General features: G+C 67.8%; 106 protein-coding genes (2 of these 106 running past the window's edge). 53 read left to right on the forward strand and 53 right to left on the reverse strand.

The genetic code is table 11. From position 1 onward, the window contains the following. The 10 genes from K6V06_RS09930 to K6V06_RS09975 all read left to right on the forward strand — a co-directional run. Positions 1 to 979, forward strand: partial view of an FAD-binding oxidoreductase gene (locus K6V06_RS09930; protein ID WP_222242789.1) — the 3' portion only. 440 nt of this gene lie to the left of the window's left edge; the window shows 979 of its 1,419 coding nt (coding positions 441–1,419); the start codon falls outside the window, past its left edge; it ends in the stop codon at positions 977 to 979. A gap of 9 nt (positions 980 to 988) precedes the next feature. Further along, positions 989 to 1,879 (forward strand): LysR substrate-binding domain-containing protein, encoded by an 891-nt coding sequence (locus K6V06_RS09935; RefSeq protein ID WP_222242791.1) that lies wholly within the window; start codon positions 989 to 991, stop codon positions 1,877 to 1,879. Positions 1,880 to 2,016: 137 nt separating this feature from the next. Then, positions 2,017 to 3,525, forward strand: coding sequence for an FAD-linked oxidase C-terminal domain-containing protein (locus K6V06_RS09940; RefSeq protein ID WP_222242793.1), 1,509 nt, complete (start codon positions 2,017 to 2,019; stop codon positions 3,523 to 3,525). 20 nt (positions 3,526 to 3,545) lie between these two features. After that, positions 3,546 to 4,571 (forward strand): ion transporter, encoded by a 1,026-nt coding sequence (locus tag K6V06_RS09945; RefSeq protein WP_222242795.1) that lies wholly within the window; start codon positions 3,546 to 3,548, stop codon positions 4,569 to 4,571. 50 nt (positions 4,572 to 4,621) lie between these two features. Next, the gene (gene glcE / locus K6V06_RS09950) at positions 4,622 to 5,716 is read left to right on the forward strand and encodes a glycolate oxidase subunit GlcE (RefSeq protein WP_222242814.1); all 1,095 of its coding nucleotides are present in this window, start codon (positions 4,622 to 4,624) and stop codon (positions 5,714 to 5,716) included. A gap of 59 nt (positions 5,717 to 5,775) precedes the next feature. Further along, entirely contained in the window at positions 5,776 to 7,020 is a 1,245-nt protein-coding gene (gene glcF, locus K6V06_RS09955) for a glycolate oxidase subunit GlcF (protein ID WP_222242816.1), read from the forward strand. Positions 7,021 to 7,116: 96 nt separating this feature from the next. Beyond that, the gene (locus K6V06_RS09960) at positions 7,117 to 7,497 is read left to right on the forward strand and encodes a CidA/LrgA family protein (RefSeq protein ID WP_222242818.1); all 381 of its coding nucleotides are present in this window, start codon (positions 7,117 to 7,119) and stop codon (positions 7,495 to 7,497) included. Continuing rightward, positions 7,494 to 8,216, forward strand: a complete 723-nt coding sequence (locus K6V06_RS09965) for an LrgB family protein (protein ID WP_222242820.1) — start codon at positions 7,494 to 7,496, stop codon at positions 8,214 to 8,216. Before K6V06_RS09960 ends, K6V06_RS09965 begins: the two co-directional genes overlap by 4 nt. Before the next feature lie 131 nt (positions 8,217 to 8,347). Further along, positions 8,348 to 9,904: a BCCT family transporter gene (locus K6V06_RS09970; protein WP_222242822.1), complete on the forward strand. Its 1,557-nt coding sequence runs from the start codon at positions 8,348 to 8,350 to the stop codon at positions 9,902 to 9,904. Between the two features lie 211 nt (positions 9,905 to 10,115). Next, positions 10,116 to 11,585: an alpha/beta hydrolase gene (locus K6V06_RS09975; RefSeq protein ID WP_222242824.1), complete on the forward strand. Its 1,470-nt coding sequence runs from the start codon at positions 10,116 to 10,118 to the stop codon at positions 11,583 to 11,585. A gap of 65 nt (positions 11,586 to 11,650) precedes the next feature. On the opposite strand, the gene K6V06_RS09980 is transcribed toward K6V06_RS09975, so the two are convergent. Further along, positions 11,651 to 12,133, reverse strand: coding sequence for a glutathione peroxidase (locus K6V06_RS09980; RefSeq protein WP_222242825.1), 483 nt, complete (start codon positions 12,131 to 12,133; stop codon positions 11,651 to 11,653). Positions 12,134 to 12,256: 123 nt separating this feature from the next. On the opposite strand from K6V06_RS09980, the gene K6V06_RS09985 reads away from it, so the two are divergent. Both K6V06_RS09985 and proC read left to right on the forward strand, forming a co-directional pair. Further along, entirely contained in the window at positions 12,257 to 12,958 is a 702-nt protein-coding gene (locus K6V06_RS09985) for a YggS family pyridoxal phosphate-dependent enzyme (RefSeq protein ID WP_222242828.1), read from the forward strand. Positions 12,959 to 12,998: 40 nt separating this feature from the next. Continuing rightward, positions 12,999 to 13,838, forward strand: coding sequence for a pyrroline-5-carboxylate reductase (proC, locus tag K6V06_RS09990; protein WP_222242830.1), 840 nt, complete (start codon positions 12,999 to 13,001; stop codon positions 13,836 to 13,838). Positions 13,839 to 13,865: 27 nt separating this feature from the next. Here the strand turns inward: proC and argH are convergent, their stop codons facing one another. Continuing rightward, positions 13,866 to 15,419 (reverse strand): argininosuccinate lyase, encoded by a 1,554-nt coding sequence (gene argH / locus K6V06_RS09995; RefSeq protein WP_222242832.1) that lies wholly within the window; start codon positions 15,417 to 15,419, stop codon positions 13,866 to 13,868. Between the two features lie 179 nt (positions 15,420 to 15,598). On the opposite strand from argH, the gene K6V06_RS10000 reads away from it, so the two are divergent. From K6V06_RS10000 to K6V06_RS10020, 5 genes are all read left to right on the forward strand, one after another. Further along, complete coding sequence (locus K6V06_RS10000) at positions 15,599 to 16,525, forward strand: LysR substrate-binding domain-containing protein (RefSeq protein ID WP_222242834.1); 927 nt, start codon at positions 15,599 to 15,601, stop codon at positions 16,523 to 16,525. A 168-nt stretch (positions 16,526 to 16,693) separates the two neighbouring features. Next, positions 16,694 to 17,833 (forward strand): FAD-binding oxidoreductase, encoded by a 1,140-nt coding sequence (locus tag K6V06_RS10005; protein WP_222242836.1) that lies wholly within the window; start codon positions 16,694 to 16,696, stop codon positions 17,831 to 17,833. After that, entirely contained in the window at positions 17,817 to 18,125 is a 309-nt protein-coding gene (locus K6V06_RS10010) for a (2Fe-2S)-binding protein (protein WP_222242838.1), read from the forward strand. The genes K6V06_RS10005 and K6V06_RS10010 overlap by 17 nt, the downstream gene beginning before the upstream one ends. Then, positions 18,122 to 19,594, forward strand: a complete 1,473-nt coding sequence (locus K6V06_RS10015; RefSeq protein ID WP_222242840.1) for an NAD(P)/FAD-dependent oxidoreductase — start codon at positions 18,122 to 18,124, stop codon at positions 19,592 to 19,594. Before K6V06_RS10010 ends, K6V06_RS10015 begins: the two co-directional genes overlap by 4 nt. A gap of 195 nt (positions 19,595 to 19,789) precedes the next feature. Next, complete coding sequence (locus tag K6V06_RS10020) at positions 19,790 to 20,755, forward strand: tripartite tricarboxylate transporter substrate binding protein (protein WP_255581742.1); 966 nt, start codon at positions 19,790 to 19,792, stop codon at positions 20,753 to 20,755. Between the two features lie 59 nt (positions 20,756 to 20,814). On the opposite strand, the gene ubiA is transcribed toward K6V06_RS10020, so the two are convergent. The 7 genes from ubiA to recG all read right to left on the reverse strand — a co-directional run bounded on the left by ubiA (position 20,815) and on the right by recG (position 28,030). Further along, a complete protein-coding gene (ubiA, locus tag K6V06_RS10025; protein ID WP_222242842.1) occupies positions 20,815 to 21,672 on the reverse strand; it encodes a 4-hydroxybenzoate octaprenyltransferase in 858 nt (285 codons plus the stop codon). A gap of 114 nt (positions 21,673 to 21,786) precedes the next feature. Next, positions 21,787 to 22,272: a Dps family protein gene (locus K6V06_RS10030; protein ID WP_222242844.1), complete on the reverse strand. Its 486-nt coding sequence runs from the start codon at positions 22,270 to 22,272 to the stop codon at positions 21,787 to 21,789. Positions 22,273 to 22,429: 157 nt separating this feature from the next. Continuing rightward, positions 22,430 to 22,633, reverse strand: a complete 204-nt coding sequence (locus K6V06_RS10035; RefSeq protein ID WP_222242846.1) for a hypothetical protein — start codon at positions 22,631 to 22,633, stop codon at positions 22,430 to 22,432. Positions 22,634 to 22,681: 48 nt separating this feature from the next. Further along, the gene (locus K6V06_RS10040; RefSeq protein WP_222242848.1) at positions 22,682 to 24,121 is read right to left on the reverse strand and encodes a catalase; all 1,440 of its coding nucleotides are present in this window, start codon (positions 24,119 to 24,121) and stop codon (positions 22,682 to 22,684) included. 85 nt (positions 24,122 to 24,206) lie between these two features. Further along, positions 24,207 to 24,353 carry a hypothetical protein gene (locus tag K6V06_RS10045; RefSeq protein WP_222242858.1) on the reverse strand — a complete coding sequence of 49 codons (147 nt, stop codon included), beginning with the start codon at positions 24,351 to 24,353 and terminating at the stop codon, positions 24,207 to 24,209. Positions 24,354 to 24,665: 312 nt separating this feature from the next. Further along, on the reverse strand, positions 24,666 to 25,616 hold the full coding sequence (locus tag K6V06_RS10050; protein WP_222242860.1) for a LysR substrate-binding domain-containing protein: 951 nt from the start codon (positions 25,614 to 25,616) through the stop codon (positions 24,666 to 24,668). Positions 25,617 to 25,798: 182 nt separating this feature from the next. Then, on the reverse strand, positions 25,799 to 28,030 hold the full coding sequence (gene recG / locus K6V06_RS10055) for an ATP-dependent DNA helicase RecG (RefSeq protein ID WP_222243076.1): 2,232 nt from the start codon (positions 28,028 to 28,030) through the stop codon (positions 25,799 to 25,801). 268 nt (positions 28,031 to 28,298) lie between these two features. Between recG and queA the strand changes: the two genes are divergently transcribed. The 5 genes from queA (at position 28,299) to secF (ending at position 34,223) form a co-directional block, all read left to right on the forward strand. Continuing rightward, positions 28,299 to 29,363, forward strand: coding sequence for a tRNA preQ1(34) S-adenosylmethionine ribosyltransferase-isomerase QueA (gene queA / locus K6V06_RS10060; protein ID WP_222242862.1), 1,065 nt, complete (start codon positions 28,299 to 28,301; stop codon positions 29,361 to 29,363). Positions 29,364 to 29,371: 8 nt separating this feature from the next. Beyond that, positions 29,372 to 30,502, forward strand: coding sequence for a tRNA guanosine(34) transglycosylase Tgt (gene tgt / locus K6V06_RS10065; RefSeq protein ID WP_222242864.1), 1,131 nt, complete (start codon positions 29,372 to 29,374; stop codon positions 30,500 to 30,502). A gap of 174 nt (positions 30,503 to 30,676) precedes the next feature. Continuing rightward, positions 30,677 to 31,006, forward strand: coding sequence for a preprotein translocase subunit YajC (gene yajC, locus K6V06_RS10070; protein WP_222242866.1), 330 nt, complete (start codon positions 30,677 to 30,679; stop codon positions 31,004 to 31,006). A 245-nt stretch (positions 31,007 to 31,251) separates the two neighbouring features. Beyond that, positions 31,252 to 33,165, forward strand: a complete 1,914-nt coding sequence (secD, locus tag K6V06_RS10075; RefSeq protein ID WP_222242868.1) for a protein translocase subunit SecD — start codon at positions 31,252 to 31,254, stop codon at positions 33,163 to 33,165. A gap of 83 nt (positions 33,166 to 33,248) precedes the next feature. Continuing rightward, positions 33,249 to 34,223 carry a protein translocase subunit SecF gene (gene secF, locus K6V06_RS10080; RefSeq protein WP_222242870.1) on the forward strand — a complete coding sequence of 325 codons (975 nt, stop codon included), beginning with the start codon at positions 33,249 to 33,251 and terminating at the stop codon, positions 34,221 to 34,223. A 153-nt stretch (positions 34,224 to 34,376) separates the two neighbouring features. Here the strand turns inward: secF and K6V06_RS10085 are convergent, their stop codons facing one another. From K6V06_RS10085 to purB, 8 genes are all read right to left on the reverse strand, one after another. Then, positions 34,377 to 35,363, reverse strand: coding sequence for a response regulator (locus K6V06_RS10085; RefSeq protein ID WP_222242872.1), 987 nt, complete (start codon positions 35,361 to 35,363; stop codon positions 34,377 to 34,379). After that, positions 35,360 to 36,493, reverse strand: coding sequence for a hybrid sensor histidine kinase/response regulator (locus K6V06_RS10090; protein WP_222242874.1), 1,134 nt, complete (start codon positions 36,491 to 36,493; stop codon positions 35,360 to 35,362). The genes K6V06_RS10085 and K6V06_RS10090 overlap by 4 nt, the downstream gene beginning before the upstream one ends. Before the next feature lie 16 nt (positions 36,494 to 36,509). Then, complete coding sequence (locus tag K6V06_RS10095) at positions 36,510 to 37,904, reverse strand: sensor histidine kinase (RefSeq protein WP_222242876.1); 1,395 nt, start codon at positions 37,902 to 37,904, stop codon at positions 36,510 to 36,512. Position 37,905: 1 nt separating this feature from the next. Then, positions 37,906 to 39,309, reverse strand: a complete 1,404-nt coding sequence (locus K6V06_RS10100; protein ID WP_222242878.1) for a class I SAM-dependent methyltransferase — start codon at positions 39,307 to 39,309, stop codon at positions 37,906 to 37,908. Between the two features lie 455 nt (positions 39,310 to 39,764). Then, the gene (locus K6V06_RS10105; RefSeq protein WP_222242880.1) at positions 39,765 to 40,367 is read right to left on the reverse strand and encodes a YceI family protein; all 603 of its coding nucleotides are present in this window, start codon (positions 40,365 to 40,367) and stop codon (positions 39,765 to 39,767) included. 93 nt (positions 40,368 to 40,460) lie between these two features. Further along, a complete protein-coding gene (locus K6V06_RS10110; protein ID WP_222242882.1) occupies positions 40,461 to 41,030 on the reverse strand; it encodes a YceI family protein in 570 nt (189 codons plus the stop codon). Positions 41,031 to 41,140: 110 nt separating this feature from the next. Then, positions 41,141 to 41,692, reverse strand: a complete 552-nt coding sequence (locus K6V06_RS10115) for a cytochrome b (RefSeq protein ID WP_222243078.1) — start codon at positions 41,690 to 41,692, stop codon at positions 41,141 to 41,143. Positions 41,693 to 41,891: 199 nt separating this feature from the next. After that, positions 41,892 to 43,274, reverse strand: a complete 1,383-nt coding sequence (gene purB, locus K6V06_RS10120) for an adenylosuccinate lyase (RefSeq protein WP_222242892.1) — start codon at positions 43,272 to 43,274, stop codon at positions 41,892 to 41,894. Between the two features lie 409 nt (positions 43,275 to 43,683). On the opposite strand from purB, the gene K6V06_RS10125 reads away from it, so the two are divergent. Next, on the forward strand, positions 43,684 to 44,298 hold the full coding sequence (locus K6V06_RS10125; protein ID WP_222242894.1) for a glutathione S-transferase N-terminal domain-containing protein: 615 nt from the start codon (positions 43,684 to 43,686) through the stop codon (positions 44,296 to 44,298). 97 nt (positions 44,299 to 44,395) lie between these two features. Here the strand turns inward: K6V06_RS10125 and mnmA are convergent, their stop codons facing one another. Both mnmA and K6V06_RS10135 read right to left on the reverse strand, forming a co-directional pair. After that, the gene (gene mnmA, locus K6V06_RS10130) at positions 44,396 to 45,493 is read right to left on the reverse strand and encodes a tRNA 2-thiouridine(34) synthase MnmA (RefSeq protein WP_222242896.1); all 1,098 of its coding nucleotides are present in this window, start codon (positions 45,491 to 45,493) and stop codon (positions 44,396 to 44,398) included. Beyond that, a complete protein-coding gene (locus K6V06_RS10135) occupies positions 45,490 to 45,996 on the reverse strand; it encodes an NUDIX hydrolase (protein WP_222242898.1) in 507 nt (168 codons plus the stop codon). Before K6V06_RS10135 ends, mnmA begins: the two co-directional genes overlap by 4 nt. 246 nt (positions 45,997 to 46,242) lie before the next feature. On the opposite strand from K6V06_RS10135, the gene K6V06_RS10140 reads away from it, so the two are divergent. From K6V06_RS10140 to K6V06_RS10160, 5 genes are all read left to right on the forward strand, one after another. Next, positions 46,243 to 47,364, forward strand: a complete 1,122-nt coding sequence (locus K6V06_RS10140) for a Re/Si-specific NAD(P)(+) transhydrogenase subunit alpha (RefSeq protein WP_222242900.1) — start codon at positions 46,243 to 46,245, stop codon at positions 47,362 to 47,364. A gap of 83 nt (positions 47,365 to 47,447) precedes the next feature. Then, positions 47,448 to 47,810 (forward strand): aspartate 1-decarboxylase, encoded by a 363-nt coding sequence (panD, locus tag K6V06_RS10145; protein ID WP_222242902.1) that lies wholly within the window; start codon positions 47,448 to 47,450, stop codon positions 47,808 to 47,810. Positions 47,811 to 47,948: 138 nt separating this feature from the next. Further along, a complete protein-coding gene (locus K6V06_RS10150; RefSeq protein WP_222242904.1) occupies positions 47,949 to 48,272 on the forward strand; it encodes an NAD(P) transhydrogenase subunit alpha in 324 nt (107 codons plus the stop codon). After that, complete coding sequence (locus K6V06_RS10155) at positions 48,269 to 49,729, forward strand: NAD(P)(+) transhydrogenase (Re/Si-specific) subunit beta (protein WP_222242906.1); 1,461 nt, start codon at positions 48,269 to 48,271, stop codon at positions 49,727 to 49,729. The genes K6V06_RS10150 and K6V06_RS10155 overlap by 4 nt, the downstream gene beginning before the upstream one ends. A gap of 230 nt (positions 49,730 to 49,959) precedes the next feature. Then, a complete protein-coding gene (locus K6V06_RS10160) occupies positions 49,960 to 50,994 on the forward strand; it encodes a two-component system response regulator (RefSeq protein WP_222242907.1) in 1,035 nt (344 codons plus the stop codon). Here the strand turns inward: K6V06_RS10160 and K6V06_RS10165 are convergent. Continuing rightward, positions 50,940 to 51,533, reverse strand: a complete 594-nt coding sequence (locus K6V06_RS10165) for a TetR/AcrR family transcriptional regulator (protein ID WP_255581744.1) — start codon at positions 51,531 to 51,533, stop codon at positions 50,940 to 50,942. The genes K6V06_RS10160 and K6V06_RS10165 overlap by 55 nt on opposite strands. Positions 51,534 to 51,745: 212 nt before the next feature. Here K6V06_RS10165 and K6V06_RS10170 point away from each other — a divergent pair, with 212 nt between their 5' ends. Continuing rightward, complete coding sequence (locus tag K6V06_RS10170) at positions 51,746 to 52,612, forward strand: aldo/keto reductase family oxidoreductase (RefSeq protein ID WP_304524122.1); 867 nt, start codon at positions 51,746 to 51,748, stop codon at positions 52,610 to 52,612. Between the two features lie 72 nt (positions 52,613 to 52,684). On the opposite strand, the gene K6V06_RS10175 is transcribed toward K6V06_RS10170, so the two are convergent. From K6V06_RS10175 to K6V06_RS10215, 9 genes are all read right to left on the reverse strand, one after another. Next, on the reverse strand, positions 52,685 to 53,917 hold the full coding sequence (locus K6V06_RS10175) for a class I SAM-dependent RNA methyltransferase (RefSeq protein ID WP_222242911.1): 1,233 nt from the start codon (positions 53,915 to 53,917) through the stop codon (positions 52,685 to 52,687). Between the two features lie 93 nt (positions 53,918 to 54,010). Beyond that, positions 54,011 to 54,616, reverse strand: a complete 606-nt coding sequence (locus K6V06_RS10180) for a 2-hydroxychromene-2-carboxylate isomerase (RefSeq protein ID WP_222242913.1) — start codon at positions 54,614 to 54,616, stop codon at positions 54,011 to 54,013. Between the two features lie 35 nt (positions 54,617 to 54,651). Then, positions 54,652 to 55,074 (reverse strand): CopD family protein, encoded by a 423-nt coding sequence (locus tag K6V06_RS10185; RefSeq protein WP_222242915.1) that lies wholly within the window; start codon positions 55,072 to 55,074, stop codon positions 54,652 to 54,654. A gap of 102 nt (positions 55,075 to 55,176) precedes the next feature. Continuing rightward, the gene (locus K6V06_RS10190; protein ID WP_222242917.1) at positions 55,177 to 56,457 is read right to left on the reverse strand and encodes a glutamate-5-semialdehyde dehydrogenase; all 1,281 of its coding nucleotides are present in this window, start codon (positions 56,455 to 56,457) and stop codon (positions 55,177 to 55,179) included. A gap of 70 nt (positions 56,458 to 56,527) precedes the next feature. After that, positions 56,528 to 57,604 (reverse strand): DNA polymerase III subunit delta, encoded by a 1,077-nt coding sequence (gene holA, locus K6V06_RS10195; RefSeq protein WP_222242919.1) that lies wholly within the window; start codon positions 57,602 to 57,604, stop codon positions 56,528 to 56,530. A 19-nt stretch (positions 57,605 to 57,623) separates the two neighbouring features. Next, positions 57,624 to 58,133: an LPS assembly lipoprotein LptE gene (lptE, locus tag K6V06_RS10200; protein ID WP_222242921.1), complete on the reverse strand. Its 510-nt coding sequence runs from the start codon at positions 58,131 to 58,133 to the stop codon at positions 57,624 to 57,626. Positions 58,134 to 58,194: 61 nt separating this feature from the next. Next, positions 58,195 to 60,810, reverse strand: a complete 2,616-nt coding sequence (leuS, locus tag K6V06_RS10205; protein ID WP_222242923.1) for a leucine--tRNA ligase — start codon at positions 60,808 to 60,810, stop codon at positions 58,195 to 58,197. Between the two features lie 244 nt (positions 60,811 to 61,054). Further along, entirely contained in the window at positions 61,055 to 61,852 is a 798-nt protein-coding gene (gene dapB / locus K6V06_RS10210; RefSeq protein ID WP_222242925.1) for a 4-hydroxy-tetrahydrodipicolinate reductase, read from the reverse strand. 134 nt (positions 61,853 to 61,986) lie between these two features. After that, positions 61,987 to 62,610, reverse strand: coding sequence for an outer membrane protein assembly factor BamE (locus tag K6V06_RS10215; protein WP_222242927.1), 624 nt, complete (start codon positions 62,608 to 62,610; stop codon positions 61,987 to 61,989). Positions 62,611 to 62,740: 130 nt separating this feature from the next. On the opposite strand from K6V06_RS10215, the gene fur reads away from it, so the two are divergent. Further along, positions 62,741 to 63,178, forward strand: coding sequence for a ferric iron uptake transcriptional regulator (gene fur / locus K6V06_RS10220; protein ID WP_222242929.1), 438 nt, complete (start codon positions 62,741 to 62,743; stop codon positions 63,176 to 63,178). A 110-nt stretch (positions 63,179 to 63,288) separates the two neighbouring features. Here fur and K6V06_RS10225 read toward each other — a convergent pair whose 3' ends face one another. The 3 genes from K6V06_RS10225 to tkt all read right to left on the reverse strand — a co-directional run bounded on the left by K6V06_RS10225 (position 63,289) and on the right by tkt (position 67,747). Further along, positions 63,289 to 64,287, reverse strand: coding sequence for a LysR family transcriptional regulator (locus K6V06_RS10225; protein WP_222242931.1), 999 nt, complete (start codon positions 64,285 to 64,287; stop codon positions 63,289 to 63,291). Positions 64,288 to 64,620: 333 nt separating this feature from the next. Further along, positions 64,621 to 65,631 (reverse strand): type I glyceraldehyde-3-phosphate dehydrogenase, encoded by a 1,011-nt coding sequence (gene gap / locus K6V06_RS10230; RefSeq protein WP_222242941.1) that lies wholly within the window; start codon positions 65,629 to 65,631, stop codon positions 64,621 to 64,623. Positions 65,632 to 65,716: 85 nt separating this feature from the next. Further along, positions 65,717 to 67,747 carry a transketolase gene (gene tkt / locus K6V06_RS10235; protein ID WP_222242943.1) on the reverse strand — a complete coding sequence of 677 codons (2,031 nt, stop codon included), beginning with the start codon at positions 67,745 to 67,747 and terminating at the stop codon, positions 65,717 to 65,719. 200 nt (positions 67,748 to 67,947) lie between these two features. Between tkt and K6V06_RS10240 the strand changes: the two genes are divergently transcribed. Together K6V06_RS10240 and K6V06_RS10245 are read left to right on the forward strand one after the other, a co-directional pair. Further along, entirely contained in the window at positions 67,948 to 68,394 is a 447-nt protein-coding gene (locus tag K6V06_RS10240; protein ID WP_222242945.1) for a glyoxalase/bleomycin resistance/extradiol dioxygenase family protein, read from the forward strand. Positions 68,395 to 68,412: 18 nt separating this feature from the next. Beyond that, the gene (locus tag K6V06_RS10245) at positions 68,413 to 69,156 is read left to right on the forward strand and encodes a 16S rRNA (uracil(1498)-N(3))-methyltransferase (RefSeq protein ID WP_222242947.1); all 744 of its coding nucleotides are present in this window, start codon (positions 68,413 to 68,415) and stop codon (positions 69,154 to 69,156) included. Positions 69,157 to 69,244: 88 nt separating this feature from the next. Here K6V06_RS10245 and K6V06_RS10250 read toward each other — a convergent pair whose 3' ends face one another. The 3 genes from K6V06_RS10250 to K6V06_RS10260 all read right to left on the reverse strand — a co-directional run bounded on the left by K6V06_RS10250 (position 69,245) and on the right by K6V06_RS10260 (position 72,948). Then, on the reverse strand, positions 69,245 to 69,853 hold the full coding sequence (locus K6V06_RS10250; RefSeq protein ID WP_222242949.1) for a barstar family protein: 609 nt from the start codon (positions 69,851 to 69,853) through the stop codon (positions 69,245 to 69,247). Beyond that, complete coding sequence (locus tag K6V06_RS10255) at positions 69,850 to 70,284, reverse strand: ribonuclease domain-containing protein (protein ID WP_222243082.1); 435 nt, start codon at positions 70,282 to 70,284, stop codon at positions 69,850 to 69,852. The genes K6V06_RS10250 and K6V06_RS10255 overlap by 4 nt, the downstream gene beginning before the upstream one ends. A 339-nt stretch (positions 70,285 to 70,623) precedes the next feature. Beyond that, positions 70,624 to 72,948, reverse strand: coding sequence for an NADP-dependent malic enzyme (locus K6V06_RS10260; protein WP_222242951.1), 2,325 nt, complete (start codon positions 72,946 to 72,948; stop codon positions 70,624 to 70,626). A 248-nt stretch (positions 72,949 to 73,196) separates the two neighbouring features. Between K6V06_RS10260 and thiL the strand changes: the two genes are divergently transcribed. The 3 genes from thiL (at position 73,197) to K6V06_RS10275 (ending at position 75,447) form a co-directional block, all read left to right on the forward strand. Then, on the forward strand, positions 73,197 to 74,222 hold the full coding sequence (gene thiL, locus K6V06_RS10265) for a thiamine-phosphate kinase (protein WP_222242953.1): 1,026 nt from the start codon (positions 73,197 to 73,199) through the stop codon (positions 74,220 to 74,222). 118 nt (positions 74,223 to 74,340) lie between these two features. Then, positions 74,341 to 74,907 carry a phosphatidylglycerophosphatase A gene (locus tag K6V06_RS10270; protein WP_222242955.1) on the forward strand — a complete coding sequence of 189 codons (567 nt, stop codon included), beginning with the start codon at positions 74,341 to 74,343 and terminating at the stop codon, positions 74,905 to 74,907. Between the two features lie 42 nt (positions 74,908 to 74,949). Beyond that, the gene (locus tag K6V06_RS10275) at positions 74,950 to 75,447 is read left to right on the forward strand and encodes a CinA family protein (protein ID WP_222242957.1); all 498 of its coding nucleotides are present in this window, start codon (positions 74,950 to 74,952) and stop codon (positions 75,445 to 75,447) included. Between the two features lie 36 nt (positions 75,448 to 75,483). Here the strand turns inward: K6V06_RS10275 and pyrF are convergent, their stop codons facing one another. Continuing rightward, a complete protein-coding gene (gene pyrF / locus K6V06_RS10280) occupies positions 75,484 to 76,350 on the reverse strand; it encodes an orotidine-5'-phosphate decarboxylase (protein ID WP_222242959.1) in 867 nt (288 codons plus the stop codon). 211 nt (positions 76,351 to 76,561) lie between these two features. On the opposite strand from pyrF, the gene K6V06_RS10285 reads away from it, so the two are divergent. Next, the gene (locus K6V06_RS10285; RefSeq protein ID WP_222242961.1) at positions 76,562 to 77,446 is read left to right on the forward strand and encodes a DMT family transporter; all 885 of its coding nucleotides are present in this window, start codon (positions 76,562 to 76,564) and stop codon (positions 77,444 to 77,446) included. 526 nt (positions 77,447 to 77,972) lie between these two features. Further along, positions 77,973 to 78,935 carry a magnesium/cobalt transporter CorA gene (corA, locus tag K6V06_RS10290; protein ID WP_222242963.1) on the forward strand — a complete coding sequence of 321 codons (963 nt, stop codon included), beginning with the start codon at positions 77,973 to 77,975 and terminating at the stop codon, positions 78,933 to 78,935. A gap of 27 nt (positions 78,936 to 78,962) precedes the next feature. On the opposite strand, the gene mtgA is transcribed toward corA, so the two are convergent. The 7 genes from mtgA to mpl all read right to left on the reverse strand — a co-directional run bounded on the left by mtgA (position 78,963) and on the right by mpl (position 86,567). Then, positions 78,963 to 79,664: a monofunctional biosynthetic peptidoglycan transglycosylase gene (mtgA, locus tag K6V06_RS10295; RefSeq protein ID WP_222243084.1), complete on the reverse strand. Its 702-nt coding sequence runs from the start codon at positions 79,662 to 79,664 to the stop codon at positions 78,963 to 78,965. Between the two features lie 91 nt (positions 79,665 to 79,755). Next, positions 79,756 to 80,661: a shikimate dehydrogenase gene (gene aroE, locus K6V06_RS10300; protein WP_222242965.1), complete on the reverse strand. Its 906-nt coding sequence runs from the start codon at positions 80,659 to 80,661 to the stop codon at positions 79,756 to 79,758. An 8-nt stretch (positions 80,662 to 80,669) separates the two neighbouring features. Then, positions 80,670 to 81,581: a TonB family protein gene (locus tag K6V06_RS10305; RefSeq protein ID WP_370637437.1), complete on the reverse strand. Its 912-nt coding sequence runs from the start codon at positions 81,579 to 81,581 to the stop codon at positions 80,670 to 80,672. A gap of 23 nt (positions 81,582 to 81,604) precedes the next feature. Further along, positions 81,605 to 83,740, reverse strand: a complete 2,136-nt coding sequence (locus K6V06_RS10310) for a ribonuclease catalytic domain-containing protein (RefSeq protein WP_222242967.1) — start codon at positions 83,738 to 83,740, stop codon at positions 81,605 to 81,607. 184 nt (positions 83,741 to 83,924) lie between these two features. Further along, on the reverse strand, positions 83,925 to 84,563 hold the full coding sequence (locus K6V06_RS10315) for a chorismate lyase (protein ID WP_222242969.1): 639 nt from the start codon (positions 84,561 to 84,563) through the stop codon (positions 83,925 to 83,927). Beyond that, positions 84,547 to 85,182, reverse strand: coding sequence for a YqiA/YcfP family alpha/beta fold hydrolase (locus K6V06_RS10320; RefSeq protein WP_222242979.1), 636 nt, complete (start codon positions 85,180 to 85,182; stop codon positions 84,547 to 84,549). Before K6V06_RS10320 ends, K6V06_RS10315 begins: the two co-directional genes overlap by 17 nt. A gap of 11 nt (positions 85,183 to 85,193) precedes the next feature. Further along, positions 85,194 to 86,567 (reverse strand): UDP-N-acetylmuramate:L-alanyl-gamma-D-glutamyl-meso-diaminopimelate ligase, encoded by a 1,374-nt coding sequence (mpl, locus tag K6V06_RS10325; protein ID WP_222242981.1) that lies wholly within the window; start codon positions 86,565 to 86,567, stop codon positions 85,194 to 85,196. A 241-nt stretch (positions 86,568 to 86,808) separates the two neighbouring features. Between mpl and K6V06_RS10330 the strand changes: the two genes are divergently transcribed. From K6V06_RS10330 to K6V06_RS10375, 10 genes are all read left to right on the forward strand, one after another. Continuing rightward, positions 86,809 to 87,504, forward strand: coding sequence for a UDP-N-acetylmuramate--alanine ligase (locus K6V06_RS10330; RefSeq protein WP_222242983.1), 696 nt, complete (start codon positions 86,809 to 86,811; stop codon positions 87,502 to 87,504). An 84-nt stretch (positions 87,505 to 87,588) separates the two neighbouring features. Then, the gene (locus K6V06_RS10335) at positions 87,589 to 88,128 is read left to right on the forward strand and encodes a TlpA disulfide reductase family protein (protein ID WP_222242985.1); all 540 of its coding nucleotides are present in this window, start codon (positions 87,589 to 87,591) and stop codon (positions 88,126 to 88,128) included. A 304-nt stretch (positions 88,129 to 88,432) separates the two neighbouring features. Then, positions 88,433 to 88,876 (forward strand): type II 3-dehydroquinate dehydratase, encoded by a 444-nt coding sequence (gene aroQ / locus K6V06_RS10340; RefSeq protein ID WP_370637438.1) that lies wholly within the window; start codon positions 88,433 to 88,435, stop codon positions 88,874 to 88,876. A 153-nt stretch (positions 88,877 to 89,029) separates the two neighbouring features. Next, positions 89,030 to 89,488, forward strand: a complete 459-nt coding sequence (gene accB, locus K6V06_RS10345) for an acetyl-CoA carboxylase biotin carboxyl carrier protein (RefSeq protein WP_222242989.1) — start codon at positions 89,030 to 89,032, stop codon at positions 89,486 to 89,488. Positions 89,489 to 89,738: 250 nt separating this feature from the next. Continuing rightward, entirely contained in the window at positions 89,739 to 91,106 is a 1,368-nt protein-coding gene (gene accC, locus K6V06_RS10350) for an acetyl-CoA carboxylase biotin carboxylase subunit (RefSeq protein WP_222242991.1), read from the forward strand. A gap of 35 nt (positions 91,107 to 91,141) precedes the next feature. Then, positions 91,142 to 92,050 carry a 50S ribosomal protein L11 methyltransferase gene (gene prmA, locus K6V06_RS10355; protein ID WP_222242993.1) on the forward strand — a complete coding sequence of 303 codons (909 nt, stop codon included), beginning with the start codon at positions 91,142 to 91,144 and terminating at the stop codon, positions 92,048 to 92,050. A gap of 46 nt (positions 92,051 to 92,096) precedes the next feature. Then, the gene (locus K6V06_RS10360) at positions 92,097 to 93,008 is read left to right on the forward strand and encodes a zinc-ribbon and DUF3426 domain-containing protein (RefSeq protein ID WP_222242995.1); all 912 of its coding nucleotides are present in this window, start codon (positions 92,097 to 92,099) and stop codon (positions 93,006 to 93,008) included. 127 nt (positions 93,009 to 93,135) lie between these two features. Then, a complete protein-coding gene (gene tpx, locus K6V06_RS10365; RefSeq protein ID WP_222242997.1) occupies positions 93,136 to 93,636 on the forward strand; it encodes a thiol peroxidase in 501 nt (166 codons plus the stop codon). A 111-nt stretch (positions 93,637 to 93,747) separates the two neighbouring features. Further along, a complete protein-coding gene (locus tag K6V06_RS10370) occupies positions 93,748 to 94,695 on the forward strand; it encodes a carbohydrate kinase family protein (RefSeq protein WP_222242999.1) in 948 nt (315 codons plus the stop codon). A gap of 19 nt (positions 94,696 to 94,714) precedes the next feature. Continuing rightward, positions 94,715 to 95,182 (forward strand): hypothetical protein, encoded by a 468-nt coding sequence (locus tag K6V06_RS10375; protein WP_222243001.1) that lies wholly within the window; start codon positions 94,715 to 94,717, stop codon positions 95,180 to 95,182. 245 nt (positions 95,183 to 95,427) lie between these two features. On the opposite strand, the gene K6V06_RS10380 is transcribed toward K6V06_RS10375, so the two are convergent. The 3 genes from K6V06_RS10380 to K6V06_RS10390 all read right to left on the reverse strand — a co-directional run bounded on the left by K6V06_RS10380 (position 95,428) and on the right by K6V06_RS10390 (position 96,785). Beyond that, positions 95,428 to 96,174: a hypothetical protein gene (locus K6V06_RS10380; protein WP_222243003.1), complete on the reverse strand. Its 747-nt coding sequence runs from the start codon at positions 96,172 to 96,174 to the stop codon at positions 95,428 to 95,430. A gap of 129 nt (positions 96,175 to 96,303) precedes the next feature. Then, positions 96,304 to 96,642 carry a hypothetical protein gene (locus K6V06_RS10385; RefSeq protein WP_222243005.1) on the reverse strand — a complete coding sequence of 113 codons (339 nt, stop codon included), beginning with the start codon at positions 96,640 to 96,642 and terminating at the stop codon, positions 96,304 to 96,306. Continuing rightward, positions 96,639 to 96,785 carry a hypothetical protein gene (locus K6V06_RS10390; RefSeq protein ID WP_222243007.1) on the reverse strand — a complete coding sequence of 49 codons (147 nt, stop codon included), beginning with the start codon at positions 96,783 to 96,785 and terminating at the stop codon, positions 96,639 to 96,641. The genes K6V06_RS10385 and K6V06_RS10390 overlap by 4 nt, the downstream gene beginning before the upstream one ends. A gap of 872 nt (positions 96,786 to 97,657) precedes the next feature. Between K6V06_RS10390 and K6V06_RS10395 the strand changes: the two genes are divergently transcribed. The 3 genes from K6V06_RS10395 to K6V06_RS10405 are packed head-to-tail and all read left to right on the forward strand — an operon-like array spanning position 97,658 to position 101,165. Then, on the forward strand, positions 97,658 to 98,962 hold the full coding sequence (locus K6V06_RS10395) for an MFS transporter (protein WP_222243009.1): 1,305 nt from the start codon (positions 97,658 to 97,660) through the stop codon (positions 98,960 to 98,962). Positions 98,963 to 98,967: 5 nt separating this feature from the next. Continuing rightward, complete coding sequence (locus K6V06_RS10400) at positions 98,968 to 100,203, forward strand: amidohydrolase family protein (protein WP_222243011.1); 1,236 nt, start codon at positions 98,968 to 98,970, stop codon at positions 100,201 to 100,203. Between the two features lie 50 nt (positions 100,204 to 100,253). Beyond that, entirely contained in the window at positions 100,254 to 101,165 is a 912-nt protein-coding gene (locus K6V06_RS10405; RefSeq protein WP_222243013.1) for a LysR substrate-binding domain-containing protein, read from the forward strand. 32 nt (positions 101,166 to 101,197) lie between these two features. Here K6V06_RS10405 and K6V06_RS10410 read toward each other — a convergent pair whose 3' ends face one another. Beyond that, the gene (locus tag K6V06_RS10410) at positions 101,198 to 101,680 is read right to left on the reverse strand and encodes an Lrp/AsnC family transcriptional regulator (protein ID WP_222243015.1); all 483 of its coding nucleotides are present in this window, start codon (positions 101,678 to 101,680) and stop codon (positions 101,198 to 101,200) included. Between the two features lie 186 nt (positions 101,681 to 101,866). Here K6V06_RS10410 and K6V06_RS10415 point away from each other — a divergent pair, with 186 nt between their 5' ends. Next, entirely contained in the window at positions 101,867 to 105,514 is a 3,648-nt protein-coding gene (locus tag K6V06_RS10415) for an indolepyruvate ferredoxin oxidoreductase family protein (RefSeq protein ID WP_222243017.1), read from the forward strand. A gap of 60 nt (positions 105,515 to 105,574) precedes the next feature. On the opposite strand, the gene K6V06_RS10420 is transcribed toward K6V06_RS10415, so the two are convergent. Then, on the reverse strand, positions 105,575 to 106,018 hold the full coding sequence (locus tag K6V06_RS10420; RefSeq protein WP_222243019.1) for a hypothetical protein: 444 nt from the start codon (positions 106,016 to 106,018) through the stop codon (positions 105,575 to 105,577). A 287-nt stretch (positions 106,019 to 106,305) separates the two neighbouring features. Here K6V06_RS10420 and K6V06_RS10425 point away from each other — a divergent pair, with 287 nt between their 5' ends. Next, the gene (locus K6V06_RS10425; RefSeq protein WP_222243021.1) at positions 106,306 to 106,902 is read left to right on the forward strand and encodes a YSC84-related protein; all 597 of its coding nucleotides are present in this window, start codon (positions 106,306 to 106,308) and stop codon (positions 106,900 to 106,902) included. Positions 106,903 to 107,030: 128 nt separating this feature from the next. Beyond that, a complete protein-coding gene (locus tag K6V06_RS10430) occupies positions 107,031 to 107,930 on the forward strand; it encodes a recombination-associated protein RdgC (protein ID WP_222243023.1) in 900 nt (299 codons plus the stop codon). Positions 107,931 to 107,968: 38 nt separating this feature from the next. Here K6V06_RS10430 and K6V06_RS10435 read toward each other — a convergent pair whose 3' ends face one another. The 5 genes from K6V06_RS10435 to K6V06_RS10455 all read right to left on the reverse strand — a co-directional run. Further along, positions 107,969 to 109,150: a pentapeptide repeat-containing protein gene (locus tag K6V06_RS10435; protein ID WP_222243025.1), complete on the reverse strand. Its 1,182-nt coding sequence runs from the start codon at positions 109,148 to 109,150 to the stop codon at positions 107,969 to 107,971. Beyond that, positions 109,147 to 110,253, reverse strand: a complete 1,107-nt coding sequence (locus tag K6V06_RS10440; RefSeq protein WP_222243027.1) for a pentapeptide repeat-containing protein — start codon at positions 110,251 to 110,253, stop codon at positions 109,147 to 109,149. Before K6V06_RS10440 ends, K6V06_RS10435 begins: the two co-directional genes overlap by 4 nt. Positions 110,254 to 110,287: 34 nt before the next feature. Then, positions 110,288 to 111,013 carry a pentapeptide repeat-containing protein gene (locus tag K6V06_RS20690; RefSeq protein ID WP_370637440.1) on the reverse strand — a complete coding sequence of 242 codons (726 nt, stop codon included), beginning with the start codon at positions 111,011 to 111,013 and terminating at the stop codon, positions 110,288 to 110,290. Between the two features lie 326 nt (positions 111,014 to 111,339). Next, complete coding sequence (locus K6V06_RS10450; protein ID WP_222243030.1) at positions 111,340 to 112,530, reverse strand: ribonucleotide-diphosphate reductase subunit beta; 1,191 nt, start codon at positions 112,528 to 112,530, stop codon at positions 111,340 to 111,342. Between the two features lie 91 nt (positions 112,531 to 112,621). Continuing rightward, positions 112,622 to 112,702, reverse strand: partial view of a ribonucleoside-diphosphate reductase subunit alpha gene (locus K6V06_RS10455; RefSeq protein WP_222243031.1) — the 3' end only. The gene runs 2,847 nt beyond the window's last position; only the last 81 of its 2,928 coding nucleotides appear in the window; the start codon falls outside the window, past its right edge — the gene reads right to left on this strand; it ends in the stop codon at positions 112,622 to 112,624.

Consider the following 112,702-nt stretch of genomic DNA (forward strand, 5'->3'; position numbering starts at 1 on the left):
GGATGCCTCCATCGGCGGCATGTGCGCCACGCGCGCCTCCGGCACCAACGCCGTGCGCTACGGCACCATGCGCGAGAACGTCCTGGCGCTGACGGTGGTCACCGCCGACGGCCGCACGATCCGCACCGGCACGCAGGCGCGCAAGTCGTCGGCGGGCTATGACCTGACCCGGCTGTTCATCGGCAGCGAAGGAACGCTCGGCATCATCACCGAGATCACGGTGCGCGTGTACCCGCAGCCCGAGGCCATCTCGGCGGCCGTCTGCGCCTTCCCCGACATGGGCAGCGCGGTGCGGGCGGTGATCGAGACCATCCAGCTGGGCGTGCCGGTGGCGCGCGTCGAGTTCGTCGACGCGCTGGCGATCCGCGCCATCAACCGGCACGACAAGCTGACCCTGCCGGAAAGCCCGCACCTGTTCTTCGAATTCCACGGCAGCGAGGCCGGCGTGCGCGAGCAGGCCGAGACGGTGCAGCAGATCTGCGCCGAGCACGGCGGCAGCGGCTTCGAATGGGCCACCCGTCCGGAGGACCGCAGCCGGCTCTGGAACGCGCGGCACAACGCCTACTTCGCCATGCTGCAACTGAAGCCCGGCTGCCGCGCCGTCACCACCGACGTCTGCGTGCCGATCTCGCGGCTGGCCGACTGCGTCACCGAGACCGAGCGCGACCTGATCGCCTCCGGCCTGCCTTGCCCCATCGTCGGCCATGTCGGCGACGGCAACTTCCATGTCGCCATCCTGACCGACCCGGCGCGTCCGCAGGAACTGGAACAGGCCGAGCAGATCAACGCGGCCATCGTCGCGCGCGCGCTGGCGATGGGCGGCACCTGCACCGGCGAGCATGGCGTGGGGCTGCACAAGATGGATTTCCTCGTCAGCGAGCACGGCGAGGACGCGCTGGACCTGATGCGCGCGATCAAGGGCGCGCTGGACCCCAGGGGCATCCTCAACCCGGGCAAGATCTTCCGCGCGACCCGCTAGGCCGCCGTCATGGCCTCGCTGTTCAACCGGGTGCCGCCGCTGCACCTGCTGATCGCCTTCGAAGCCGCGGCGCGGCTGGGCAGCTTCGCGCGCGCGGCCGAGGAGCTGTCCGTCACGCCCAGCGCCGTGTCGCATCGCATCCGCAATCTGGAAGAGCTGTGGGGCGAGGACCTGTTCGTCCGCACCAACACGGCACTGCGGCTGACCGCCAGCGGCATGCGCTACCTGCGCAACGTGCAGGACGCGCTCAAGTCGCTCAACGAGCTGGCCCGTCCCGAATTCAACAAGCTGCGCACCCGGCTGCGGGTGGCGACGCCGCCGACCTTCGGGCGCCAGCACCTGGTGCCGCGGCTGCCCGAGTTCGCCGCGCTGTACCCGCATATCGACCTCGAGCTGCATCTGGCGATTCCGTTTCTCGACGTCAAGGCCGAGGACACCGACGTCGAGGTGCGCTATGGCAGCGGCCGCTACCCCGACCTGAAGACCACGCGCCTGCTGGTCGAGCCGGTGTTTCCCGCCTGCGGACGCGAGTACTATGAACGCATCGACGGCCGCTCGATTACCCGGCCGGAGCACCTTGCCAACCTGGTATTGCTGCGCAGCCCGCTGGAGCCGTGGAAGCCGTGGTTCGAGACCGCCGGGCTGGACTGGCCCGAGCCGCAGACCGGCCCGCAGTTCAACGATATCGGCTTCATGCTGGAGGCGGTGGCGTCGAACCAGGGGGTCGCGCTGGTGCGGCAACGCATGGCGCGGCACTGGCTGTCCCTGGGCCAGATGGTGCGCCTGCTCGATATCGAGTCGGAGTCCCCGCATGGCTACTACATCGTCGAGCGGGAGCAGGCCCCGCTCAAGCCCGAGGCGCGCTACTTCATCGACTGGCTGCTCGGCCTGGAGTGGTAGCCCGCATGAGCATTTTTTGAGGCAGCGCCGCGCCGAATTCACCGGCCGCGCGGCCCCGGCGCCGACGGGTGTGCGCTATAGTCGGCCGTCCCTGCCCCGGCCAGGCCCTGCGCCGCCGGGACCATGAAGGAGTTGCCATGAACGCCCCGCAAGATGCCGCCCTGGCCACCCGATCCGCGTCGATCGCACCGGCCGTCACGGCGGAACTGCTGTCGGAACTCGCGCGGATCGTGCCCGAGCCGGCGCTGCTGACCCGTCCCGAAGACACCGTGCCGTACGAGTGCGACGGCCTTGCCGCCTACCGGCAGGTGCCGCTGGCGGTGGTGCTGCCCGAGACCGAGGCGCAGGTGCAGGCGGTGCTGCGCGTCTGCCATCGGCTGCAGGTGCCGGTGGTGCCGCGCGGCGCGGGTACCAGCCTGTCGGGCGGCGCGATGCCGATCGCCGAGGGCGTGGTGCTGTCGCTGGCCAAGTTCAAGCGCATCCTGAAACTCGACCCGCTCGCGCGCGTTGCCGTGGTCCAGCCCGGCGTGCGCAACCTGGCCATCTCCGAGGCGGCCGCGCCCTACAACCTCTACTACGCGCCGGACCCGTCGTCCCAGATCGCTTGCACCATCGGTGGCAACGTCGCCGAGAATTCGGGCGGCGTGCATTGCCTGAAGTACGGCCTGACGGTGCACAACGTGCTGAAAGTGCGCGCGGTGACGATGGAAGGCGAGATCGTCGAATTCGGCGGCGACGCGCCCGATGCCCCGGGCCTGGACCTGCTGGCCGTGCTGATCGGCTCCGAGGGCATGCTGGCGGTGACCACCGAGGTCACGGTCCGGCTGGTGCCCAAGCCGCAGCTCGCGCAGGTGATCATGGCCAGTTTCGACGACGTCGAGAAAGGCGGCAATGCCGTCGCCGACGTGATTGCCGCCGGCATCATCCCGGCGGGTCTCGAAATGATGGACAAGCCGGCCACTGCGGCGGTGGAAGAGTTCGTCCACGCCGGCTACGACGTCGATGCCGCCGCCATCCTGCTGTGCGAATCCGATGGCACGCCCGAGGAAGTCGCCGAGGAGATCGAGCGGATGAGCGAGGTGCTGCGCGCCTCGGGCGCGACCCGGATCACCGTGTCGCAAAGCGAGGCCGAGCGGCTGCGCTTCTGGAGCGGCCGCAAGAACGCGTTTCCGGCGGCCGGACGGATCTCGCCAGACTACTACTGCATGGACGGCACCATCCCGCGCAAGCATATCGGCACGCTGCTCAAGCGCATCGAGGCGATGGAGGGCAAGTACGGCCTGCGCTGCATCAACGTATTCCATGCCGGCGACGGCAACATGCACCCGCTGATCCTGTTCGATGGCGCCGACCATGACGAATGGCAGCGCGCCGAGCTGTTCGGCGCGGACATCCTGGAGACCTGCGTCGAGCTGGGCGGCACGGTCACCGGGGAGCACGGCGTCGGCGTCGAGAAGCTCAATTCGATGTGCGTGCAGTTTTCGCCCCAGGAGCGCGAGGCGTTCCTGCGCGTCAAGGCCGCCTTCGACCCGGCGCGGCTGCTCAACCCCGACAAGGCCATCCCGACGCTGGCGCGCTGCGCCGAGTACGGCAAGCTCCATGTGCGGGGTGGCGTGCTGCCGCATCCCGATCTGCCGCGCTTCTGAGCGGGGACCGGATCCGCTTCATGTCCCGACGCTCCTCCGCCCCGCCCGCCGGCACCGCCCGAGCGCGGCCCAAGCCGCAGCCGGAGTCGCACGAGCCGCGCCGCCGGCAGGAGGCGTTCATCCGCCAGTACCTGGGCAAGCCGGACTCGGGCTGGCGCCAGCGCTGGTACACCATCATCTTCGAGGCGGACACCCGCCAGGGACAGCTGTTCGACGTCACGCTGCTGCTGGCCATCGTCGCCAGCGTGCTGGTGGTGATGTTCGACAGCGTGCCGCACATCCACGCGCGCTTCGGCACACCGCTGACCGTGCTGGAGTGGACCTTCACGCTGGCCTTCACCGCCGAGTACCTGATGCGGGTACTGGTGGTGCGCCGGCCGCTGCGCTATGTCTTCAGCTTCTTCGGCATCATCGACTTCGTGTCGATCATGCCGACCTGGCTGGCCTTCTTCGTGCCCGAGCTCGCCTTCCTGATCGACGTGCGGCTGCTGCGGCTGCTGCGCGTGTTCCGCATCCTGAAGCTGACGGTCTATTTCGAGGAAGCGCAGATCCTGTACCGGGCGCTGGCCAACAGCCGCCGCAAGATCTTCGTGTTCCTGGGCACCGTGTTCATCATCACGGTGATCCTCGGCACGGTGATGTACGTGGTCGAGGGCCCGGAGCACGGCTTCCACAGCATTCCGCTGAGCATGTACTGGGCGGTGGTGACGCTGACCACCACCGGCTTCGGCGACATGGTGCCCAAGACCGCGGCCGGGCAATTCATCACCTCGCTGACCATCCTGCTGGGCTACGGCATCATCGCCTTCCCCACCGGGATCGTCGGCGCCGAACTGGCGGCGAGCATCATCCGCCGGCCGCTGACCACGCGCACCTGCGTCTATTGCCTGACCGAGGGCCACGACCCGGACGCCAACTACTGCCGGCATTGCGGCAAGCCGCTGCCGGCCTACCAGATGGACGACAGCGGCGACGAGGGCACCGCCACCGGCGCGGCCAGGTCCGCGGGCCAGGACGACGGCAACCGCTCCGGCCCGCCTGGCTGACGCATCCCTGCCGACACAGAAGAACAGACCGAGACACCTATCCCCCAGCCATGCAAGACAGCCCCGACGCCCTGCGCGATACCTTTCGCGACGTGATCCGGCGCGCCAGCGCCAGCCGCACGCCGCTGCGGCTGGCCGGCGGCCGCAGCAAGGACTTCTACGGGCAGACGCCCACCGGCGAGCTGCTCGACACCCGCGGCTATGCCGGCATCGTCGATTACGATCCCGCCGAGCTGGTGATCACCGCGCGTTGCGGCACGCCGCTGCGCGAGATCGAAGCGGCGCTCGCCGACCGCCGCCAGATGCTGGCTTTCGAGCCGCCGCACTTCGGCGCCGCCACGCTCGGCGGCGCGGTCGCGGCGGGACTGTCGGGTCCGCGCCGGCAGGCGGTCGGCGCGCTGCGCGACTTCGTGCTGGGCGTCAGCATGATGGACGGCCGTGGCGACGTGCTGCATTTCGGCGGACAGGTGATGAAGAACGTGGCGGGCTACGACGTGTCCCGGCTGCTGGCCGGCTCGATGGGCACGCTCGGCCTGATCCTGGACGTCTCGCTGAAGGTGCTGCCGCTGCCGTTCGACGACGCCACGCTGCGCTTCGAACTGGCGCAGGACGAAGCGCTGCGGCGCCTGAACGAATGGGGCGGACAGCCGCTGCCGATCGCCGCCTCGGCCTGGCACGACGGCGTGCTCTGGGTGCGGCTGTCGGGCGCGGCGGCCGCGCTGCGCGCCGCACGGGAGCGCCTGGGCGGCGAAGCGGTCGATCCGGATGCCGCCGCAACGCTGTGGCATCAGCTGCGCGAGCAGACCCACGCGTTCTTCGCGCCCGCGCATGCCGGCGCGCCGCTGTGGCGCCTGGCGGTGCCGACCACCGCCGCGCCACTGCCGCTGCCGGGCGATGGCGCGCTGCTGGTCGAATGGGGCGGCGGGCAGCGCTGGTGGCTGCCGGCGCAGCCGGTGCCGGCGGCGCAGGTGCGCGCGGTCGCGCTGGCCGCGGGCGGCCACGCCACCCTCTTTCGCAACGGCGACAAGGACGAAGGCGTGTTCACGCCGCTGGCCGCGCCGCTGGCGGCGATCCAGGCCCGCCTGAAGGCCGCCTTCGACCCCGCCGGCATCTTCAACCCGGGACGGATGTACCCCTCGCTCTGATCGTCCCACCACCGGATCCTGCCCTGCCGCCAATGGCGGCGGGCCCTGACGAAGCCATCATGCAGACCACCCTCGCTGACTTCCTGCGCGACACGCCCGATGGCGAAGAAGCCAAGGCCATCATCGGCAAATGCGTGCATTGCGGCTTCTGTACCGCGACCTGTCCCACCTACCAGCTGCTCGGCGACGAGCTCGACGGTCCGCGCGGCCGCATCTACCTGATGAAGCAGGCGGTAGAAGGCAACCCGGTCACCGACAGCACCCGGATGCATCTGGACCGCTGCCTGACCTGCCGCAACTGCGAATCGACCTGCCCCTCGGGCGTGCGCTACGGACGCCTGGTCGATATCGGCCGGCAGGTGGTCGAGGACCGGCTCGACTCGCAGGGCATGCGCCGGCCGCTGCGGCAGCGTCTGACGCGCTGGGCACTGCGCGAGGGGCTGACGCGGCCTCGCCTGTTCGGCGCGGCGATGCGCGCGGGCCAGCTGGCTCGCCCGCTGCTGCCGCCCGTGCTGCGCAACAAGGTGCCGGTGTCCCGCCCGGCAAGCGCGTGGCCGCAGCGCGAGCATGCCCGCAAGATGTTGCTGCTGGCCGGATGCGTGCAGCCGTCGATGTCGCCGGACATCAACCCGGCCACCGCGCGCGTGCTGGATCGCCTTGGCGTGCAGCTGGTGGTGGCGCGGGAAGCCGGATGCTGCGGTGCGATCCGTTATCACAACGGTGATCAACCCGGCGGGCTGGACGACATGCGCCGCAACATCGACGCCTGGTGGCCGCATGTCGAGGCGGGCGTAGAAGCAATCGTGATGAACGCCTCCGGTTGCGGGGCGCTGGTGCGCGAGTATGGCCACCTGCTGCGCAACGACCCCGTCTATGCGCAGCGGGCCGCCCGCATCTCGGCGCTCACGCGCGATGTCTCCGAACTGCTGCCCGAGTTCGATGCCCAGTTGCGGACGCTGGCCGAGGCCGCGCCGGAACCGCGCGAACGGGTGGCCTGGCACCCGCCGTGCACCCTGCAGCACGGGCAGCAGATCCGCGGCAAGGTCGAATCGCTCTTGACCGCACTCGGCGTGGAAGTCAAACTCTGCGCTGACAGCCACCTGTGCTGCGGCTCGGCGGGTACCTACTCGGTACTGCAGCCCGAGCTGGCTTATCGCCTGCGCGACAACAAGCTCGCCAACCTGCAAGCCACGCAGCCGGACACCATCGTGTCGGCCAATATCGGCTGCATCACCCACCTGCAAAGCGGCACGCAGACGCCGGTGTTGCACTGGATCGAACTGGTGGACCGCATTCTGCCCTGAGCCGCCTCGCGTGGCTGGCGGGCCAGGGAGGCTGTGCGCGGATGGCGCCGGGCGGGCGTCATCCTCTTTTCCCCGCCTCCCCGGCCCGTCGATCGAATGCTGCAAACGTTTGCGATCCTGCTTGTCTTCCAGTCCGTCGGCGAAGTGCTCAGCTTCGCGCTGCGGCTGCCGGTACCCGGGCCCGTCATCGGCATGATGCTGCTGTTCTGCTGGCTCGCCGTCGACGACCGCCTGCTGCCGGTGATCCAGGACACCTCGTCGGCACTGCTGCGCCACCTGTCGCTGCTGTTCGTGCCGGCCGGGGTCGGCATCATGGTCCACGCGCACCGGATCGGCGGCGAATGGCTGCCCATCGTCGTCGCGCTGGTGCTGTCGACCTGGCTGGCGATCGCCACCACCGCGCTGGTCACGCGCGCGCTGATGCGGCGCGAGTCAGCCCGTCACGGCGGCGAGCCGGCGGACAAGGGGCAGGCATGACGCCGCGGCTCAGCGAAATCTGGGTCTACCTCGCCGCCAGCCCGCTGCTGGGGCTGACCGCGACGCTGCTGGCCTATGTCCTCGCCTTCCGCATCTACGAACGCAGCCGATTTTCGCCGCTGGCCAATCCGGTGCTGATTTCCGTCGCGCTGCTGGTGGCCGTGCTGACCGTCACCGGCACGCCTTACCAGACCTATTTCGACGGCGCCCAGTTCGTCCACTTCCTGCTCGGTCCGGCCACCGTCGCGCTGGCGGTGCCGCTCTACCTGCAGTTGCCCAAGCTTCGGGCGCATGTCTTTCCGCTGCTGGTGGGACTGCTGGCGGGCTCGGCCGTGGCGGTCGTATCGGCGGTCGGCATCGCCTGGCTGCTGGGCGGATCGCCCGAGGTGCTGCGCTCGCTGGCGCCGAAGTCCGTGACCATCCCCATTGCCATGGGCGTCGCCGAGAAGATCGGCGGCCTGCCCTCCCTGACCGCGGTGCTGGTAATGGCCACCGGCATCATCGGCGCGGTCAGTACCACGCGCCTGCTGAACCTGCTGCGCGTGCGCGACTACAGCGTGCGCGGCTTTGCCACCGGCCTTGCCGCCCACGGCATCGGCACGGCACGTGCTTTCCAGGTCAGCGAGGAAGCCGGCGCGTTCGCCGCGCTCGGCATGGGGCTCAATGGCGTATTGACCGCCGTGCTGGTGCCGCTGGTGGCCGCCTGGCTGCCGCGCTAGCCTCCGACGCAAGCGCGTCCGGGCGGTGGCTCGACCGTGCCCCCCCCCGCGCGTGCGGGCCTGTCCTGTCGTTCCGTGCGGCCCCGCCGCCCAGCTCCGCCGGCCCCGGAGCCACGTAAGAAGGGGAAATCATGGTTTTCAGAATTGCACTGACGCTCGTGTCCATCTTCGTTGCCTGGGGAATCGTGTCTCCCGGCAGCCTGGGGGAGTCCATGCAGTGGCTGCTGACCGGGGTGATCGGGCGGGTCGGCTGGTTCTACCTGCTGGCGATGTTCGGCTTCCTGGTGTTCGCGCTCTACCTGGCGTTCAGCCGCTTCGGCTACATCCGTCTGGGGGGCGAAGACGCGGAGCCGCACTTTCACCGCGTCAGCTGGTTCTCGATGCTGTTCGCCGCCGGCATGGGCATCGGCCTGGTGTTCTGGGGCGTGGCCGAACCGGTCTCGCACTACGCCAAGCCGCCGCTCGGGCTGGAACCGCTGAGTCCCCAATCGGCCGGCGCGGGCCTGCGTTTTGCCTTCTTCCACTGGGGACTGCAGCCCTGGGCCGCCTATTCGATCATTGCGCTCGCGCTGGCCTTCTTCCAGTTCAACCGCAATCGCCCGATGCTGATCAGCACCACCTTCGAGCCGCTGATCGGCGCGCGCGCCAATGGCCCGATCGGCAAGGCGATCGATGTGCTGGCGCTGATCGCCACGGCCTTCGGCGTGGCGACGTCGCTCGGCCTGGGAGCGATGCAGATCGGCGCCGGGCTGGAGCGCGTGTTCGGCGTGCCCAATACCGTGGCGGCCGAGCTGATCGTCATCGCCGTGGCCAGCGCCCTTTATATCGCCTCGTCGATGAGCGGGCTGACGCGCGGCATCCAGTGGCTCAGCAACTTCAACATGCTGCTGGCGCTGTTGCTGTTGCTGTCCGTGTTCGTGCTCGGCCCCACCTCCTTCATCCTCGATGCGGCCACCACCACGCTGGGCGCCTACCTCGACGGACTGGTCGGCATGAGTCTGCGCATGACGCCGTTCAGCCGCGGCACCTGGGTAGCCGACTGGACGCTGTTCTACTGGGCGTGGTGGATCGCGTGGGCGCCGTTCGTGGGCACCTTCATCGCCCGTATCTCGTATGGCCGCACGGTGCGCGAATTCATCATCGGCGTGCTGCTGGTGCCGTCGATCATCAGCTTCCTGTGGTTCTCGGTATTCGGCGGAGCCGGCCTGTACGCCGCCATCTTCGAACAGGTGCCCATCGTCCAGGCAGTGCAGCAGGACGCCTCGCTCGCGCTGTTCGCGCTGCTCGACGCCTATCCGGCCGCCACGCTGACCTCGATCGTGGCGATCCTGCTGGTGCTGGTGTTCTTCGTCACCTCGGCGGATTCGGCCACCTATGTGCTGGGCATGATGTCGGACCGCGGCAACCCGCAACCGCCGTCCCGCTACAAGCTGACGTGGGGCCTGTTGATCGCGCTGATCGCCGGCGTGCTGCTGCTGTCGGGCGGGCTGGAAGGGTTGCAGGCCATGTCGATCCTGGCGGCGCTGCCCTTCGCCATCGTCATGTCGCTGATGTGCGTGGCGCTGTTCCGCGCCATGGACGAGGAATCGACCAGCCTGTCCCGCCGGCGCCACGCCCGCGACCGGCTGCTGGAGCGCCTGCTGCGCGAGCGTGAAACCGCGCCGGCCCCAGGACCGCCACAGGACTGATGCCGTCACGGCGCCTTTCGCATGTGCGCCATGCCGCTGTGTCGCGCCTGGCACAGGCATTACCGTAGCGTCACCGGACGGGCACGGCGGCGCCGTGCGCCGCCCCTTGCAGTTCGCAGTCGCAGTCGCAGTCGAAGTCGAAGTTGAAGTTTGCAGTCCCGCAGTGGTGTACCGACGCAGCAAACCAACCATAACGATCTGGAGACAAAGCATGCAGGGACCCATCTGGAAAACCGCCGCGCTGGCCATGGCCGCCGCGGCAACGCTGCTCGCCGGTTGTGGCGGGGACGATGACGATCCGGTCGTCACCCCTCCGCCCTCGCCGCCGCCGGCACCGGAAGAACGACGGGCGCAGGATGACCGGACCTTCACGGTCGATCCGGCCACGCTGCCCTTCCAGGCCCTGGCCGGCGCGCCCGACGCGGACCGCTGGTGGGGGCAGCTCGACGGCAGCGGCTATCGCATCGAAGTGCCCAGGAACTGGAACGGCAGGCTGGTGATGTATGCCCACGGCTATGCCGGCACCGGACCGGGGCTGAACGTCAGCAACCCGTCCATCCGCCGCCATCTGCTCGAGGCCGGCTATGCCTGGGCGGCATCGAGCTACTCCAAGAACTACTACGATGTGCGCGTCGGCGTGGAGGACACCAACGCGCTGGCGCTGGCGTTCCAGCGCATCGCCAGCGAGAACGGCCGCACGCTCGCGGCACCTTCGCGGCTCTATATCGTCGGCCATTCGATGGGCGGGCACGTGGCGGCGGCCGCGGTGGACGAGGAGAACATCGCCTCGGCCAAGCATTCGGTGCGCTATCACGGCGCGGTGCCGATGTGCGGGGTGATGGGCGACACCGAGCTGTTCAACTACTTCGCTGCCTACCAGACCGCCGCGCAGCAGCTGGCCGGCTTCCCGGCCACTGCCTGGCCGGTGGCGAACTGGGCCGACATTGCCGCAGCGGTACGATCGGCGCTGTTCGTCGCCTACCCCGGCCAGACCACCGCGCAAGGCGATCGGCTCAAGCAGGTCGTCAAGGGCCTGACCGGCGGCGAACGTCCGCTGTTCGACATCAGCTTCGGCGGTCCGGCCGCGCAGGGACTGCAGGACGCGGTGTGGAGCACGTTCGGCCAGGACGGCAGCGTCAATGGCATCCTCAACGCCAACGTGGCCAACACCGAGGGCATTACCTTCCAGCTCGACAACAACGCCGCCGTGTCGGCGCTGGAGCAGTCGTTCAATGCATCGATCTACCGGGTGAAGGGAAGCGAGGAAGCCAACCGTGCGCGCCGCGACGGCCTGCGCTGGATCCCCAGGGCGAACGCCCGCATCGGCGTGCCGGTGGTCACGCTGCATACGCTGGGCGACATGTACGTGCCGTTCAGCATGCAGCAGATCTACAAACGCCGCGCCGACAGCAACGGCACCGCAAACTGGCTTGTGCAGCGCGCCATCCGCGGCATCAGCCATTGCGACTTCACCGTGGCCGAGCAGGCGCGCGCCTTCGACGACATGGTGAACTGGGAGCAGAACGGCGTGCGGCCGGAAGGCGATGAGGTGCTGGACGCGGGCGTCGTGGCAGCGGCCAACTATGGCTGCCGCTTCACCGACAACACGCTCGGCGTGGACGACTCCGCCAGCACGGCGGGGCTGCGTCAGCTGGTGCAGCAGACCGCGCCCTGCCAGTAAGCGCAGCGCGGTGCAGGATCGTCGGTGCAAGACGGTTCATCCCGCCACGGCGGGATGAACCGTCGCTACCCGAGCAGCGCCTCGATATCGGCCTTGATGTCCTCCGGCCGCGTGGTCGGTGCATAGCGCTTGAATACGGTGCCATCGCGGCGCAGCAGGAACTTGGTGAAATTCCACTTGATCGCGCCGATGCCGAGCAGCCCCGGCGCTTCCGAGGTCAGCCAGCGATAGAGCGGATGGGCATTGGCGCCATTGACGTCGATCTTGGCGAACAGCGGGAACCGCACCCGGAAGCGCGTTTCACAGAAGGCGCCGATCTGCTGCGCATCGCCCGGCTCCTGCTTGCCGAACTGGTTGCAGGGGAACGCCAGCACGTTGAAGCCGCGCGGGCCGTATTCCTCCTGCAACTGCTGCAGCCCCGCGTACTGCGGGGTGAAGCCGCACTCGCTGGCGGTATTGACGATCAGCAGCACCTGCCCGTCGAAACGGGACAGCGGCACGGATTCGCCCGCGAGCGACTCGGCGGTGAACTGGTAGACGTTGTTCATGGCGACCTCCTCACAAGATTGGCAGCATAGCGCACCCGGCGGCCGTGCCGGTCCCGCAGCGAATCTATAATCGATCCTTCCGCCGCCAACCCGGCCCCCCTCGCCACCGAAGTCAGCCGTACCATGCCGGTCATCTCCGCCAATCTGCAAGCCGTCAGGCTTCGTCTTGCCGCCGCCGAGCAACAGGCCGGCCGCCCCGCCGGCAGCGTCGCGCTGCTTGCCGTCTCCAAGACCTTTCCGCCGCACGCGGTGCGCGAGGCGTTCGACGCCGGCCAGCGCGCCTTCGGCGAGAACTACGTGCAGGAAGGCGTGGACAAGATCGCGGCGCTCGCGGCACTGCGCGCCGAGCTGGAATGGCATTTCATCGGCCCGCTGCAGAGCAACAAGACGCGCACCGTGGCCGAGCAATTCGACTGGGTGCATTCGGTGGACCGGCTGCGGATCGCCGAGCGGCTGTCCGCGCAGCGTCCCGCGTCGCTCGCGCCGCTGCAGGTTTGCCTCCAGGTCAATATCAGCGGCGAGGCGAGCAAGAGCGGCGTGGCGCCAGCGGACGTGCTGCCGCTCGCGCGCGCCATCGCCGGCCTGCCGAACCTGACGCTGCGCGGCCTGATGGCGATTCCCGAACCCAGCGACGATCCGGTGGCGCAGCGCAGGCCCTTCGCCGCCCTGCGGGCGCTGCTCGACACGCTGCGCAGGGAGGGACTGGCGCTCGATACCTTGTCGATGGGCATGTCGGCCGACCTCGAGGCGGCAATCGCCGAAGGCGCCACCATCGTGCGCGTCGGCACCGCCATCTTCGGCGCCCGGCCGCCTGCCCGGCCCTGATCCTACGAATCCTTCCGACCTCCCTGAACCAGGAAACCCGATGCTCAACAACCTGACCTTTGGCTTCGTCGGCGGCGGCAATCTTGCCACCGCACTGATCGGCGGACTGATCGCCCGCGGCGTGCCGGCCGGCGCCATTCGTGTCGCCGATCCCTATGCGCCGGCGCGCGAACGCCTGGCGCAGGACCATCGCGTGCAGACGGTGGCCGAGCCGGACGCCGCGCTGGCGGGCTGCGACGTGGTGGTGATGGCGACCAAGCCGCAGCAGTTCCGCGAGGCCTGCGAACAGTTGTTGCCCCATCTGCGCAGCACCGGCGCGCGCGCGCTGATCGTCAGCGTGGCGGCGGGCATCCGCCTGGCCGACATGCAGCGCTGGCTCGACGGTCACGAACGGGTGGTGCGCTCGATGCCCAATACGCCGGCACTGACCGGCATGGGCATGACCGGAATGACGGCGCCGGCCAGGCTTTCCGCGCAGGATCGCGCCATCGCCACCTCGCTCGCCGAGGCGGTTGGCAAATGCCTGTGGTTCGACAACGACGCGCAGATGGATGCCGTCACCGCCGTGTCCGGCAGCGGCCCGGCCTACGTGTTCTTCGTGCTCGAAGCGATGGAAAGGGCCGCCGCCGAGATGGGGCTGACTGCCGCGCAGGGCCGCGAGCTGGCGATCGAGACGTTCCGTGGCGCGGCGACGCTGGCCGCAAGCTCCAGCGAATCGCTGGCGACGCTGCGCGAGCGCGTGACGTCCAAGGGCGGCACCACTCATGCGGCGCTGACCGTGCTCCAGGAAGCGAAGGTCGACGACGCGGTGGTGCGGGCGCTCAAGGCGGCGGCCGCGCGTGGCGCGCAGATGGGCGAGGAGTTCGGCCGCGGGTCCTGAGCGGCCAGCGCAGGCCCCGGCCGTCGATCAACTTGCCAGCGCGGGCGAGGACGCACCGGACGATGCCGAAGCGGTCGCGCAGGGCCGGTGTGCCAGAGCGGCGGTCGCGTGCCGCAGCGATGCCCGGTGATGCTCGACCTCCATGCGCAGCGCCTCGATGGCCTGCCGCTCGCGCGCCAGTTCCGCGCGTTGGGTGGCGACCTGCTCGCGCACCAGCACCGGGGCCGGACCGCCGGCGGCGATACGGGCCGCCACGCCGCGCACCGGATCGAGGCAGCGCGCAACGACCTCCGGTGCGAGCTGCGCGCCGCGCCCGGTGTGCTGGCGGGCGGCGCGGTCGACCATGTCACTGTCGATGGCGAATGCCGGCAGGTCGCGATCCAGCGCCTCGCGCACGACGGCGCCGACCACATGGTGCGCTTCGCGAAACGACATGCCGGCGTCGCGCACCAGCGTATCGGCGAGGTCGGTCGCCGACGAGAAGTCGCGGCGGGCGCGATCGAGCATGCGCGATGCCTGCGGCATGGCGTGACCAAGCACCAGCCCGAGCAGCTCGGTGCAGCGCATCGCCTCGTCCATCGCCTCCCAGAAGCCGCGCATGGTTTCGCGGTTGCCGTCGCCACTGTGGGTGAAGTGGGTGCCCTTCAACGCGGCCAGCGAGGCGGTCAGCAGCCCAAGCATCTGGCCACCCTTGCCCTTCAGGTATTCGAGCACCACCGGGTTCTTCTTCTGCGGCATGATGCTCGACGTTCCCGCCAGGCTGTCGGGGAAGTCGATCAGGCCGAATTCCGGCGTCGACCAGACGAACAGGTCCTGCGCCACACGTCCCCATGTGATGGTGGCGATGGTGACGGCGGACAGGATCTCCCAGGCGAAATCGCGCGAGGCCACGGCGTCCAGCGAGTTGGGCGCAGGGCCGGAGAAGCCCAGCCAGCGCGCCGTGGCATCGCGGTCGATGGCAAAGCCGGTCCCGGCGAGCGCGCCCGCCCCGAGCGGGCAGGCATCGAGCGATTCCAGCGCGCGGCGCAGGCGTGCCATGTCCCGGCGCATCGCCTGCGCCACGCCGGCCAGGTAGTAGCCATAGGTGATGGGCTGCGCGGCCTGCAGATGCGTGTAGCCCGGCATCACCGTCTCGGCGAATTCCTCCGCCTTGTCCAGCACCACCGCCCGCGTTTTTGCCAGCGCCGCCAGCAGCGCCAACACGGCATCGCGGGCGCGCAACCTGTCCTGCGTCGCCAGGATGTCATTGCGGCTGCGAGCGACATGCAGGCGGCCGCCGGCATCGGCGCCGGCCACTTCCATCAGGTGGGCCTCGTAGTTGAAATAGGCATCTTCGCGCTGCGGGTCCAGCGCGACCGCATCCGGGCCCGCTTCCTCGATGTGCAACAGCGCTCGGGCCAGCGCGCCGGCCGTGTCGTCGGCGATCAGGCCGGTGCCATGGAGCATCAGCAGGTGAGCCTGGTTGATCTCGGTCAGGTAGCGAAAGCCCGCGCCGAAGTCGCGCAGCCTTGGCGCGTAGATATGCGCGCAGACTTCGGGCGCGGTCGCTTGCGTGAGGCGGCGGCTGACTTTCGAATCCATGTCGGGGTCCCCTGTCGATTCCAATCGTTGCTTCGTTGGTGTCGCAGTATGGAAATCGCCCGCCATAACGTCAAATCAGCTTTTCCGGGGTGGGCATACGGTTCTGTTATACCATCGGCCAGCCGGGCGTCAGCAGGACGCACCGCACCTGTCCCGTTTTCAAGTCAGCAGACCGCAGCATGAAGTTCAAGGAAATCAGTGCGTTCCAGGCCGTGATGCGCTCCGGCTCGATGACCGCGGCCGCCGCCGAGCTGTACACCTCGCAACCGAACGTCAGCCGCCTGATCGCACAACTGGAGTACTCCACCGGCTTGACGCTGTTCACGCGCCACGCCGGCCGGCTGAGCCCGACCGAGGAAGGCCTCGCCTTCCTGCGCGAGGTGGAGCGGGCGTTCGTCGGCCTCGATGCGCTCAAGGACGCGGCGCGCAATATCCGCAAGTTCGGCAAGGGCCGGCTGCGCATCGCCGCGGTACCGTCGCTGGCGATGACCGTGCTGCCGCTGGTGTTGCAGCGCTTCCACGCGGAGTTTCCCGACGTCAACGTCGCCATGGAAACCGGCAGCACCGAACTGGTCGCCGATCGCGTCGGCAGCCGCTATTGCGACCTCGGCCTGGTGTCGTTCCTGCCGCCCGCGGCGGTTACCGAAGCGCAGCCCATCGCCGCGCTGTCCGGTTGCTGCGTGGTGCCGCCGGGGCACCGGCTCGCGTCCTGCGAGGTGATCACGCCAGCCGACCTTGCCGGCGAGTCGTTCATCTCGATGAGCCATGGCGACGGCCTGCGCAGCGCGGTGGACGCGGCCTTCGCGGACGACGACCGGCGCGTGATGCATTTCGAGACGCCCTACGGCGCCACCATCTGCCGGCTGGTCGGCCTCGGACTGGGCGTGGGCATCGTCAACCCGCTGGTCGCGCGGATGCACACCGACGAGGTGGCGGTGCGCCCGTTCCAGCCGGCGATCCCGTTCGTCAGCTACCTGCTGCTCGCGCGCAACCGCCCCGTCAACCTGCTGGTGGACCGCTTCACCGAGCGGATGATCGAGGTCATCGAGGCCGAAACCGCATCGCTGCCGCCGACCCTATCAGGTTCTGGTATGGGCGCCCGATAGACTCGTATTTGCCCCTGCACAGCAGCCTGCGCATACTCGCTCGGACTGGCACACCGCGCCGACCCCGACGATGGGACGGTCGGACCGGTGGCATTACGATTCCAGCGAGACCCACATGAGATTGCGCAGGGCAGAACGCCCGCATGTTTCGTCGGGGAGGCGTGCCTGATGTCGGCCGCCTCCTCCTCCCGCTACCCGTTGTTCGACGCCGCCGTGGTCGGCGGTGGCCTGGTCGGCTCCGCGCTGGCCTACGGCCTGCGCGAGCACGGATCGGTCGCCGTGCTGGACGAAGGCGATGTCGCGCTGCGCGCGTCCCGTGGCAACTTCGGCCTGGTCTGGCTGCAGAGCAAGGGGCACGGCATGGGTGCGTACAGCCGCTGGACGCTCGGCTCGACCCGGCTGTGGCCCACGCTGGCGGCCAGCCTGCTGCAGGAAACCGGCATCGACGTCGCGCTCGAGCAAAAAGGCGGCCTGACCCCGCTGATGGGCGACTACGAAGTCGAAGCGAGACTGGCGTGGGTCAACACGCTGATGTCGCAGCCGGACGTCGAGCCCTATGAATGGAAGCTGCTCGATCACCACCAGGCCGCCTCGCTGGTACCGGGGCTCGGGCCCGATGTCACGGGCGCGATCTGGACCCCGCACGATGGCATCGTCAATCCGCTGAAGCTGCTGCGCGCCTTCCACACCGCCTTCAGCACCAGCGGCGTCCAGTACCTGCCCCACCACGGCGTCACCGACATCGTGCAGCAGGCCGGCGGTGAATTCACGATGACCACGCCCAACGGCACCGTGCGCGCCCGCAAGGTGATCCTTGCGGGCGGGCTGCGCAATGGCGATCTGGCCCGGATGGTCGGCATCGACCTGCCGATGGCCCCGCAACGCGGGCAGATCCTGGTGCTCGAACGCACGCGCCGGCTGCTGGATACCGCCATGGTCACGCTGCGGCAGAACGACGAAGGCAGCTGGCTGGTGGGGGACTCGCAGGAAGACGCGGGCTACAACGACCAGGTCACCACCTTGCCGGTGCTGGCCACGCTGGCCGACCGCGCCGTGCGCACCCTGCCCGCCCTGCGCGATGTACGCGCCGTGCGCGCCTGGTCCGCCCTGCGCGTGCGCGCCAAGGACGGCTTTCCGGTCTACGAACAATCGAGCACCCACCCTGGCGCGTTCGTCGTGACGTGCCACAGCGGCGTGACGCTCGCCGCCACGCATGCCCTGAACCTGGCGCCGATGATCGCCGCGGGCCAGCTGCCGCCCGAGCTCGCCACTTTCTCGACCCGGAGGTTCCATGTTCCGAAGAATTGATGCGGCTGTCCTGCAAGCGACAGAACGCAAGGTGCGGGTCACGGTCGATGGCACTGCGCTGGAATGCCGCGAGGGCGACAGCGTCGCCGCCGTGCTGTTTGCCGCCGGCGTGCTGGCCTGCCGGGACACCGCGGTTTCCGGCACTGCGCGCGGACCGTTCTGCATGATGGGCGTCTGCTACGACTGCCTGGTCCGCATCGACGGCCGGCCCAACCAGCAGGCCTGCATGACGCCGGTACGCGACGGCATGACGGTAGAGCGCCAGCTCGGCGCGCGCGAGGTGGCCGCATGACCGAAATCACGACATGCGACCTGCTGGTGGTCGGCGCCGGCCCCGCGGGCCTGGCCGCCGCAACCCGGGCGGCGGAACTGGGCCTGTCCACCGTGCTGATCGACGAACAACCGGCGCCGGGCGGGCAGATCTATCGGGCCATCGCCAGCACGCCGGTACGCAACCGCGCGATCCTCGGCGACGACTACTGGCACGGCGAGGGCCTGCTCGCACCGTTTGCCCGCAGCGGGGCGCGGCATCTGTGCGCCGCGACGGTCTGGTCGATCAACGCCTGCGGGCCGGACGGTGCGGCGCTGCCCGGCGCCGCCTTCGAGGTTGCCTATTCCGTCGCTCGTCCCGGGCAGGACCCGCAGGCCGCGCTGCTGCATTGCCGCCACATCATTCTCGCCACCGGCGCACAGGAACGTCCGTTCCCGGTCCCCGGCTGGACGCTGCCCGGCGTCATCACCGCGGGCGCGGCGCAGATCCTGCTCAAGACCTCGGGTGTGGTCCCGGAGGGCCGCACCGTGCTGGTCGGCGGTGGCCCGCTGCTCTATCTGCTGGCATGGCAGTACCTGAATGCTGGCGTGAAGCTCGAAGCGATTCTCGAGACCACCGACAGTGCGCAATGGCGCAAGGCGCTGCCGCACGCATGGGGCTTCCTGCGCTCGCCCTATCTGGGCAAGGGGCTGAAGCTGCTGCGCGCGGTGCGCAAGGCGGTGCCGATCGTCAGCGACGTGACGGCCCTCGAAGCGCTGTCGGGAGACAACGGCAAGGTCGCCGAACTGCGCTACGAGGCAGCGGGACAGCGCCGCACGATTGAGGTGGATCAGGTGCTGCTGCACCAGGGCGTGGTGCCCAATACCAACCTGTCCCGCGCGGTTGGCGCCAAGCATCTGTGGAACGAGCGCCAGGACTGCTGGGAACCGGCGGTCGATGGCTGGGGTGCGACCTCCGTGCCGCACATCAGCATTGCCGGCGATGGCGCCGGCATCGCCGGGGCGCTGGCCGCCGAGCATCGCGGCCGCATCGCGGCGCTGCATGCGGCGGCCGACCTGGGCCGGATCGATCTCGCGACGCGCGACCGGGAGGCGGCCCCGCATCGCACCGCGCTGGCCCGCGCGACCCGTGGCCGCGAGTTCTTCGAGGTCCTGTACCGGCCGCGCAGCCAGTTCCGCCGCCCGGTGGGCGACACCATCGTCTGCCGCTGCGAAGAGGCTACGGCCGAACAGGTGCGTCACGCCGCCCGCATCGGCTGCCAGGGTCCAAACCAGCTCAAGGCCTTCCTGCGCTGCGGCATGGGTCCGTGCCAGGGCCGCTTCTGCGGCTTGACGGTGACGGAACTGATTGCCGACGAGCAGCAGCGGCATCCGCGCGAGGTGGGCTACTACCGGCTGCGCTTTCCGACCAAGCCCGTCACGCTGGGCGAGATCGCGACGCTGCCGCAGACACAGGCTTCGCGCGAGGCGGTGGTGCGCTTCAAGAAGTGAAGCGCGTCACGGCGAATGCAGTGAACCGGCCCGCCTGTCGGGCCGGCATGAAATACCGCAACACCGCAACACCGCAACACCACGACAAAAGAGCAAGACCGGTTCATGCCCACGCATGCCGAGTTCTGGCCGATAGCACCAGCACAGCGACGACATCCTGAGAGCACTCCCCAAACTCTTCATTCGAGGTTCAACATGGCGTTTTCCAAGATTGTCCCCGCTCTCGCCCTCGCACTGCTGACCAGCCACGGCATCGCGCAGGACTTGCCCGCAGGTCCGCTGCGGATGCTGGTCGGCTTTGCGCCGGGCGGCGGCAACGATGTGATCGCCCGCCTGGTCGCGACGCAGTTTCAGCTGAATACCAAGACCACGGTCGTGGTGGAGAACAAGCCCGGTGGCGGCAGCACCATCGCGACCGCCGAGATGGCGCGCGCCAGGCCCGACGGCTCGGTCCTGCTGATGGGTTCCGTGGGTGGGCAGGCGATTGCGCCCTCGGTCTACAGCAAGCTGCCGTACGATCCCGTCAAGGGCGTGCAGCCGGTTTCGCTGGTGGCCAAGTCGGCCAACGCACTGGTCGTGAACAACGACCTGCCGGTCAAGACCGTGCAGGAACTGGTCGCCTATGCCAAGGCCAATCCGGGCAAGCTGAACGTGACCTCGCCGGGCAATGGCACCATCTCGCACCTGTCGGCCGAGCTGTTCAAGAGCATGGCGGGTGTGCAGATCACCCACGTGCCCTACCGCGGCGATGCGCCGGCGATGCAGGACGTGATGGCGGGTCAGGCGCAGATGACCTTCGCCAGCCTGCCGTCGGCGAAGGCCGGCGCCGACTCGGGCAAGGTACGCATCCTTGCCGTGACCAGCACCAAGCGGGTCGACACCATGCCGAACGTGCCGACCATCGCCGAATCCGGCGTGCCCGGGTATGAGGTCGTCTCGTGGTACGGCGTGTTCACCACGGGCGGCACGCCGGCGCCCACGGTCAACCGCCTCGCGCAGGAAATCGCCGCCGTGATCGCCCAGCCCGCCGTGCGCGATACCATCGCCAAGCAGGGCATGGAGCCGAGCGCGCTCGGCGCGGCCGAGTTCGCTCAGCTCGTCGATCGCGATACCAAGAAGTGGGAAAAGGTCGTCAAGAGCGTCGGCATCAAGCTGGACTGACGGCTTGTGGCTTGCCCCCGGAAGCCGTCATCGGCGCCCGGGGGAGGTCACGCTGGCGCTTACGCCAGCGCGTACGCCAGCGCCGTCCCGCCGAACACCCACGCGCCCAGCCAGTTGTTGTGGCGGAACGCGGCGAAGCACTGCATGCGGTCGCGCCCGCGGATCAGCGTGTAGTGGTACATCGCCGTGATGGCGGCGCCCGCCAGGCCGATCCAGTAGGGCCAGCCCAGCGCCAGCACCGCGCCGGCCCAGGCCATCAGCAGCAGGAACACCGCATAGCACAGCATGATCGCTGCGACATCGAGCCGGCCGAAGGTGATGGCCGAGGTCTTGATGCCGATCAGCAGATCGTCGTCGCGATCGACCATCGCATAGGCGGTGTCGTAGGCGATCGCCCAGAACACGTTGCCCACCAGCATCACCCACGCCAGCAGCGGCACCTGGCCCTGCACCGCGGCGAAGGCCATCGGAATGCCGAAGCCGAAGGCGATGCCCAGGTACGCCTGTGGAATGGCGAAGAAGCGCTTGAAGAAGGGATAGCTGCCGGCGATGATGACCGCCGCGACCGATAGCCACTTGGTCAGCGCGTTCAGCGGCAGGATCAGCGCGAAGGCCAGCAATGCCAGCACCGCCGCCACCGCCAGCGCTTCCCAGTGCGCGATGCGGCCAGCCGTCAGCGGCCGTTCACGGGTGCGCTTGACGTGCAGGTCGATATCGCGGTCGGCCCAGTCGTTGATGGCGCAACCGGCCGAGCGCATCAGGAAGGTGCCGATCACGAAGATCCAGAAGATGTGCGCGGGAGGCGGCCCTTCCGCGGCCATCCACAGCGCCCACAGGGTCGGCCACAGCAGCAGCAGCGTGCCGATCGGCTTGTCGATGCGCACCAGGCGCGCATACAGGGCGAGACGTTCGAACATGACATCAGCAATGAAAAAACGCGCCGCGCGGCAGGGCGCGCGGCGCGTTGATGACAGTTCCGGCCGGCAGGCCCGCCGCGCCCGGCGCGACGACGCTGCCGCCGGCACCCGGCCTCAGGCCAGCATCGAGCGCAGCATCCAGGCGGTCTTCTCGTGCGTCTGCATGCGCTGGGTCAGCAAGTCGGCCGACGGCTCGTCCGCCGCCGCTTCGATCACCGGGAAGAGCGAGCGGGCGGTGCGCACCACCGCTTCCTGGCCTTCGACCAGCTTGCGGATCATCTCGCTGGCCTCGGGCACGCCCTCTTCTTCCCGGATGCTCGACAGGCGGGCGTACTCGCGGTAAGTGCCCGGCGCGGGGTAACCCAGCGCGCGGATGCGCTCGGCGATCTGGTCCACCGCCAGCGCCAGTTCCGTGTATTGCGTCTCGAACATCTGGTGCAGCGTGTTGAACTGCGGGCCGGTGACGTTCCAGTGGAAATTGTGGGTCTTCAGATAGAGCGTGTAGGTGTCGGCAAGCAGCTTGGACAAGCCCTCGGCGATCTTCTTGCGGTCCTCGTCGGAGATGCCGATATTCACGCTGATCTCGTTCTTCTCTGCCATGGTCGTTTCGCTCCGTTCTGGGTGGGGCACCACGGCCGGCGGTCGCTGCGGTCGGCTGGACCCGAGCGCCGGCCCCTGGCCGCCCTGGATTGCGGGTAAGGGAATCTCGGCCGCCCCCGGGTTTTCCCGCAAGCGGCCGGACCTTTGCATTATGGCATCACCCGAGCGGCAGGGACAGACGGGTGGCGGCGTCGACGAACATCACGGCGGCGCCCAGCAGGACCACGGCCATGCCAAGCTCCTTGCGCCACAACTTGCGGCGCAGCCGCGCCGCTTCGGCACCGGCACGCCCGCCCGCGGCGCTGCGCACGTCGATGCGCAGCTGCTGCCATTCGGTGGAAATCAGTCGAAGTACGGTCATGATTCTCTCCTCGAGCAGGCGGGCGGCCGCACCGGCCCCCGCCGCCCCTTACTTGCGTTCCAGCGCGCGCGCCACGCCGTCGGCATACGCCGGATCGACCTTGGCGAAATGCGCCAGCTGCACCTGCACGATGTCGGCCGGCACGCCCTGCATCGCCGCGGCGATATTGGCGAACAGCCGCTCCCGCTGCCCTTCGTCGAATAGCCGGAACAGCGCTGCCGGCTGGCTGTAGTAGTCGTCGTCCTCGCGGTGATCGAAGTGGTCCGCGACCGCACCGATCGCCAGCGGCGGCTCGGCCGCCCGCGCTGCCGAGGCGAAGGCGCCCTGACGGTTCGGCTCGTAGTTCAGCTTCGCTCCCTGGTTGCCGTCCACCCGCATCGCGCCATCGCGATGGAAGCTGTTGTGGAACGGGCATTTCGGCGCGTTGACCGGAATCTGGTGATGATTGACGCCGAGCCGGTAGCGCTGGGTATCGCCGTACGAGAACAGCCGCCCTTGCAGCATCCGGTCCGGCGAAAAGCCGATGCCCGGCACGATGTTGGACGGGTTCATCGCCACCTGCTCGACCTCGGCGAAGTAGTTGTCCGGATTGCGGTTCAGCTCCAGCACGCCGACTTCGATCAGCGGATAGTCCGCATGCGGCCACACCTTGGTCAGGTCGAACGGATTGATGCGATAGGTCGCCGCATCCGCTTCCGGCATGACCTGCACGAACAGGCGCCAGCGCGGGAAGTCGCCCTTGTCGATATGTTCGACCAGGTCGCGCTGCGCGCTTTCGCGGTCGCGCGCCACCACCTCCGCGGCTTGGGCATTGGTCCAGTTGGCGATGCCCTGCTGCGAGCGGAAGTGGAACTTGACCCAGAAGCGCTCACCCTGCTCGTTGAGGAACGAGTAGGTATGCGAGCCGAAGCCGTGCATCTGGCGATAGTTCTGCGGCAGGCCTCGATCGCTCATCAGGATGGTGACCTGATGCAGCGATTCCGGGTGGCGCGACCAGAAGTCCCACACCGCGATCGGATCGCGCAGATTGGTGCGCGGATTGCGCTTCTGCGTATGGATGAAGTCGGGGAACTTGAGCGGATCGCGCACGAAGAACACCGGCGTGTTGTTGCCCACCACGTCCCAGTTGCCCTCGTCCGTGTAGAACTTGACGGAGAAACCGCGCACGTCGCGCTCGGCATCGGCCGCGCCGCGCTCGCCCGCCACCGTCGAGAAGCGCATGAACAGCGGCGTCTTCTTGCCGATCTCGGCGAAGATCGAGGCCTTGGTGTAGCGGCGGATGTCATGCGTCACCGTGAAGGTGCCATGCGCGCCCGAGCCCTTGGCGTGGACGCGGCGCTCGGGAATCACCTCGCGGTCGAAGTGCGCCAGCTTTTCCAGGAACCACACGTCCTGCAGCAGCATCGGCCCGCGGGGACCGGCGGTCAGCGAATTCTGGTTGTCGGCGACCGGGGCGCCTGCGGCGGTGGTGAGAATGTCCTTGCTCATGGGTGACCTCTGTGTGTTCCTGGAAACGCTGTTGGTATCGGTATGGAGTGAATAACGGCGGCGCGGCGCGAGAAGTTCAGGCGGGTCAGTACACCGCGCCCACACTGGCCAGGCTTCCGGCCAGTACCGCCGAAACACGGCGCCGGCTGCGCTGCAGGCGGCGAAGCGCCGCCTGCAGGCGAGGTCTGCCGGTCCGGTGTTGCGGTTGCTGGGGGTCGAATGTCGGCTGCATCGGGACTCTCCTTCGTTTTCGCGCCCCGGAAACGTCTCCGGGATGGTGTCGATGAAAGGAGTGTAGCCAAGACTATCGAAACAAAGAATTTGATTCTTTTTAGCTATCGCATAGTCAAAAGCTAACGTGATGCAACGGGCATGCGGTCGGCACGACGCCCGTGATTCGGAACAGATGCTAGAGCGAAGCGATGGCGGCCGGAATCACCTGTTCAGGTGCCCGGCCCAGACCTTGGTCTGCGGTTGTACCGACGGTTGTATCGACGGTTGGTATCGGCGCCTGGGGGGGCGCCACGCAGGCGCGCCCGCCGCGTCAGGCCGCCTGGGCCAGCTTGCCGTCCACGATCTTGCGCACGCCGGGCAGATCGCATGCCGCCACGGCGGTGCACAGCGCTTCCATCGCGGGCAGGCGCGTGAAGCTCTTGCGCCAGGCGAGCACGACGCGGCGGTCTGGTACCGGCTCGGCGAAGGGCACGTAGGAGAGCAGGTCGTTGGGCGCCCGCAGATCGGGTACCGAGGTGCGCGGCAGCACGGTAATGCCGACGCCGCTGGCCACCATATGGCGGATCGTCTCCAGCGAGGAGCCCTCGAACGTCTTCTGGATGCCGTCCGCGGCCTGGGAGAAGCGCGACAGTTCCGGGCAGACCCCCAGCACATGGTCCCGGAAGCAATGGCCGCTGCCAAGCAGCAGCATGGTCTGCTGCTTCAGCTCGTCCGGCGACACCTGCGAGGCGCGCTCCAGCTGGTGCCCGCGGGGCACGGCGACGACGAACGGTTCGTCATAGAGCGGGCGCACGGTCAGGCCGGAATCGGGGAACGGCTCGGCCATGATGGCGCAGTCGATCTCGCCCTGCTTGAGCAGTTCGATCAGCTTGGCCGTGTAGTTCTCCTGCAGCATCAGCGGCATCTGCGGCACGGTCTCGATCATCTGCTTGACCAGCGCCGGCAGCAGATACGGTCCGATCGTGTAGATCACCCCCACCCGCAGCGGGCCGGCCAGCGGATCCTTGCCCTGCTTGGCGATCTCGCGTATCGCCAGCGTCTGCTCCAGCACGCGCTGGGCCTGCGCGACGATCTGCTCGCCCACCGCGGTCACCGAGACTTCCGAGGTGCCGCGCTCGAAGATCTGCACGTTCAGCTCGTCCTCCAGCTTCTTGATCGCCACGGACAGCGTCGGCTGGGACACGAAGCAGGCCTCGGCCGCCCGGCCGAAATGGCGCTCCCTGGCAACGGCGACAATGTACTTGAGTTCGGTGAGCGTCATGAGATCTCGGCCTTGGCAACGCGGGGACATGCCCCAGCGCTGACTGACTTATCGCTTTTTCGGAAGTGATAGATTTTACCTTCGAATCCAGGTTCTGTCAGAGCCGGGCAACAGGAAGGCAGGCACGCGACGACAAAGAGACGGCTCAAGCACAGGCAGCACCGGTGCCGCGGCGGCGCCGGTCAGGCACGCAGGTATTGTTCCCGGCCCCCGAGCCAGCGCGACAGATGGGCGTCGGCCGCTTCCGGGAAATGGTCGAGCATCGCCTCGGCGGCGGCTTGCGCGAATTCGACCAGCCAGGCATCGGCGGACAGGTCGGCGAAGCGCAGCATCGCCTCGCCCGACTGGCGCGCCCCCAGAAACTCGCCCGGCCCGCGGATGTCGAGGTCACGGCGGGCGATCTCGAAGCCGTCGGTGGTTTCGCGCATGGTCGCCAGCCGCTGCTTCGCGGTGGGCGACAGCGGCGCCTGGTACATCAGCACGCAGACCGATTCCGCACTGCCGCGTCCGACCCGCCCGCGCAACTGGTGCAGCTGGGCCAGGCCGAAGCGCTCGGCGTGCTCGATCACCATCAGCGAGGCATTGGGGACATCGACACCCACCTCGATCACGGTGGTCGCCACCAGCACCTGCAGCCGGTTGGCGGCGAACGCCTCCATCACGGCGGCCTTTTCGGCGGGCGGCAGCCGGCCGTGCACCAGGCCGACCTTCAGGTCCGGCAGCGCCGCGGCCAGCGTCTCGTAGGTTTCCTGCGCGGTCTGCAGCTGCAGCGCCTCGCTTTCCTCGATCAGCGGGCACACCCAGTAGACCTGCCGCCCCTGCGCGGCGGCATGGTGCACGCGCTCGATCACTTCCCCGCGCCGCGCATCGTTGACCAGCCGCGTGACGACCGGGCTGCGGCCGGGCGGCAGTTCATCGATCACCGACACATCGAGGTCCGCGTAATAGGTCATCGCCAGCGTACGGGGGATCGGCGTGGCAGACATCATCAACTGGTGGGGTACCACGGCGGCGTCCGTCGCGCCATCGGGCTCATCGCCCTCGCCCGGGCCATGCCCCTCGCCCGCATGCCCCTCGCCCGCATGCCCCTCGCCCGCCTTGCCGCGCAACGCCAGCCGCTGGGCGACGCCGAAGCGGTGCTGCTCGTCGACCACCGACAGGCCCAGCCGGGCAAAGCGCACGGTGTCCTGGATCAGCGCGTGGGTGCCGATGGCCAGCTGCGCGGTGCCCGCCTCCACCCGCGCGATGGCCTCGCGCTTGTCCTTGCTGCGCACGCTGCCGGCCAGCCACACCACATCGACGCCGAGCGGTCCGAGCCAGCCGGACAGCTTGCGGTAGTGCTGCTCGGCCAGGATCTCGGTCGGCGCCATCAGCGCGGCCTGGTAGCCGGCGTCGATCGCCTGGCACGCTGCCAGCGCGGCGACGATGGTCTTGCCGCTGCCGACATCTCCCTGCAGCAGCCGGTGCATCGGGTGCGGTGCGGCCAGATCCTGGGCGATCTCCTCCACCACCCGCCGCTGTGCGCCGGTCAGCGCGAACGGCAGCGCGGCGAGGAAGCGGTCGAGCAGCCCACCCGCGCGGCGCGGCATCCGCGGCGCGTTGCGGGCGCGGCGGGCCGCCTGGGCGCGCTTGAGCGACAGCTGCTGGGCCAGCAGCTCGTCGAACTTGATGCGCAGCCAGGCCGGATGCGAGCGGTCGGACAACGACGCCTCGTCGATGCCCGGAGGCGGCGCGTGCAGCAGCCGCAGGCACTCCGCCAGCGGCGGCAGCTTCAGCGTGGCCAGCGGCCCCTGCAGCAGCGGCTGCGGCAGCGTTTCGGGCAGCGGCGTGCGCTGCAGTGCGCCGCCGATGGCCTTGCGCAGGTAGGCCTGTGCGATGCCAGCGGTGGACGGGTAGACCGGCGTCAGCCGATCCGGCAACGGCTCGCCCGGCGCAGCGGTGCGCACGGTCGGGTGCACCATCTCCGCGCCGAAGAACCCGCCGCGCACCTCGCCGCGCACGCGCAGGCGGGCGCCCGCTTCCATCTGCTTGACCTGACTGCCGTAGAAATTGAGAAAGCGCAGCATCAGCTCGCCGCTTTCGTCGGCGATGCGCACCACCAGCTGGCGGCGCGGCCGGTACGTGACCTCGGCGGACAGCACCTCGCCCTCGACCTGCGCCGGCAGCCCCAGCCCCGCCCGCTGCACCGCCTCGGCGATCGGCAGCACCGTGGTCTCGTCTTCGTAACGCAGCGGCAGATGCAGCACCAGATCCACGTCTCGCCGCAGGCCCAGCTTGGCGAGCCGGGATGCGGCCGAACTGGCCGAGCCGCCTGACTTCGGCTGCCCCTTCCCCGCCTGCTTCGCCCCTGCCCGGCCGCCCTTGCCGCGCGCGGCCTTGTCCGGCACGGCCGGCACGGATTCGTGCCCGGGCATGGGCGCGAGATCGTCGGCGGCATCGGTGAGCGGTGCGGGCATGTAGTCGCAAGGAGTCAGACGGACGGGCGGCGGCGGCCAAACGCGCGAAGCCTTACAATACCGGGTTCGCCGCGCGCCGGGGCCGGGCTCGATTGTACCCAGCCCCGCCGATCCCCCGGGAATGCGCCGGCAATTCGCCATCGCGGCTGCCTCCAAGGGGTGGCGGCGCCGCGCCAAGGGCTGCCGGCGCCCCGTCCTGGCGCCTGGGCGACCCTCTTCCAATGCCATGCTGACGCTGTCCGATTTCGATTTCCCGCTTCCGCCCGAGCTGATCGCGCAGACCGCGCTGCCCGACCGCAGCGCAAGCCGCCTGCTGGTGGTGTCCACCGACGACACCGGGCACACCGCGCTGGCCGACCGCGCCTTCGCCGACCTGACCGATTACCTGCGGCCGGGCGACCTGCTGGTCTTCAACGACACGCGCGTGATCAAGGCCCGCTTCTTCGGCCAGAAGGCCAGCGGCGGCCGCATCGAAGTGCTGGTCGAGCGTATCCAGGACGAACATACCGTGCTGGCCCAGGTGCGCGCCTCCAAGACGCCCGCCGAGGGCAGCCGCCTGCGCCTGGCCGATGCCTTCGAGGTCGAAGTCGGCCCGCGCGTGGACCAGTTCTTCACGCTGCGCTTTCCGGCGCCGGCGCTGGACCTGATCGAACAATACGGCCGGCTGCCGCTGCCGCCCTATATCACCCACGATCCGGACGCCTACGACGAGAGCCGCTACCAGACCGTCTATGCCCGCAAGCCCGGGGCGGTGGCGGCGCCGACCGCCGGCCTGCATTTCGACGACGCGCTGTTCGCTCGGCTGGACGCCCACGGCGTGCGCCGCGGCTTCCTGACGCTGCACGTCGGCGCCGGCACCTTCCAGCCGGTGCGTACCGAGAACATCGCCGAGCACAAGATGCACTCGGAGCGCTACGAGATCTCGCCCGAGCTGGCCGAGGCGGTGCGCCAGTGCCGTGCCGACGGCGGCCGCGTGATCGCGGTGGGCACCACCTCGCTGCGCGCGCTGGAATCGGCCGCCACCGAAGGTGGAGAGCTGCGCGCCGGGGGCGGCGACACCGACATCTTCATCACCCCGGGCTACCGCTTCCGGCTGGTCGATGCGCTGATCACCAACTTCCATCTGCCCAAGTCCACGCTGCTGATGCTGGTGTCCGCACTGGCGGGCATCGAGCCGATCCGCCAGGCCTACCGCCACGCGGTCGAGCAGCGCTACCGCTTCTTCAGCTACGGCGACGCCATGCTGCTGACGCGCCAGCCAGCCGAACCAACGCGCCTGACCGGCGCCTGACCACCACCATGCTGCAATTCGAACTGCTTACCACCGACGGCAACGCTCGCCGCGGCCGCGTCACCCTCAACCACGGTGTGGTGGAGACGCCGATCTTCATGCCGGTCGGCACCTATGGCTCGGTCAAGGCGATGTCGCCGCTGGAGCTGAACGAGATCGGCGCGCAGATCATCCTGGGCAACACCTTCCACCTGTGGCTGCGCCCCGGGCTCGACGTGGTCAACACCCACGAGGGCCTGCACCGCTTCATCGGCTGGGACAAGCCGATCCTGACCGACTCGGGCGGCTTCCAGGTGTTTTCGCTGGGCGACCTGCGCAAGATCACCGAGGAGGGCGTGACCTTCGCCTCGCCGGTCAATGGGGACAAGCTGTTCCTGTCGCCGGAAATCTCGATGCAGGTGCAGCGCACGCTGAATTCGGACATCGTGATGCAGTTCGACGAGTGCACGCCCTATCAGATTGACGGCCGCCCGGCCACGCACGAGGAAGCCGCGCGCTCGATGCGCATGAGCCTGCGCTGGGCCAGGCGCTCCTTCGACGAATTCGATCGGCTGGAGAATCCGAACGCGCTGTTCGGCATCGTGCAGGGCGGCATGTTCGAGGACCTGCGCGACGAGTCGCTGGCCGGCCTGTCCGAGCTGCCCTTCCACGGGCTGGCGATCGGCGGCCTGTCCGTCGGCGAACCGAAGGAGGACATGATGCGGGTGCTCGAGCATATCGGCCCGCGCCTGCCCGCGGACAAGCCGCATTACCTGATGGGCGTCGGCACGCCGGAAGACCTGGTCGCCGGCGTTGCGCACGGCGTCGACATGTTCGACTGCGTGATGCCAACCCGCAACGCGCGCAACGGCTGGCTGTTCACGCGTTATGGCGACGTCAAGATCAAGAATGCGGCGCACCGCAACGACCCGCGGCCGCTCGATGAAAGTTGCTCCTGCTACACCTGCCGCAACTTCTCGCGGGCCTATCTGCACCATTTGCACCGCGTCGGCGAAATTCTCGGCGCGCGCCTGAACACCATCCACAATTTGCACTATTACCTGCAATTGATGAAGGAGATTCGAGAAGCCATCGAGGCGCACCGCTTCGAGGCCTTCCGCCGGCGCTTCGCCGAGGACCGCGCCCGCGGCACGCGTTGACCGGGCCCCGCCCGCGCGGCGTCCTCGCGCGCGGGCCTCGGCGGGATGGCGCCGCGATGGCGCCGCGATGGCGGCAGGATCGGTACAGGATGGCGTCGGGAAGGCGGCAAATCGCTGCTGGCACGATGGTAGAATGGCCGATTCATTGAATGTCTTTCGTGACGGAGAAGCAACGTGCTGATTTCCAACGCTTTTGCACAAACTGCTGGCACGGCCGGCGGCGCGGCCGGCGGCCTGATGAGTTTCCTGCCCATCATCCTGATGTTCGCGGTGCTCTGGTTCATCATGATCCGCCCGCAGATGAAGCGGCAAAAGGAAGCCAAGGCCATGCTGGAAGCCCTGGCCAAGAATGACGAAGTCGTGACGGCCGGCGGGATCCTCGGCCGCGTGACCAAGGTCAACGAGCAGTACGTGACGCTGGAAGTGGCAGACGGCATGGAAATCACCGTGCAGAAGAACGCCGTTACCGCAGTGCTGCCGAAGGGTTCGCTGAAGTCGCTCTGAACGGCGCCTTCGAGTTCGTTCCCTTCGCCTGCGCGGCTCGCGCCGCCAGGTTCCGGCGCGCCCGTCCATTGACGCAGAGGGTCTGAGAAGCCTCGCCGCCACTGGAACCGAGCCACGCGCGCCCCCGCAGCCGCCTGGTCCAGGTCCGGAGTCATCCGGGCCGGCCAGGCGGCTGTTTGCCAACCGGTAGTTGGCGACATGCCGTTTCCGGCATCCCGCCGAGACCGTAGAAATACTGGCCGAAGATGAATCGCTATCCGCTTTGGAAGTACCTTGTGATCCTGGTGGCGCTCGCCATCGGCATCCTCTATACCCTGCCCAATTTCTTCGGCGAAGCGCCGGCCGTGCAGGTTTCCTCCGGCAAGGCCACCGTCAAGGTCGATCTGGCGATGCAGCGGCAGGTCGAGGAGGTGCTGGCGCAGAACGGCCTGCAGCCTGACGGCGTGTTCTTCGACGTCTCGGGACAGTCCGGCTCGGTCAAGGCGCGCTTTCGCACGCCCGACGAGCAGCTTCGCGCCAAGGACGTGCTGACCCGCGCGCTGAATCCCGATCCCAACGACCCGGCCTACGTGGTCGCGCTGAACCTGCTGTCCGGCTCGCCGCAGTGGCTGACCTCGCTGCATGCGCTGCCCATGTACCTGGGCCTGGACCTGCGCGGCGGCGTGCACTTCCTGCTGCAGGTCGACATGAAGGGCGCGATCGACAAGAAGCTCGACAGCCTGACCGGCGACGTGCGCACCCTGCTGCGTGACAAGAACATCCGCCACGGCGGCGTCGACCGCAATGGCGACCGCCTGATCGTGCGCTTCAACAACGCCGACGATGCCAACCGCGCCCGCGGCCTGCTCGGCGACAGCCTGCCCGATCTGGCCGTCAGCCTGGACGGCAACAACGTGGTCGGCATCTTCACCGAAGCGGCCCGCCGCGCGGTGCAGGAATCGGCGGTCAAGCAGAACATCACCACGCTGCACAACCGCGTCAACGAACTGGGCGTCGCCGAGCCGGTGATCCAGCAGCAGGGCGCGGACCGCATCGTGGTCCAGCTGCCCGGCGTACAGGACACCGCGAAGGCCAAGGACATCATCGGCCGGACCGCCACGCTGGAAGCCCGGCTCGCCGATCCCGACGCGCCGCGCAATCCGCGCCAGGGCGACCCGGTGCCGTTCGGCAGCGAGCTGTTCCTGCACGGCAACGGCGCCCCGGTGGTGCTGAAGAAGCAGGTCATCTTCACCGGCGACCGCATCGAAAGCGCGTCGGCCGGCTTCGACCAGAACCAGCGCCCGTCGGTCAACATCAAGCTCGACGCCCAGGGCGGCCGGGTGCTGCGCGACGTCTCGCGCGAGAACATCGGCAAGCCGATGGGCATCGTGCTGTTCGAGAAGGGCAAGGGCGAAGTGCTGACGGTGGCGACGATCCAGTCCGAACTGGGCTCGAGCTTCCAGATTACCGGCTCGTACTCCACCGAAGCCGCCAACGACCTGGCGCTGCTGCTGCGTGCCGGCTCGCTGGCCGCGCCGATGGAAATCATCGAAGAGCGCACCATCGGCCCGTCGCTGGGCGCCGACAACATCGAGAAGGGTTTCGACTCGGTGGCCTACGGCCTCGCCGCGATGGGCGTCTTCATGATCCTGTACTACATGCTGTTCGGCGTGTTCTCGGTGATCGCCCTGGGCTTCAACCTGCTGCTGCTGATCGCCATCCTGTCGATGCTGCAGGCCACGCTGACGCTGCCGGGTATCGCGGCCATCGCGCTGGTGCTCGGCATGGCCATCGACGCCAACGTGCTGATCAATGAGCGGATCCGCGAGGAGCTGCGCGGCGGCGCTTCACCGCAGATGGCCATCGCGGTGGGCTTCGACCGCGCCTGGGCGACCATCCTGGACTCGAACGTCACCACGCTGATCGCCGGCCTGGCGCTGCTCGCCTTCGGCTCCGGCCCGGTGCGCGGCTTCGCGGTGGTGCACTGCCTGGGCATCCTGACCTCGATGTTCTCGGCGGTGTTCTTCAACCGCGGCCTGGTCAACCTCTGGTACGGCCGCAAGAAGAAGCTGCAGAGCATCTCGATTGGCCAGATCTGGAAGCCGGAACCGGAGGCCAGGGCCGCGGGCACGGCGCCCGCCGCCAAGCCGCCGGTCACCCGCACGACCGCATCGAAGTAATCGTGACGGTGCCGCCCCGTCCGCCCGCCTCGCAAGGGCAGGCGGGCCGCACCGAACCTTGAGCCGCACAAACAGGATTCACCATGGAATTCTTCCGCATCCGGCGCGATATCCCGTTCATGAAGTACGCGTTGATCCTCAACGCGGTGTCCTTCCTGACGTTCGCCGCCGCCGTCTTCTTTCTCTGGCAAAAGGGCCTGCACCTGTCCGTCGAGTTCACCGGCGGCACGGTGATGGAAGTCAGCTATCAGCAGCCGGCCAACCTCGAACAGGTTCGCGGCGAGGTCGGCAAGCTCGGCTATACCGACGTGCAGGTGCAGAACTTCGGCACCTCGCGCGACGTGATGATCCGCCTGCCGCTGCAACGCGGCGCCGACGGCAAGCCCATCAGCTCCGCGCAGCAGAGCGAACAGGTGATGACCTCGCTGAAGGCAGCGGCGCCCGACGTCGCCCTGAAGCGGGTGGAATTCGTCGGTCCGCAGGTCGGCCGGGAGCTGGCCACCGACGGTCTGCTGGCGCTGCTGTTCGTGGTGGTCGGCATCGTGGTCTACCTGTCGTTCCGCTTCGAGTGGAAGTTCGCGGTGGCCGGCATCATCGCCAACCTGCACGACGTGGTGATCATTCTCGGCTTCTTCGCCTTCTTCCAGTGGGAGTTCTCGCTGTCGGTGCTGGCGGCGATCCTGGCGGTGCTGGGCTACTCGGTCAACGAATCGGTGGTGATCTTCGACCGGATTCGCGAGAACTTCCGCAAGTACCGCAAGATGAGCACCCACGAGGTGATCGACAACGCCATCACCAGCACGATGTCGCGCACCATCATCACCCACGCGTCGACCGAAATGATGGTGCTGGCGATGTTCTTCTTCGGCGGCCCGACGCTGCACTACTTCGCGCTGGCGCTGACCATCGGCATCCTGTTCGGCATCTACTCGTCGGTATTCGTTGCCGCCGCCATCGCCATGTGGCTGGGCGTGAAGCGGGAGGATCTGGTCAAGGGCGAGGGCAAGAAGCTGACCGACGCGGATCGCAACGATCCGAACTACGGCGCCCAGGCCTGAGCCTCGGCGCACTGCCCTCTCCCCCGCCCCTCTCCCACAAGTGGGAGAGGGGAGCAAACCGAAGGCGTGCGCAATACTGCAGGTGTGTTCCCCTCTCCCGCCCTGCGGGAGAGGGGCCGGGGGAGAGGGCCGCTCGAGCGCGCGCCTCGCCCCTCAGAACTGCTCGATCCAGACCGCCAGCCGGTCCCCGCCAAACGACTGCGACGCCGGCACCACCGAGCCGACCACCAGTTCGCCCTCGCGACGCAGCTGCACCGTCAGCCCCGCCTGATCCAGCCACAGCAGCACGGCCAGCCATGCCGCATGGCGCTCCGAGACCGCGCTGCTGACCGGCCCGGCCATGAACTCGCCGAAGCTGCCCGCATCGCTCCACACCAGCACATTGCCCTCGCGCCGGACCTGGGCGTCCGGCAAGGCGGCCAGCGCGTCCAGCGCCGCCGCTTCGCTCGCGGCGCCCTGCCGCAGTCCTTCCAGCCGCCGTGCCACCGCATGTCCGAACGCCGCGCCGCGCCCGCTCTCCGCGGCCGCCAGATCGGCGTAGTCCATCCGCGCCCAATCCGGCGCCGGCGTACGGGCACCGGCGAGCGCTGCACCCGACAGATACGTCTCCACCGGCTGGAAGCGCTCCGCCCCCACCAGGCTGCCGCACAGCGCGCGGACCATGCCGACGCGCGCCGCCTGCGACTGCCGCTGGATCACCCCCAGCTTCTCGCGCAGCAGCTGGTCACGCTCTCGCCGCAGCCCGGAGATCTCCAGCGCCTGCTTCATCTCCATCCGCAGCGCGGTGATGTCCCACGGCTTCTTGATATAGCGGTGGATCTGCCCTTCGTTGACCGCCTGCACCGTCGCCTCGAGCTCCGAATACGCGGTGGTCAGGATACGGACAATGTGCGGGTACTTCTCGCGCGCGTGGCGCAGCAGCTCGTTGCCGTATTCCCCCGGCATGCGCTGGTCGGACACCAGCACCGCCAGCGATTCGCCGTGGCGCTCGAGCAGCGCCTTGCCCTCCTCCACCGAACCGCCGGTCACCACCGGCGCCAGCGAGCCGATGGCCCGCTGGAAGTACTTGACCGCGGTCGCTTCGTCATCGACGAACAGGATCGCCGGCGGCGCTGCCTGGTTGTCGGTCGGTTCGTTCATGGACCACTCCTGTTGTTTTTTGCTTGATTCGGGGTTTTCGGGAAGACCAGCGTGACGGTGGTGCCGCCTCCGGACACCGATTCGATGCGGACACTGCCGCCGAAGGACTGCATCACGCGATTGCAGAAGATCATGCCCAGGCCGTTGCCTCCCGCCGCGGCGTGCGTGGTGACCGGATCGACCAGCAGGCGCTGCATTACATCGCGCGGAATGCCGGGCCCGTTGTCCGAGATCGAAATGACCGGATCGGGCTGCGCCACCACCCGGAACCGCAGCGACGGCACCCGGATATCGGCCAGCGCGCGCAAGGCGTTGCTCAGCAGCGACGACAGCACCAGCGACACGCAGTTGGGCAGCGAATGGACGGTGAAATCGCCGTGCAATTCCACTTCGACGCAGTTGCGCTGGTTGCCGGTAAACGGGTACGTGTCCAGCAGCGCCATGATGAGGCCGGCAGCGGTGGCGTCATGCTCCCCGCCCGAGGCGAGCGGCCGGTCGCCATTGCCGCGCACCGACTGCAGGAACGACGAAATCACCGCCAGGCAATACTGGGCGTTGCTCTGCGTCACCGCCGCCGCGTGGCCGATCTCGATCTGACGCTGCGGGCTGTATTCGGCCGCGCTGCGGCTCTCGATGCCGCGCGCGAAGTTGGCGATGGCGGCCAGCGGCGTATTCAGTTCGTGGGCAAGAAAGGCCAGCGTCTCGTCGATCGCGGTCATCCGCTGATGACGCGACATCCGTTCCCGATGCCGCTCGCGCGCCAGCGCCAGCACGTCGCGCACCGCCTGCAGCCCGAGCGGCTTTTCCAGGATGCGGAATACCTCGCCGGTGTTGACGGTCTGCAGCAGCATGTCCTTGTCCGCATACGCGGTGACAAGGATGCGCACGATCTGCGGATAGTCGGCCGCCACCTGCCGCAGCAGGTCGGCGCCGTTGCGACCTGGCATGCGGAAGTCGGTCACCAGCACGGCCACGCTCGGATGCTGCTGCAGCACCTCGATCGCCGCCTGCGCGCTGGTGGCGGTCAGCACCTCGTACTCCAGGCCCGCCGCTCGCGCGAAATACTTGCAGGCCATCTCCTCGTCATCGACGTACAGGACGATCAGACGGGGTTGCGCAAAGTCATTCATGCCCGGCCGTTCCCGCTCATTCCGCTGGCGGCAGGTCGAAACGGAACGCGGCCCACTGGCCGGGCTCGCTGTCGGCGAACAGCACGCCGCCGTGGCGCTCGATCACCGCATAGCTGATCGACAGCCCGAGGCCCAGCCCCTGCCCGACCTCGCGCGTGGTGAAGAACGGCTCGAACACCCGGGCGAGATGTTCCCTGGCGATGCCCGGCCCGTTGTCGCGCACCTGCACGTGCAGCCGGCCATCCTTCCACGACGCGGACGCATGAATCGCGGGCGCCTCGGTGCCGGCCTTGCGCATCGCCAGCGCGGCATTGGAAAACAGGTTGATCAGCACGCCGATGATCGCCGCCTCGTCGCCGTACACCAGCGTGTCGGCCGGCAGCTCCCGGCTCATCTGCACGCCGCGCAACTCGTGCGCGGTCAGCCGGCTGGCCGAATCCAGTGCCTTCTCGAACAGGAAGGGGCGCCCCTCGACCTCGGCGCCCGGCTTGCGATAGGCGAAGATCTTCAGATCCGACACGATATGCTGGATGCGCTGCATGCCCTGCCGCGCGTCGACCAGGCACTCCTGCAGCGACGGATTCTCCCTGGCTTGTGGCTCCTCCAGCGCGACCTCGATCGCCATCAGGCAGAAGTTGACCGGGTTGTTGACCTCGTGCAGCAAGCCGGCAGCCAGCGTACCGACCGCCGCCATCTTCTCCTGCTGCAGCAGCTGCCCCTTGATCTGCGCCAGGCTTTCGTTGGTGCGGGCCAGTTCCTCGTTCTTGCTGGCCAGCTCTTCCTTCAACCGGAACAGCTGGAAACGCCCCTTCTCGTTGAAGAAGGTGTAGATCGCGCTGGCCAGCGCGCAGAAGAAGATGATGATCAGCTGGAAGAAGAACTGGCTGCGGTCCTGGATCCCGCCGGCATGCGCCTCGCACGCGATGAAGTACAGCAGCACCGTGGCCATGCCGTAGGCGAGCGTCTGCCAGTAGCCGGACGGAAACAGGATGCCGACCGCGAAGATGGTCAGCATCAGGCCGGCGTAGAACACCGAGCCTTCGCCCTGGGTGGCGTAGATCATCCAGGCGATCATGATCTGCGGCAGCAGCAGCCACCCGAAGGTGATGAACTGCACGTGGCGGCGTCCGGCCTGGGTGTAGAGCGTCAGCACCGCCAGGCCGATCAGCACGCTGGTGGCCAGCCGCACCAGCGCGAAGCGGACCTGCTCGTCCGGGTAGACGACATAGTCCAGCGCCACGCCCATCAGCACCAGCAGGATCACCGTCACGCCGCCCGCCTTGCTGCACAGCAGCCGGTAGTCGCGCAACTCCTCGTGAAAGCCGCTGCGCAGGGCGGCGGCGGTGCCGGCGGCGGAAGCGCTGCTTGCCCCGGTGCTTGCGGCGGTGCTCGCGGCTGTGCTTGCCGTCATGTCAGTCCCCTCGTGGGTCGACCACAACCTCGGCGAAGACATTGACGCCGGTGGCATCGGTCCACAGGCGAGGCGGACCGGCGTTCTCCGGCATGATCGACGCCATGTCCGCCTCGTCCCGGTAGATCAGATACCACTCCAGCACGTGTTCCATGCTGCATCGCTCGGGGTTGGATGCATGCACGTTGGTCACCAGCAGCTTGCCGCCGGGGCGCAGCCGCTGGGCAAAATGCTGGTTCAGCCGGGCGCAGACGCGGTCCGACAGATAGTCGAACAAACCCGCGCAATAGACGCCGTCGAACTCCCGGGTTTCCGGGGCGGCCGGATCGAGCCGGCGCTTGAGCAGATGGTGCACCGAGTCGTGGGTATAGCCGATCGCCATGCGCTTGCCGGTCTCCTGCGCGATCGACATCAGCCGCTCGCGGGTCCAGTCCAGCGTCTCCTGGCTGAAGTCGACCAGCTCGAACGACAGCCACTCGGGCTCGTCGTATTCGCGCATGAAGCGCTGGATTTCCTGCGCCGGACCGCAGCCGACGTTGAGCACGCGCATCGGCCGGCGCGCGGCGCGCGCGGAATCGGCGAGGCGCCGCAGGTAGTCGACCAGGATATCGATGCGATTGCGGTGCGCCCGCGCGACCGCCGTCTGCAGGAAGGCGCTGTTGACGATCTGGAAGTAGGTGCTCGGCCCCTGGCGCGGGTCGTCCAGCATCTGGTTGACCATCTGGTAGTCGCCCGCATAGCCCAGCGGCTTGGTGAAGGTGCGGAACACGAAGGGCGCGCGCAGCAGCAGCGGGTGCAGCGCGTTCTGGGCGAAATTGCGGTGGATCGGCGCCAGTTCCTCTTCCACCTGGCGCGCTTCGCCCTCGAACTCGTCGAAGTAGTACTTGGTCTTCTCCACCAGCGGCGCGGCCAGTTCGAAGAAGTAGTCGGCGCGCAGCCGCTCGCCTTCCTTCGGCATGCTCCCGGCCAGGTCGACCTGCTCGACCCAGCGCGACACTTCCGCGAGGAACGAGCGAATCTGGTTGACCACGATCTGGTAGTCGCGGCGGATGTGATAGCGGTCGGCCCAGTCCTGCACGAAGCGCCGGGCCTCCTGCCCGACCGCGGCCGGTTCCAGCGACGCGCCGCTCAACTCCCGCCACTCGTCGATCAGCGTTACCGACGCAATGGCCGTCAGACCCGTGTTGACCATGCTGATGACCACGGCATTGCCCGAATAGGCCAGGCCGTCCCCCATTCGCACCGACAGATCGCGCAACACCTCGCTGACCTGCACAATGGAATACGGGTTATAGACTTCCATCACCAGAGATTTTCTCTGGAGATTGATGATCGTACCTCGCACCTGCTCGCCCTGCGAGTTGCGGAAGCTGACCACCGGATCGATTTGCGTTTGGGAGTACACGGTTAGGCGCCAGGAAAAATCCGAGGGATGCCGGCCGGAAAACCGACCCGGCAAATGGCATGGGCGAAGGAACTCTCGCGAACGGCGATTAGACGGGGGCGCGACGGCGATCAAGGCATACGCGGGCGGTCCAGATCGGAGAAGAGGACCAGGGAGAGGAGGCGGCCCTGGGTGACGAAGAAGACAGCGACCGATTGTACTGTGCGGCCTTGCAGCGTACAACGGGCCTCATTTTGGGGGGACTGGCCTCTGTCTGGCGCACCGAGGCCACGCACTCTGACATGCAGTTGGGGGGCGGATCCGCAGCAAAGTCGGCAAGATCGGAACGGATCGCCGCTTTTGCCCGCGACGCCTGGCGGGAGGATGGCAGCGTCGGACGCCGCCAATGAAAAGGGGGACCGTCGCCGGCCCCCCTCTTCTTTCGGGTATCACTTCGCGCAAGCGCGACGGCTCCGTCAGTCGGCGCGCACGCCTTCGACCTGGATCGCCAGCTTGACCTCGGGCTTGAAGCCCATCTTGACGCCGTAGTCGACGCCGAAGTCGGCCCGGTTGAAGGTGGCATAGGCGTCGGCGCCGCACGCTTCGCGCTTGAGCATCGGGTGCTGCATGCACTTGAACTCGCGGATCTCCAGCTTGACCGGCCGGGTCACGCCGTGCAGCGTCAGCATGCCTTCCGCCTCGGTCGGCACGTCGCCCGAGAACCTGGTGAACTTGCCCTGGTAGGTCGCTTCCGGATGGGCCTGCACATCGAAGATGTCCGGGCTCATGGCGTGCTCGTTCATCTTGTTGTGGCCAAAGTCGATGGTGCTCATGTCCATCTTCACGTCGATGGTGCCGGTCTTTGCCTGGCGATCGAGCGTCACGACGCCGCTGGACTTGTTGATCTTGCCGCGCCACTTCGACAGGCCGCCCAGATGGTCGGCCTCGAAGCTGGGATAGGTATGGCCCGGGTCCAGGTTGTAGGTCACCGGGGCAGCGACGGCGGCGCCAGCGATGGTTGCGGACGCAGCTACCAGAACGGCCAGCGCATTGCGCGCTTTCGCATTAAACAAAGTCATGCAATCTCCAATACGACGGACAAGGGGTTGGGCGGAAAACCAGCCCAGGGTGACGGCCGGGTCAGGCTAAGCCACGGTGGGGACGGCCAGCGATTACGTGCGGGCCGTCACCAGCCGGAATTTGATCTGCACTTCGTCGGCGACCACCGAGGTGTCCTTCCACTCTCCGTCGCCGATGTTGAAGGTGCTGCGGCGGATCGGCAGCGTGCCTTCGAAGATCTGGCTATTGCCTTCCTGCCGCATGGTCGCGGGCACCACCACATCGACGGTCTTGCCCTTGATGGTGAGCTTGCCGGCCACCTCGATCTTGCCGCCGGCGCCGTTGCGGATGGCGGTGGATTCGAAGACCGCCTTGGGAAAGCGTGCCGCATCGAACCAGTCGCGTCCGCGCACTTCCTTGGTGGTGGCCGCGTCGCCGATCTCGAAGCTCGCCACATCGATCTCGATGCGCGCACTAGACGCCGCCAGCTTTGCGGGGTCGAACTGCAGGTTGCCGCTGAAGGTCTTGAAGCGGCCCTCCATCGGCACGCCGATCTGGCGCGCCACCGCGGTCACGGCACTCTTGCCTGCGTCCAGCTGGGCGGCGCCGGCGCTCGCCGCGAAGCCGGCGCACGCCAGCGCGGCCGCGATCAGCAAGGGGACAGGGCGGAAAATGCGGGTCATGCTCAACTCCTTATCAGGATCGACGGCTCCGCCAACCCGGAGGGCAGTCGAAGCAAAGTGCTCTATTGATTGCAAATTCGGGGTATCGGTTCCCGTGGCGCGCTTTCGCCTCAGCGCCGCAGGAAGGGAACCATGCGAGCGAGCGTGCCGTCGCGGTTCACCAGATGGTGTTTCAACGCAGCGGCAATATGGACAACCACCAGCGCCGCCATCAGCCAGTTCAGCCATTCGTGCGCGGCGCCCAGCACCGGCTTGAGCGCGTCATTGGCCTCGATCAGCTGCGGCAGCGGAACCAGCGCCAGATACACCACCGGCACACCGGCCGCGAGGCTGTAGAGATAGCCCGTCAGCGGCACCAGCAGAATCAGCAGATAGAGCAGCCGATGGCCGGCGCTGGCGGCAGCGGCCTGCCAGCGCGGCATCGCGACCGGCGGCGGCGCAGGGTGAGTTATGCGCCAGAGCACGCGCAGCACGGCAATGGCGAAAATCGTCACGCCCAGCCATTTGTGCCAGGAATACAGTTTCAGTTTGGTCGGGGTAAAGCCGGGGATTCCAGTCATGTACAGCCCCAGCGCAAACGCCGCGAAAATCGCCAGTGCAATGATCCAGTGCAGGCCGATTGCGACGCCGCCATAGCCTTCCCGCTGATTGTCCGTGCGCATGGACGCTTCCCCTGCCCCGCCGGGCCTTGTTGTTGTTCCGGTGTAGCGAATTATTATCACGTCCAATGCGTGACACCGAGAAGCGGCTTCTTCAACCAGATATTCAAATTTTTTGAATGGCTGCGGGTGCGACCAATGAAAAGGCCACCCCGCAGGGTGGCCCATAGCCATGCCGGACGGGGCCGGCGGGGGCTTCGCCTTACAGACGCTCGGCGAGCTGCACGGCCTGGCCGATATAGCTGGCCGGCGTCATCGCCAGCAGACGCGCCTTGGCGTCGTCGGGAATCGCCAGATTGCCGATGAAGGTCTGCAGCGCCTCCCGGGAAATGCCCTTGCCGCGCGTCAATTCCTTCAGTTGCTCGTACGGATTGGGCACCCCGTAGCGGCGCATCACCGTCTGCACCGGCTCGGCCAGCACTTCCCAGCAGTTGTCCAGGTCTTCCGCCAGACGCTCCGGATTGGTCTCCAGCTTGCCCAGTCCGCGCAGGCAGGCCTCGTAGGCCAGCAGGCTGTAGCCGAATGCCACGCCGATATTGCGCAGCACGGTCGAGTCGGTCAGGTCGCGCTGCCAGCGCGACACCGGCAGCTTTTCCGACAGGTGGCGCAGCACGGCATTGGCCAGACCCAGGTTGCCCTCGGAATTCTCGAAGTCGATCGGGTTGACCTTGTGCGGCATGGTCGAGGAGCCGATCTCGCCTGCCTTGGTCTTCTGCTTGAAATACCCCAGCGAGATATAGCCCCAGATATCGCGGTTCAGATCCAGCAGGATGGTATTGGCCCGCGCGACGGCGTCGAACAGCTCCGCCATGTAGTCGTGCGGCTCGATCTGGATGGTATAGGGGTTGAAGGTCAGGCCCAGGCGCGTTTCGATGACGTCGCGGGAGAAGGCTTCCCAGTCGAACTCGGGGTAGGCCGACAGGTGCGCGTTGTAGTTGCCCACCGCGCCGTTCATCTTGCCCAGCAGTTGCACCTGTTCGATGCGGGCGATGGCCCGCTCCAGGCGCGCGGCGACGTTGGCCATCTCCTTGCCCAGCGTGGTCGGGCTGGCGGGCTGGCCGTGCGTGCGCGACAGCATCGGCTGGCGTGCATTGGCGCGGGCCAGTTCCACCAGCCGTGCATGCACCCGGCGCAGCGTCGGCACCACTACCGTGTCGCGCGCGCCCTTGAGCATCATGCCGTGCGAGGTGTTGTTGATGTCCTCGGAAGTGCAGGCGAAATGGATGAACTCGCTGGCCGCAACCAGTTCCGGGTTGTCCTTGACCTGCTCCTTGAGCCAGTACTCCACGGCCTTGACGTCGTGGTTGGTCACCGCCTCGATTTCCTTGATGCGGGCGGCATCGGCTTCGCTGAAATTGTCCACCAGCGCCAGCAGCGCGGCCTCGGAAGCCGGCGAGAAGCTCGGCATGTCGCCCAGACCCGTGCGGGCGAGCGCGATCAGCCAGTGGACCTCGACCTTGACACGATGGCGCATGAAGGCGGCCTCGGACAGCCACTCGCGCAGCGCATCGGCCTTGGCGGCATAACGGCCATCGATGGGAGACAGGGCAGTGAGCGGCGAAAGCGCGAGAGCGGGAGAAGACATGCTGGCAACCGGCGGGGAAAGTAAGGGAAGAGAAACGGGGAAGACGGTCAGGGAAGACGACCGGCACCGGTCCCCGGGGGGAGCCTGCAGAGCCAGTCTCAACGATGAAAAAGCGACCGATGCGCCGCACCGCCGTCACCGCCGGCGCGGGAAAGCCGGGATTTTACCATTGCGCCGGGCCAGCCGACGCCCTTGCCATGCCTTGTCGCTTGCGGCGCCACGGTCGGCAGATGACGGTGCGCTTTCCCATGTGGCGCGAGGGCGCGCCCGAGTATACTGCGCGACGCCGTTCCGGTAGCCTGTTATGCAGTGCATTGGGGCAGGCGCAATCCGTGGCCAGACAAGGGCTGGCGGGTGCGCCGATGCCAGCGGGCGCCGATGCACTCCATAACCAGCTCAAGGGGAGAACATGAAGCTGTACGCATCGCACACCAGCCCGTATGCCCGCAAGGTTCGCGTGGTGATGGCCGAAAAGAAGATCGATTACCAGCTGGTGGAAATCGACGTGTGGTCGCCCGAGACGACGATCGGCCAATTCAACCCGCTGGGCAAGGTGCCCTGCCTGGTGATGGAAGACGGCGGCGCCATCTTCGATTCCCGCGTGATCGTCGAATACCTGGACACCCTGACACCGGTCAGCCGGATGATTCCCCAGGCCAGCCGCGAGCGGCTGGAAGTCCGCACCTGGGAGGCGCTGGCCGACGGCCTGCTGGATGCCGCGCTGCTGGTGCGCCTGGAGGCCACGCAGCGTGAACCGGCCGAGCGCAGCGAGCGCTGGGTGGCCCGCCAGCGCGGCAAGATCGACGGCGCCCTCGCCGCAATGGCGCACGGGCTCGCCGACCGCAACTGGTGCGCCAACAATCATTACTCGCTGGCCGATGTGGCGGTGGGCTGCGCGCTGTCGTATCTGGATTTCCGCTTTCCCGAGATCAACTGGCGCGAGCGGCATCCCAATCTTGCCGCGTTCCACGAGAAGGTGAGCAAGCGGCAATCGTTCCTCGATACCGAGCCGCCGCGGGCTTGAGATTTTCGCCGGCTGCGACGAAACACCGACGGTGTGCTCCCCTCTCCCGCTTGCGGGAGAGGGGCCGGGGGAGAGGGCAGCCAACCCGCAGCCGGCCCTACTGGATGATCCCGCCGCCCAGGCAAACCTCGCCCTGGTACAGCACCGCGGATTGCCCCGGCGTTACCGCCCACTGGGCTTCCGCGAACGCCAGCCCCAGCACATCGTCCTGCACCGCGTCGACCTCGCAAGGCGCGTCCGTCTGCCGATAGCGCGTCTTGGCCGACAGCACCGTGCCCTGGGCCGGCGCTTCGCCAGCAACCCAGGACAGGTCCGCCGCCCGCAGGGTGGGCGACAGCAGCCACGGATGATCGTGCCCCTGCACGACGTATAGCGTGTTGTTCGCCATGTCCTTGCGCGCGACATACCAGGCGTCGCCGCTGCCGTCGCGGCTGCCGCCCAGGCCGATGCCCTTGCGCTGCCCCAGCGTATAGAAGGCCAGCCCGATATGCTCGCCCACCACCTTGCCGTCCGCGGTCTTCATCGGACCGGGTTTGGTCGGCAGGTAGCGATTGAGGAAATCCCGGAACGGCCGCTCGCCGATGAAGCAGATGCCGGTCGAATCCTTCTTCTTCGCATTCGGCAGGCCGATTTCCGCCGCGATCTCGCGCACCCGCGTCTTGGGGATTTCGCCCAGCGGAAACAGCGTGCGCGACAGCTGCGCCTGGTTCAGCCGGTGCAGGAAGTAGCTCTGGTCCTTGGTATGGTCCAGCGCCTTGAGCAGTTCGAAGCGGCCGTGCTCGCCCTGCCGGACGCGCGCGTAGTGACCGGTGGCGATGAGCTCCGCCCCCAGCGACATGGCGTGGTCCAGGAATGCCTTGAACTTGATCTCGGCATTGCACAGCACGTCGGGGTTGGGCGTGCGGCCGGCGGAATACTCGCGCAGGAAATCGGCGAACACGCGGTCCTTGTACTCGGCGGCGAAGTTGACGGCCTCGACATCGACGCCGATCAGGTCGGCCACCGACACCACGTCCAGCCAGTCCTGCCGGGTCGAGCAGTACTCGCTGTCGTCGTCGTCCTCCCAGTTCTTCATGAAGAGGCCAATCACCTCGTAGCCCTGCTGCTTCAGCAGCCAGGCGGTGACCGACGAGTCGACGCCGCCGGACATGCCGACCACCACCCGGCGGCCACGGCCGATGGATCGATCGCTCATGCCGCCTCCTGCGGTGCGCTCAGCACGGTGGGATGGGTGAACACCGCGTCCAGCGCAAAGCGCTTGCCGGCCAGATAGTCGTCGACACAGGACTGCACCAGCGGCGAGCGGTGCCGGTCCTGGCAAGCGCGCAGTTCCTCGGCGGTCAGCCAGACGGTGCGCACGATGCCGGTGTCCAGCGGGCGCGCCGTATCGAGCGGCCCGAGGTCGCCGGTAAAGGCAAAGCGGACGTAGGTGACGTCCGATGCGGGCCGCTGCAAGGTCCCTGCCGAACTGGAGCGCGCCATATAGCAACCGAGCAGCGCGCGCGGCTCGAAGCTGTGCGCGGTCTCCTCCAGCGTTTCGCGGATGACCGCATGCAGCAGGCTCTCGCCCGGGTCGAGGTGGCCCGCGGGCTGGTTCAGCCGCAGCCCGTCCGGCGTCTCTTCCTCGACCAGCAGGAAGCGGCCGCCCCGCTCGATCACGGCGGCAACGGTGACGCTGGTTTTCCAGTGTTCGGTCATGATGCACAAAAAACAAGCAATCCGGCATTCTACCGGGTGCCGCCTGCCCCTGCAGGCGGGACGGGTCCGGCACCGCGGCCCTCCCCCGTTCGACCGATCCGCATCCGCGCCAAACTCTCCCCGCTTTCCTGTAAGCTGCGAAAACAGCGCCCCGCCAGAGCGGCGCCGACGACGAGCCCGGATGCCTGCTGCCCTGCGCCAACCTGCGCCGGCCACGGGCTTCGCGCCGAACCAGGAGAAGCTGACATGCAGATCGGTATCCCGCAGGAAAGGCGGGCCGGCGAAGCACGTGTCGCCGCCACCCCGGAGACGGTCAAGAAGGTTGTCGGACTCGGCCATCAGGTTCTGGTCGAATCGGGCGCCGGGCTGCGGGCAAGCCAGCCCGATCCGGCCTATGAAGCCGCCGGCGCCACCATCGTGTCGGCCCAGCAGGCGCTGGGCGCCGACATCGTGCTGAAGGTGCAGGCTCCCGCCGCGGACGAACTGGCCGCGATGCGGCGCGGTGCGGTGCTGATCGGCATGCTCGACCCCTTCGACAGCGCCAATATCGGCCGCATGACCGCGGCCGGCATCACCGCCTTCGCGCTGGAGGCGGCTCCCCGCACCACCCGCGCGCAGAGCATGGACGTGCTGTCCTCCCAGGCCAACATCGCCGGGTACAAGGCCGTGCTGCTCGCCGCCAACTATTACCAGCGCTTCATGCCGATGCTGATGACCGCCGCCGGCACGGTCAAGGCCGCGCGCGTGCTGATCCTGGGCGCGGGCGTCGCCGGACTGCAGGCCATCGCCACGGCCAAGCGGCTCGGCGCCGTGGTGGAAGCCTCCGACGTGCGGCCGGCGGTGCGCGAACAGATCGAGTCGCTTGGCGCCAAATTTCTGGACGTGCCATTCGAGACCGACGAGGAACGCGATATCGCCCAGGGCGTCGGCGGCTACGCCCGTCCGATGCCGGAAGGCTGGATGCGCCGCCAGGCGGCGCTGGTCCATGAACGCGCCTGCCAGTCGGATATCGTCATCACCACCGCGCTGATTCCCGGACGGCCCGCGCCGGTGCTGCTGCGCGAGGAGACCGTACGGGGCATGAAGCCGGGCTCCGTGGTGGTCGATCTGGCCGCCGCCCGCGGCGGCAACTGTCCGTTGACCATGGCCGACGAGGTGGTCGAGCACCATGGTGTGACGCTGGTCGGCTACACCAACATGGCCAGCATGGTTGCCGCCGACGCCTCGGCGCTCTATGCGCGCAATGTGCTCGATTTCCTGCGGCTGATCGTCGACAAGGACGGCCAGCTTGCGCTGAACCCGGATGATGATATTGTCGCGGCCTGCCTGATGTGCAGCAACGGCGAGCCCGCTCGCCGCGCGGCCTGAAGGCGGCAATCCGACAATCTCGACCGGCCCTGGCCAGCTCGCCCCATCGCGCCGGCCGGGCAACCATCCAGGGAAACCACCACATGCAACGCATCATCCTGCGCGCCAAGCTGCATCGCGTCACCGTCACGCAAGCCGACCTTCACTACGAAGGCTCGTGCGGCATCGACGAGGACCTGCTCGACGCCGCGGACATGAAGGAATACGAAAAGATCGAGTTGTACAACGTCAACAACGGCGAACGGTTCTCGACCTACATCATCAAGGGCAAGCGCGGCAGCGGCGAGATCTCGCTGAACGGCGCCGCGGCGCGCCGGGCTCATCTGGGCGATCACCTGATCATCTGCACGTATGCGCCGATGACCGACGCCGAGCTGGCCGACTACAAGCCGAAGATCGTGCTGGTCGACGACAACAATCGCATCAAGGAAATCAAGCGGGTCTGACGCACCCCCTGGCTGGCCGCGCCCGCGCGCCAGCCACCGGACCCGGCCGCCGGCCGCCGACGCGGCTTCCGCAGTGAATGGGCATGCATGGCCTTGCACCATGCGCGCAGTCGATTCAACGACACGGAGGAGAAGTCGATGGAGATGGTGAACCACACGGTGATCAACCTGATCATCTTCGTGCTGGCGGTCTATGTCGGGTATCACGTGGTCTGGACCGTCACGCCGGCGCTGCATACCCCGCTGATGGCGGTGACCAACGCCATCTCGGCGATCATCATCGTCGGCGCCATGCTGGCCACGGGCCTGACCGTGGGCGGCGTCGGGCGAACCATGGGCACGCTGGCGGTGGCACTGGCCGCCGTCAACGTGTTCGGCGGGTTCCTCGTCACGCAGCGGATGCTGCAGATGTTCCGCAAGAAAGAGCCGCGCAGGATCGCCGGCGGGGAGAGCGACAAATGAGCATGAACGTCGTCACCCTGCTCTATCTGATCGCCTCGGTCTGCTTCATCCAGGCACTCAAGGGACTGTCGCACCCGGCCACGGCGCGGCGGGGCAACGTGTTCGGCATGGCCGGCATGGCCATCGCCGTGCTGACCACGGCCGCGCTGATCCTGCAGCTGCAGGCCCAGCCCTCGCCGGCGGCCGATGGCGGCGGCGCGATGTCGGGCCTCGGCCTGATCCTGGCGGCACTGGTCATCGGCGGCGGCATCGGCGCCTACGTCGCCCGCAAGGTCGAGATGACCAGGATGCCGGAACTGGTCGCCGCGATGCACTCGCTGATCGGCCTGGCTGCGGTCTTCATCGCGGTGGCCGCGGTGGCGGAGCCGGCCGCGTTCGGCATCGCCGAGCCGGGCAGCAACGTCATTCCAACCGGCAACCGCATCGAGCTGTTCATCGGCTGCTTCGTCGGCGCCATCACCTTCTCCGGCTCGGTGATCGCCTTCGGCAAGCTGGCCGGGCGCTACAAGTTCCGGCTGTTCCAGGGCGCACCGGTCGTGTTCGGCGGGCAGCACTGGCTGAACCTGGCGCTGGCGCTGCTGATGATCGGCTTCGGCATCGCCTTCTTTCTCACCCAGGCCTGGCTGCCCTTCCTCGTCATGCTGGCCATCGCCTTCGTGCTCGGCGTGCTGATCATCATCCCGATCGGCGGCGCCGACATGCCGGTGGTGGTGTCGATGCTTAACTCGTACTCGGGCTGGGCCGCGGCGGGCATCGGCTTTTCGCTGAACAACCCGATGCTGATCATTGCCGGCTCTCTGGTGGGCTCCTCCGGCGCGATCCTGTCGTACATCATGTGCCGGGCGATGAACCGGTCCTTCTTCAACGTGATCCTCGGCGGCTTCGGCGCCAGCGCGGCAGCCGGTGGCGCCGCAGGGGCACAGGGGCAGCGCAACGTCAAGTCCGGCTCGCCGGACGACGCCGCCTTCCTGATGAGCAACGCCGAGACCGTCATCATCGTGCCGGGCTACGGGCTGGCGGTGGCGCGGGCCCAGCATGCGCTGAAGGAGTTGACCGAACTGCTGTCGGAGAAGGGCGTCACCGTGAAGTACGCCATCCATCCGGTGGCCGGGCGGATGCCAGGCCATATGAACGTGCTGCTGGCCGAGGCCGAAGTGCCGTACGACCAGGTCTTCGAAATGGAGGACATCAACAGCGAATTCGGGCAGGCGGACGTGGTGCTGGTGCTGGGCGCCAACGATGTGGTCAATCCCGCCGCCAAGACCGATCCGTCCTCGCCCATTGCCGGCATGCCCATCCTCGAGGCGTACAAGGCCAAGACCATCATCGTCAACAAGCGCTCGATGGCGGCCGGCTACGCGGGGCTGGACAACGAGCTGTTCTACCTGGACAAGACCATGATGGTGTTCGGCGATGCCAAGAAGGTGGTCGAGGACATGGTCAAGGGGATCGATTGACGGCAGCGGGTCCGCGCGTCGCATCGTCGCAACCCGTCTTCTGGCCCCTGCGCGGGTTCCTGCCCGCGCCCCTCGGGCGGGCGGGTCACGCGGCCCGCCTGCCGCGCTATACTGACCGCGGCCTTGCCCGCTGATGCCGGACGCCGAGGCCCCCGGCACCGCTCACCGCTGGCCTCTCTCTGGCCCGCGGCCCGCGGCCCGCTGCCGGTGCTGCCCAGGCCGAACGCTACATGACATTCAATCCTCAAGACCGCAATCTGTCGGTATTCCACCACCCGATCGTCACCGTGCTGGTCGACGACAGCCGCTCGTTCATCGACAGCCTCGCCTTCCAGATGGACCCGTCGCGAGCGGTCGTCACGTTCACCGATCCGCACGAGGCACTGCAGTGGCTGCGCGATGCCTACAGCACGCCCAACGGCTTCCTGCCCGTGCGGGTCACGCATGACGATCTGACCTTCCTGACCGAGCGTCGTACGGTCCAGCTCGACATCGACCGGATCTACCGGCAAATCCATGACATGCGCCGCTTCGTGCAGCCCGGCGTCGTGGTGGTCGACTACTCGATGCCGAGGATGAACGGACTCGAGTTCTGCCAGGCGCTGCAGGACCTTCCCTGCCGGACCATCCTGCTGACCGGCACCGCCGACGAAGGCATCGCCGTGCAGGGCTTCAACCACGGCCTGATCGACCGCTATATCAAGAAGCACGACAGCAATCTGGTCGAGCGGCTGGACCAGGAGATCGATGCCCTGCAGCAGCAGTACTTCGCGGCACTGTCCCGCACCCTGCGCGACCTGCTGTCGCGGCACTCGTTCTCGTTCCTGTCCGACCCGGCCCTGGCGGAGTGCGTGCGTCAGCTGGCCACCCGCTATGGCTTCGTCGAGCACTACCTCTACCCGAACCCGGCGGGACTGCTGCTGCTGACCGCGGCGGGCCATGCGACGCTGATGGTGATCGAAACGCGGGATAGCCTGGCCAGCCAGGTCGAGTCGGCCGAGGCATATGACGCCCCTGCCGCGCTGATCGAGGGCTTGCGCGAAGGCCGCATCGTGCCGTTCTTCTGGCCGGGCAATGGCATGTACACGCCCGCCTGCGTCGACTGGGAGCAGTACTGCCTGCCGGCGCAGCGTTGCGAGGGGCGCGAGGAATTCCTGTACGCGCTGTTCGACATGCCCCGGCATCTGCTGGACGAGCCGGTGGTGGGGTTTCAGGAATTCCTGAAGCGGTTCGCGACGGATGCGGGCTCGCTGACCGGCCGGTGACAGCCCTGGCCTGGAGGCCGGTCACCCGCCCCCTTTCGGCGGGCTTGACGCTCGAGGTAACCGAGACACAACGACTGCAGCTGGGTCCGCAGCTCCCCGGCCAGCGCATGCGGCGAGGCTGCCTCCAGCACCATGCGGGTCGGACCCACCAGGGCGCCCATCAGCATCAGGCTGATGGTCTCGATATCGTCAAAATCCGCATCCGAGGCCGTCAGCAGCATGATTTCCAGCGCCCTGCGAATGCGCGCCTCGACATCCTGTACATAATCTCGAACGTCGAATTCGAGGGCCACCGCGTATAACGCACGCGATTCATCCAGGCGTTCGATCTTTGCTGCGACAAATGCCGCAACGATGGCCTCCACCATCGAGGACAGGCTGCGGTGATGGGCGGACGCGGCGGCGTCCTCGATGGCCTTGACCACCCGCTCCAGATGCCGTTCGAGCGCGGCGAACAACAGCGCCTGCTTCTGCGGAAAGTACTGATAGAGGGTTCCGATCGATACACCGGCCCTTTCCGCCACGCGGATGGTTGTCAAGCGCTGCAGGCCCCCCACGCGCAAAACCTGAATAGTGCCATCGAAAATTGCATCGACAGTCGCGCGGGAACGCGCCTGGCGCGGGCGTTTTCGGGCTTCCAGCGCTGTTCCAGTATCAGTCCGCATATGCGAATTCCCATCTCCAGTGGTTGTTCGTATGCTACTCCAGTCGCTTTGCACAAAACCACGCAAACCAGATCGAGGGTAAATTCATGACCAATGCAATGCAGGCTGGAACGTTCCAACTCGGAAGCCGCACTGTCACCCGAATGGGTTATGGCGCAATGCAGCTGGCGGGGCCACAGGTATTCGGCCCTCCCAGGGACCGCGCCGCCGCCATCGCGGTGCTGCGGGCCACGATCGAAAGCGGCATTACCCATATCGACACCAGCGATTTCTACGGGCCGCACGTTACCAATCGACTGATCAGGGAAGCGCTGCACCCGTATCCGGAACGGCTGACCATTGTCACCAAGGTAGGCGCCAGCCGCGGCAGCGATGCGTCGTGGAAGCCGGCGCTGTCCGCGGCGGACCTGACCGCTGCCGTGCATGACAATCTGCGCCACCTGGGCCTGGAGGTGCTGGACGTGGTGAATCTGCGCGCCATGTTCGACGTCGCCTCGCCGGCGGAGGGCGATATCGAGGCGCCGCTCACCGCTCTGGCAGAGCTGCAACACCGAGGATTGATCCGGCACATCGGCCTTAGCAACGTGACGCCCAGACAGGTGGCACAGGGCCGTGCGATCACCAGCATCGTCTGCGTTCAGAACATGTACAACCTCGCCCACCGGCATGACGACGCGTTGATCGACAGTCTCGCCGCGGACGGCATTGCCTATGTCCCGTTCTTTCCGCTGGGCGGCTTTACTCCGCTGCAGGCCGATGCACTGAGCCTGGCCGCCAGCGAATGCAATGCCACGCCAATGCAGGTCGCGCTGGCATGGCTGCTGCAGCGCTCCCCGAATATCCTGCTGATACCCGGGACCTCCTCTGTCGCGCATCTGCACGAAAATCTGGAGGCGGTGAATCTGCAATTGCCGGAAAGTACCCTGCGCTCATTGGACCGGATCGGCCGCTGACGCCCGGTTGGCTCGCACTCACGCTTCCGCGAATGCGGCCGGGGGAGAGAGCATCCAGAGCGCCGGCAAACCCTACCCCCGATTTCCACCCCGCACCATGTCGAAGCGGAACAGCCGGCATTCGATATTGCCGTTATACAGCGGCACCCGGCGCGACTCCTTCAGCCGCAGCCGCTTGGGCATCGACAGATCCCCGGTGAAGATCCACGCCTGCCAGCCCGCGAAGTTCTGCTTCAGCGTGCTGGAGAACGCCGCCGCGAACTGGTTGGCCGCTGCTTCCTCGACGCTGTCCACCGGCACGTCGGCCACGGATGGCCGGCGCTCGCCCCGCACCGCGATGCGCTCGCCGTAAGGCGGATTGATCAGCAGCAGCCCCGGCTCGGCGAACGGCGGCTGGACGAAGCGGGCGTCGACCTGCTTGGTCGCCAGTTCGCCGGGCAGGCCGGCGCGTTGCCAGTTGGCCCGCGCCATCGCCAGCATGTCGGTCGAGATGTCGCTGCCGGCAATCGTCAGCGAGGTCGTGCGTGCGCCGGCACGGGCCTGTTCCTTCAGCGCCTTCCAGCTGCGCTGGTCGACGCCCCGCAGCCACTCGAAGGCAAAGCTGCGGCCGCCGCCGGGCGGGATGCCCAGCGCAACCTGTGCTGCCTCGACCAGGAACGTGCCACTGCCGCACATCGGATCGTACAGCGGACGCTCGGTCTGACCCGGCACCCAGCCGGCCAGGCGCAGGATGCCGGCGGCTAGGTTCTCCTTCAGCGGCGCCTCGCCCTTCTCCATGCGCCAGCCGCGCTTGAACAGCGGCTCGCCGCTGGTGTCCAGGTACAGCGTGCAGTCGTGCTCGGTCAGATGCGCGTAGATACGGGCATCGGGGCTGGCGGTGTCGACACTGGGCCGGCCGCCCAGCCGCTCGCGCATGCCGTCGCAGACGCCGTCCTTGACGCGCAGCGCGACGAAATTCAGGCTGCGCAGCGGCGAGCGCTGCGAGGTGATCTCGACCTTGATGGTTTCGTCCGGGCCGAACCACTGGTCCCAGCGCTGCGCCCGCGTCAGCTCGTAGATGTCGTCTTCATGGCGGTAGCCGCGCGCGGCCACCCGCAGCAGCACCCTGCTGGCGAGGCGCGAATGCAGGTTGACGGCGTACGCCGCCGGCATCTGGCCGGAGAAGTGCACGCCGCCCGGCACCTCGCGATGCACGTCGAACGGTGCCAGTTGCGCAACGTCGGGCCGCGCCGCGATCTCGCGCAGCTCGTCGGCGAGCGCGGGTTCGAGGCCACGCGGGCAGGGAGCAAAGAAGGCTTGAGTCATGGCGGCTGGCGCGAAGGCGCGGGGTGAAGAGAATCAGGGTCAAAAAAAATCGTCCGCCGTGGCGGACGCTGCAGCATTCGCGCGACGGGCGGCTTAACCGGCGGCAAGCGCGCGGTCGAGAAAATCGAGCCGGTCCTGGCCCCAGAAGGGCTGACCGTTGTAAACGTACCATGGCGCGCCGAACACGCCCGCCGAGATGGCGTCCTGCGTATGGCGTTCGTACTCTTCCTGCACGGCCTGCGCTTCGGCGGCCTTCAGCAGCGTGGCGCCGTCCAGCTCGAGCTGACCGGCGAGTTCGGCAAGCGTTGCAGCATCGGCGATATTGCGCTCCTGCGCCCACAGGGCGCGCCCGATCAGAGCGGTCAGCTCCATCGCCCGTGCGGTGCCGTGCGCCAGTTGCGTGGCGATGATCAGCCGGCTCGCGGCATCGCCCGACACCGGGAAGAAGGCCGGCTGCGTATTGAGCGGCAGGCCAAGGAACTCGCTCCAGCGCGCCAGCTCCACCAGCCGGTAAGCCTGGCGCTGGGCCGGACGCTGCGCCAGCGGCAGGCCGCCGGAGACGGCGAAGACCTTGCCCAGGTCGGCCGGCTTCATGCGGATCTGCGCGCCGTGCCTGCGCGCGATCTCCGCAAGGCGGGCATGTCCCAGATAGACGTACGGCGACTGGGGAGTGAAGTAGTAGTCGATCGTCCTGTTCATGCTTGTCTCGCCAGAGTTGTTGTCAATGCCGCGCTTCAGAACGGCTTCATCACCACCAGTACGACGATGGCGAACAGCACCAGCACCGGCAGCTCGTTGAACCAACGATAGAAGCGGTCCGAACGCTTGTTGGCGCCCGCCTCGAACTTGCGCAGCAGCACGCCGCAGCCATGGTGGTATCCCAGCAGCAGGACCACCAGCGCCAGTTTGGCATGCATCCAGCCCTGCCCCGGCCCGCGGCCGATACCGTAGCCCATATATAGCCACAGGCCGAAGGCCAGCGCCGGCACCGCCAGTATCGTCATGAAGCGGAACAGCCGGCGCGCCATGCCGAGCAGGCGCTGTGTCGCGGCCGTATCGCGCTCCATCGCCAGGTTGACGAAGATGCGCGGCAGGTAGAACAGCCCGGCGAACCAGGACGTCACGAAGATGATATGCAGGGATTTGACCAGCAGCATGAGGGCCCGTCGATGGCAGAGCCGGGACAATGCCCGGCGAAGCGTGAGAGCGCCATCCTCGCGTCCGGCACGCACTGGCCGGACACGATGACAGCGGCGGCATCAGGTGCGAATCTCGCCGTGGCCGAACACCACGTACTTGAGCGAGGTCAGCCCTTCCAGCCCGACCGGGCCGCGGGCATGCAGCTTGTCGTTGGAGATGCCGATCTCCGCGCCGAGCCCGTACTCGAAGCCGTCGGCGAAGCGGGTCGACGCGTTGATCATCACGCTGGCCGAATCGACCTCGCGCAGGAAGCGCAGGCCGGTGCTGTAGTTCTCGGTGACGATCGAGTCGGTATGGGCCGAGCCATAGGTGTTGATATGCGCGATGGCCTCGTCCACGCCCGCCACGGTGCGGATGGACAGCACCGGCGCCAGATACTCGGTGCGCCAGTCGGCTTCGGTCGCATCGACCAGACCGGTGACGCCCGCTGCTTCCAGCGTCTGGCGCGTGGCCGGACAGACCCGCAGCTCGACGCCCTTGTCCTGATAGATCCTGCACAGCGGGGGCAGCACCTGCGCCGCGACGCCCTGGGACACCAGCAGCGTCTCCATCGTATTGCAGGGCGCGTAGCGCTGGGTCTTGGCGTTGTCGGCGATGCGGATGGCCTTGTCCAGGTCCGCTTCGTCGTCGATATAGACGTGGCAGATGCCGTCCAGATGCTTGATCATCGGCACCCGCGCCTCTTCCATCAGCCGGGCGATCAGGCTCTTGCCGCCGCGCGGCACGATCACGTCGACGTACTCGGTCATCGTGATCAGGCGCCCGACCGCGGCGCGGTCGATGGTCTCGATCACCTGCACCGCTTCGCCGGGCAATCCTGCCGCGGCCAGGCCCTCGGCCACCAGGGCGGCCAGCGCCGTGTTCGATTCGATTGCCTCGGAGCCGCCGCGCAGGATGGTGGCGTTGCCCGACTTCAGGCACAGCGCCGCCGCGTCGATGGTCACGTTGGGGCGGGATTCGTAGATGATGCCGATCACCCCCAGCGGCACGCGCATCTGCCCGATCTGGATGCCGGTCGGGCGGTACTTCATGCCGGTGATCTCGCCGATCGGGTCCGGCAGCGCGGCGATCTGCTCCAGCCCCGCCGCCATCGTGTCGATGGCCTTGTCCGACAGCGTCAGGCGGTCGATGAAGGCGGAGTCCTGGCCGTTGGCGCGGGCGCGTTCGACGTCGCGCGCGTTGACTTCCTTCAGGCGCTGCGCGTCCCGGCGGATCGCCGCGGCGATGGTCAGCAGCGCGCGGTTCTTGTCGGCGGTGGAGGCGCGCGCCATCGCGCGCGAGGCGGCGCGGGCCTGCTGGCCCACGCGCTCCATGTACTGGTGAAGATCGTGCTGGTTCATGTGCTGGGCCGGTTGGCCGGCCTTCCCGTTCTGATTGGCTTGCGGTGGACCTGCCGCGTCAGGAAACACGTCAGCGGCGCGCGGACTGGGCCGATGGTGGCGCCACCTGCAGGGCGATCTGCAGCGCCAGTTGCAGCAGGCCGTCCCACGGCTCGGCCGGCACCCCGTCCACCCGCAAGCCCTTGGTCTGCCGGTCCAGCCGTGCCGCCAGCGCCAGCGCGTCCTCGAGCTGTCGCGCCGTCAGCCGCTGCGCCGCCTGCGGCACCAGCTTCTCGCGGGCGCCCCAGATGCGCAGTTCGCGGGCCAGCACGGCGGGCGGCTTGCCCGCGGCCAGGCCCTGCCGGACCTTCGATAATACGCGAATTTCCTCGGTCAGCGCCCACAGCACCAGCACTGTGGCCTCGCCCTCGCCGCGCAGCCCTTCGAGCATCCGCACCAGCCTGGGCACGTCGCCCGCGAGCATCGCCTCGGACAGCTTGAAGACGTCGTAGCGGGCCACATTGAGCACCGCATCGTGGATCTGGTCGAAGCTCAGCACCCCGGTGGGATACAGCAGGCCCAGCTTGCGGATTTCCTGGTGGGCGGCCAGCAAGTTGCCCTCGACCTTGTCGGCGATGAACTGCAGCGCGCGGCGGCCGGGCTCGCCGGCTTCGACGCGCTGATCCTGCCGCGCCAGCCGCTCGCCGATCCAGGCCGGCAGCCGCGTACGGTCGACATTGTCGACCTTGATGGTCACACCGGCGGCATCCAGCGCCTGGAACCACGCCGACTTGGAGGCGGTGAAATCGAGCCGGGGCAGCGTGATCAGCAGCACCACGTCTGGCGACGGCTGGGCCGCCACCGCGCGCAGCACCTCGCCGCCGTCCTTGCCGGGCTTGCCGCCGGGGATACGCAGCTCGACGATCTTGCGGTCGCCGAACAGCGACATCGATTGCTGGGCTTCGAGCAGCTGGCTCCACTGAAAGCCGCGCTCGGAGACCAGCACCTCGCGCTCGGTAAAGCCGGCTTCGCGCGCCGCCTGGCGCAGCCGGTCCACGGTCTCGAGCACCAGCAGGTGCTCGTCGCCATGCACCACATAGACCGGCGCCATCCCACGCCCCTGCGCCTGGCGCAGGTGCGGCTCCAGCGCGTCCGGCTTGATCTGCATGCTGTCGCGGCTGCGGGCGTCAGGCCACCGGCTTGGCGGCGGCCAGCCGGCGCATCAGCTGCTGGACGATGTCGCGTTGCATGTCGCGGTACAGCTGCGCTTCCTCGTAGTCCTTGGCGAGCGCGTTGGCCTCGTTATAGGTGAGGTCGCGCGTCAGCACCAGCTGCGACGGCCCGATCATCTCGCGGCCGGCCGCGTCGCGCAGACGGAAGGTGAACGCCTGCGTCAGCCGGTACTCCCGCACCACGCCGGTGGTGGTAATCGACAGCACGGTCTTGGCGCGCGAATCCTCCAGCACGTCCAGCAGCGCATCGGCCTCCTTCGGGTCGCGCACCACCACGGTGTCGGAGCCGCCGCGGATGGCCCGCGTCAGGTCTGCGGCCATCGCCGAGTTCGGCGGCATGCCGATATACAGCCGCTTGAAGGCGAAATCGGAATTGCCGCGCAGCTGGAAACCGCAGCCGGCCAGCACGCCGGCGGACAGCAGCGCGGCCAGCAGCGTGCGGCGGGTCGGGTTCGGTCGGTTCATAAGCGCGCTTCCTTGCTAGTTGCCTTGGGGGACGGGATGACAGTGCGGCGGCTGCGCCGGCTCACAGCACGACGTTGACCAGCCGGCCCGGCACCACGATGATCTTCTTCGGCGCCGCGCCAGCGGCGAACTTCGCCACCGTCTCGCTGGCGGCCGCCATCGCCTCGATGGCGGCGCGGTCGGCCTGTGCCGGCACCGTCAGGCTGCCACGCACCTTGCCGTTGACCTGCAGCACCAGTTCGATTTCGCTCTGCACCAGCGCGGCCTCGTCCACCTGCGGCCACGGCGCATCGAGCAGGTCGCCCTGCGCCTGCGCATAACCGAGCTGTTCCCACAGCACGTGGGTGATATGCGGAACCACCGGATACAGCACGCGCAGCAGGATGCCGAAGCCCTCGCGCAACGCGCCCGGCGACGCCGACTTCGCATCCTCCAGCGCGTTGAGCATCTTCATCGAGGCCGACACCACGGTGTTGTACTGGATGCGCTGGTAGTCGTAGTTGGCCTGCTTGAGCACGCCATGCACCTCGCGGCGCAGCGCGCGGTCGCCTTCGGTCAGATCGCTGCCGGCACGGATCGCCTCGGCCTTCGCGTAGCCGAAGGCCCACAGCCGGCGCAGGAAGCGCGAGGCCCCTTCCACGCCCGAGCCGCTCCATTCGAGCTGCTGCTCGGGCGGCGCGGCAAACATCGTGAACAGGCGCGCGGTGTCCGCGCCGTACTGATCGATCAGGGCCTGCGGGTCGATGCCGTTGTTCTTCGACTTGGACATCTTCTCGACGCCGCCGATCACCACCGGCTGGCCGTCGGCCTTCAGCGTGGCGCCCACCGGGCGGCCGCGCTCGTCGGTCTGCACATCGACCTCGGCCGGGTTGAACCACTGCTTCTTGCCGCTGGCATCTTCCCGATAGTAAGTCTCGTTCAGCACCATGCCCTGCGTCAGCAGGTTGGTGAACGGTTCGCCGAACTTGACCAGGCCAATGTCGCGCATCACCTTGGTCCAGAAGCGCGCGTACAGCAAGTGCAGGATCGCGTGTTCGATGCCGCCGATGTACTGGTCCATCGGCATCCAGTAATCGTTGCGGGCATCGACCATGGTCGCCGCGTCCGGGCAGGTATAGCGCATGTAGTACCAGCACGAATCGATGAAGGTATCCATCGTGTCGGTCTCGCGGCGCGCCGGCTTGCCGCACGACGGGCAGCTGCACTCGAGGAAGCGCGGGTCCTTGGCCAGCGGATTGCCGGTGCCATCCGGCACCAGGTCCTCGGGCAGCACCACCGGCAGATCCTGCTCGGGCACCGGCACCACGCCGCAGCTGTCGCAATGGATCAACGGGATCGGCGTGCCCCAGTAGCGCTGGCGGGAGATGCCCCAGTCGCGCAGGCGCCAGGTTACCTTCTTCTCGCCCAGGCCCTTGGCGGCCAGGTCCGCGGCGACCGCATCGACCGCCTCCCGGTAGCCCAGGCCATCGTACTTGCCGCTGTTCACGCACTTGCCGGCGGTCTTGTCGCCGTACCACTCCTGCCATGCCTCGGTCGAGAAGGCCTGGCCTTCGGCCGCGATCACCTGCCTGATCGGCAGGCCGTACTTGTTGGCGAAGGCGAAGTCGCGCTCGTCGTGCGCGGGCACGCCCATCACGGCGCCATCGCCGTAGCTCATCAGCACGTAGTTGCCGACCCAGACCTCGACCTGCTCGCCGGTCAGCGGGTGCACCACGCGCAGACCGGTCGGCATGCCCTTCTTTTCCATGGTCGCCATGTCCGCTTCCATCACCGAGCCGCGCTTGCACTCGTCGATGAAGGCGGCCAGTTCCGGATTGGTGGCGGCGGCATGCGTGGCCAGCGGATGCTCGGCAGCGACCGCGCAGAAGGTCACGCCCATGATGGTGTCGGCGCGCGTGGTGAACACGTACAGCTTGCCGCCGCCGATCAGTTCGCCGTCATCGCCGACGATGGCGTGCGGGAAGGCAAAGCGCACGCCTTCGCTCTTGCCGATCCAGTTCTGCTGCATCACCTTGACGCGCTCGGGCCAGCCGAGCGCATCCAGATCGCCGAGCAGTTCGTCGGCGTAGTCGGTGATGCGCAGGTAGTACATCGGAATCTCGCGCTTTTCCACCAGCGCGCCCGAGCGCCAGCCGCGCCCGTCGATCACCTGCTCGTTGGCGAGCACGGTCTGGTCCACCGGGTCCCAGTTGACGGTGCCGGTCTTGCGATAGGCGATGCCCTTCTCCAGCATCTTCAGGAACAGCCACTGGTTCCAGCGGTAGTACTGCGGATCGCAGGTCGCCACTTCGCGCGACCAGTCGATCGCCAACCCCATCGCCTGCATCTGCTTCTTCATGTAGGCGATGTTGTCGTAGGTCCAGGCCGCCGGGGCCACGCCGTTGTTCAGCGCGGCGTTCTCCGCCGGCATGCCGAACGCGTCCCAGCCCATCGGCATCAGCACGTTGTAGCCGTTCATCCGCAGCTGGCGCGCCATCACGTCGTTGATGGTGTAGTTGCGCACGTGGCCCATGTGCAGCTTGCCGGACGGATACGGCAGCATCGAACAGGCATAGAACTTCGGCTTGGCCGAGCCGTCCGGCTGCACCGCCTGCTCGTCGACGCGATAGGCGTCCCTGGCTTGCCAATGCTGGCGGGCGGATTGTTCGACTTCGGCGGGAACGTATTTCTCTTGCATGGTGTGGACAGCGGCCGGCGCGGGGGCGCCGGCGGTCGGAAGCCTGGATGGGATCAGGGTGTGGTTGCCGGGCGGCGAACCGCGGGTACAGCCGGCGGCGAGCCGCGCCGGGCGGGCACGGAAGCGCCGATTATAACCGGCGGCAGGTGGCCGGAGACACCCATGGCATGGGTCGGCCGGGGTGCCGTGGCTGGCGTGCCGGACCGGCACGCGGCACCGGCGCGGGAGCGTGGATCCGCGCCGGTCAGCGCAGGCCCAGCACGTCCTGCATGTCGTACTGGCCCGCGGCCTTGTCGGCGAGGAACCGTGCCGCGCGCACCGAGCCGTCCGCGTACGACTGGCGGCTGGAGGACTTGTGGGTGATCTCGATGCGCTCGCCGATGCCGGCGAACATCACGGTGTGATCGCCGACGATATCGCCGCCGCGCACCGTGGCAAAACCGATCGAGCCGGGCTCGCGCTCGCCGGTATGCCCCTCGCGGGCAAACACGCCGCATTCCTTCAGGTCGCGGCCCAGCTTGCGCGCGATCACCTCGCCCATGGCCAGGGCGGTGCCGGACGGCGCATCCACCTTGTGGCGATGGTGCGCTTCGATGATCTCGATGTCGTAGCCGGAGGACAGCATGCCGGCGGCCACCTCCAGCAGCTTGAAGGTGACGTTGACGCCGACGCTCATGTTCGCCGCGAACACCACGCCGATGTCGCGCGCGGCCTGCGCGATCGCCGCCTTGCCGGCATCGTCGAAGCCGGTGGTGCCGATCACCATTTTCGTGCCGCAGCGGCGAGCAATCGCCAGGTGGGCGAGCGTGCCCTCCGGCCGGGTGAAGTCGATCAGGCAGTCCGCCGCGGCGATGACGGCCTCGGCGTCGTCCGAAATCGGCACGCCGGTTTCGCGTCCCAGGAACAGCCCCGCATCCTGACCCAGCGCCGCCGCGCCGGGCACGTCCAGCGCGCCGGAGAGCGTGACACCGTCGGTGTCGAGTACCTGTTGGATCAGCATGCGGCCCATGCGGCCCGATGCACCGGCGATGGCGATTTTCATGGCGGTTGGCCCCGGAAATTAGGGTAAGCGGGAGGTGGGTGGCCGACGAAAGCGGACGGCGCGATAGAAAGCGCCGGGCAGCAGCCCGGCGCGCGGCAATGCATGTCAGGGACGGCCTGGCGCCCCTTGTCGTGTTATCGGGCGGTGGCGATGCCGGCTTCGGCCGGCGCGCTGCTGGCCGCCTGCTCGGAGGCCGGCGCCGGGGACGCCGCTGCCTGCGGCTGCGCCGGCTCGCTGCTCGACGGCGCGGACGGCGGCTCCGAGGAAGCCGATGCCGGCGCGGCAGCCGGTGCCGGTGCAGGCGCCGCCGCGGCGGGCTTGGCCGATCCGCGCTTCATGCCGTCGATTTCCGCGATCAGCTCGTACTCGGACGGCAGCTCGTCGCCATTGAAGCGCGCGACCCGGTCGCCGTCGAAGAAGACGGTGAAGCGGCGCTGCTGCACCACCTGGGTATTGCCGCGCTTGAACGAGAACACGTAGTCCCAGCGGTCGGCGTGGAACACGTCGGTCAGCAGCGGCGTGCCGAGCAGGTAGCGCACCTGCTCGCGGGTCATGCCCTCGCGCATCTGCGACGCCGCCTCACGCGAGACGAAGTTGCCCTGCACGATATTGATCCGGTACGGGGTGATCGCTTCGGCGACCTTGCGCGACGTACTGTCGTAGGTCGAGCACGCAGCGGTGACGAGGGTCGTGGCTGCAAGCAGTGCAGTCAGCAGCGGCGCGGCCAGGCGCATGCCGGTCGGTCGTTTGGAATCCATGTAACTCGCAGGTCTCGCTACCGTGAAAGGGTGGCGGCAATGGGAAGGTCCGCGTCCGCCGGGACGACAGCCGACGGTAAAACCCTTATGATTCAACAATCCAGACATTGTACTCCAGGGAGTCACGCCCATGCCGAGTCCGGCGGAACTCAAGAACATCGGCCTGAAGGCGACGGTACCGCGGTTGAAAATTCTCGAGATTTTTCAGACCAGCGAGCAGCGCCACCTCAGTGCCGAGGACGTTTATCGCATCCTGCTCAACGAACAGATGGACATCGGTCTTGCCACCGTCTATCGGGTGCTGACCCAGTTCGAACAGGCAGGACTGCTCTCTCGCAACAACTTCGAATCCGGCAAGGCCATTTTCGAACTCAACGAAGGCAAGCACCACGATCACCTGGTCTGCCTCGACTGCGGCCGCGTCGAGGAGTTCTACGACGCCAGCATCGAGCAGCGCCAGCAGAGCATCGCGCGCGAGCGCGGCTTCGCCCTGCAGGAGCATGCGCTGTCCCTGTACGGCAACTGCACCAAGCAGGACTGCCCGCACCGCCTCAAGCGCGGCGCATAGCGCCAGCAACGGCAGCAGCGACGCTTTTCGTCAGCGCTGCCGATTGCCAATGAGAAAGGCCGGCGATGGAACGCCGGCCTTTCTCATTGTGCGGGCGATGCCGCTGCGCATCAGCGCGCCGGCACGGCCTCGCCCTGCTCGATGGTCGCCGCCGGGGCCGAGACAGCGGCGCTGGGCAGCCGAATGAACTCGCCGACCACCTGGCGAAATTGCGCACGGGTCCACACCAGCATCGGATGCGTATTGCGGCTGCGGTGCCACTGCATATGCAAACCCATGGTGGTGTCGATCTCGGGCGGCAAGGGGAACGCCTTGAGCCCGTAGGTCTGGCAGGCAGCGTCCTTGGTCAGTGCATTGACGGTGAAGATCAGGTCGGTCTGTGCCGCCAGTTCGGCCTGTGCGCGCCACGAATGCACGGTCATGGTCGCGGTCCGCTGCAGGCCGCGCTGCTGCAGCGCATAGTCCAGCGGAATCAGCGACGGCGCGGGCCGCCCGGCGGTGCCGGCCTGCGACATGAAGATGTGGCCGCAGTCCAGATACTGCTCCAGCGTGCAGGCGCCCTTCAGCACCGAATGGTCCTGGCGGGCGCAGACCCACAACTGCAACGGCGTGATGCTCTCCTCGACGATCTCGGGGTGGCTCACGGGGTATGGGGAGAACGACAGGTCCAGCTCGTTGGCGCGCATCGAGGCGACGTCGGCGTCGGAGGAATGCGACTCGACCAGGCGGATATGCAGCTCGGGCGCCGACTGGCGCAGCCGCAGCACCAGCCGGTTGAACACGGTGTCGCCCAGCTCGGCGGCAAAGCCGATGTTGAGCGTGCCGGTCGCGGTGGCCGGATCGAAGCTTTCCACATCGCCCTGGTTGATCGACGACCACAGCTCCAGCATCTCGCGGATCTTGGGACCCAACTCCAGCGCGCGCGGCGTCGGCGTCAGGCCGTGGGGCACGCGGATGAACAGGGGGTCGTCGAAAATCTCCCGTAGCCGGCCCAGCGAATGCGATACGGCCGGAGCGGTCATATGCATCTTCTCGGCGACGTAGGTCGCATTGCGCTTGCTGAGGAGCTCGGTAAAGATCACAAGCAGCTTGGTGTCGACGTTCACCATGGAGTCGCCCGATTGTTATTGGTTTGACCGTTGCGCGAGGCACAGGCGCCGGCGGAGCCGCTCGTGGCGGGTGGCTGTTCCCGGGTAGTGTAAGAGTAAATTGCCGTTTGTGTGAAGCGTAAGAGCCATTTTCAGCACAAACAAAACCCCTCAGAAGCGGGGGTCATCGGCAGGGCTGCCGTATAGGGCACAAAGGGGAGGACTGACGCCGGAGAGAGAGGGACCGCTCCTTGCGAGCGGAAAGTGCCGGTCAACGGCGGCGACGCCCGGGGTGCGGCCCCCGGGGCATCGCCAGTTCCACCACCGGCGTGCGGTGGCGGAACGGAGCGCCAATTACTTGGCGTTCATCAACGCAACGGTGGTGTCCAGCATCCGGTTGGAGAAGCCCCACTCGTTGTCGTACCAGCTCGAGACCTTGACCAGATTGCCCGAGACCTTGGTCAGGGTCGCGTCGAAGGTCGACGAAGCCGGGTTGTGGTTGAAGTCGACCGACACCAGCGGCGCGGTGTTGTAGTCGAGGATGCCCTTCAGCTCGCCTTCCGAGGCCGCCTTCAGGATCGCGTTGACTTCGTCCACGGTGGTTTCGCGGGCGGCGACGAACGACAGGTCGACCAGCGACACGTTGATGGTCGGCACGCGCACCGCGAAGCCGTCCAGCTTGCCGTTCAGCTCGGGCAGCACCAGGCCGACCGCGGCGGCGGCGCCGGTCTTGGTCGGGATCATCGACTGGGTAGCCGAGCGCGCGCGGCGCAGGTCTTCGTGGTAGACGTCGGTCAGCACCTGGTCGTTGGTGTAGGCGTGCACCGTCGTCATCAGGCCCGACACCACACCCAGCTTCTCATGCAGCGGCTTGACCAGCGGCGCCAGGCAGTTGGTGGTGCACGATGCGTTCGAGATGACCGTGTCGCTGGCCTTCAGCACGTTGTGGTTGACGCCGTAGACGATGGTCGCGTCGACATCCTTGCCGCCCGGGGCCGAGATGATGACCTTCTTGGCGCCGCCGGCCAGGTGGGCCGAAGCCTTTTCCTTGGTGGTGAAGAAGCCGGTGCACTCCATCACGACGTCCACGCCCAGCTCGCCCCACGGCAGCTCGGCCGGGTTGCGGTTGGCCAGCACGCGGATCTTGTCGCCGTTGACGACCATGTAGTCGCCCTCGACCGACACCGTGCCCGGGAACTTGCCGTGCGCGGTGTCGTATTGGGTCAGGTGGGCATTGGTCTTGGCATCGCCCAGGTCGTTGATGGCGACGATCTGGATGTCGTGCTTCTTGCCGCCTTCGTAGTGGGCACGCAGGACATTGCGGCCGATACGGCCATAGCCGTTGATGGCAACCTTGATGGTCATGGTACGTCTCCTGAACGGGAAAGAAGAAAAGCTGCGAAGGCGGCGGGGACGCGGGACATGCCCGGCCGCCCGCTCACCCCGGAAATCAGATCACGCTCTTGACGGTGTTCACGACGTTGTCGACGGTGAACCCGAAGTGCTTGAACAATACGCCAGCCGGCGCGGATTCGCCGAAGGTGTCGATGCCGACCACCGCCTGGACCTGGTACTTCCACCAGAAGTCGGTCACACCGGCCTCGACCGCGATGCGCGGCACGCCGGCCGGCAGCACTTCTGCCTTATATGCCACATCCTGCTTGTCGAACACGGTGGTCGAGGGCACAGAAACCACGCGCACGTGTACGCCTTCCGTTGCAAGATGCTCGGCCGCGCCCACTGCCAGCCCCACTTCCGAGCCGGTCGCCAGGATCACCGCATCCGGCTGGCCGCTGACCGGGTTGGTACCGTCGCGCAGCACGTAGCCGCCGCGCGCGATGTTGGCGCGGGTGGCATTGTCGCGCGCCTGGAACGGCAGGTTCTGGCGGCTGAAGATCAGGCAGCTCGGGCCATTGCGGCGGCGGATCGCCTCTGCCCACGCCACCGCGGTTTCGGTGGTGTCGCAGGTGCGCCAGACGTCCATGTTGGGGATCAGGCGCAGGCTGGACACATGCTCGATCGACTGGTGGGTCGGGCCGTCCTCGCCCAGGCCGATCGAATCGTGGGTGAAGACGAACAGCGTGCGGATCTTCATCAGCGCCGCCATGCGCAGCGCATTGCGGCTGTAGTCGGAGAAGGTCAGGAACGTGCCGCCGTACGGCAGGTAGCCGCCATGCAGCGTGATGCCGTTCATGATGGCGCTCATGCCGAACTCGCGCACGCCGTAGTTGATGTGGTTGCCCCAGGCATCCACGCGCACGGCCTTGCTGCCCGACCAGTTGGTCAGGTTCGAGCCGGTCAGGTCGGCCGAGCCGCCCAGCAGTTCCGGCAGCACCGGCGCATAGGCTTCGATCGCGTTCTGGCTGGCCTTGCGGGTGGCGATGGTTTCGGCCTTTTCCTCGCACTTGGCCAGGTAGGCCTCGACCGCGGCGTCGAATGCGCCCGGCAGGTCGCCGCGCATGCGGCGCTCGAACTCGCCCGCCTCATACGGGAAGCGCTCCGAATAGGCCTCGAACAGCGCGTTCCAGGCCTTTTCCAGCGAACCGCCGTTGGGCTTGGCGTCCCAGGCGGCGTAGACCTCCTGCGGCAGCTCGAACGGCTCGTGGCTCCAGCCCAGCGCCTCGCGGGTGGCGACGATCTCGGTCGCGCCCAGCGGCGCGCCGTGCACGTCGTGGCCGCCTTCCTTGTTGGGCGAACCCTTGCCGATCACGGTGCGGCAGCAGATCAGCGTCGGCTTGTCGCTGGCCTTGGCCTGGGCGATGGCGGCGTCCACGGCGTTGACGTCATGGCCGTCCACCGCGCGGATCACGTTCCAGCCGTAGGCTTCGAACCGCTTCGGGGTATCGTCGGCAAACCAGTGCTCGACGTCGCCGTCGATCGAGATGCCGTTGTCATCCCACAGTGCAATCAGCTTGTTCAGGCCCAACGTGCCGGCCAGCGAGCAGGCCTCGTGGCTGATGCCTTCCATCAGGCAGCCGTCGCCCATGAACACATAGGTGTAGTGGTTGACGATCTCGAAGCCCGGGCGGTTGAATTCCTCGCCCAGCAGCCGCTCGGCCAGCGCCATGCCGACCGCATTGGTGATGCCCTGCCCCAGCGGACCGGTGGTGGTTTCCACGCCCGGGGTGATGCCGTATTCCGGGTGGCCGGCGGTCTTGCTGTGCAGCTGGCGGAAGTTCTTCAGCTCGGCCAGGGGCAGGTCGTAGCCGGTCAGATGCAGCAGCGCGTACAGCAGCATCGAGCCATGGCCGTTGGACAGCACGAAGCGGTCGCGGTCGGCCCACAGCGGATTGACCGGGTTATGCTTCAGATGCCGGCTCCACAGCGCAACGGCGATGTCCGCCATCCCCATCGGCATGCCGGGGTGGCCGGAATTGGCCTGCTGGACGGCGTCCATGGACAGGACACGGATCGCATTGGCCATCAGCTGCGCGGGCTGGTTGGCATGGAGGTTGGCGGCGGGATGGGCGAGGGAGGACATGCGGCGGGACAGTGACGGCGGGAAAACCGCGATTTTACCAGATCAGGGCGGCGTTTCCGGCGCTGCCCCCGGCATCTCGAGGCGCACTTCAGGTGGCGCCGGCAGCGTGTCACGGCGCTGCGGCGGACCGCCGGGGTTGCCGTGATATGCTCGCCCGAGCGCCGCAGGCCAGTCCCGCGGCCGATGCGCAGGAGACCATCATGACGAGACCGGCCAATACGCCATGGCTGACGCCCTATCTGATCGTCAGCGACGGGCGCAACGCCCTTGATTTCTATGCCCGCGCCTTCGGTTTCGCGCCGGGCGACGTGGTCGACGAAAACGGCGTGCCCACGCACGCCGAGATGTACTACAAGGGCGAACGGATCGTGATGTTCGCGCCCGAAGGCGCGTGGGGCAGTACGGCGCGCACGCCGCGCTCGACCGGCGTCGAATGCCCGCAGACCTTCTACCTGTACTGCGACGACGTGGACGCGATGCACGAGCGCGCGGTCGCGGCCGGGGCGATCAGCCGGATGGCGCCGGCCGACCAGTTCTGGGGCGACCGCTACTGCATGGTGGAAGACCCGGACGGCTACCGCTGGGGCTTCGCCAGCCCGCTCGACGCCCAGGGCCAATCGTCGCCCGCTTCCGCGCCCGCCGCCTGATTTCTCGCCACACCCTCGATGCCACCCCGCTTTTTTGTCGATACGCCGCTGCAGGCGGAAAGTTCGCTGTCCTTGCCCGACACCGTCGTGCGCCATATCCAGGTGCTGCGGCTGGCCCCGGGCGACGCCATCACCCTCTTCGACGGACAGGGCGGCAGCCACCCGGCGACGCTTGCCGACCTGGGCAAGCGCCACGCCGTCGCGCAGGTCGGTCCCCGCCGCGACGAGGAATGCGAGCCGCCCTTCCGCGTCACGCTGGCGCAGGGTATCGCGGGCGGCGACAAGATGGACTGGCTGATCGAGAAGGCCGTGGAGCTGGGCGTGGCGGCCATCGTGCCGCTGCAGACCGCGCGCGCGGTGGTGCGGCTCTCCGGGGAGCGGGCGCAGAAACGCCAGGCCCACTGGCAGGCGCTGGTGCGCGCCGCGTGCGAGCAGTGCGGCCGCAACCGGGTGCCCGAGGTGGCGGCGGTGCGGGGGATGGAAGAATGGCTGCGCGCCCTGCCACGCGAGGGGGAGCGCCTGCTGGTATCGCCGCGCGCTGCTGCGTCGCTGGTCACGCTGGCCGCCGAGCGCCGCCAGCGCTGGTTGTCGGGCGAGCTGACGCTACTGATCGGACCCGAGGGGGGCCTGTCGCCAGAAGAAGAGGACGCCGCGCTCGCACACGGCTTCACCGCCGCCTCGCTGGGCCCGCGCATCCTGCGCACCGAGACCGCCGGGCTGGCCTGCCTCGCCGCCCTCAACGCGCTGCTGGGCGGCTTCTGAGCGCAATGCGCCGGTGCAGGTCATGCGCCGGTGCAAATGACAAAGGCCCGCGGCAGCGGGCCTTCTGGTTGACGCGATGTCGGCGGTATCAGGCGAACGAGTAGAACACGCGGAACTGCACGCGGCGCTCGGCCCAGAATTCGGCGGCGTCCCGGAACACGTCCAGCAGCGTCTCGCGCGCTTCCTTGTCGAACTTCTGCGCGACCGGCAGCCCTTCCAGCACGATGACGAAGCCCGGCTGCGCGCCGGCCTTGTGGATCAGGTCGGTCAGGCAATCGGACAGTGCGTCGTAGTTCTTGCCGAAGTGCTTCGGGAACAGGAACGCGGTCGCGATCGTCTCCAGGACCTCGTTCTTGCTGGCGCACTGCGCGCAGTTGGCATACAGGAAATGCTGGCCGAGATCGGCAGCGGCCTGGGCCAGCTCGGGTACGCGGAAGGCGCGGATCGACTGGACGATATTCGGGCGAACGGTGCGGAACAGGGCCAGCGCAGCTTCCCTGCCGCACGGGATCTGATTCCCGGTATCGCATGGGGACGCCGGGGGAAGCCTGTTCTGCGCGACCTCGTAGCGGGGCATCATCAGCACACTGTCATAGAGATTCTGGGCATGTTGCTGTGCCCGGTGCCAGCCATCTCCGGCGCCGCGCTCTTCGCGGGCGGCAAGGGCGTCGCCCAATCCGAAAATGTCAGTCATCATCTGGTTATCCGTTTGAAGCTGTTGTAGTGGTCTTCCGTGTAATAGCAGTCATCGACCATCCGCTGGGGGCCGCCGCAGACGATGCGCTTCGGCCCACGGCTGCGGCTGTTCGGCTTGGCCACCGTGTACTCGCGGTAGTAGCCACGAGGCTTGCGGGGCAGCAGGCGCTCGTAGTTGCCAAAGCGCGTCCCGTCCTTCGCATAGGGAAACGGACCGCCCGACTCGATGCGCTGCAGTGTCACACGGGCCTCGTTGGGCAGGCGCTGCTCGGCAATGGTTCCCATGCCGTCGAGCAGGACCGGGGGCCCCTCCCGTGCGGCGGCAGGCTGCGCCGGTTGCAGCAACGCCACGGCCATTGCCAGTCCCGATGCCACCCTCGCGATCCAGCCCAGCGGGCTCTTCCCTGCCCGGGCGCCCGCGGCGCGGTTCATCGGAGCGCCGGCCTCGCCATGCGTTGCGGCGGCTCGCACCGGGATCCACTGCGTCATGCGGTCATTCAAGGTGATCGGCGAAACCCAGGGTCTGGTAACGGAACACTGCGGGAAGCCTCTGTGCGAAGCTTCTGCGTCAGGACCGCGTCGTGGCGGCATGCAGGCGGATCGGACCGCTGCTTCGAAGGCGGTAGGTTACGCGCTTGCTTGGGATTAATCAATCCCTGCCCCAGCCAGAAGACCGAAAGCGCTGTCCTTTCAAGGGGTTAAGCGAGAGTATGCGCTCACAAACGCCAGCGCCGGGGATCGAAAAAGCCGGGCGGACCCGGCTTTTTTCCCTCAGAACTTGGCGGCGGCGTCCACCACCACCAGCGACGTCATATTGACGATCCGTCGCACCGTGGCGGACGGCGTCAGGATATGCACCGGCGCCTTGACCCCCAGCAGGATCGGACCGATGGCAACGTTGTTGCCGGCCGCGGCCTTGAGCAGGTTGTACGACACGTTGGCCGCGTCGATGTTCGGGCAGACCAGCAGATTGGCCTCTCCCTTCAGGGTGCTGTCCGGCACCAGCTGGTCGCGCAGCTTCTGGTCCAGCGCGCAGTCGCCGTGCATCTCGCCGTCGACTTCCAGCTCGGGCGCCCGCTCGCGCAGGATGGCCAGCGTGTCGCGCATCTTCTGCGCCGACGGCGCTTCCGAGGAGCCGAAGTTGGAGTGCGACAGCAGCGCGACCTTGGGCTCGATGCCGAAGCGCTTGAGCTCCTCGGCTGCCATCAGCGTGATTTCCGCCAGTTGCGGCGCGGTCGGGTCGATATTGACGTGGGTATCGACCAGGAAGATCTGGCGGCCCGGCAGCACCAGGCCGTTCATCGCCGCATAGACCTCGTTGGTGCCGCCCAGCACCTGGTCGATATAGCGCAGGTGCGCGGCGGTATTGCTGACGGTGCCACAGATCATGCCGTCCGCCTCGCCCTTGTGCACCAGCATCGCGCCGATCAGCGTGGTGCGGCGGCGCATTTCCAGCCGCGCGTACTGCGGCGTGACGCCCTTGCGGGCCATCATCCGGTAGTAGGCATCCGAATAGTCGCGGAAGCGCGGATCGTTCTCGGGGTTCACCACGGTGAAATCGACGTCCATGCGCAGGCGCAGGCCGAAGCGTTCGATGCGATGCGCCAGCACCGCCGGGCGGCCGATCAGGATGGGATTCGCCAGCTTCTCGTCGACGATCACCTGCACCGCGCGCAGCACGCGCTCTTCCTCGCCCTCGGCGAAGACGATGCGCTTCTTCTCCATCGGCACCTTGCGGGCGGCCGCGTAGATCGGCTTCATCAGCGTGCCGGAGTGGTAGACGAACTGCTGCAGCTGTTCGCGGTAGGCGTCCATGTCCTCGATCGGACGGGATGCCACGCCGGACTCCATCGCCGCCTTGGCCACCGCCGGCGCGACCTTGACGATCAGGCGCGGGTCGAACGGCTTGGGAATCAGGTACTCCGGACCGAACGACAGGTCCTGGATACCGTAGGCGGTGGCGACGATGTCGCTCTGCTCCTGCCGCGCCAGCTCGGCGACCGCATGCGCGGCGGCGACTTCCATCTCCTTGGTGATGGTGGTCGCGCCGACGTCCAGTGCCCCGCGGAAGATGAACGGGAAGCACAGCACGTTGTTGACCTGGTTCGGGTAGTCGGTGCGGCCGGTGGCGATCACCGCATCCGGGCGCACTTCCTTGACCAGTTCCGGCATGATTTCCGGGTTGGGATTGGCCAGCGCCAGCACCAGCGGCTTGTCGGCCATGCGCTGCACCATGTCCTGCTTGAGCACGCCGGCGGCGGACAGGCCCAGGAAGATGTCGGCGCCGTCGATCACTTCGGCCAGCTTGCGCTTGTCGGTGTTCTGGGCGAAACGGGCCTTGTCCGGGTCCATCAGTTCGGTGCGGCCTTCGTAGACCACGCCGGCCAGGTCCGTCACCCAGATGTTCTGGCGCGGCAGGCCGAGGTCCACCAGCAGTTCGAGGCAGGCCAGTGCCGCGGCGCCCGCGCCGGAGGCCACCAGCTTGACGTTGGCGATGTCCTTGCCGACCACCTTCAGGCCGTTGATCACCGCGGCGCCGACCACGATCGCCGTGCCGTGCTGGTCGTCGTGGAAGACCGGGATCTTCATCCGCTTGCGCAGCTCGCGCTCGACGTAGAAGCACTCGGGCGCCTTGATATCTTCCAGGTTGATGCCGCCGAAGGTCGGCTCCAGCGAGGCGATGATGTCGACCAGCTTCTGCGGGTCCTTCTCGTCGATCTCGATGTCGAACACATCGATGCCGGCGAACTTCTTGAACAGGCCGCCCTTGCCTTCCATCACCGGCTTGGACGCGGCCGGGCCGATGTCGCCCAGGCCCAGCACCGCGGTACCGTTGGTAATCACGGCGACCAGGTTGCCGCGCGAGGTATAGCGGAAGGAATTGGCCGGATCGGCGACGATCTCCTCGCAGGCTGCCGCCACGCCGGGCGAATACGCCAGGGCCAGGTCGCGCTGGTTGGACAGCGGCTTGGTCGGCATCACCGAGATCTTGCCCGGGGTGGGAAACTCGTGGTACTCCAGCGCGGCCTTGCGCAGCGCCTCGCGCTGCTGCTGCTTCAGGTCGTCTGGGGACATGGGCTGCTGGGGATTGGTCATCGGCGCATCTTCCGGTCTGTGAAGCCGTGTAGGCGTGGGAGACAGCGGCGGCCCGGCTGCCGCTATTCTCTGAATTCTCGAAATCAGGGGTGAATTTTATATTGTGAAATTTTATTTCACAATAAGCGTTTTACGCGAGGCAGCTTTGCCTTTCGGTACAATATCGCGGTCCGCGGCGAGAGCAAAATCCCCTGCGCATCTCCGCGCCGACGGGGCCGCACCGAGTCCGCCGTACCTTCATAGTCATCATGCCAGACGGATTGCCGCCGCTTTCCACTCCCGGCGCGGAAGCCGACCCGCCTGCGCCCTCTTCCTCCCTGTCCGAATTCGACCTGATCCGCCGCTTCTTCACGCGGCCGGTACGCGATGCCGTGCTCGGCATCGGTGACGACTGCGCGCTGCTGGCGCCACGCCCGGGCCAGCAACTGGCGATCAGCACCGACATGCTGGTCAGCGGCCGGCACTTCTTCCCGGATGCCGATCCGTACCGGCTCGGCCACAAGGCATTGGCGGTCAATCTGTCGGACCTGGCGGCAATGGGCGCGCAGCCCCGCGCCTTCACGCTGGCGATCGCGCTGCCGCAGGCCGATCCGGCCTGGCTGTCGCAGCTGGCAGCCGGCATGCTCGCCTTGGCGGACAGCCATGGCTGCGAGCTGATCGGCGGCGACACCACGCGCGGGCCCCTGACGCTGTCGATCACGGTGTTCGGCGATGTGCCGGAGGGCCAGGCGCTGCGGCGCGACGCCGCCCGGCCGGGTGACGAGATCTGGGTGTCAGGCGCGGTCGGCGACGCGCGCCTCGCGTTGGGCGACTGCCGTGGCGAATGGCTGCTGACGGAACCGGACTTCAGCGCGATCCGGGACCGGCTGGAAGCGCCCCAGCCGCGGGTCGCGCTGGGCATGGCGCTGCGTGGCATCGCACGCGCCGCGGTAGACGTCTCCGACGGCCTGCTGGCCGACCTGGGCCATATCCTGCAGCGCAGCGGGGTCGGCGCACGCCTGCTGGTACCGGCGCTGCCGGCTTCCACGGTGCTGTCGCGCCAGCCGGAGCCGCTGCGGCTGCAGTGCCTGCTGGCCGGGGGCGACGACTACGAGCTGTGCTTCACCGCCCCGGCGCAGGCGCGTGAACAGGTCCTGCGGGCGTCGCGCGAGGCGGGCGTGGCGGTTGCGTGCATCGGCGCGATCGAGGCGGAAGCGGGCGTGCGGCTGCTGGATGCAAGCGGCGCCGCGGTGCCCTTCGACGGACGAGGGTTCGACCATTTCGCCAGCCCCTGAGCAAGACAGCGCAAATCGCTGACACGCGGCGCGCCGCCATGTCATGATGCCGCCAGCGCGCGGTCACACCGTGCATCGGGCGGCCCCCTGCCATCCCCATCAACGAGCCGATTCCTCAATGTCGTCCTTTACTTCCGGGCCCGCAGCGCCCGACCCTGCCATGACCCTGGAGGCCGGCCAGACCGCCAAGGTGCTGCGCCCGACCGCCCGCTTCATGTGGTCCCACCCGGCGCATGCCATCGCGCTGGGCTTCGGTTCGGGGCTTTCGCCGATCATGCCCGGCACGGTCGGCACCCTCTACGGCTGGCTGTCCTTCGTGGTGATCTCGCTGTGGGTCCAGCCGGCGACCTGGCTGTGGATCGTTCCGGCGGCATTCCTGCTCGGACTGTGGGCCTGCGCACGCACCGCGCGGTCAATGGGAGTGCACGATCATGGCAGCATGGTCTGGGACGAGATCGTCGCGTTCTGGCTCGTGCTCGCCTTCGTCACGCCTACCGGGCTGTGGGGCCAGTTCGCCGCGTTCCTGTGGTTCCGGCTGTTCGACATGGCCAAGCCGGCGCCGATCGGCTACTACGACCGCACCCTCAAGGGTCCGGGGTTGCGCGGCGGCTTCGGCGTGATGTTCGACGATCTGGTGGCCGCGTTCTACACGCTGCTGGTATTCGCGCTCTGGCGCTCGATCTGACCGGGCGAACCAGCCCGGCCCCATCACTGGAAGAGCCGAACCATGTCCGTCAGCCGACTTCTCGAACAGCTTGCCGTCCAGGCTGGCATTGCCCTGAAGGAAAAATCCCTGCTGCTGGCCACCGCCGAGTCCTGCACCGGCGGGCTCGTCGCCGCGGCAATCACCGATGTCTCGGGCTCGTCCGCCTGGTTCGAGCGCGGCTTCGTCACCTATTCGAACGAGGCGAAATCCACCATGCTGGGGGTGCCGCCGCGGCTGATCCGTGACCATGGCGCGGTCAGCGAGGAGGTCGCGCGCGCCATGGCCGACGGCGCGCTGCTGAACAGCCGGGCCCAGGTGTCGCTGTCGATCACCGGCGTGGCCGGACCGACTGGCGGCACGCCTGACAAGCCGGTCGGCATGGTGTGCTTCGGCTGGAGCAACCGCATCGTGACGCGGGTCGAGACGCAGCGCTTTCGCGGCGACCGGCAGCAGGTGCGCCGGCAGGCAGCGGAGCACGCCATGCGTGGCCTGCTCGAACTGGTCCGCAACGAAGCCTAGCGCGGCAGGCGCCGGGGCAGCCCGGCCGGCCTCGCTTCAGCTGTAGCGGTACCGGTTGATGGCGTCGCGCGTCTGCTGCGCGGCACGGCGCGCCGCCGCGGCGAAGTCCTTCTCGCCGCTGGCGTAGAGAATCGCCCGCGACGAATTGATCATCATGCCGGTGCCATCGGCGGTACGCCCGGCCCGCACCGTCGCCTCGATATCGCCGCCCTGGGCGCCGATGCCCGGCACCAGCAGCGGCATGTCGCCGACCAGCTCGCGCACGCGGGCGATCTCGTTGGGGAACGTCGCCCCGACCACCATGCCCATCTGCCCGGTGGTGTTCCACTTCGCCGCGGCCTGCTCGGCCACGATCTGGTAGACCGGCTTGCCATCGACCTGCAGGAACTGCACGTCCGAGCCGCCGGGATTGGAGGTGCGGCACAGCACGATCACGCCGCGCTCCGGATATGCCAGATAGGGTTCGACCGAATCGAAGCCCATGTACGGGCTGACGGTGACCGCATCGGCTTCGTAGCGCTCGAACGCCTCGATGGCGTAGTGCTGGGCCGTCGAGCCAATGTCGCCGCGCTTGGCGTCGAGGATCACCGGAATGCCGGGATGGGCATCGTGGATGTAGTGCACCAGCTGCTCCAGCTGGTCCTCGGCCCGTTGCGAGGCGAAATAGGCGATCTGCGGCTTGAAGGCGCAGACCAGGTCGGCGGTGGCGTCGACGATTTCCCGGCAGAACGAGAAGATCGCGCCGCCGGTGCCGGTCATCGACAGCGGCAGACGGTTCGGGTCGGGATCCAGGCCGACGCACAGCAGGGAATCGTTGCGCCGCCAGGCGCTGGCCAGCTGCTCCGTGAAGGGCGCGGTCTCGGTGGCGGGGCGGTTCTGGAAACGGTCGGACGGTCGGGACATGAGGATCGCTCGAAATACTGGGGTTCGACTTGCCACGGATGCGGCGGTTCGGCCACGGCGGCCGCAGCGGCCCGCGCGTGTCGTTTCCGGCAATTCTACTCGCTGCGTGCTATCTTCCCCTCGCCCATTCCAACGAGAAAGCGCGGTAGCACACGCCTTTTGCAGCGCCTTGCCGCAATCGGCGCGCGACCCTCGCCCGATTCCACTGTCCATGAAGCTCGACCGTCGCAATATCGTTCTGCTGATCGCCCTCACGCTGGCCTGGGGCGTCAACTGGCCCGTGATGAAGATCGGCGTGGCCGCCTTTCCGCCCCTGGGTTTTCGCCTGCTGTGCATGGCCGGCGGCCTGATCGCGCTGGGCCTGGCGCTGCGTGCCCGCGGCATCTCGCTGGCGGTGCCGCGCGACACCTGGGGACCGATCTTCCGGCTGGCGTTGCCCAACATGGTGATCTGGCATCTGCTGGCGATCGGCGCGGTGAAGATGCTGTCCTCCGGCCGTGCGGCCATTCTCGGCTACACCATGCCGATCTGGGCGGTGGTGTGGGGCCTGGTGCTGTTCCGCGAACGCATCTCCGCCTCGGCATGGGTGGGCATCGGCTGCGCGCTGGCTGGCACGCTGCTGCTGATGTCCAGCGAGTTCGGCGCGCTGACCGGCAGCCCGACCGGCACGGTGATGATGCTGGCCGCGGCGGCCGGCTGGGGCTATGGCACCCAACTGATGAAGCGCACCCAGCTCGCGGTGCAACTCGGACCCCTGACCTTCTGGATGCTGGCCGCGGCGCTGCCGTTCCTGCTGGCCGGCACGCTGCTGTTCGAAGACGGCTGGCGCATGCCCAATGCGGTGGAGTGGGCCGCCATCGCCTACAACGCGGTGGTGGTGTTCGCCTTCTGCCATCTGGTCTGGTTCCAGCTGGCGCGCTCGCTGCCGCCAGTGGTGTCCAGCCTGTCGATCATGTTCATCCCGGTGGTGGGCGTGTTCTCCGGCATGTGGCTGCTGGGCGAGACGCCGCACTGGCAGGACTACGCGGCGATCGTGCTGATGCTGGCGGCGCTGTCCTCGGTACTGCTGGTGCCGCTGTTGAAGCGGCGCGGTTGAGCGCGAGGTGGCGTGGCGGCCGCCCCTTCACCCAGATTTCACTTAACAAAGCCGGCCGCCTTGGGCTACACTCGCGCCCATCCATAATCCCGGAGAAATTACGTGGGCAGTAGCATCGGGTGTTCGAGTTGGCGCGGCAAAGCCGACGCCGTCACGAATGCCATGTCACTGCGGGCTGCGTAACGACCATGCCCGGCGCCGGTCTCCTCGTCCGCCGCGCCGCCTCTGGTCCGATCCCGCCCGCAGCACACTGCGGGCGAGTGTTTCTTCCGTACTGCCACCGGCTTCCCCTGCGGTCGCCGCGCCGTCACGGACCCTTCCTCTCCCGGCTTGCCAGCCAACACACGGCAAACGCCATCGCCTTGCTTCGTCATCCTGGCCGCCGCTCCCGCGACGGCATTGGCGCGCAGCGCGATCACGCTTGCCATGGGCCTGACCGTTCGCCTTGCCGGCGAACGGCGAGACCTGCCGTGCCGCAAGCCTGCCTGCCGCGTTTCTTCGTTGTTCGGCACAAGGAATACCAGGGATGATCAACCTGTTCGTCCTGCAGAAAGGCCGGCTTGCCCAGGAGCAGGTCGATGACCGCAACGAACTGCTGCAGCACAAACCCATCTGGATCGACGTGGTCGATCCCGACGACGAGGAACTCGCCTGGATCAAGGAAGCGTACGGCGTCGCGCTGCCGGAGCTCGAAGACCTGGGCGACCTGGAAGCGTCCGCCCGCTACTTCGAGGCGGAAGACGAGAACATCCATATCCGCACCGACTTCCTGCTGGCCGAGGACGAGGTGTCGCGCAACGTGCGCGTCGCCTTCGTGCTGACGCCGACCGTGCTGTTCTCCATCCACGACGAAGACCTGCCGGTGTTCCGGCTGGTGCGCCTGCGCGCGCGCATGCGACCCGGCTCGGTGCGCAACGCCAAGGACGTGCTGATGGACCTGTACGCGACCGACGCGGAATATTCGGCCGACTCCATCGAGGAGATGTACGAGCGGCTGGAGGATGCCAGCAAGCGCGTGCTGGCCGAGAACGTGACGGACGCCGCCGCGGCCGACGTGCTGGAAACCATCGCGCGCGAGGAAGACTTGAACGGGCGCATCCGCCGCAACGTGATGGACACCCGTCGCGCGGTTTCCTTCCTGATGCGCAGCCAGCTGCTGTCGGCCGAGCAGCAGGACGAGGCGCGGCAGATCCTGCGCGATATCGACTCGATCGAGAACCACACCGCGTTCCTGTTCGAGAAGATCAACTTCCTGATGGACGCCACCGTCGGTTTCATCAACATCAACCAGAACAAGATCATCAAGCTGTTCTCGGTGGTGTCGGTGGCGCTGATGCCGCCGACGCTGATCGCCAGCGTCTACGGCATGAACTTCAAGGTGATGCCCGAACTGGACTGGGCCGCGGGTTACCCGTGGGCGATCGCGCTGATGGCGGTGTCGGCGGCGATACCGCTGATCTACTTCCGCCGCAAGGGCTGGCTGAGCTGAGCGCCAGCGCCCGCACGCTGCCCGGCTTCAGTCGGGCAGCGTGGCCGAGCCCATCCGCCGCGCAATGATGCCGGCGCGTGCGCGGAAGTTGATGCGCACATGGGCGCAGTAGAGCTTCTTGTCGAAACAGCGCGGCGCCGGCAGCGCCGCTGCCAGCCGCGCTGCCTGTCCCACCGACAGCCGGCTGGCGCTGGTCTTGAAGTAGTACCGCGCCGCGGCTTCGGCGCCGAACACGCCCTCGCCCCATTCCACCGAGTTCAGGTAGATCTCGTAGATCCGCTCCTTGTCGAGCCAGAACTCCAGCATCCAGGTGATCACCAGTTCCTGGCCCTTGCGCAGGTAGTGCTGCTCCGGCGACAGGAACAGGTTCTTGGCCAGCTGCTGCGTGATGGTAGAGCCGCCGCGCACGATGTGCCCGCGCTTCTTGTTGCGCTCCCACGCCTGCAGCATGGCGTCGATGTCGTAGCCGGGATGGTTGACGAAATCCGCGTCCTCGCTGGCGATCACCGCGCGCTTGAGGTTGCGCGAGATCGATGCATAGGGCACCCACTCGCGCTCGATGCCGCAGCTCCAGACATTGAAGCCGCACAGCCGCCAGCGCTCTGCACGCATGAAGCTGGTCGAGGACGGATCGACGAACTGCCAGGCGGCAATCTGCAGGAAGAAGTACAGCTGCATCGCCACCAGCCCGGCGGCGATGCAGCCGGCCAGCCACGCGAGCCAGCGCAGCGGGTGCGCGGCGCCGCCCTTGCCGCTGCGGGCCGGACGGCGGGAGCGATTGCCTTTGTTCGACACGGCAGGTAGCGCGGACGAGCCCGCTTTAGCGCTGGTCCGTCAGCGACGCCCGCAGCGCCGCCAGCACCGCATCTGTCTCGGGCCGCACGCCGCGCCACAGGTAGAACGCCTCGGCCGCCTGCTCGACCAGCATGCCCAGACCGTCGGCCACCTGCGCGCCCTGCTCGGCGGCGTATTGGAGGAACACCGTGGGCTGCGCGCCGTACATCATGTCGTAGGCCAGCACGCCGTCGCCCAGCAGCGCCGCGGGAACCGGCGGCACCTCGCCCTGCAGGCTGCCCGCGGTGGCGTTGATCACCACGTCGCAGGCGTCTTCGTCGGACAGGCCCGCCAGCGCATCGAAGCCGCCGCCCCACAGCTCCACGCCGGCTTCGCCCGCGGCCTGGGCGAACTCCTCCAGCATGTCGCTGGCCCGGCTGGCGGTGCGGTTGGCAACGACGATCCGCTCCGGCTGGCACTCGATCAGCGGCAGCATCGCGCCCATCGCCGCGCCGCCCGCGCCCAGCAGCAGCACGCGCCGCCCTTGCAACTCGACGCCAAGGCGATCGACGATATCGCGCACCAGGCCGACGCCGTCGGTGTTGTCGCCGTGCAGCAGGCCGTCTTCCATCCACAGCGTATTGACCGCGCCCGCGGCCTCCGCGCGCGGCGTGAGCCGGTCGGCCAGCTCGAAGGCCTGTACCTTGAACGGGGTGGTGACGTTCAGGCCCTGGCCGCCCGTCGCGAAGAAGCCGCGCACGGTGTCGGCAAAGCCGTCCAGCGGCGCCTCGATGCGCTCGTAGCTCAGTGACTGGCCGGTCTGCGCGGCGAACGCCGCGTGGATCTGCGGCGAGCGGCTGTGCGCCACCGGGTTGCCGACGACGGCGTAGCGCTCAGCAAAGCCCTGCGCGGGCTGTTCGGCGGGGGACGAGGAAAGGGAATCGGTCGGCATGGGGGCAATCATCGGGACTGCAGACGGGTATCGAGGCCGCTGCGGGAGAACTTGAAGGTCGAGATCACTTCGAGAATATCGTAACGGGCGCGCATCTCGGGCGTGAAGGGGCCGAAGGGCGCGGCGGCACGCACGATGGCGATGGCCTGGCGGTCCAGCGCGGGATCGCCCGAGCTCTTGACCAGCTCGATGCCGTCGACCAGCTGTCCGCCACGGCGATAGCCGAGGTGCCCGTCGCCGTTCACGTTGATGACAAGAATCAGCTCGCCGTAGAGCGGCTTGCCGCCACGCTGCGGAAAGTCGGCGGTGCCGCGCTGCTCGATGCGGCGGCGCAGCCGGTCGTAATACTCGGCATAGGCCACCGCCTTCGCGCTGGTGGCGGTCAGTTGATGCCGCTTCGGGCGCCGCCCGTAGTGCTCAAGATTGCGGCCGATCTCGGCCTCGAGCCGCGCCATCTCGTCCAGTGCGGTGCGCTCGTCCTGCCCTGGGTGGTCCTGCCGGGCCTGCTGCGGCCGCTCGGCCTGCCGCGGCACGGGGGGCGCGGCCTGGCGAATCTGGCTGAGCAATTGCTGCTGCTCCTGTTCGAGCAGCTCAACCTGCCGCTGCAGCGCCCGGATGGGCTCGCCATCGCGCGGCACCGGCTGGGCGGGCAGCGGTGTCTGCGCCTGCTGGCGCTCGTGCTCGCCGCCGCCGTCCAGATTGGCCTGCGCCAGCGCGGCGGCATTGCGCGGCGCCGACGACGAGCGGGCGTTGACCAGCACCACGTCCAGCGGCGATTCCGGCTGGCGGATGCCGAAGGTCTGCGGTGCGCCGAAGCGGACCGCCAGCAGCAGCGCGTGCACCGCCAGCGATATCGCCAGCGCGCGCGCCAGGGTGCTGCTGCCGCGCCACCAGCGGCGGAGATCGAAGGAAGGCGTCACGGGAAGTGGCCCCGAGGGGTCGATCAGCGCTTGGCCGGATCGGCGCTGGCGGACGGCGAGGGGCTATCCCCGGCAGGGCCGGCGGCGCTGTCCAGGTCATCGCCAAGCGCGTCCGCGCGCTCCTCGGCCACTTCCTCGGCGGCGATTTCCGCCGCCGCTTCCGCCGATACCTCGGCCACCTCTTCGTCGCCTTCCAGCGCCCCCTCGACCGCCTCGTCCAGGGCGGTCTCCAGTTCCTCGGCCGGCAGCTCGCCGTCGCCGGCGAACACTTCGAGCACCCGGCAGCTGACCTCGAGCGAGATCTCGTCGGTATGGCCGATCTCCAGCAGCACCTGGGTGCCGCGCGCGGCCTGGGCGAGCTCCGGCACCCGGGTCACCAGCGGAATCTCGGCAAAGCGCACCGCGCCGTCCTTCAGCACGGTCGCCATCATCCGTTCGCGCTTTTCCTGCGCCAGCCAGCGCAGGCACCAGTAGCGCTCCATCGTCGCCTGGTGCTCGGCGTAGCTCGCATAGGTGCCCTCGAAGTCCGCGACCGCGGCCAGCAGGTCGGCATCCTTGGGTTTGAACGGCGCCACCAGCTTCGCGGTGATGCCGTGCTGGGCCGCGGCAAGAATCTGCCACTGGTTGACCAGATCGACATAGCGGCGCAGCGGCGACGTGCTCCATGCGTACTGCTGCACGCCCAGGCCCTCGTGCGGCGCCGGGAAGGTCTGCATGCGGGTGCGATGCATGCCCCACGCCTTCTGCGTTCGATAGATACCGGGCACGCCGCTGTCGGCCAGCAGCTTGCCCCAGGTGCTGTTGGCCAGGATCATCAGCTCGGCAACGATCTTGTCGAGCGGCGAGCCCCGGCGCCGCTGCTCGATGCGCACGCGCTCGGTGCCGTCCGGCTCGGCGTCGATATAGAAGTTGAAGTCGGCGCGGTTATGCGATTCCGGGCGCAGGCCGCTGGCGATGCGGGCCTTCTGGCGCTCGTCGTACAGATGGCCGGCGAAGTCCCATAGCCGCGCGATGGCGTCGCGGAACGGATAGTCGCCGCTGCCCTCGTCCAGCGCCGCTTCGGTGACCACGTCCTCGAGCAGGTTGTGGCGCAGGTTGGCGGCGATCGGTACCAGTTCGGCGCGCGTTTCGTTCTCGCCAATCTGGCGCCCTTGCGGATCCCAGACCACGTAGAGCGACAGCGCCGGGCACAGCCGGCCTTCCTGCAGCGTATAGCGATCGACCACCTCGTCCGGCAGCATGGTGATCTTGTCGCCCGGGAAATAGACGGTCGACAGCCGCTGGCGCGCAATCGCGTCGAGCGCATCGCCGCGGCGGATGCCGAGCCCCGGGGCGGCGATATGGATGCCGATGCGCACGCGCCCGTCGCCCAGCTCGGTCACGGACAGCGCGTCGTCGATCTCGGTGGTGGTGACGTCGTCGATGGAGAATGCCTGGACGTCGGCCTGCGGCAGGTCGGCGGGCGCATCCGGCACCGCCACCGCGGGAAAGGCCGTGCCCTTGGGGAAGCACTCGGACAGGAACTTGGCCTCGTGCAGCGCGCGCGCGTTCTCGACGCCGCCCACCCGGATCATCAGCCGCATCGGCGACAGGCCCAGCGCCGTGCAGGCGGCGTCCATCGCCTTGTATTCGAGGCTGTTCTTGTCGGGCTTGAACAGCAGTTGCAGCGCCTTGCCGCGGAACGCCTCCGGCAACCGGCCCGCCTTCAGTTCCTCTTCATAGCCGGCCTGCACCAGCGCCTGCTGGCGCTTGCGCTCCACCGCCGCCAGCGCGGCGCGCAGCTGGTCCTCCGGCGCCCGCAGATAGCGCCCGCGCCCCTTGCGGCGGAAGTAGACCGGATTGCCGTGCAGCGTGCTGGCCAGTGCCGCCTGCTGCGCGGGCGTCGGCGAGGCGCCATAGTATTCGGCGGCCAGCTCGGTGAAGGCGAACTCCTCTTGCGGCGCGCATTCCCACAGGAAGTCCAGATCGATCTCTTCGCCCAGCACGGCGATTTGCTGCATCAGTTCGGCGGCGCCGGGCTGCGCGAACTGCAGCAGCACGTCGCGCGACTTGACCTTGGTGCGCTTGCCGCCCGGCATCTCGACCTGATAGGCCTCGCCCTGTTGGCTCAGCACGGTACCGGCGCGGATCTCGCCGCCTTCCTCGAACAGCAACTGCATGGATCGGTCTTTCAGAATAGCCGGGAAGCCGGCGATCGGCGAGGCGCGGCGCGCGACGGCGCTGCTGCCTCGGATGGATAACTGGATCACTGCGGTGGATCACCGCGCGGGATAACACGGACAGCCCTGGGCTGGCCGCCAATGATACCGCAGCGCGCCTGCCGCCACCGTGGCGCAGCGGTGGCTATCGCAGCGGCCGCTCCGGCATCGGCAGCCCGGCGGCGCTGCCCGCTTCGGCAGGCGGCGCCTTGCGCTCGATCAGGTCGGGCAGGAACACCTCGGTCACCAGCATCGCGCCCTTGCCGCGCCGGAACACCGAGCGCCGGGCCGGCAGCATCGGCCAGTGCGCCAGCTCGGGCAAGGCGCGCTGCAGCCGCCGCATCAGTGGATGGTGGGGCAGCAGCCGGGCGAATTCGAACGGCTCGCGCCGCACGCGCGGATCGACGAACAGCGCGCCACCGAGGGGCCGGTCGCCCAGCCCGCCCAGGAACGGCCAGTCGCGCCGCGCGTAGAGGGGATGCACGATCGAGTGGGCATAGATCGCCGGCGTGTTGTCGCACACCAGCAGCACGTCGCGCGCAATTACGGGCCGCGGCGCCGCCAGCCCGATCGCATGCCATTCGTCCAGCAGCGGCGTCTCCATGCCCTGCGACAGCCGGCAAACCCGAAAGCGCGACGACGATGCCACCAGCCGCGCGGTCAGCGACCCCTCCCCGGTGATCCAGCGGCGCAGATTGCCGCCGATCGCGGCGTCGTGCGCCAGCGTGCGGGTCCAGCCGCAGCGGCGCACCCGCGCCGCGCCGCCCTCACCCTTGCCGCGCATCGGTATCGTTGCCGGAGTTGCCGTAGTTGCCGGAGTAGCCGCAGAAGTCCAGTACCTCGTCGACGTACTGATCGAATTCGCTGATGGCGTGGTCGCTGCCCTCGATCACCCGGATGCGGGCGCCGGCGCAGGCCGCCACCATCTCGCGGTAGTCGAGCACCTCGTCACCGGTGGCCGCCAGCAGGTAGTACTGCTCGGGCTGGCGCAGCGTATCGACGCGCAGGTCCAGCAGCTCCTGCAAATGATGCCGCTCGACCCGCACCGAGCCGCCGCCATGCCACAGCGGCTGCTCGCCCAGATAGCGTTCGAGGTCGGTCCAGGGATGGACGGCCGGGTTCAGCAGCACCGTCGGGCAGCCGTACTTCTGGCCCAGCCAGCGCGCGTAGTAGCCGCCCAGCGACGAGCCGACGATGGCCAGTGGCCGTGCCTGCGCCCCCGGCGCGCTCCGGCCGGCGGCGGCGATGGCCGCTTCGGCCTGCGCAATGGCGGCGGCCGGCGAGACGTCCAGCATCGGGCAGGCGAAATGGCGGCCCAGTCCGCGCTCGCGCATGCGCTGCTGGACCAGCCGCGCCTTGAACGACTGCGGCGACGAACGGAAGCCGTGCAGATACAGCAGCATCGCGGCCTTCCTCAAACCACGTCGGCGAGCGCGTCGAGCAGCTTCTGATGCACGCCGCCGAAGCCGCCGTTGCTCATCACCAGTACGTGGTCGCCCGGCATGGCGGCGGCGCGCACCGCCCGCACCAGCGCGTCGAGATCGTCGAAGGCGGCGCCGCGCTCGCCCAGCGGCGCCAGCGCCTCGGCCAGGTCCCAGCCCAGCGCGTCCTTGCCCGACGGTGCGCCGTAGCCGAACACCTGGTCGGCCAGTTCCAGGCTCGCCGGCAGCTGGGTCTTCATCACGCCCAGCTTCATGGTGTTCGAGCGCGGCTCCAGCACCGCCAGGATACGGGCCGGACCGACGCGCTTGCGCAGGCCGGCCAGCGTGGTCTGGATCGCGGTCGGATGGTGGGCGAAGTCGTCATAGACGGTCACGCCGCCCGACACGCCGCGCACTTCCATGCGGCGCTTGACGTTCTGGAAGCGCGCCAGCGACTGCACCGCCTGCGCCGGCGGCACGCCGACGTGCCGCGCCGCGGCGATCGCCGCCAGCGCGTTCATGCGGTTGTGCACGCCCTGCAGAGACCATTGCACGGTGCCGACCACCGTCTCCCCGTGCATCACGTCGAACAGGTCCAGATCCTCGGCGATCGCGCCGTCGCTGGCGCGCCACTGGCCCGCGCCGAACTGCTCGACCTCGCTCCAGCAGCCGCGCTCCAGCACGCGCGCCAGGCTCTCCTCAAGGCCGTTGACGAGGATGCGGCCCTGACCGGGCACGGTACGGACCAGATGGTGGAACTGCGTCTCGATCGCCGCCAGATCCGGGAAGATGTCGGCGTGGTCGTACTCCAGATTGTTCAGGATCAACGTGCGCGGACGGTAATGGACAAACTTGCTGCGCTTGTCGAAAAAGGCGGTGTCGTACTCGTCCGCCTCGATGACGAAGTAGTCCGACTCGGTCAGGCGGGCCGAGATGCCGAAGTTCTGCGGCACGCCGCCGACCAGGAAACCCGGCTCGTAGCCGGCGTCCTGGAGAATCCAGGCGAGCATCGAGGTGGTGGTGGTCTTGCCATGGGTACCGGCCACGGCCAGCACCCACTTGCCCTGCAGCACATGCTCGCCCAGCCATTGCGGTCCGGACATATACGGCAGGTTGCGGTCGAGGATGGCTTCCATCAGCGGGTTGCCGCGCGATACGACATTGCCGATCACGAACAGGTCGGGCGCCAGATCGAGCTGGGCCGGGTCGAAGCCCTCGATCAGCTCGATGCCCTGGGCTTCGAGCTGCGTGCTCATCGGCGGATAGACGTTGGCGTCGCAACCGGTGACGCGATGGCCTGCCTGCCTGGCGATCGCGGCCAGGCCGCCCATGAAGGTTCCGCAGATACCGAGAATATGAATATGCATGAGATAGTCAGGCGAACAGCGGCGCAAGAGAGAATGACGGGGCGCGCCCGTGGCACAGCGCAGTGGCGGCGACAGCGCCCGCAGGATATCGCCGCATTCTAACCGGTCGCGTTGTGGCCGCCCCACGCCCACGGCCGGCGCCGCGCTGGCGCGAGCCTTGCGTCTGCCCTGGGCAAGCCGGGCCGTCAGCCCCGGCGCCCTTTGTTCCCGCCGGTTCGCCGGCAGCAGGTATCATCCCGGCATGTCACGACGTAGCCAGATCGACCCGGCCCGGGTCCGCAGCGAGATCGCGCAGGCCGCCGCCCGCATGATCGCCGAGGACGGTGCCGACTATGCCACCGCCAAGCGCAAGGCTGCCCGCCAGTTGCTGGGCGACATGCGCGTGTCCGGCGAGTGGCTTCCCGACAACGAGGCGATCGAGGACGAAGTCCGGGCCTACCAGGCGCTGTTCCATGCCGACAGCCAGCCGCGCGTGCTGGCGCTGCTGCGGCAGGTGGCGCTGCTGGCCATGGAAGATCTGGCGCCCTACCGGCCCTACATCGCAGGCGCGGTGCTCAACGGCACCGCCACCGAACATTCGGATATCTATCTGCAGTGCTTCTGCGACAGCCCCAAGGACGTGGCCCTGCACCTGCTCAATGCCGGTGTCGATTTCGACACCAGCGAATCGCGCCACTTCGCCAACCGCGGTGACGTGGAGACGCTCAGCTTCCTCTGGCGCGGCCAATGGCCCGCAGTGCGGGAAGCGCGTCAGTTGGCCGGGCAGGTGCGCGCGGAACTGGGCGCGCCGGTCGGTATTCATATTGCACTGTACGACGCCGACGACGAGCGCGGCGCCCGCGCCGAAGGCGGCGGGCGCGCGGCGCGGGCCGACATGGCGGCGCTGCGCGCGCTGGCAGATGCGGCCGAGGGCGGTGGCGCCTCCGGCGCCCCGTAGCAGCACGCCGCCCCCCTTCGCACGCGTTACTCGGCGCGGCCTGCCGGCCGGCACGCCCGCCTTCCTTCGATACGGACCTGACCGATGCCCCAACCCAAGCATTCCTCCCGCCGTGTGTGGTTCTGGCTGGCCATCGCCATCGGTGCGGCAATCGCCGGCGCCGTGGCGGGATTCCTCGCGTTCTCGCCCCGCCCGGCAGCGGACCAGGCGGCCGAGCAGCTGTACCGGGCGGAACTGCCGGACCCGGCCGGCCAGCCGGTGCGCTTCGATGCGCTGCGCGGCAAGACGCTGGTGGTCAACTTCTGGGCGCCGTGGTGCGCCCCGTGCGTGGAGGAGATGCCGGACCTGGCTGCCCTGCATCAGGAGTACCAGGGCCGCAACGTCGAGTTCGTCGGCATCGGCATCGATTCCCAGAGCAACATCGCCAGGTTTCTCGAAAAGGTACCGGTCAACTACCCCCTGGCGGTAGCCGGGTTTGCCGGCACGGAGATGGCCCGCGGCTTCGGCAACGCGGCGGGGGGCCTGCCCTATACCGTGGTGATCGATCCGCAAGGCGCCGTCACCCTGCGAAAAATGGGCAGGATCAGCGTAGAAGAACTCCGTTCCGCACTTCCGGCGCGCTGAATGATCGCGCCCGGCCTGGCTTCCCGCGAGATCGTCCGCGCCCCGCCATCGGCGGCCGGCGCGACGATCTGCCGGCTTTTGCATGTAACCGGCAGGATACATACCGCCTTTGGCGCCGATCTGCCCCCGGGCAAACCGCGCAACAGGCCGCTGCGCATCGGAGTGCATCGTGAGGCTGCAGCGCTCGCCCGGCGTGCTGGACAAATCGCTCTAAGTTACGGTAATCTCCGCGCAATTTCGTTGAACTGGTCCAGCAGCCGTGACCGATAACCGTCCAAGCCCCCGCTCAGCGTGCTACCGTCAGGTGCTTGTCCTCCATGGGCCGAACCTGAACCTGCTGGGAACGCGGGAGCCGCAGACCTACGGCGCGACCACGCTGGCTGCGATCGATGCCGCCCTGGCAAACCGGGCGGCACAGGCGGGCATCGGCCTGCGCACCTTCCAGTCCAACCATGAGGGCGCACTGATCGATCGTATCCACGCCGCGCGTGACGAGGGCGTGGACTTCATCATCATCAATCCCGCTGCCTATACCCATACCAGCGTGGCGTTGCGCGATGCCCTGGCCGCCGTCGCGGTGCCGTTCGTCGAAGTGCACCTGTCGAACGTGCACCGACGCGAGAGCTTCCGCCACCGGTCCTTCTTCTCGGACCTGGCGGTGGGCGTCATCTGCGGGCTGGGCTGGCAAGGTTATCTGCTGGCCCTGGAATACGCACTGGGACAGGAACAGGCGCCGCCGGCGGCCTGACACCCGTACCCCGGGAACACAGTCATTTGCGGCAGCGGGCCAGCGTCTGGCCCGCTGCCGCGTGGGCGCAGGGCCCTGCCCCCGCCCGCACCGAATTTTCGGCCGCGCCGCTTCCAGGCGAGACCGGACAACCCGATTCAGGAGGAAAACAAGATGGACCTGCGCAAGCTGAAGACGCTGATCGACCTGGTGGCCGAGTCCGGCATCTCGGAGCTCGAGGTCACCGAGGGCGAGGGCAAGGTGCGCATCGTCAAGGCGCCCCCTCAGGTCGCCCAGCAGCCGATGACGCTGCCCGCGATGCCGGCGATCACTGCCAGTCCGGTCGCCTCGCCGGCCGCGGCCGCCGCACCGGTCGATGTCACGCCGCAGGCGCCGGCCGGGCACGTGATCACCTCGCCGATGGTTGGCACCTTCTACCGCGCACCGTCCCCGGGCGCGGCGCCGTTCGTCAACGTGGGGGATACCGTCAAGGAAGGCCAGACGGTCTGCATCATCGAAGCGATGAAGCTGCTCAATGAAATCGAAAGCGACAAGGCCGGCGTCATCAAGGAAATCCTGGTCGAGAACGGCCAGGCCGTCGAGTACGGCCAGCCGCTGTTCGTGATCGGCTGACGCACGCCGGCACCGACGGCATGCCGGTGCATCCGCTCCCTGCCGGCCGCGACGCGGCTCCGGCAGGGGCGAACCGCATGGGTGCCGCCGCCACACTGGCGCCGGGCGCGCCATCGACAGTGCAAGCCGGACCGGAACTGCCCGGCAGACGGGCAAGGGCAGTCCGGCAACCCGCGGCGGTCATCACGTGCAGGACGTCGCCTTCGCAAGGCGGCGCCGACCTTCTGCTTCTGCTGCGCAGAGAGACACTATGTTTGAAAAAATCCTGATCGCGAACCGCGGCGAAATCGCCCTTCGCATCCAGCGCGCCTGCCGCGAGCTCGGCATCAAGACCGTCGTGGTCTACTCCGAGGCCGACAAGGAGGCCAAATACGTCAAGCTGGCCGACGAAGCCGTCTGCATCGGACCCGCGCCGTCGCCCCTGTCGTACCTGAACATGCCGGCCATCATCTCGGCGGCCGAGGTTACCGACGCCCAGGCGATCCACCCGGGCTACGGCTTCCTGTCCGAGAATGCCGATTTCGCCGAACGCGTGGAGAAGTCCGGCTTCGTCTTCATCGGCCCGACCCCCGAATCGATCCGTCTGATGGGCGACAAGGTGTCGGCCAAGCAGGCGATGATCAAGTCCGGCGTGCCCTGCGTGCCAGGCTCCGAGGGCGCCCTGCCCGAGGATCCGAAGGAAATCCTGGCCACGGCGCGCCGCGTCGGCTACCCGGTCATCATCAAGGCCGCCGGCGGCGGCGGTGGCCGCGGCATGCGCGTGGTCCATACGGAAGCGGCGCTGCTCAACGCGGTCAACATGACCCGCGAGGAAGCCGGCCGCGCATTCGGCAATCCGGAGGTCTACATGGAGAAATTCCTGGAGAACCCCCGGCACATCGAGATCCAGGTGCTGGCCGACCAGCATCGCCAGGCGATCTGGCTGGGCGAGCGCGACTGCTCGATGCAGCGCCGCCACCAGAAGGTCATCGAGGAAGCGCCGGCACCGCATATTCCGCGCCGCCTGATCGACCGCATCGGCGACCGCTGCGCGGAGGCCTGCAAGAAGATCGGCTACCGGGGTGCAGGCACCTTCGAATTCCTGTACGAGAACAACGAGTTCTACTTCATCGAGATGAACACCCGGGTCCAGGTCGAGCACCCGGTCACCGAGATGATCACCGGCATCGATATCGTGCAGGAGCAGATCCGCATCGCCTGCGGCGAGAAGCTGCGCTATCGGCAGAAGGACGTGCAGCTGCGCGGCCATTCGATCGAATGCCGCATCAACGCCGAGGACCCGTTCAAGTTCACGCCGTCGCCGGGCCGCATCACCGCCTGGCACGCGCCGGGCGGTCCGGGCGTGCGCGTCGACTCGCACGCGTATGATGGCTATTTCGTGCCGCCCAACTACGACTCGATGATCGGCAAGGTCATCACTTATGGTGCCACCCGCGAGCAGGCCATTGCCCGCATGCGGATCGCGCTGTCGGAGATGGTGGTGGACGGTATCCTGACCAACGTGCCGCTGCACCGCGAACTGATGCTTGACGCCAAGTTCGTCGAGGGCGGCACCAGCATCCACTACCTCGAACATCGCCTGGCCCAGAAGGGCGTGGCGAAGGGCGAGAAGGTCTGACCCCGGGGCAACCCGGTCACTACAGGGACGAGCGCGTGGCATTTCAGGAGTGTGTGATCGAGATTGCGCAGGAGCGGGCGGAAGCCTGGTCCGACGCGCTGTTCGAACTGGGCGCGCTGTCCGTGTCGGTGGAGGACGCGGACGCCGACACGCCGGACGAGCAGCCGCTGTTCGGCGAGCCGGGCATGGAGCCGCAGCGCCATGCCTGGCAACGGTCACGCCTGGTCGCGCTGTTCGACGCCGACATCGAGCCGGCGCTGGCGCTGGCCGCCGCGGCCAATGCGCTTGGCGAAGCCGTTCCCGCCCACACGCTGCGCGAGGTGCAGGACCAGGACTGGGTCCGGCTGACGCAGTCGCAGTTCGACCCGATCCAGGTCGGCGAGCGCATCTGGGTGGTGCCCTCCTGGCATGCGGCGCCGGAACCGGATGCGGTCGTACTGGAGCTCGACCCGGGCCTGGCCTTCGGTACCGGCAGCCATCCGACCACCCGGCTTTGCATGCAATGGCTGGAGCAGAACCTGCGCGCGGGCGAGACCGTGCTCGACTACGGCTGCGGCTCCGGCATCCTCGCCATCGTCGCGCGCAAGCTCGGTGCGGGCGACACGCTGGGTATCGACATCGATCCGAACGCGGTGGAAGCGTCGCGCTTCAACGCCGAGCGCAACCGCGTCAGCGCCACCTTTGCCCTGCCCGATAGCCAGGCCAATGCCGCCGACGCCGTCTACGACGTGGTGGTGGCCAATATCCTCTCCAATCCGCTCAAGCTGATGGCGGCGATGCTCAGCGCCCGCGTGCGTCCGGGCGGCCGCCTGGTGCTGTCCGGCGTGCTCGAGCGCCAGGCCGAGGAGGTGGCGGCTGCCTATGCGCCCTGGCTGGCCATGTCGGTGTGGCGCAGCGAAGAAGGCTGGGTCTGCCTGCACGGCCAGCGCGGCGCGGCCCGCTGAGCCGGCCGGTGCGCCGCTCGGGCGATTCCCTGGAGACCGGTTTCCCGTGGCCAAAGCCGAACTGCTGACCCGTTGCCCCACCTGCCAGGCCGAGCTGGTTGTCTCGCCCGGGCAGCTCGCCGTGCGCAACGGCGAAGTGGAGTGCGGCCAGTGCGACACCATCTTTGACGCGCGCCAGCATCTGATCCGCGAGGACGGCACGGACACCGTCCCCGGCGACGCCAGCGAGCCGATTCCTCCCCCTCCCAGACAGGAAACCCCTCCGCGCGACGTCAGCGCAGGCGGCTTCCTGCGTGCACCCGCCGAGGAAACGGTCGACCTTGCGCCGACCGACGTCGCCCGCGAGCAGGCCATGCTGGGCCGTGCCGCGCCGGCCGAGCCGGCCGGGGGCCCCACCGCCACGGCGTCGGCCGGCAGCGACGATCTGCTGACCCGGCATCGGCGCCGCGAACCGCGTGGAGGCGCGGTCGCGCTTCGCGCCATCGTCGCCACGCTCGTCATGCTGGCGCTGCTGCTGGCGCTGGCTGGCGCCGCGCTGCTTGCCAGGACCACGCTGGCCGCACGGCAGCCGGTGCTGCGTCCGCTGCTCGAATCGCTGTGCGCGCCGCTCGGCTGCGACGTTCCCGCGACGCGCGAGCTGGGCGCGCTGCGCATCGCGGCATCCGAACTGGAACAGGGCGAGGGTCCTGGCCAGTACCAGCTGTCCGTGACATTGCAAAACTACAGCGGCGCGCTGGTGGCCTGGCCCCGGATCGAACTGGTGCTGACCGATCTGCGCGATGCGCCCTTGCAGCGGCATCAGTTCGGGCCCGAGCAGTACCTGCAGGGCGCGCTCGCCGCCGACAAGCGTGGCCTGCCGGGGCACGCGGAACGAAGCGTTCAGGTACGATTCGGAACGAAAGGCGGTGCAGGAAGCGCCCCGGCCCTCGGCTACCGCGTGTCGATCCACTATCCCTGATCGCGCCGGCCGGGGGGCTTGCGCCAGGCGCCTGCCCATGGCGTGGCGGTGCGTCCTTCCCCTTCGTCCCGTTTTTTCGGCCTAGTTTTTCGTCCCGTTTTTTCGTCCCATCGAACCAGGAGCGACAATGAGCAATGTAACCCTTGGCGGCAACCCGATCGAAGTCGGCGGCCGCTTTCCGCAGCCCGGCGATCAGGCTCCCGCCTTCTCGCTGGTCGGCAAGGACCTGAAGGATGTGTCGCTGGCCGCGTTCGCCGGCAAGCGCAAGGTGCTCAACATCGTGCCAAGCCTGGACACCCCGGTGTGCCAGGCCTCCGCACGGCGCTTCAACCAGGCCGCCAGCGCGCTGCCCGATACGGTCGTGCTGGTGATCTCGGCGGACCTGCCCTTCGCCATGGGCCGCTTCTGCACGGCCGAAGGGCTGGACAACGTGGTGCCGCTGTCAACCATGCGCGGCGCCGCCTTCAAACAGGACTACGGCGTCGATATCCGCACCGGTCCGCTGGCCGGGCTGACCGCGCGCGCGGTGGTGGTGCTGGACCAGGACGACAAGGTGCTGTACAGCGAGCTGGTACCGGAAATCAAGACCGAGCCGGCCTACGACGCGGCGCTGGCCACGCTGCGCTGACCGCCCTGCCGGGCAACGATGGCGGGCAGCAGGCGACGACGTCGCGCCTGCCTGCCCTGCCTTGCGCTGGCCTGTCGCGGTTCCTTCTACCTACGCCATTCCACATCTTCCATGTCCAGCCTGATCTGCGGCTCCGTCGCCTACGACACCATCATGACCTTCGAGGGCCGCTTCCGCGACCACATCCTGCCTGACCAGATCCACATGCTGAATGTGTCGTTCCTGGTGCCCGGGATGCGGCGCGAATTCGGCGGCTGCGCCGGCAACATCGCCTACAGCCTGAAGCTGCTGGGCGGCGAGCCGGTGGTGATGGCGACCGTCGGCGAGGATGCGGGACCGTACCTGGACTATCTGCGCGGCCTGGGCATCTCCACCGAGCACATCCGCACCATGCCGGGCACCTTCACGGCGCAGGCCATGATCACCACCGATCTGGAGAACAACCAGATCACCGCCTTCCATCCGGGTGCGATGAACCAGTCGCAGTCGTCCAACGTCCACGACGCCGTGCGCGGTGCCGAGCGCCCCAGGGTCGGCATCGTCGCGCCCGATAGCCGGGAAGGCATGCTGCACCATGCCCGTCAGTTTGCCGAGGCGGACATCCCCTTCATCTTCGACCTGGGACAGGCCATGCCGCTGTTCGACGGCGAGGCGCTGCGCGACTTTGTCGAACTCGCCAGCTACGTGACGGTCAACGACTACGAGGCCCAGGTACTGGAGGCTCGCACCGGCTGGAGCCGCGAGCAGGTCGCCGGGCGCGTGCGCGCCTACATCGTGACCCATGGCGAGAAGGGCGCGACCATTCTGGCCGATGGCCGGCAGTACAATATTCCCGCCGTCCAGGCCGAGCAGGTGGTCGATCCGACCGGTTGCGGCGACGCCTTCCGTGGCGGCCTGCTGTACGGTCTCGAGGAAGGCTACGACTGGGAGACCACCGGGCGGCTCGCCAGCCTGATGGGGGCCCTGAAGATCGCACAGCAGGGGCCTCAGAACTACAAGCTGTCGCGGCAGCAGATCGAGGAACGCTTCGAGTCCGCGTTCGGCTTCCGTTTCGCGTAAACCCTTGCGGGGAAATACCATGCAAACCCTGATCCGACCCTGTGGCCTCGCCCTTGTCGCGGCCGCCACCCTGGTGGCCGGTTGTGCCACGCAATCCAGCTCCGCCAGCATCTACACGCCATCCCAGGCGCAGCGCGAACAGACGCTGCGCTACGGCGTCGTCGAGAGCGTGCGCGAGATCATGATCCAGGGCCAGCCCACCGGGGCGGGCACCATTGCCGGCGGCGCCATCGGCGGCATCGCGGCGGGCAGCTCCATCGGCAGCGGCAGCGGCTCGGTCGCTGCCGGCATCCTCGGTGCCGTGCTCGGTGGTATCGCAGGCAGCGCGGTCGAGAACCGCATCGATCAACGCCGCGGTCTGGAGATCACCGTACGCCTGGACAACGGCGAGATGCGCGCCATCACGCAGGACGCCGACGAGCTGTTCCGGCCCGGCGAGCGGGTCCGCCTGCTGACCTCCGGGGGCGTTACGCGCGTGACGCATTGACACGCGCGGGACCGGGTCAGGAAAGCCGCCCTTCGGGGCGGTTTTTTTTGCGCCGCAACGGGCCGCCCTGGCCGGCGCAAATGAAAAACCCGCCGGGGCAGGCGCCGCCGGCGGGTCTGGCAAGCCGCCAGGCTTGCCGACCGGATACGGCGTATCCGGTCATCGTGGCACGCAAGGCGTGCCTGCTGGTCCCCGCAAGGGGGAACGCGGATGCGGCATCGGCGCGGACACGCCGACTCGACCGCTTACGGGCGGCTGCCCGTCGGGAACGGCCATGCCGCCGCCGGGCTCAGCGTGGTCTTCGCTGCGGGCGTCGGCGCCGGTGCAGCGGCGGCAGGAGCCGGCGCTGCCGAGGCAGCCTGCTTGCTGGCGGCAGCCGACTTGCGCGGTGCCGACTTGCGAGCCGGTGCCGCAGCCTGCGTATCGGCAGCAGCAGCCTTCTTCGCCGGAGCGGCGGCCTTCTTGCTCGCGGTCTTCACGGAAGCGCCGTTGCCGGACGCGTTGCCCGCGGCCTTTGCGGAAGTCTTGCCCGCGGTCCTGCTTGCAGCCTTGCTCGCGGTCTTGCCTGCGGTCTTGCTTGCGGTCTTGCCAGCAGTCTTGCCGGCAGTCCTGGTCGCAGCCTTCTTCGCCGGTGCGGCCTTCTTCGCCGCCACCTTGGTGGACGCGGTCTTCTTCGCTGTAGCGGTCTTGGCCGGCGCCTTCTTCGCGGCGACCTTCTTGGCCGCGGTCTTGGTCGCTGCCTTCTTCGCCGGCGCAGCCTTCTTCGCCGCTACCTTGGTGGACGCGCTCTTCTTCGCCGCAGCGGTCTTGGCCGGCGCCTTCTTGGCCGCTACCTTGCTGGTCGCGGTCTTCTTGGCGGCCGTCTTGCCAGCCGGTGCAGCGGCCTTCTTCGCCGCTACCTTCTTCGCCGGTGCTTCCTTCTTAGCGGCGGCTGCCTTCTTGGCCGGAGCGGCCTTCTTGGCCGCGGGTTTCTTCTTCGCAGTCGTTGCCATGGATAACTCCTTCACTGAAGCGTGAATATCGAATGTCCCAGATTGGCGACCCGACCGACCCGAGGCAGACAGCTGTCACCCCAGTCGAGCGAGCGATTCATCGGCGCACCGCCGTTTCGTTGCCGCACGCTAATGAATTCCTTCGCAGGCGCCACGCCGGACCGGCCGGGCAGCTTCGTCATGACGAACGGCATGGCGGGCTGCCGGCCCGCCGCTTGCCGCGGCCTGCGGTATTCGATCCGCTCGCGCGTCGTTGACCGACGGCGCGCGGCGTAAAAAGTAGGAGGTTTCCGACGACAGACCTTCACGCAGTGCAGGCATCGCGGCAATCGCTCTCGTCATCTCATTTGCGATTACCACGAGCATCCGGCAGACGTCGTTCGATTCGAGGCAGCCCACCCATCCCGTCATTGGGTCGAAGGAGTCAGTACGCTTGATATGAAGCCAGCCCGGTCTGGTCTGCGTCAAAGTTCTGTCGCTCCTTGGCTCTCCGCGACACCATCATCGAAGCCATTGCCGCCACCGCCATTGCCGCTCTCCCCGTCGCGGCGATCATCACGTTTATCGTTTGCGTTCTGCACGTGAATGGCTTGTTGCGGTCTTGCTTCCATGCAGCGAAGTCGGACTCTTGTCAAGGCGAATCATAATTCGTTTGGTCGGTGATGTTAAGAAAAAAGTTCAAAAAAACCGGCCCCTCAAAGCGATGAAATCGATGGCCCTGATGAAGGACCGATTGAAGCGTTGATCGCATCGTGATGAGGGCATGTCGAAGGCCCTTCATGCCGTCGCGCATCGCGGTCATCGTGATGGTTCTCGTCATCGATCGAGGACACCGACATGCATCGGCGCGGCGATGTATCGCGATGCGTTTTGCCTTGCCCGATAGCTCTTGCGAAGCGCCCCGCTGCACCGCTCGGAGCCATCGAGCGGGTCCACGCCAAGGGGGCTCGCAACGCTCCATGCATGCGCCGCACCCATGCCGCCGCCGTCCGCAAAGCCGCATACCGCAAGGCTTTGCGGACGGTCGATGCGAAGCGCATGCGCTTGCGCGAGGGCGTCCGCGATGCAACGCGAGGCGGGTCGGCGGCAAGCGTCCGCGGGCATCGACGGCCGTGTGCGAGGGGTGCGATGTCGCCCGCTATCCGACGTGCGCACGGCCACCTTCGCATCGCGCGCGACGCCCTGCATCGCCGCTCGCTGCCCCGGTGCTCGCGCTGGCGGCGATGGATGCAACGCCGCGGGCATCGTCATTGCGCGAGGTTGCTGGCCTGCCGTCATGACGGCGTCAGTGATGCATCCACGCAACGCTCGCTGCCGTGCAAGGCATCGTCACAGTGGCGCGGGCGACCGGATCGCATGCGCGCACCGCATGCGGACATGCGCAGATTTCGTTACCGCCTGCGGCGGCGCTGCTCCTACCATCGGTGATCGGCCGGCCCCCGGATCGGGATGCATGGCCTGGAACAACGAAAGGAGGAAACCCATGCAGACCAGTGCCGCCTACGCGGACGCACCGCCCATCATCCAGCCTGGCCAGCGAAGGCGGGCCATCATCGCCACCGTGATCGGCAATGGTCTCGAGTGGTTCGACTTCACTGTCTACAGCTTCTTCGCCGTCATCATCGCCAGGCTGTTCTTCCCCACCGGCGACGACCTGTCGTCGCTGCTGCTGGCGGTCGCCACCTTCGGCGTCGGCTTCTTCATGCGGCCGGTCGGCGGCATCGTGCTCGGCATCTATGCCGACCGCGTGGGCCGCAAGGCAGCGCTGTCGCTGACCATCCTGCTGATGGCCGTCGGCACCACCATCATCGGCATCGCGCCGACGTACGAGCAGATCGGCATCTTCGCGCCACTGCTGATCGTGATCGCCCGCCTGATGCAGGGCTTCTCCGCCGGTGGCGAGATGGGTGGGGCGACCGCCTTCCTCACCGAGTACGCACCCGAGCGCGAGCGCGCCTATTACTCCAGCTGGATCCAGGCCAGCATCGGCGTCGCCGTGCTGCTTGGCGCGGCGGTCGGCACCTTCGTCACCAGCGCGCTGTCGACCGAGGCACTGAACAGCTGGGGCTGGCGCCTGCCCTTCCTGCTCGGCATCATCATCGGTCCAGTCGGCTACTACATCCGCCACCACCTGGACGAGACCCCGACCTTCCGCGCCGAAACCACCGAGCGTTCCGAGCAGCCGCTGCGCGAAGTCCTGCGCTCGTACCCGCGAGAGACCCTGGCCAGCTTCTCGATGGTGATCCTGTGGACGGTCTGCACCTACGTGCTGCTGTTCTATATGCCGACCTACTCGATCAAAGTGCTCAACGTGCCGCAGTCGACCGGCTTCATCGCGGGCATGGTCGGCGGGCTGGCGATCATGGTGTTCTCGCCCATCGTCGGCCGGCTTGCCGACCGTATCGGTCGCCGGGTCCTGCTATCGGGTGCCGCGGTGCTGATCCTGGTGCTCGCCTGGCCGATGTTCGCGCTGATCAACCAGGCGCCAGGGCTGACCACGCTCGTGCTCTTCCAGCTCGTGTTCGGCGTGCTGATCGCCACCTACACCGGCCCGATCCTGGCGGCCTTCTCGGAACTGTTCCCCGCCAAGGTGCTCTCCACCGGCCTGTCGGTCGCCTACAACTTCGCGGTGACCATCTTCGGCGGCTTCGCGTCCTTCATCATCACCTGGCTGATCGCCACCACCGGCAGCACCATGGCACCCGCCATCTACGTGATGATCGCCGCCGCCATCAGCCTCGTCGGCACCCGCTTCGTGCGCGAGCCCGCCTACCTGCAACGCCATTGAATCCCATGTCACGTACCCTGCTGAAGGGCGGCAACGTCCTTGACCCCGCCCAGGGCGCCATGCTGCGCCACCATGATGTCCTGATCGAAGGCGAGCGCATCGTCGCGGTCTCCTCCACCCCCATCGACGCCCCCGATGCGACGGTGATCGATGCTGGCGGCAAGACCGTGATGCCGGGCCTGATCGACTGCCACGTCCACGTGCTGGCTTCGCTGGCCAACCTGGGCATCAACGCCAGCCAGCCCAATGTGCTGGTGGCGATCCGCGCGCTGCCGATCCTGCGCGCCATGCTCGATCGCGGCTTCACCACCGTGCGCGATGCCGGCGGCGCCGACTGGGGCCTGTCCCAGGCCATCGCCACCGGGCTTGTTCCCGGCCCACGCATCTTCCCCTCGGGCAAGGCGCTGTCGCAGACCGGCGGCCACGGCGATTTCCGCCCCCGCGGCGACGTGCTCGAGCCGTGCTCGTGCGCCTTCCGCGCCGGCGCGATCGCCCGGGTCGTCGATGGCGTCGATGCGGTGCGGCTGGCAGTGCGGGAAGAGATTCAAAAGGGCGCGACCCAGATCAAGATCATGGCCTCCGGGGGCGTGGCCTCCCCCACCGATCCGATCGCCAACACCCAGTACAGCGAGGCCGAGATCCGTGCCATCGTCGAGGAAGCGGAAGCGGCGCAGACCTATGTCGCCGCGCATGCCTATACCGGCCGCGCCATCAGCCGCGCGGTGCGCTGCGGGGTGCGGACCATCGAGCATGGCAATCTTGTCGACCGCGAGGCCGCCGGGCTGATGCGCAAGCATGGCGCCTTCGTGGTGCCGACCGTCGTCACCTATGAAGCGCTGGCGCGCGATGGCGCGCGGCTGGGCCTGCCCCCCGAATCGGTCGCCAAGATCGAGACCGTGCGGCAGGCAGGGCGCGATTCGCTGCGCATCTATGCCGACGCCGGCGTGCAGATGGGCTTCGGCTCCGACCTGCTGGGCGAGATGCACGACTGCCAGGCCGACGAGTTCCTGATCCGCGCCGATGTGCTGGGCAACCTGGAAGCGATCCGCTCGGCCACCTCGGTAGGCGCGGCCATCCTGCAGCGCGAGGGCGAGCTCGGCACGGTCCGCGCCGGTGCGCAGGCCGACCTGTTGCTGGTCGATGGCGATCCGTTGCAGGACATCACGCTGCTGACGGGGCAAGGCCGGCACCTGTCGATGGTGATGCAGGCAGGCCGCATGCATCGCCGGCCCACGGCCTGACGCTGCTCCCCGGTGCTCTATCATGGCGGCTCGATCGACCGGACGCCGCCATGCGTATCACCCCTCTTCCGCCCCTGCCCTGCCTGATCGCCTTCGAGGCGTCGATGCGGCATGGCAGCTTCACGCGCGCCGCCGCCGAGCTGCACCTGACGCAAAGCGCGATCAGCCGGCAGGTGGCGCAACTCGAGCAATTCCTCGGCAAGAAGCTGTTCATCCGTGAGCCGCGGGCACTGCGCCTGACGGTCAGCGGCCAGCGCTATGCCGAGGTCGTGCAGCGACTGCTGGTGGGCTGCGCCGAAGCGACCGAGGAGGTGATGAAGCGCAAGGGACCAAGCGAGCTGACGGTCGCCTGCTCCTCCGGCGTTGCCGTGCTGTGGCTGACCCCGCGGCTGGCGCGTTTTCGCCAGACGCATCCGGAGGTCCAGCTGCGTCTGCTGGTCAACGACAGCCTGGCCTCGCTGTCCGCATCCGAGTTCGATATCGGTGTCTACTATCTGCGCCAGGGACCGCCGCTGGAGGTGGCCGCGCGCCGGCTGTACGACGAGGAGGTGCTGCCGGTCTGCGCGCCCTCCTATCTGGACCGGGGACGGCGGACGCCACTGCGGCCGCTCGAACTGCTCGACGAGACACTGCTGGTGCTGGAGGATGCGCAGCGCAACTGGATGACCTGGGAGGCCTGGTTTGCCCAGAACGGTCTGCCCGACGCGCGGCCCCAGCGCCGCGTGGTGGCCAATCAGTATCCGGTGCTGCTGCAGCTAGCCATCGAAGGTCACGGCATCGTGCTGGGCTGGCGGCACATGGTGGATGCCTGCCTGCGCGACGGCCTGCTGGTGCCCGCGGCCGATACCGCGGCCAGCCTGGGCGGCGGCTACTACGCGGTATGGCCGCGCGATCGCGTGGAGCCGGCCGGCGCACGGCTGTTCCGGCAATGGCTGATCGAGCAGACAGCCGTGCCGACCTGAAGCCGCCTTTCCACTTGCAGCGGCGGGGAAGCTCAGCTCGCGGCGCCAATCGGCAACGGCGCGCCGCTCTTGACCTCATTGAGCACGATGCTGGAGCGAATGCCGGTCACGCCCGGCAGGCGGAACACGACGTCGTGCAGGAAGGCATCGTAGGCCCGCACATCGGGCGTCAGCACCTTCAGCAGATAGTCCGCCTGCCCGGTGGTGCGATAGCACTCCACGATCGCCGGGCATTCGCGCACCGCGGCCTCGAACTCGTCGACCACCGTCTCGCTGTGGCGCGTCAGATTGACCTCGGCCAGCACGCAGTTGGACAGCCCGACTCGCTCCCGGTCCACCCAGATCGTGTAGTTGCGGATCACCCCGCTTTCTTCCATGGCCTTGAGCCGCTTCCAGCAGGGCGTCACCGACAGCCCGACCGCCGCCGCCAGTTGCTGCAGCGACTGCCGCGCGTCGCGCTGCAGCTCGACGAGGATGCGGCGCGAGTACTCGTCGGGAACCGGATCATTTTTCATATCGGTAAGAACGAACAAGGATTTCCGCAAATCTAGCGCTCCCCGGCGAAAAGAGGAAAGCCTTTTCTCGTTTCCCGCGCCTAGACTGGTGCTGGGTACACCCACAGGCACAGGCGCCCCGCTCCGCGCAGCATCCATTGCGGCCGGGCCGGCGGCGACCGCAGCACCGGCACAGGTGGAGGGGATATGGAGACAAGGGCAGTCCGTACCGACTATCAGCTCGCGGACAACCTGACCGCGCCATCGGGGCAGGTCTTTCTCAGCGGCACCCAGGCGCTGGTGCGGCTGGTCCTGGAACAGGCCCGGCGCGACCGCGCCGCGGGGCTGGACACGGCCGGCTTCGTCAGCGGCTACCGCGGGTCGCCGCTGGGCATGGTGGATCAGGCAATGTGGAAGGCGGCACCGTTGCTCGACGCTGCCAGGGTGCGCTTCCTGCCGGCGATCAACGAGGAACTGGGCGCCACCGCGGTGCTCGGCACCCAGCAGGTCGAAAGCGATCCGCAGCGCAACGTGCAGGGCGTGTTCGGCCTCTGGTACGGCAAGGGCCCCGGCGTGGACCGCGCGGGCGACGCCCTGAAGCACGGCAACGCCTACGGCAGCTCGCCGCATGGCGGCGTGCTGGTGGTGGCCGGTGACGATCACGGCTGCGTCTCGTCCTCCATGTCGCACCAGAGCGGCTTTGCGATGCAGGCATGGTCGATGCCGGTGGTCGCCCCCGCCGACGTGGCCGAGTATCTGGAATTCGGCCTCTACGGCTGGGCGCTGTCGCGCTACTCGGGCAACTGGGTCGGCTTCACCGCGCTGTCGGAAACCGTCGAGAGCGCGATGACCGTGGACCTGGACCGACTGCAAGGACGGGTCGCGCGCTGGCGCGACGCCGATGCGGTACGCCTGGCCACCGGCCATCGGGCGCCGGACGACGGGCTGCACTACCGCTGGCCCGACCTGCCCTCGCCGCGCATCGAGATGCGGCTGGGCGCCAAGCTGGACGCGGTACGCGCCTTCGCCCGCGTCAACAGCATCGACCGCATGGTGGTCGACAGCCCCAGGGCCATCGCCGGCATCCTCACCTGCGGCAAGGCCCATCACGATCTGATGGAGGTGTTCCGCCGGCTCGGTATCGACGAGCAGGCGTTGTCCGCCGCCGGTATCCGCATCTACAAGGTGGGACTGGCCTTCCCCGTCGAGCCGAGCCGCCTTATCACCTTCGCCCAGGGGCTGCGCGAGATCCTGGTGGTCGAGGAAAAGGGACCGCTGCTCGAGCGCCAACTGCAGGCGTTGTTCTACAACGCGCCGCCGCATGCCCGCCCGGCCATCCTCGGCAAACTCGACGCGCAAGGTCATCCGCTGCTGCCCGAGCGGGAGGAGATGCGGCCGTCGCGGCTGATCGCCATCGTCGCGGCCTGGCTGGCCCGCCACTGTCCGTCACTGGACCGTCGCGAGCTGGTGCCGGCCTTCGTCGCCGCGCCGCTACTGTCCAATGCCGCCGACGGCGTGCGCCGCCAGCCCTATTTCTGTCCCGGCTGCCCGCACAACACCTCGACCAAAGTTCCCGAGGGCTCGCGCGCGCAGGCCGGCATCGGCTGCCACTTCATGGCCAGCTGGATGGAGCGCGATACCTCGGGCCTGATCCAGATGGGCGGCGAAGGCGTGGACTGGGTCGCGCACAGCCGCTTCACGGACACGCCACACGTGTTCCAGAACCTGGGCGACGGTACCTACTACCACTCCGGCTCGCTGGCCATCCGGCAGGCCGTCGCGGCCAAGGCCACCATCACCTTCAAGATCCTGTGCAACGACGCGGTGGCGATGACCGGCGGGCAACCGGTCGACGGGCCGCTCAGCGTCGACGCGATCGCGCGCCAGGTGGCGGCGGAGGGCGTGGGGCGGGTCGCCGTCGTCAGCGACCGAGTGCCCAGGCATGGCGCGCCCCATCCGCTTGGTGCCGATGCCTTTCCCGCCGGTACCACCTTCCATCCGCGCGAGGATCTGGACGGCGTGCAACGCGAGCTGCGCGAGATGCCGGGTGTGACCGTGCTGCTCTACGAACAGACCTGCGCCGCGGAACTGCGGCGGCGCCGCAAGTCCGGACGCGCGCCGCAGGCCACGCGCCGGGTCTTCATCAACGAGGCGGTCTGCGAGGGATGCGGCGACTGCAGCGTGCAATCGAACTGCCTGGCGGTGCAACCGCTGGAGACGCCGCTTGGGCGCAAGCGCCAGATCGATCAGGCCGCCTGCAACCACGACGAATCCTGCCTGAAGGGCTTCTGCCCCAGCTTCGTCACTGTCGAAGGGGCGGCACTGCGGCGCCCGGTACGGCCGGGCACCACCGACGATCCACTGCGCACGCTGGCGGCAGCCCTGCCGCTGCCGGCGCCGCGCCTCGGCCCGGGACCGTTCGACATCCTGGTCGCCGGCGTGGGCGGCACGGGGGTGGTCACGGTGGGCGCCCTGATTGCGATGGCCGCCCATCTCGAGGGTCGCGTCGCCAGCGTGCTCGACTTCATGGGCTTCGCGCAGAAAGGGGGCGCCGTGCTGTCCTTCGTGCGCCTGGCCGACAGCCGCCGCTGGCTGAACCAGGCCCGCATCGATGCCCAGCAGGCCGATGCCGTGATTGCCTGCGACCTTGCGGTGGGCGCTTCCCCCGACGTGCTGCTGACCGTCGCGCCACGCCGCACGCAGATCGTGGTCAACCGCCATCCGACACCGGTCGCCGCCTTCCAGCGCGACCCCGACGCCGACCTGCATGTCGATGCCCTGCTGGAGAAGCTGCGCCATGCGGCGGGCTCCGGTAGCCTGGAAGCGCTGGACGCGCAGACACTGGCCACCGACTTTCTCGGCGACGCGGTGACGGCCAATATCGTGATGCTGGGCTTCGCCTGGCAGAAGGGGCTGGTGCCGGTGTCGCTCGCCGCCCTCGCCCGTGCCATCGAACTCAATGCCGTCGCGGTCGACGCCAACCTGGAAGCCTTCGCGCTGGGACGCGTCGCCGCGGCCGACCCACTGGCACTGTCCAGGCTGGCGGCGGGGCTGGGCACCCCTCCCGGGCCACACGACGCCGAGGGCACGCAAAGGCCGCTGGACGCCTTGATCGCCGAGCGTGTCGCCCTGCTGACTGCCTACCAGGACGCAGCCTATGCGGCCCGCTATCGCGCGCTGGTGGAGGAGGTGCGACGCGCCGAAAGCGCGCTGGGCCAGGCTGGCGCAGGCGAGGTCCTGACGCGGGCCGTGGCGGAGCAATTCGCCCGTCTGATGGCCTACAAGGACGAGTACGAAGTCGCGCGCCTGCATGCCGACCCGCGCTTTCGGCAAGCGCTGGCCGCCCGTTTCGACGGTCCGCTGCGCCTGCGCTTTCACATGGCGCCGCCGCTGCTCGCGCGGCGGGGCCCGCATGGCGGCGCGCCGCGCAAGATCGAGATCGGCGCGTGGCTGTGGCCGGTGCTGGGCTGGCTGGCCAGGGGCAAGCGCCTGCGCGGCACCCGCTTCGATCCATTCGGCCATACCGAAGAACGGCGCCTGGAGCGGCAGGCCATCGTCGACTACGAGAGCCGGCTGCGCGCGTTGCTGCCCGCGCTGACGCCGCAGAACCTTCCGCATGCCGTGGAGATCGCCCGCCTGCCCGCGCAGGTCCGCGGCTTCGGACACGTCAAGCTGGCCGCGTACGCCATTGCGGTGGCGCGCCTGCCGGAATTGCTGCACCGTTTCGACCCGGGTCGCTACCCCAGGCCGGAGAGCCGGCGCGGCGCCAACGGTATCGGCCAGCTGCGTGGCATTCCGGTCACGCAAGCCGCTGCAGAACCGAAGCGGCGCGCCGCGACGAGTGACAGTCCCTGAACGAAAACGGCCGGCGCCCAGGGTCGGGCGCCGGCCGCATGCATGTCTTCAGAGGTGGGATTACTTGCGGGCGGACAGGCTGCGCTCGTACTCGACATGCCGTACCAGATAGGCACGGACCTTGTCCTCGGTGTCGCGGCCCAGCCGGTCCGCTGCCTGCTGCGCGGAGCGCTTGCCGTGCGAGGACACCATCTGGGCATTCAGATAGTCGCGAAAGGAGGTCCGCACCGCTTCCAGCTCGCCGCTGCAGGCACGCACGGCATCGGCGGCGACCCGCTGGGCCGATTCACTGCTGGCGAGCGCGCGGGACGCCTTGTCGGTCGCGCATGCGGTGTACTTCTCCCGGCGCTGCTGCCACTCCGGGGCGATCGCACTGCCGCCGGTGCCGGGAGCAACATTGGTGGTCGCGGCAGCTTCCACAGCCGCCTCGCCAGTGGTGGGAGGAGAGGATGCGCAGGCGCCCAGCAACAGCGCGGCGCAGATCAGGGCAGGAACGTATCGCATGCAGCGCATCTTAGCTGCTCGGTCGTGAAAATTCTGTTTCCAGTTACATCGCGTTGCATTGCTGCCGCACTTTTGGCTTCGAATGGGTCGTTCGTGTCTCGATTCGCGGCCAAATGTGGCTTGTAGGACAGAATCGGCCTCGTCCACGTCCGCAGTCCTACAGCAGTACCGTTATCCACTTTGTATATTGCTGAGACGGAGGGCTAGCACGAGCTGGCACGATCGCGCCCCGCGACCGACGCCATCGTCTCGTGCGCCTGGCATCGCAGTCACTACAGGAGAAAAAGATGGAACGACGAGCATTCCTGAACGCCGGTGCAGGTCTGGGTCTTGCCCTGGCCGGCGGGAGCGTTCTGCTGGGCGCATGCACGACGACGCGCGACACCCCGAGCAGCGCCTCCGATCGCGCTTCCCGCCGCCGCGAGATCGACAGCGGCGTGCAATCGGCGCTGGATCGTCTGTACACGTCGGTCAACGGGTCCCGTGAACTGGGCTCGCGCGCCAGCGGCATTCTGGTGTTCCCCCGCACGGTGTCGGCCGGCTTCTTTGTCGGCGGCGAGTATGGGGATGGCGCATTGCGCGTCGGTAACGCCACCCGCGGTTACTACCGCACCATCTCGGGGTCGCTGGGCTGGCAGATCGGCGCACAGTCCAAGGCACTGATCCTGATGTTCATGACCCCGGCGGCGCTGAACAAGTTCGTCGCGTCCGACGGCTGGACCGCCGGCGCCGATGCCACCGTGGCGATCGCCAAGGTCGGCGCCAACGGCGCGATCGACACCAACACGGCCAAGCAGGAAATCATCGGCTTCGCGATGACCAATGCTGGCCTGATGGCCGGCCTGAGCCTGGAAGGCACCAAGATCACCAAGCTGGACCTGTAACGGGGCCACGGCTGGGGAGAACGGGCCCGCTGGAGACAGCGGGCCCGCTTTTATTGGTGCCGCCACCACGCTGGCGGTGGCGCCTCCCGGTGCCGAACCGCTAGAATTCGTCCCTTTGGCCGAATTCCATGTGGTTCAAGAACCTCCAGCTACACCGCTTCTCCGCTCCCTGGAACCAGTCCGCCGACCGGATCGAGGACGCCCTCGCCCGCCATGCGTTTCGCGCCGGCGGCAGCCTCGAGATGCAGGCCCAGGGATGGGCTCCGCCACGTGACAATGGAGCGCTCGTCCACCGGGTTGGCAAGCAGTTGCTGCTGACCATGCGGGCCGAGAAAAAGCTGCTGCCCTCCACCGTGGTCACCCAGTTTGCCAAGGCGCGGGCGCTCGAACTCGAAGAGCAGCAAGGCTTCAAACCCGGCCGCAAGCAGATGCGCGAACTGAAGGAGCAGATCACCGAAGAACTGCTGCCGCGCGCCTTCTCGATCTGCAGGGATACCCGCGTGTGGATCGACCAGGAGAACGGCTGGCTGGCGATCGACGCCGCGTCCGCCGCCAAGGCCGACGAGGTCCGCGGTCTGCTGTTCAAATCGCTGGATCCATTGCCGCTGACCAATCTGCAGGTCAACCAGTCCCCGGTCGCCGCAATGACCGGCTGGCTGGCCGACGACGAGGCCCCGGCCGGCTTTACCGTCGATCAGGAAATCGAACTGCAATCCGGCGCCCAGACCAAGGCGACCGTGCGCTACGTGCGGCATCCATTGGAGCCAGAGGAGCTGCGCCGGCATATCACCGGCGGCAAGCGTTGCACGCGCCTCGCAATGACCTGGAACGACCGAGTGTCATTCGTGCTGACCGATAGCCTGACCATCAAGAAGGTCGCCCCGCTCGACGTGGTGCGCGAGCAGATCGACGGCACCACGCAGGACGACGACGAGCGCTTCGATGCCGACTTCACGCTGATGGCGGGCGAGCTGGCAGCGCTGCTGGCGGATCTGACGGCTGCATTGGGCGGAGAGCGCAAGGGCTGATGCCAGCCGCGTCAGCCGGTATCGCCTGTGGTTAAAACTTACCGGCCACTGACGGGCACGCCCGTCGTCCCGCGGAGGGTCAGCAATCTCGGCAGCAAAGCCAGCCAGCGCCTGGCCCGAGCGGCACACGACGTCGCTGACTTCCCTTCGCTGGAGGGCGACGACACAAAACTGATCTGCAGGGGTCGCCTTGGCGGCAGCGACTTGGCTGGCAGCGCGAGAGGATAGTTCAGGGCGAGAATGCTCGCTATCTCCCGGCCGAATTCGCCCGGCTCGTGGGGCAACAGTTGCGGTGTCAGCCGATTGATCCGCTCTCTCTGGGCTTGAGGCAGGAAAATCCCCCACTCGCTCAGGTGTGCGTTGACAACGGCCCTCGCTCGTAGTCCGGTCTTTTCGACTATGGTCGCGGCGTGCGTCGTGAGCTGATCGATCAACTGCCCGACCAGCTCTTCCCTGACGGCCGGGTGGCGGATTGTGGTCAACGTCCTGAGCAGTCCCGAAGTGAGATGGACAAGCTCCTCCTCCGTCTCGGGCATTGGCTTCCCTGACATAGTAGTGTCCGAGATGTAAGTATCAGCAAGGCGAATCTGCCCGGTGGTCAAGCTAACGCCGGTGAAGTTGCAACACGACAACATGTTGACGTTGCGCAGTGTGGTGTTCTCAAAAGACGCGTCGCGGAAGTCGACCCCTACAAGGCGGCTACTCTCGAGATTGCAATTGGAAAGATCCGCTCCCTGGAAAGAGGTGCCACAGATCGTAAGCGACTTCAGGCTCGCGCCGCTCAGATCCGCCCCTGTGAAGTCGCCCCCAAGGCCGCAGTTCGCTTTCCATCCCCACAAACTGGCACCGCGCAGGTTGGCCCGCCGCATATGCATCAGATGGATCTTCCCTGTGAATTGGTCCTCGGCGATGTAAGGCCGGGCAAGCTTCGGGCACCATTGGCCTTCGAGCCAGTCCAGCTGCTCTGCAATATCCTGGCGAACCTTGTCACAAGCGCGCGGAAAGAGTCTTAGCCAGAGCCGGCACCACCAGGTGTCCGGCGGCAGAATTGTCACCTCGAAATCGCCCTCGTCATCGCCAGCGACAAGGCGAAACCGCCATCTCCCCACATCGATCGGCCTGCCTTCGCGCAGGTGACTTTGCAGCGCACTATCCTTGAAATGGAGGGCATCCACGAAACGATGGCTGTCGGGAAAGCGGAATTGGGTAGGTTCAGTCATGACGAGGTCGAGGGCGATTGGAAGGAAGCGGTGACGGGCAATCGAGCCGACAGCGCCGACAGGGCCACGTCGCGCGCCGCATTCACCATGGTCATTCGCCGGTCGTCGCCGCCCTTGTCGCTATGTTCCTTCAGCGCCAGGAGGCGATACGCCGACTGGATCCGTTGCTCGGTGAAAGGCGGTTGCAAGTTCAGGATGGCGAAGGCCGCCCTTGGCGTCATCTCGATGCCGCCCTGCACGTCAAGGAGATCCGGAGGCCGCAGCGCGTTGAGCAACGCCGCCCCCTTGTCGCCGAACGCCCCCGGGTCCTGGGACGCGAACGCTTGCAGGCCATGCCATATGTCCGACAAAGCTAGCGGCGAAACCGCCTCGCGGATCGTCATCGCATGCGCGAGTAGTCGCTCGGCAAACTGGATGGCAACGCCATGGCGCGCCACCGGGTTCTCGATGGTGTCCAGCGTACTCAACAGGCCGATTACCACGGTCTGATAGCTATCGTCGATATCCTGTTGCCTGAGCCCGGCGCAACGACGCAATGGCGCGCCGTAGTCCTCGCTCAAGGTAATGATGGCGTGGGACAAGTCGACACCGCGGAAATCGCACCATGCGAGCAGCTCCAGCCGGTTCAGTTCCGCTTCGCGCATGTCCACCTCCCGGAAAATCGCCCGGTGGAGGACGACTCCCTCCAGCTTGACGCCCCGTAGATCGGCCTGCTTGAAGCTGGGGAAGAACAGCGCGGCTTCCCGTATTTCGCGCCCCCGCCAGTCGCCTGTGGCTGCCAGGTGCATGACCGGCGAACTCGCGCACCAGCTCAAGCGTTCGTCGCGACTCAGGGTAATGCTGCTGCGGATCGCATCGCGCGTGGCTTTGCACGCGCGCCGGCTGAACAGGAACCAGATGCACCGCAGCAGGGATCGCGGACGGAGGATTTCGACGTCGATGTTCCTTGCACAGGGCTCCTTCCTGAGCCGGAAACGCCAGCCTCCTACTTCCACCGTGCCGTCCGCGTCGAGATGGGATTGCAGGTCTGGCTTGCCGACGAACAGCGCGTGTGCCAGCTCGACAGCATCGCGGAATGCGGGTACCGGAGAAAGGGAGGGCATGCCTGGAATGATGTGGAGCGCGATGGAAGATCCGTTAGCCGTGCGCCCGTCCGATCAGTTCGGAGGCGGCCGGATCGTCCCGGAAGAGTCGATGGCCCGCCAGCAAGTGCTTTACGCCCGGGGAAAGAGGGGCCGAGCCGGGCGCCATCCGCGACTGAAGTTCACCGAAGATCTGGCGGACCATCGATGCGCGGACCTGCACGAACTCGTCCGCGATGGAAGCGGTGCTCTGTACGACCGCGCTGAGGAACGACATTTCCCCCATGCGTTGCAGTGCCCGTGGCCCGAACGAGATGGCAGCGCCGTGCAGCACGCTCCCGCTGAAATTGGCCCAGGGGGTATCGAGGTCGCGCAGGTCGGCGTGGGACAGATCGGCGCCGTCGAAGCGGACCGCGAGCAGCCTGGCACCGCGAAAATCCGCTTCGCGCAACCTGGCATCCCTGAAGTCCGCGCCGTACAAGGCAGCGCCGGCGAAGCAGGCGCGGTCCAGGGGCAACCCGCGAAAGTCCCCCCGCACCGGCCCCGGCCCTGCAACCGGACTCCACAGGGCTGCGCTGGCACGCTGCAAGCGCTGGCACGGTGTTTCGCCCGGAGTGCCACCTTCGGACGCTGCCGGCAGCGTGTCGCTAGCCGGGACGCGGTGACCGTCGTGCAGGGGCGCACGCGTGTCGGACGCCGCCGCCTCGCCGGACGGTGGCCAATGGCAGGGGAGATCGAGCTTGACCGGTTCCATCTGCCCTCCACAGGGTTGGCAAGTCATGGGATTGGAAATCGACGGCAGCAGAGGCCGGCTGTTGCATGAGCGCCGCCGAACGGCGAGCACAGAATTTCTGCATTGTTTCGCCTGCAAGACAAGGCCGCTACCCGAAATCAAGCAAGTTCTTTAGGTTTTCTCCAAACACGTCGTATCGCTGATCGTTGGCTACACATCGGGCCAGACAAAACAAAAAGGGCTGGGTCCTGTGCAACACAGAACCCAGCCCTCATCGGCCTGGCGCGTCCGTTCCAGCTGTCCAGCTCGCTGGTGTCAGTTCTATCCGTGGACGCCCGGAATCCGGGATACCGCCCGTCGGTGCGGCAAGGAAATCAATCCCAGGACAGCGCGCCGCCGGTCTGGTACTCGATCACGCGGGTTTCGAAGAAGTTGCGCTCCTTCTTCAGGTCGATCATCTCGCTCATCCACGGGAACGGGTTTTCCTCGTTCGGGAACAGCGCGTCCAGGCCGATCTGCTGGCAACGGCGGTTGCAGATGAAGCGCAGGTAGCTCTTGAACATCGGCGCGTTCAGGCCCAGTACGCCACGCGGCATGGTGTCCTCGGCATAGCGGTATTCCAGGTCGACCGCCTTGCGGAACAGGCCGGTGATCTCCTCCTTGAACTCGGGCGTCCACAGGTGCGGGTTCTCCAGCTTGATCTGGTTGATCAGATCGATGCCGAAGTTGCAGTGCAGCGACTCGTCGCGCAGGATGTACTGGTACTGCTCCGCGGCGCCGGTCATCTTGTTCTGGCGGCCCATCGCCAGGATCTGCGTGAAGCCGACATAGAAGAACAGGCCTTCCATGATGCAGGCGAACACGATCAGCGACTTCAGCAGCTTCTGGTCGTTCTCCGGGGTGCCGGTCTTGAACGACGGATCGGTCAGCGTGTCGATGAACGGAATCAGGAACTCGTCCTTGTCGCGGATCGACGACACCTCATGGTAGGCGTTGAAGATCTCGGCCTCGTCCAGGCCCAGCGACTCGACGATGTACTGGTAGGCGTGCGTGTGAATCGCTTCCTCGAAGGCCTGGCGCAGCAGGTACTGGCGGCATTCCGGCGCGGTGATCTGGCGGTAGGTGCCCAGCACGATGTTGTTGGCGGCCAGGGAGTCGGCGGTGACGAAGAAGCCGAGGTTGCGCTTGATGATTCGGCGCTCGTCCTCGGTCAGGCCGTTCGGGTCCTTCCACAGGGCGATGTCGCGCGACATGTTGATTTCCTGCGGCATCCAGTGGTTGGCGCAGCCGGCCAGGTACTTCTCCCACGCCCACTTGTACTTGAACGGCACCAGCTGGTTGACGTCGGTGGAGCCGTTGATCACGCGCTTGTCAGCGGCGTTGACGCGGCGGGTGCTTTGCGCAGCCGCGGCGTTCGGGTTGTTCAGGATGCCAGCCGGCTGCGTCGCCGACGGGGGCAGCATGCCCTGCTGGTCAGCGGTTGCGGCGGGTTGCACGGCGGGTTGAGGGGCAGGCTGCGGGGCGGCCTGCGCATTGGCTTGAACGTCGTCGTCCCAGCTCAGCATGGTATGCGGTACTCCGTATTAGAGGATGACTGGCCGGTCACCGGCATGAAACCGGCGCCGGCAGCGCGTTGATTCTGGTGCTGCGTGTGCCTTACTGGCAGGCCTCGCACTCGTCGAAGCCGGGGTCGCCCGGACGCATCGTGCAGACCGCGCCTTCAGCTTCCGGCATCGC

This window comes from Cupriavidus sp. AU9028 (genome assembly GCF_019795295.1).
Lineage (GTDB): Bacteria > Pseudomonadota > Gammaproteobacteria > Burkholderiales > Burkholderiaceae > Cupriavidus.

Coding starts and splice junctions, on each gene's coding strand:
- K6V06_RS10090 (WP_222242874.1), bottom strand. CDS start 36,493: ATGAATGACTTTGCGCAACCCCGTCTGATCGTCCTGTACGTCGATGAC.
- recG (WP_222243076.1), bottom strand. CDS start 28,030: ATGCCCGGGCACGAATCCGTGCCGGCCGTGCCGGACAAGGCCGCGCGC.
- K6V06_RS10005 (WP_222242836.1), top strand. CDS start 16,694: ATGTCGGCCGCCTCCTCCTCCCGCTACCCGTTGTTCGACGCCGCCGTG.
- K6V06_RS09940 (WP_222242793.1), top strand. CDS start 2,017: ATGAACGCCCCGCAAGATGCCGCCCTGGCCACCCGATCCGCGTCGATC.
- K6V06_RS10180 (WP_222242913.1), bottom strand. CDS start 54,616: ATGAACAGGACGATCGACTACTACTTCACTCCCCAGTCGCCGTACGTC.
- K6V06_RS10000 (WP_222242834.1), top strand. CDS start 15,599: ATGAAGTTCAAGGAAATCAGTGCGTTCCAGGCCGTGATGCGCTCCGGC.
- K6V06_RS10020 (WP_255581742.1), top strand. CDS start 19,790: ATGGCGTTTTCCAAGATTGTCCCCGCTCTCGCCCTCGCACTGCTGACC.
- K6V06_RS10250 (WP_222242949.1), bottom strand. CDS start 69,853: ATGATGACTGACATTTTCGGATTGGGCGACGCCCTTGCCGCCCGCGAA.
- K6V06_RS10010 (WP_222242838.1), top strand. CDS start 17,817: ATGTTCCGAAGAATTGATGCGGCTGTCCTGCAAGCGACAGAACGCAAG.
- corA (WP_222242963.1), top strand. CDS start 77,973: ATGATCAACCTGTTCGTCCTGCAGAAAGGCCGGCTTGCCCAGGAGCAG.
- purB (WP_222242892.1), bottom strand. CDS start 43,274: ATGTCTTCTCCCGCTCTCGCGCTTTCGCCGCTCACTGCCCTGTCTCCC.
- K6V06_RS10040 (WP_222242848.1), bottom strand. CDS start 24,121: ATGAGCAAGGACATTCTCACCACCGCCGCAGGCGCCCCGGTCGCCGAC.
- tpx (WP_222242997.1), top strand. CDS start 93,136: ATGAGCAATGTAACCCTTGGCGGCAACCCGATCGAAGTCGGCGGCCGC.
- accC (WP_222242991.1), top strand. CDS start 89,739: ATGTTTGAAAAAATCCTGATCGCGAACCGCGGCGAAATCGCCCTTCGC.
- K6V06_RS10440 (WP_222243027.1), bottom strand. CDS start 110,253: ATGCCCTCCCTTTCTCCGGTACCCGCATTCCGCGATGCTGTCGAGCTG.
- accB (WP_222242989.1), top strand. CDS start 89,030: ATGGACCTGCGCAAGCTGAAGACGCTGATCGACCTGGTGGCCGAGTCC.
- K6V06_RS10270 (WP_222242955.1), top strand. CDS start 74,341: ATGTCGTCCTTTACTTCCGGGCCCGCAGCGCCCGACCCTGCCATGACC.
- K6V06_RS10085 (WP_222242872.1), bottom strand. CDS start 35,363: ATGAACGAACCGACCGACAACCAGGCAGCGCCGCCGGCGATCCTGTTC.
- K6V06_RS09960 (WP_222242818.1), top strand. CDS start 7,117: ATGCTGCAAACGTTTGCGATCCTGCTTGTCTTCCAGTCCGTCGGCGAA.
- K6V06_RS20690 (WP_370637440.1), bottom strand. CDS start 111,013: ATGACTTGCCAACCCTGTGGAGGGCAGATGGAACCGGTCAAGCTCGAT.
- K6V06_RS09965 (WP_222242820.1), top strand. CDS start 7,494: ATGACGCCGCGGCTCAGCGAAATCTGGGTCTACCTCGCCGCCAGCCCG.
- K6V06_RS10320 (WP_222242979.1), bottom strand. CDS start 85,182: ATGCTGCTGTATCTGCACGGCTTCCGTTCGTCGCCGCAGTCGTTCAAG.
- K6V06_RS10400 (WP_222243011.1), top strand. CDS start 98,968: ATGTCACGTACCCTGCTGAAGGGCGGCAACGTCCTTGACCCCGCCCAG.
- K6V06_RS10245 (WP_222242947.1), top strand. CDS start 68,413: ATGCCACCCCGCTTTTTTGTCGATACGCCGCTGCAGGCGGAAAGTTCG.
- thiL (WP_222242953.1), top strand. CDS start 73,197: ATGCCAGACGGATTGCCGCCGCTTTCCACTCCCGGCGCGGAAGCCGAC.
- mpl (WP_222242981.1), bottom strand. CDS start 86,567: ATGCATATTCATATTCTCGGTATCTGCGGAACCTTCATGGGCGGCCTG.
- K6V06_RS10315 (WP_222242969.1), bottom strand. CDS start 84,563: ATGCGCGGCAAGGGTGAGGGCGGCGCGGCGCGGGTGCGCCGCTGCGGC.
- K6V06_RS10420 (WP_222243019.1), bottom strand. CDS start 106,018: ATGCGATACGTTCCTGCCCTGATCTGCGCCGCGCTGTTGCTGGGCGCC.
- K6V06_RS10370 (WP_222242999.1), top strand. CDS start 93,748: ATGTCCAGCCTGATCTGCGGCTCCGTCGCCTACGACACCATCATGACC.
- K6V06_RS10310 (WP_222242967.1), bottom strand. CDS start 83,740: ATGCAGTTGCTGTTCGAGGAAGGCGGCGAGATCCGCGCCGGTACCGTG.
- tgt (WP_222242864.1), top strand. CDS start 29,372: ATGCTGCAATTCGAACTGCTTACCACCGACGGCAACGCTCGCCGCGGC.
- K6V06_RS09945 (WP_222242795.1), top strand. CDS start 3,546: ATGTCCCGACGCTCCTCCGCCCCGCCCGCCGGCACCGCCCGAGCGCGG.
- gap (WP_222242941.1), bottom strand. CDS start 65,631: ATGACCATCAAGGTTGCCATCAACGGCTATGGCCGTATCGGCCGCAAT.
- K6V06_RS09970 (WP_222242822.1), top strand. CDS start 8,348: ATGGTTTTCAGAATTGCACTGACGCTCGTGTCCATCTTCGTTGCCTGG.
- K6V06_RS09980 (WP_222242825.1), bottom strand. CDS start 12,133: ATGAACAACGTCTACCAGTTCACCGCCGAGTCGCTCGCGGGCGAATCC.
- K6V06_RS10425 (WP_222243021.1), top strand. CDS start 106,306: ATGGAACGACGAGCATTCCTGAACGCCGGTGCAGGTCTGGGTCTTGCC.
- K6V06_RS10405 (WP_222243013.1), top strand. CDS start 100,254: ATGCGTATCACCCCTCTTCCGCCCCTGCCCTGCCTGATCGCCTTCGAG.
- panD (WP_222242902.1), top strand. CDS start 47,448: ATGCAACGCATCATCCTGCGCGCCAAGCTGCATCGCGTCACCGTCACG.
- glcF (WP_222242816.1), top strand. CDS start 5,776: ATGCAGACCACCCTCGCTGACTTCCTGCGCGACACGCCCGATGGCGAA.
- tkt (WP_222242943.1), bottom strand. CDS start 67,747: ATGTCCTCCCTCGCCCATCCCGCCGCCAACCTCCATGCCAACCAGCCC.
- K6V06_RS09975 (WP_222242824.1), top strand. CDS start 10,116: ATGCAGGGACCCATCTGGAAAACCGCCGCGCTGGCCATGGCCGCCGCG.
- K6V06_RS10045 (WP_222242858.1), bottom strand. CDS start 24,353: ATGCAGCCGACATTCGACCCCCAGCAACCGCAACACCGGACCGGCAGA.
- fur (WP_222242929.1), top strand. CDS start 62,741: ATGCCGAGTCCGGCGGAACTCAAGAACATCGGCCTGAAGGCGACGGTA.
- K6V06_RS10335 (WP_222242985.1), top strand. CDS start 87,589: ATGCCCCAACCCAAGCATTCCTCCCGCCGTGTGTGGTTCTGGCTGGCC.
- K6V06_RS10410 (WP_222243015.1), bottom strand. CDS start 101,680: ATGAAAAATGATCCGGTTCCCGACGAGTACTCGCGCCGCATCCTCGTC.
- K6V06_RS10140 (WP_222242900.1), top strand. CDS start 46,243: ATGCAGATCGGTATCCCGCAGGAAAGGCGGGCCGGCGAAGCACGTGTC.
- K6V06_RS10260 (WP_222242951.1), bottom strand. CDS start 72,948: ATGACCAATCCCCAGCAGCCCATGTCCCCAGACGACCTGAAGCAGCAG.
- K6V06_RS10115 (WP_222243078.1), bottom strand. CDS start 41,692: ATGCGCACGGACAATCAGCGGGAAGGCTATGGCGGCGTCGCAATCGGC.
- queA (WP_222242862.1), top strand. CDS start 28,299: ATGCTGACGCTGTCCGATTTCGATTTCCCGCTTCCGCCCGAGCTGATC.
- K6V06_RS10430 (WP_222243023.1), top strand. CDS start 107,031: ATGTGGTTCAAGAACCTCCAGCTACACCGCTTCTCCGCTCCCTGGAAC.
- K6V06_RS10175 (WP_222242911.1), bottom strand. CDS start 53,917: ATGACTCAAGCCTTCTTTGCTCCCTGCCCGCGTGGCCTCGAACCCGCG.
- K6V06_RS10390 (WP_222243007.1), bottom strand. CDS start 96,785: ATGGAAGCAAGACCGCAACAAGCCATTCACGTGCAGAACGCAAACGAT.
- aroE (WP_222242965.1), bottom strand. CDS start 80,661: ATGCCGACCGATTCCCTTTCCTCGTCCCCCGCCGAACAGCCCGCGCAG.
- K6V06_RS10190 (WP_222242917.1), bottom strand. CDS start 56,457: ATGAACCAGCACGATCTTCACCAGTACATGGAGCGCGTGGGCCAGCAG.
- K6V06_RS10225 (WP_222242931.1), bottom strand. CDS start 64,287: ATGGTGAACGTCGACACCAAGCTGCTTGTGATCTTTACCGAGCTCCTC.
- glcE (WP_222242814.1), top strand. CDS start 4,622: ATGCAAGACAGCCCCGACGCCCTGCGCGATACCTTTCGCGACGTGATC.
- dapB (WP_222242925.1), bottom strand. CDS start 61,852: ATGAAAATCGCCATCGCCGGTGCATCGGGCCGCATGGGCCGCATGCTG.
- K6V06_RS10110 (WP_222242882.1), bottom strand. CDS start 41,030: ATGACCCGCATTTTCCGCCCTGTCCCCTTGCTGATCGCGGCCGCGCTG.
- K6V06_RS10150 (WP_222242904.1), top strand. CDS start 47,949: ATGGAGATGGTGAACCACACGGTGATCAACCTGATCATCTTCGTGCTG.
- K6V06_RS10105 (WP_222242880.1), bottom strand. CDS start 40,367: ATGACTTTGTTTAATGCGAAAGCGCGCAATGCGCTGGCCGTTCTGGTA.
- K6V06_RS10185 (WP_222242915.1), bottom strand. CDS start 55,074: ATGCTGCTGGTCAAATCCCTGCATATCATCTTCGTGACGTCCTGGTTC.
- ubiA (WP_222242842.1), bottom strand. CDS start 21,672: ATGTTCGAACGTCTCGCCCTGTATGCGCGCCTGGTGCGCATCGACAAG.
- proC (WP_222242830.1), top strand. CDS start 12,999: ATGCTCAACAACCTGACCTTTGGCTTCGTCGGCGGCGGCAATCTTGCC.
- K6V06_RS10215 (WP_222242927.1), bottom strand. CDS start 62,610: ATGGATTCCAAACGACCGACCGGCATGCGCCTGGCCGCGCCGCTGCTG.
- K6V06_RS10240 (WP_222242945.1), top strand. CDS start 67,948: ATGACGAGACCGGCCAATACGCCATGGCTGACGCCCTATCTGATCGTC.
- K6V06_RS10135 (WP_222242898.1), bottom strand. CDS start 45,996: ATGACCGAACACTGGAAAACCAGCGTCACCGTTGCCGCCGTGATCGAG.
- K6V06_RS10125 (WP_222242894.1), top strand. CDS start 43,684: ATGAAGCTGTACGCATCGCACACCAGCCCGTATGCCCGCAAGGTTCGC.
- secD (WP_222242868.1), top strand. CDS start 31,252: ATGAATCGCTATCCGCTTTGGAAGTACCTTGTGATCCTGGTGGCGCTC.
- K6V06_RS09985 (WP_222242828.1), top strand. CDS start 12,257: ATGCCGGTCATCTCCGCCAATCTGCAAGCCGTCAGGCTTCGTCTTGCC.
- K6V06_RS10380 (WP_222243003.1), bottom strand. CDS start 96,174: ATGGCAACGACTGCGAAGAAGAAACCCGCGGCCAAGAAGGCCGCTCCG.
- K6V06_RS10030 (WP_222242844.1), bottom strand. CDS start 22,272: ATGGCAGAGAAGAACGAGATCAGCGTGAATATCGGCATCTCCGACGAG.
- pyrF (WP_222242959.1), bottom strand. CDS start 76,350: ATGTCCCGACCGTCCGACCGTTTCCAGAACCGCCCCGCCACCGAGACC.
- K6V06_RS10015 (WP_222242840.1), top strand. CDS start 18,122: ATGACCGAAATCACGACATGCGACCTGCTGGTGGTCGGCGCCGGCCCC.
- K6V06_RS10160 (WP_222242907.1), top strand. CDS start 49,960: ATGACATTCAATCCTCAAGACCGCAATCTGTCGGTATTCCACCACCCG.
- K6V06_RS10255 (WP_222243082.1), bottom strand. CDS start 70,284: ATGAACCGCGCCGCGGGCGCCCGGGCAGGGAAGAGCCCGCTGGGCTGG.
- K6V06_RS09935 (WP_222242791.1), top strand. CDS start 989: ATGGCCTCGCTGTTCAACCGGGTGCCGCCGCTGCACCTGCTGATCGCC.
- mnmA (WP_222242896.1), bottom strand. CDS start 45,493: ATGAGCGATCGATCCATCGGCCGTGGCCGCCGGGTGGTGGTCGGCATG.
- lptE (WP_222242921.1), bottom strand. CDS start 58,133: ATGAACCGACCGAACCCGACCCGCCGCACGCTGCTGGCCGCGCTGCTG.
- K6V06_RS10415 (WP_222243017.1), top strand. CDS start 101,867: ATGGAGACAAGGGCAGTCCGTACCGACTATCAGCTCGCGGACAACCTG.
- secF (WP_222242870.1), top strand. CDS start 33,249: ATGGAATTCTTCCGCATCCGGCGCGATATCCCGTTCATGAAGTACGCG.
- K6V06_RS10095 (WP_222242876.1), bottom strand. CDS start 37,904: ATGACGGCAAGCACAGCCGCGAGCACCGCCGCAAGCACCGGGGCAAGC.
- K6V06_RS10330 (WP_222242983.1), top strand. CDS start 86,809: ATGTCACGACGTAGCCAGATCGACCCGGCCCGGGTCCGCAGCGAGATC.
- K6V06_RS10435 (WP_222243025.1), bottom strand. CDS start 109,150: ATGACTGAACCTACCCAATTCCGCTTTCCCGACAGCCATCGTTTCGTG.
- K6V06_RS10170 (WP_304524122.1), top strand. CDS start 51,746: ATGACCAATGCAATGCAGGCTGGAACGTTCCAACTCGGAAGCCGCACT.
- K6V06_RS10275 (WP_222242957.1), top strand. CDS start 74,950: ATGTCCGTCAGCCGACTTCTCGAACAGCTTGCCGTCCAGGCTGGCATT.
- K6V06_RS10155 (WP_222242906.1), top strand. CDS start 48,269: ATGAGCATGAACGTCGTCACCCTGCTCTATCTGATCGCCTCGGTCTGC.
- K6V06_RS10035 (WP_222242846.1), bottom strand. CDS start 22,633: ATGACCGTACTTCGACTGATTTCCACCGAATGGCAGCAGCTGCGCATC.
- argH (WP_222242832.1), bottom strand. CDS start 15,419: ATGGATTCGAAAGTCAGCCGCCGCCTCACGCAAGCGACCGCGCCCGAA.
- K6V06_RS10450 (WP_222243030.1), bottom strand. CDS start 112,530: ATGCTGAGCTGGGACGACGACGTTCAAGCCAATGCGCAGGCCGCCCCG.
- K6V06_RS10395 (WP_222243009.1), top strand. CDS start 97,658: ATGCAGACCAGTGCCGCCTACGCGGACGCACCGCCCATCATCCAGCCT.
- K6V06_RS10375 (WP_222243001.1), top strand. CDS start 94,715: ATGCAAACCCTGATCCGACCCTGTGGCCTCGCCCTTGTCGCGGCCGCC.
- K6V06_RS10050 (WP_222242860.1), bottom strand. CDS start 25,616: ATGACGCTCACCGAACTCAAGTACATTGTCGCCGTTGCCAGGGAGCGC.
- leuS (WP_222242923.1), bottom strand. CDS start 60,810: ATGCAAGAGAAATACGTTCCCGCCGAAGTCGAACAATCCGCCCGCCAG.
- K6V06_RS10285 (WP_222242961.1), top strand. CDS start 76,562: ATGAAGCTCGACCGTCGCAATATCGTTCTGCTGATCGCCCTCACGCTG.
- holA (WP_222242919.1), bottom strand. CDS start 57,604: ATGCAGATCAAGCCGGACGCGCTGGAGCCGCACCTGCGCCAGGCGCAG.